The organism is Candidatus Margulisiibacteriota bacterium, assembly GCA_041661965.1.
Lineage (GTDB): Bacteria > Margulisbacteria > WOR-1 > O2-12-FULL-45-9 > XYB2-FULL-48-7 > XYB2-FULL-45-9.
Genome location: JBAZTH010000001.1, coordinates 225,473 through 340,815, shown reverse-complemented (window position 1 = coordinate 340,815; position 115,343 = coordinate 225,473). Strand labels below are relative to the sequence as shown.

106 protein-coding genes, 2 tRNA genes and 1 pseudogene (2 of these 109 running past the window's edge) are annotated in these 115,343 nt (G+C 50.1%); 35 read left to right on the top strand and 74 right to left on the bottom strand.

Annotated elements, in window-relative coordinates; genetic code table 11:
* The 24 genes and pseudogenes from rpoB to WC772_01380 all read right to left on the bottom strand — a co-directional run.
* A protein-coding gene (gene rpoB / locus WC772_01495) for a DNA-directed RNA polymerase subunit beta (GenBank protein MFA6169430.1) crosses the window boundary here: on the bottom strand, positions 1-2,250 show its 5' portion. It extends 1,023 nt beyond the left edge of the window; the window shows 2,250 of its 3,273 coding nt (coding positions 1-2,250); its start codon is at positions 2,248-2,250; its stop codon lies off the left edge, out of view.
* Positions 2,250-2,627: a 50S ribosomal protein L7/L12 gene (rplL, locus tag WC772_01490; protein ID MFA6169429.1), complete on the bottom strand. Its 378-nt coding sequence runs from the start codon at positions 2,625-2,627 to the stop codon at positions 2,250-2,252. Before rplL ends, rpoB begins: the two co-directional genes overlap by 1 nt.
* A gap of 3 nt (positions 2,628-2,630) precedes the next feature.
* Entirely contained in the window at positions 2,631-3,161 is a 531-nt protein-coding gene (gene rplJ / locus WC772_01485) for a 50S ribosomal protein L10 (GenBank protein MFA6169428.1), read from the bottom strand.
* Positions 3,161-3,856 (bottom strand): 50S ribosomal protein L1, encoded by a 696-nt coding sequence (rplA, locus tag WC772_01480; protein MFA6169427.1) that lies wholly within the window; start codon positions 3,854-3,856, stop codon positions 3,161-3,163. The genes rplJ and rplA overlap by 1 nt, the downstream gene beginning before the upstream one ends.
* Positions 3,853-4,281 carry a 50S ribosomal protein L11 gene (rplK, locus tag WC772_01475; protein ID MFA6169426.1) on the bottom strand — a complete coding sequence of 143 codons (429 nt, stop codon included), beginning with the start codon at positions 4,279-4,281 and terminating at the stop codon, positions 3,853-3,855. The genes rplA and rplK overlap by 4 nt, the downstream gene beginning before the upstream one ends.
* A gap of 10 nt (positions 4,282-4,291) precedes the next feature.
* A complete protein-coding gene (gene nusG, locus WC772_01470) occupies positions 4,292-4,951 on the bottom strand; it encodes a transcription termination/antitermination protein NusG (protein MFA6169425.1) in 660 nt (219 codons plus the stop codon).
* 7 nt (positions 4,952-4,958) lie between these two features.
* Positions 4,959-5,144, bottom strand: a complete 186-nt coding sequence (gene secE / locus WC772_01465) for a preprotein translocase subunit SecE (GenBank protein ID MFA6169424.1) — start codon at positions 5,142-5,144, stop codon at positions 4,959-4,961.
* A gap of 19 nt (positions 5,145-5,163) precedes the next feature.
* Positions 5,164-5,234 (bottom strand) — tRNA-Trp (locus WC772_01460).
* A 25-nt stretch (positions 5,235-5,259) separates the two neighbouring features.
* On the bottom strand, positions 5,260-5,409 hold the full coding sequence (rpmG, locus tag WC772_01455; GenBank protein ID MFA6169423.1) for a 50S ribosomal protein L33: 150 nt from the start codon (positions 5,407-5,409) through the stop codon (positions 5,260-5,262).
* 314 nt (positions 5,410-5,723) lie between these two features.
* Positions 5,724-6,968: a homoserine dehydrogenase gene (locus tag WC772_01450; protein MFA6169422.1), complete on the bottom strand. Its 1,245-nt coding sequence runs from the start codon at positions 6,966-6,968 to the stop codon at positions 5,724-5,726.
* A 3-nt stretch (positions 6,969-6,971) separates the two neighbouring features.
* On the bottom strand, positions 6,972-7,913 hold the full coding sequence (locus WC772_01445) for a ribose-phosphate pyrophosphokinase (protein ID MFA6169421.1): 942 nt from the start codon (positions 7,911-7,913) through the stop codon (positions 6,972-6,974).
* A 110-nt stretch (positions 7,914-8,023) separates the two neighbouring features.
* Entirely contained in the window at positions 8,024-9,544 is a 1,521-nt protein-coding gene (locus WC772_01440) for an S-layer homology domain-containing protein (protein MFA6169420.1), read from the bottom strand.
* A 66-nt stretch (positions 9,545-9,610) separates the two neighbouring features.
* Entirely contained in the window at positions 9,611-11,134 is a 1,524-nt protein-coding gene (locus WC772_01435) for an Ig-like domain-containing protein (protein MFA6169419.1), read from the bottom strand.
* Between the two features lie 66 nt (positions 11,135-11,200).
* The gene (locus WC772_01430) at positions 11,201-11,356 is read right to left on the bottom strand and encodes a hypothetical protein (GenBank protein ID MFA6169418.1); all 156 of its coding nucleotides are present in this window, start codon (positions 11,354-11,356) and stop codon (positions 11,201-11,203) included.
* Between the two features lie 7 nt (positions 11,357-11,363).
* Positions 11,364-12,455 carry a MiaB/RimO family radical SAM methylthiotransferase gene (locus WC772_01425; protein MFA6169417.1) on the bottom strand — a complete coding sequence of 364 codons (1,092 nt, stop codon included), beginning with the start codon at positions 12,453-12,455 and terminating at the stop codon, positions 11,364-11,366.
* Positions 12,456-13,020: 565 nt separating this feature from the next.
* Positions 13,021-14,091, bottom strand: a pseudogene (locus WC772_01420) (recombinase family protein).
* A complete protein-coding gene (locus tag WC772_01415) occupies positions 14,088-14,273 on the bottom strand; it encodes a MerR family transcriptional regulator (protein ID MFA6169416.1) in 186 nt (61 codons plus the stop codon). The pseudogene WC772_01420 and the gene WC772_01415 overlap by 4 nt, the downstream one beginning before the upstream one ends.
* Positions 14,274-15,218: 945 nt before the next feature.
* Positions 15,219-16,115 (bottom strand): PorV/PorQ family protein, encoded by an 897-nt coding sequence (locus WC772_01410; GenBank protein MFA6169415.1) that lies wholly within the window; start codon positions 16,113-16,115, stop codon positions 15,219-15,221.
* A 116-nt stretch (positions 16,116-16,231) separates the two neighbouring features.
* Positions 16,232-29,209 carry a FlgD immunoglobulin-like domain containing protein gene (locus WC772_01405; GenBank protein ID MFA6169414.1) on the bottom strand — a complete coding sequence of 4,326 codons (12,978 nt, stop codon included), beginning with the start codon at positions 29,207-29,209 and terminating at the stop codon, positions 16,232-16,234.
* Between the two features lie 722 nt (positions 29,210-29,931).
* A complete protein-coding gene (locus WC772_01400) occupies positions 29,932-30,876 on the bottom strand; it encodes a hypothetical protein (GenBank protein ID MFA6169413.1) in 945 nt (314 codons plus the stop codon).
* A 28-nt stretch (positions 30,877-30,904) separates the two neighbouring features.
* Positions 30,905-31,543, bottom strand: coding sequence for a hypothetical protein (locus tag WC772_01395; protein ID MFA6169412.1), 639 nt, complete (start codon positions 31,541-31,543; stop codon positions 30,905-30,907).
* A gap of 112 nt (positions 31,544-31,655) precedes the next feature.
* Entirely contained in the window at positions 31,656-33,050 is a 1,395-nt protein-coding gene (locus WC772_01390; GenBank protein ID MFA6169411.1) for a tyrosine-type recombinase/integrase, read from the bottom strand.
* Positions 33,047-33,868, bottom strand: coding sequence for a tyrosine-type recombinase/integrase (locus WC772_01385; protein MFA6169410.1), 822 nt, complete (start codon positions 33,866-33,868; stop codon positions 33,047-33,049). Before WC772_01385 ends, WC772_01390 begins: the two co-directional genes overlap by 4 nt.
* A gap of 68 nt (positions 33,869-33,936) precedes the next feature.
* Positions 33,937-34,692 carry a site-specific integrase gene (locus WC772_01380; protein MFA6169409.1) on the bottom strand — a complete coding sequence of 252 codons (756 nt, stop codon included), beginning with the start codon at positions 34,690-34,692 and terminating at the stop codon, positions 33,937-33,939.
* Between the two features lie 256 nt (positions 34,693-34,948).
* Here WC772_01380 and WC772_01375 point away from each other — a divergent pair, with 256 nt between their 5' ends.
* Positions 34,949-35,425 (top strand): response regulator, encoded by a 477-nt coding sequence (locus WC772_01375; GenBank protein MFA6169408.1) that lies wholly within the window; start codon positions 34,949-34,951, stop codon positions 35,423-35,425.
* Here WC772_01375 and WC772_01370 read toward each other — a convergent pair.
* From WC772_01370 to WC772_01350, 5 genes are all read right to left on the bottom strand, one after another.
* The gene (locus WC772_01370) at positions 35,409-37,346 is read right to left on the bottom strand and encodes an ATP-binding protein (GenBank protein ID MFA6169407.1); all 1,938 of its coding nucleotides are present in this window, start codon (positions 37,344-37,346) and stop codon (positions 35,409-35,411) included. The two genes, WC772_01375 and WC772_01370, sit on opposite strands and share 17 nt — an antisense overlap.
* 12 nt (positions 37,347-37,358) lie before the next feature.
* Positions 37,359-38,180: a helix-turn-helix domain-containing protein gene (locus tag WC772_01365; protein ID MFA6169406.1), complete on the bottom strand. Its 822-nt coding sequence runs from the start codon at positions 38,178-38,180 to the stop codon at positions 37,359-37,361.
* 208 nt (positions 38,181-38,388) lie between these two features.
* A complete protein-coding gene (locus WC772_01360) occupies positions 38,389-38,787 on the bottom strand; it encodes a hypothetical protein (GenBank protein ID MFA6169405.1) in 399 nt (132 codons plus the stop codon).
* A gap of 141 nt (positions 38,788-38,928) precedes the next feature.
* Complete coding sequence (locus tag WC772_01355; GenBank protein ID MFA6169404.1) at positions 38,929-39,102, bottom strand: hypothetical protein; 174 nt, start codon at positions 39,100-39,102, stop codon at positions 38,929-38,931.
* A 242-nt stretch (positions 39,103-39,344) separates the two neighbouring features.
* Positions 39,345-39,872: a DNA-processing protein DprA gene (locus tag WC772_01350; GenBank protein MFA6169403.1), complete on the bottom strand. Its 528-nt coding sequence runs from the start codon at positions 39,870-39,872 to the stop codon at positions 39,345-39,347.
* Between the two features lie 349 nt (positions 39,873-40,221).
* Between WC772_01350 and WC772_01345 the strand changes: the two genes are divergently transcribed.
* On the top strand, positions 40,222-41,166 hold the full coding sequence (locus tag WC772_01345; GenBank protein ID MFA6169402.1) for a hypothetical protein: 945 nt from the start codon (positions 40,222-40,224) through the stop codon (positions 41,164-41,166).
* A gap of 187 nt (positions 41,167-41,353) precedes the next feature.
* Here WC772_01345 and WC772_01340 read toward each other — a convergent pair whose 3' ends face one another.
* The 10 genes from WC772_01340 to WC772_01295 form a co-directional block, all read right to left on the bottom strand.
* Entirely contained in the window at positions 41,354-42,547 is a 1,194-nt protein-coding gene (locus WC772_01340; GenBank protein ID MFA6169401.1) for a GIY-YIG nuclease family protein, read from the bottom strand.
* Complete coding sequence (locus WC772_01335; GenBank protein MFA6169400.1) at positions 42,537-44,468, bottom strand: DEAD/DEAH box helicase family protein; 1,932 nt, start codon at positions 44,466-44,468, stop codon at positions 42,537-42,539. Before WC772_01335 ends, WC772_01340 begins: the two co-directional genes overlap by 11 nt.
* Positions 44,469-44,470: 2 nt before the next feature.
* The gene (locus WC772_01330; protein ID MFA6169399.1) at positions 44,471-47,155 is read right to left on the bottom strand and encodes a DNA methyltransferase; all 2,685 of its coding nucleotides are present in this window, start codon (positions 47,153-47,155) and stop codon (positions 44,471-44,473) included.
* A 38-nt stretch (positions 47,156-47,193) separates the two neighbouring features.
* Positions 47,194-47,721, bottom strand: coding sequence for a polysaccharide biosynthesis/export family protein (locus WC772_01325; GenBank protein ID MFA6169398.1), 528 nt, complete (start codon positions 47,719-47,721; stop codon positions 47,194-47,196).
* Between the two features lie 102 nt (positions 47,722-47,823).
* Positions 47,824-48,165, bottom strand: a complete 342-nt coding sequence (locus WC772_01320; protein ID MFA6169397.1) for a four helix bundle protein — start codon at positions 48,163-48,165, stop codon at positions 47,824-47,826.
* A 125-nt stretch (positions 48,166-48,290) separates the two neighbouring features.
* Positions 48,291-48,518 (bottom strand): sigma factor-like helix-turn-helix DNA-binding protein, encoded by a 228-nt coding sequence (locus tag WC772_01315; GenBank protein ID MFA6169396.1) that lies wholly within the window; start codon positions 48,516-48,518, stop codon positions 48,291-48,293.
* Between the two features lie 2 nt (positions 48,519-48,520).
* Positions 48,521-49,831, bottom strand: a complete 1,311-nt coding sequence (locus WC772_01310; GenBank protein ID MFA6169395.1) for a metal-dependent hydrolase — start codon at positions 49,829-49,831, stop codon at positions 48,521-48,523.
* A 22-nt stretch (positions 49,832-49,853) separates the two neighbouring features.
* Positions 49,854-50,264: a four helix bundle protein gene (locus WC772_01305; GenBank protein ID MFA6169394.1), complete on the bottom strand. Its 411-nt coding sequence runs from the start codon at positions 50,262-50,264 to the stop codon at positions 49,854-49,856.
* Positions 50,265-50,307: 43 nt separating this feature from the next.
* Positions 50,308-51,765 (bottom strand): tyrosine-type recombinase/integrase, encoded by a 1,458-nt coding sequence (locus tag WC772_01300; protein ID MFA6169393.1) that lies wholly within the window; start codon positions 51,763-51,765, stop codon positions 50,308-50,310.
* Between the two features lie 832 nt (positions 51,766-52,597).
* Positions 52,598-54,376, bottom strand: a complete 1,779-nt coding sequence (locus WC772_01295; GenBank protein MFA6169392.1) for a PAS domain-containing sensor histidine kinase — start codon at positions 54,374-54,376, stop codon at positions 52,598-52,600.
* Between the two features lie 93 nt (positions 54,377-54,469).
* Between WC772_01295 and WC772_01290 the strand changes: the two genes are divergently transcribed.
* The 7 genes from WC772_01290 (at position 54,470) to WC772_01260 (ending at position 61,628) form a co-directional block, all read left to right on the top strand.
* Complete coding sequence (locus WC772_01290; GenBank protein ID MFA6169391.1) at positions 54,470-55,198, top strand: MBL fold metallo-hydrolase; 729 nt, start codon at positions 54,470-54,472, stop codon at positions 55,196-55,198.
* A gap of 1 nt (position 55,199) precedes the next feature.
* Positions 55,200-56,027, top strand: coding sequence for a HAMP domain-containing sensor histidine kinase (locus tag WC772_01285; GenBank protein MFA6169390.1), 828 nt, complete (start codon positions 55,200-55,202; stop codon positions 56,025-56,027).
* Positions 56,024-57,376: a PAS domain S-box protein gene (locus WC772_01280; GenBank protein ID MFA6169389.1), complete on the top strand. Its 1,353-nt coding sequence runs from the start codon at positions 56,024-56,026 to the stop codon at positions 57,374-57,376. The genes WC772_01285 and WC772_01280 overlap by 4 nt, the downstream gene beginning before the upstream one ends.
* Complete coding sequence (locus tag WC772_01275; GenBank protein ID MFA6169388.1) at positions 57,373-60,081, top strand: PAS domain S-box protein; 2,709 nt, start codon at positions 57,373-57,375, stop codon at positions 60,079-60,081. The genes WC772_01280 and WC772_01275 overlap by 4 nt, the downstream gene beginning before the upstream one ends.
* A 102-nt stretch (positions 60,082-60,183) precedes the next feature.
* A complete protein-coding gene (locus WC772_01270) occupies positions 60,184-60,561 on the top strand; it encodes a response regulator (protein ID MFA6169387.1) in 378 nt (125 codons plus the stop codon).
* Positions 60,554-61,222 (top strand): ATP-binding protein, encoded by a 669-nt coding sequence (locus WC772_01265; GenBank protein ID MFA6169386.1) that lies wholly within the window; start codon positions 60,554-60,556, stop codon positions 61,220-61,222. The genes WC772_01270 and WC772_01265 overlap by 8 nt, the downstream gene beginning before the upstream one ends.
* Positions 61,223-61,259: 37 nt before the next feature.
* The gene (locus tag WC772_01260; GenBank protein ID MFA6169385.1) at positions 61,260-61,628 is read left to right on the top strand and encodes a response regulator; all 369 of its coding nucleotides are present in this window, start codon (positions 61,260-61,262) and stop codon (positions 61,626-61,628) included.
* Between the two features lie 41 nt (positions 61,629-61,669).
* On the opposite strand, the gene WC772_01255 is transcribed toward WC772_01260, so the two are convergent.
* From WC772_01255 to WC772_01230, 6 genes are all read right to left on the bottom strand, one after another.
* Positions 61,670-64,129 carry a copper-translocating P-type ATPase gene (locus WC772_01255; GenBank protein MFA6169384.1) on the bottom strand — a complete coding sequence of 820 codons (2,460 nt, stop codon included), beginning with the start codon at positions 64,127-64,129 and terminating at the stop codon, positions 61,670-61,672.
* A gap of 34 nt (positions 64,130-64,163) precedes the next feature.
* Entirely contained in the window at positions 64,164-64,598 is a 435-nt protein-coding gene (locus WC772_01250) for a hypothetical protein (GenBank protein MFA6169383.1), read from the bottom strand.
* A gap of 67 nt (positions 64,599-64,665) precedes the next feature.
* A complete protein-coding gene (locus WC772_01245; GenBank protein ID MFA6169382.1) occupies positions 64,666-66,201 on the bottom strand; it encodes a response regulator in 1,536 nt (511 codons plus the stop codon).
* On the bottom strand, positions 66,202-67,179 hold the full coding sequence (locus WC772_01240) for a hypothetical protein (GenBank protein MFA6169381.1): 978 nt from the start codon (positions 67,177-67,179) through the stop codon (positions 66,202-66,204).
* Positions 67,176-68,312, bottom strand: a complete 1,137-nt coding sequence (locus WC772_01235; GenBank protein MFA6169380.1) for a hypothetical protein — start codon at positions 68,310-68,312, stop codon at positions 67,176-67,178. The genes WC772_01240 and WC772_01235 overlap by 4 nt, the downstream gene beginning before the upstream one ends.
* A 6-nt stretch (positions 68,313-68,318) precedes the next feature.
* Positions 68,319-69,905 carry a hypothetical protein gene (locus tag WC772_01230; protein ID MFA6169379.1) on the bottom strand — a complete coding sequence of 529 codons (1,587 nt, stop codon included), beginning with the start codon at positions 69,903-69,905 and terminating at the stop codon, positions 68,319-68,321.
* A 201-nt stretch (positions 69,906-70,106) separates the two neighbouring features.
* Here WC772_01230 and WC772_01225 point away from each other — a divergent pair, with 201 nt between their 5' ends.
* Complete coding sequence (locus WC772_01225) at positions 70,107-71,672, top strand: glycoside hydrolase family 130 protein (GenBank protein MFA6169378.1); 1,566 nt, start codon at positions 70,107-70,109, stop codon at positions 71,670-71,672.
* On the opposite strand, the gene WC772_01220 is transcribed toward WC772_01225, so the two are convergent.
* Genes WC772_01220 through WC772_01205 form a run of 4 tightly spaced genes read right to left on the bottom strand, consistent with a single transcriptional unit; the run spans position 71,669 to position 76,393 of the window.
* Positions 71,669-73,897, bottom strand: a complete 2,229-nt coding sequence (locus WC772_01220) for a glycosyltransferase (protein ID MFA6169377.1) — start codon at positions 73,895-73,897, stop codon at positions 71,669-71,671. The two genes, WC772_01225 and WC772_01220, sit on opposite strands and share 4 nt — an antisense overlap.
* 1 nt (position 73,898) lies before the next feature.
* On the bottom strand, positions 73,899-74,363 hold the full coding sequence (gene greA, locus WC772_01215) for a transcription elongation factor GreA (GenBank protein MFA6169376.1): 465 nt from the start codon (positions 74,361-74,363) through the stop codon (positions 73,899-73,901).
* 60 nt (positions 74,364-74,423) lie between these two features.
* Complete coding sequence (locus tag WC772_01210; protein MFA6169375.1) at positions 74,424-76,166, bottom strand: ferrous iron transporter B; 1,743 nt, start codon at positions 76,164-76,166, stop codon at positions 74,424-74,426.
* Complete coding sequence (locus tag WC772_01205) at positions 76,163-76,393, bottom strand: FeoA family protein (GenBank protein ID MFA6169374.1); 231 nt, start codon at positions 76,391-76,393, stop codon at positions 76,163-76,165. Before WC772_01205 ends, WC772_01210 begins: the two co-directional genes overlap by 4 nt.
* A 137-nt stretch (positions 76,394-76,530) precedes the next feature.
* Between WC772_01205 and typA the strand changes: the two genes are divergently transcribed.
* From typA to WC772_01190, 3 genes are all read left to right on the top strand, one after another.
* Positions 76,531-78,333 carry a translational GTPase TypA gene (gene typA, locus WC772_01200; protein ID MFA6169373.1) on the top strand — a complete coding sequence of 601 codons (1,803 nt, stop codon included), beginning with the start codon at positions 76,531-76,533 and terminating at the stop codon, positions 78,331-78,333.
* Between the two features lie 2 nt (positions 78,334-78,335).
* Entirely contained in the window at positions 78,336-79,358 is a 1,023-nt protein-coding gene (locus tag WC772_01195; GenBank protein ID MFA6169372.1) for a serine/threonine-protein kinase, read from the top strand.
* A gap of 209 nt (positions 79,359-79,567) precedes the next feature.
* Positions 79,568-79,640, top strand: a tRNA-Ala gene (locus WC772_01190).
* 2 nt (positions 79,641-79,642) lie between these two features.
* Here WC772_01190 and WC772_01185 read toward each other — a convergent pair.
* Positions 79,643-80,992, bottom strand: coding sequence for a TrpB-like pyridoxal phosphate-dependent enzyme (locus WC772_01185; protein MFA6169371.1), 1,350 nt, complete (start codon positions 80,990-80,992; stop codon positions 79,643-79,645).
* A 219-nt stretch (positions 80,993-81,211) separates the two neighbouring features.
* On the opposite strand from WC772_01185, the gene WC772_01180 reads away from it, so the two are divergent.
* The 3 genes from WC772_01180 (at position 81,212) to WC772_01170 (ending at position 83,845) form a co-directional block, all read left to right on the top strand.
* On the top strand, positions 81,212-82,006 hold the full coding sequence (locus WC772_01180) for a dihydroorotate dehydrogenase electron transfer subunit (protein MFA6169370.1): 795 nt from the start codon (positions 81,212-81,214) through the stop codon (positions 82,004-82,006).
* 169 nt (positions 82,007-82,175) lie between these two features.
* Entirely contained in the window at positions 82,176-83,078 is a 903-nt protein-coding gene (locus WC772_01175; GenBank protein ID MFA6169369.1) for a dihydroorotate dehydrogenase, read from the top strand.
* Complete coding sequence (locus WC772_01170) at positions 83,078-83,845, top strand: TatD family hydrolase (GenBank protein MFA6169368.1); 768 nt, start codon at positions 83,078-83,080, stop codon at positions 83,843-83,845. The genes WC772_01175 and WC772_01170 overlap by 1 nt, the downstream gene beginning before the upstream one ends.
* 8 nt (positions 83,846-83,853) lie before the next feature.
* On the opposite strand, the gene WC772_01165 is transcribed toward WC772_01170, so the two are convergent.
* The gene (locus tag WC772_01165) at positions 83,854-84,270 is read right to left on the bottom strand and encodes a hypothetical protein (protein ID MFA6169367.1); all 417 of its coding nucleotides are present in this window, start codon (positions 84,268-84,270) and stop codon (positions 83,854-83,856) included.
* A gap of 59 nt (positions 84,271-84,329) precedes the next feature.
* Positions 84,330-85,124, bottom strand: coding sequence for a hypothetical protein (locus WC772_01160; protein ID MFA6169366.1), 795 nt, complete (start codon positions 85,122-85,124; stop codon positions 84,330-84,332).
* A gap of 142 nt (positions 85,125-85,266) precedes the next feature.
* Between WC772_01160 and WC772_01155 the strand changes: the two genes are divergently transcribed.
* From WC772_01155 to WC772_01125, 7 genes are read left to right on the top strand one after another with little or no spacing between them, the layout of a single operon-like run.
* A complete protein-coding gene (locus tag WC772_01155; GenBank protein ID MFA6169365.1) occupies positions 85,267-85,572 on the top strand; it encodes a metalloregulator ArsR/SmtB family transcription factor in 306 nt (101 codons plus the stop codon).
* A complete protein-coding gene (gene arsB, locus WC772_01150) occupies positions 85,569-86,591 on the top strand; it encodes an ACR3 family arsenite efflux transporter (GenBank protein ID MFA6169364.1) in 1,023 nt (340 codons plus the stop codon). The genes WC772_01155 and arsB overlap by 4 nt, the downstream gene beginning before the upstream one ends.
* Positions 86,588-86,956 carry a DUF2703 domain-containing protein gene (locus WC772_01145; GenBank protein MFA6169363.1) on the top strand — a complete coding sequence of 123 codons (369 nt, stop codon included), beginning with the start codon at positions 86,588-86,590 and terminating at the stop codon, positions 86,954-86,956. Before arsB ends, WC772_01145 begins: the two co-directional genes overlap by 4 nt.
* A 2-nt stretch (positions 86,957-86,958) precedes the next feature.
* A complete protein-coding gene (locus tag WC772_01140; protein MFA6169362.1) occupies positions 86,959-87,393 on the top strand; it encodes an arsenate reductase ArsC in 435 nt (144 codons plus the stop codon).
* Positions 87,386-88,336 (top strand): permease, encoded by a 951-nt coding sequence (locus WC772_01135; GenBank protein MFA6169361.1) that lies wholly within the window; start codon positions 87,386-87,388, stop codon positions 88,334-88,336. Before WC772_01140 ends, WC772_01135 begins: the two co-directional genes overlap by 8 nt.
* An 8-nt stretch (positions 88,337-88,344) precedes the next feature.
* Entirely contained in the window at positions 88,345-88,815 is a 471-nt protein-coding gene (locus tag WC772_01130; GenBank protein ID MFA6169360.1) for a permease, read from the top strand.
* Positions 88,812-89,342, top strand: a complete 531-nt coding sequence (locus WC772_01125; GenBank protein ID MFA6169359.1) for a permease — start codon at positions 88,812-88,814, stop codon at positions 89,340-89,342. The genes WC772_01130 and WC772_01125 overlap by 4 nt, the downstream gene beginning before the upstream one ends.
* Positions 89,343-89,345: 3 nt before the next feature.
* Here WC772_01125 and WC772_01120 read toward each other — a convergent pair whose 3' ends face one another.
* The 12 genes from WC772_01120 to WC772_01065 all read right to left on the bottom strand — a co-directional run bounded on the left by WC772_01120 (position 89,346) and on the right by WC772_01065 (position 96,805).
* On the bottom strand, positions 89,346-89,981 hold the full coding sequence (locus WC772_01120; protein MFA6169358.1) for a class I SAM-dependent methyltransferase: 636 nt from the start codon (positions 89,979-89,981) through the stop codon (positions 89,346-89,348).
* 136 nt (positions 89,982-90,117) lie between these two features.
* The gene (locus WC772_01115) at positions 90,118-90,282 is read right to left on the bottom strand and encodes a hypothetical protein (protein ID MFA6169357.1); all 165 of its coding nucleotides are present in this window, start codon (positions 90,280-90,282) and stop codon (positions 90,118-90,120) included.
* A gap of 12 nt (positions 90,283-90,294) precedes the next feature.
* A complete protein-coding gene (locus WC772_01110; GenBank protein MFA6169356.1) occupies positions 90,295-91,080 on the bottom strand; it encodes an RnfABCDGE type electron transport complex subunit B in 786 nt (261 codons plus the stop codon).
* The gene (locus WC772_01105) at positions 91,077-91,658 is read right to left on the bottom strand and encodes an RnfABCDGE type electron transport complex subunit A (GenBank protein ID MFA6169355.1); all 582 of its coding nucleotides are present in this window, start codon (positions 91,656-91,658) and stop codon (positions 91,077-91,079) included. The genes WC772_01110 and WC772_01105 overlap by 4 nt, the downstream gene beginning before the upstream one ends.
* A gap of 103 nt (positions 91,659-91,761) precedes the next feature.
* A complete protein-coding gene (locus WC772_01100) occupies positions 91,762-92,352 on the bottom strand; it encodes an electron transport complex subunit E (protein MFA6169354.1) in 591 nt (196 codons plus the stop codon).
* Positions 92,349-92,855, bottom strand: a complete 507-nt coding sequence (locus tag WC772_01095; protein MFA6169353.1) for an RnfABCDGE type electron transport complex subunit G — start codon at positions 92,853-92,855, stop codon at positions 92,349-92,351. The genes WC772_01100 and WC772_01095 overlap by 4 nt, the downstream gene beginning before the upstream one ends.
* On the bottom strand, positions 92,839-93,792 hold the full coding sequence (locus tag WC772_01090) for an RnfABCDGE type electron transport complex subunit D (protein MFA6169352.1): 954 nt from the start codon (positions 93,790-93,792) through the stop codon (positions 92,839-92,841). Before WC772_01090 ends, WC772_01095 begins: the two co-directional genes overlap by 17 nt.
* Positions 93,783-95,126, bottom strand: coding sequence for an electron transport complex subunit RsxC (gene rsxC / locus WC772_01085; GenBank protein MFA6169351.1), 1,344 nt, complete (start codon positions 95,124-95,126; stop codon positions 93,783-93,785). Before rsxC ends, WC772_01090 begins: the two co-directional genes overlap by 10 nt.
* Before the next feature lie 16 nt (positions 95,127-95,142).
* Positions 95,143-95,796, bottom strand: coding sequence for a hydrogenase nickel incorporation protein HypB (gene hypB / locus WC772_01080; protein MFA6169350.1), 654 nt, complete (start codon positions 95,794-95,796; stop codon positions 95,143-95,145).
* A complete protein-coding gene (locus WC772_01075) occupies positions 95,786-96,139 on the bottom strand; it encodes a hydrogenase maturation nickel metallochaperone HypA (protein MFA6169349.1) in 354 nt (117 codons plus the stop codon). Before WC772_01075 ends, hypB begins: the two co-directional genes overlap by 11 nt.
* The gene (locus tag WC772_01070) at positions 96,121-96,498 is read right to left on the bottom strand and encodes a SoxR reducing system RseC family protein (protein ID MFA6169348.1); all 378 of its coding nucleotides are present in this window, start codon (positions 96,496-96,498) and stop codon (positions 96,121-96,123) included. The genes WC772_01075 and WC772_01070 overlap by 19 nt, the downstream gene beginning before the upstream one ends.
* A complete protein-coding gene (locus WC772_01065) occupies positions 96,473-96,805 on the bottom strand; it encodes a hypothetical protein (protein MFA6169347.1) in 333 nt (110 codons plus the stop codon). The genes WC772_01070 and WC772_01065 overlap by 26 nt, the downstream gene beginning before the upstream one ends.
* 136 nt (positions 96,806-96,941) lie before the next feature.
* Between WC772_01065 and panD the strand changes: the two genes are divergently transcribed.
* Genes panD through WC772_01050 form a run of 3 tightly spaced genes read left to right on the top strand, consistent with a single transcriptional unit; the run spans position 96,942 to position 98,448 of the window.
* Entirely contained in the window at positions 96,942-97,283 is a 342-nt protein-coding gene (gene panD, locus WC772_01060) for an aspartate 1-decarboxylase (protein ID MFA6169346.1), read from the top strand.
* The gene (locus WC772_01055) at positions 97,280-97,951 is read left to right on the top strand and encodes a DJ-1/PfpI family protein (protein ID MFA6169345.1); all 672 of its coding nucleotides are present in this window, start codon (positions 97,280-97,282) and stop codon (positions 97,949-97,951) included. The genes panD and WC772_01055 overlap by 4 nt, the downstream gene beginning before the upstream one ends.
* Before the next feature lie 2 nt (positions 97,952-97,953).
* The gene (locus WC772_01050) at positions 97,954-98,448 is read left to right on the top strand and encodes a YajQ family cyclic di-GMP-binding protein (protein MFA6169344.1); all 495 of its coding nucleotides are present in this window, start codon (positions 97,954-97,956) and stop codon (positions 98,446-98,448) included.
* Here WC772_01050 and malQ read toward each other — a convergent pair whose 3' ends face one another.
* Genes malQ through WC772_01020 form a run of 6 tightly spaced genes read right to left on the bottom strand, consistent with a single transcriptional unit; the run spans position 98,449 to position 104,384 of the window.
* Positions 98,449-99,945 carry a 4-alpha-glucanotransferase gene (malQ, locus tag WC772_01045; GenBank protein ID MFA6169343.1) on the bottom strand — a complete coding sequence of 499 codons (1,497 nt, stop codon included), beginning with the start codon at positions 99,943-99,945 and terminating at the stop codon, positions 98,449-98,451.
* A 27-nt stretch (positions 99,946-99,972) separates the two neighbouring features.
* Positions 99,973-100,575, bottom strand: a complete 603-nt coding sequence (metW, locus tag WC772_01040) for a methionine biosynthesis protein MetW (protein ID MFA6169342.1) — start codon at positions 100,573-100,575, stop codon at positions 99,973-99,975.
* Positions 100,575-101,639, bottom strand: a complete 1,065-nt coding sequence (locus tag WC772_01035; GenBank protein MFA6169341.1) for a homoserine O-acetyltransferase — start codon at positions 101,637-101,639, stop codon at positions 100,575-100,577. Before WC772_01035 ends, metW begins: the two co-directional genes overlap by 1 nt.
* A gap of 50 nt (positions 101,640-101,689) precedes the next feature.
* Entirely contained in the window at positions 101,690-102,967 is a 1,278-nt protein-coding gene (locus tag WC772_01030) for a homocysteine synthase (GenBank protein MFA6169340.1), read from the bottom strand.
* A 17-nt stretch (positions 102,968-102,984) separates the two neighbouring features.
* A complete protein-coding gene (gene cysK / locus WC772_01025) occupies positions 102,985-103,914 on the bottom strand; it encodes a cysteine synthase A (protein MFA6169339.1) in 930 nt (309 codons plus the stop codon).
* Positions 103,915-103,931: 17 nt separating this feature from the next.
* Positions 103,932-104,384, bottom strand: a complete 453-nt coding sequence (locus tag WC772_01020) for an Rrf2 family transcriptional regulator (GenBank protein ID MFA6169338.1) — start codon at positions 104,382-104,384, stop codon at positions 103,932-103,934.
* A 116-nt stretch (positions 104,385-104,500) separates the two neighbouring features.
* On the opposite strand from WC772_01020, the gene WC772_01015 reads away from it, so the two are divergent.
* The 5 genes from WC772_01015 to WC772_00995 all read left to right on the top strand — a co-directional run bounded on the left by WC772_01015 (position 104,501) and on the right by WC772_00995 (position 108,951).
* Entirely contained in the window at positions 104,501-104,836 is a 336-nt protein-coding gene (locus WC772_01015) for a hypothetical protein (GenBank protein ID MFA6169337.1), read from the top strand.
* 18 nt (positions 104,837-104,854) lie between these two features.
* Positions 104,855-106,144 (top strand): radical SAM protein, encoded by a 1,290-nt coding sequence (locus WC772_01010; GenBank protein MFA6169336.1) that lies wholly within the window; start codon positions 104,855-104,857, stop codon positions 106,142-106,144.
* A 64-nt stretch (positions 106,145-106,208) separates the two neighbouring features.
* A complete protein-coding gene (locus WC772_01005; protein MFA6169335.1) occupies positions 106,209-107,027 on the top strand; it encodes a hypothetical protein in 819 nt (272 codons plus the stop codon).
* Positions 107,028-107,057: 30 nt separating this feature from the next.
* The gene (locus tag WC772_01000) at positions 107,058-107,255 is read left to right on the top strand and encodes a hypothetical protein (GenBank protein MFA6169334.1); all 198 of its coding nucleotides are present in this window, start codon (positions 107,058-107,060) and stop codon (positions 107,253-107,255) included.
* Entirely contained in the window at positions 107,248-108,951 is a 1,704-nt protein-coding gene (locus WC772_00995; GenBank protein MFA6169333.1) for a hypothetical protein, read from the top strand. The genes WC772_01000 and WC772_00995 overlap by 8 nt, the downstream gene beginning before the upstream one ends.
* Before the next feature lies 1 nt (position 108,952).
* Here WC772_00995 and WC772_00990 read toward each other — a convergent pair whose 3' ends face one another.
* Positions 108,953-110,878, bottom strand: a complete 1,926-nt coding sequence (locus tag WC772_00990; GenBank protein MFA6169332.1) for a M13 family metallopeptidase — start codon at positions 110,876-110,878, stop codon at positions 108,953-108,955.
* A 145-nt stretch (positions 110,879-111,023) separates the two neighbouring features.
* Between WC772_00990 and WC772_00985 the strand changes: the two genes are divergently transcribed.
* Both WC772_00985 and WC772_00980 read left to right on the top strand, forming a co-directional pair.
* Positions 111,024-111,659 carry a GGDEF domain-containing protein gene (locus WC772_00985; protein MFA6169331.1) on the top strand — a complete coding sequence of 212 codons (636 nt, stop codon included), beginning with the start codon at positions 111,024-111,026 and terminating at the stop codon, positions 111,657-111,659.
* 55 nt (positions 111,660-111,714) lie between these two features.
* Complete coding sequence (locus WC772_00980; GenBank protein MFA6169330.1) at positions 111,715-111,933, top strand: hypothetical protein; 219 nt, start codon at positions 111,715-111,717, stop codon at positions 111,931-111,933.
* Here the strand turns inward: WC772_00980 and WC772_00975 are convergent.
* Positions 111,930-112,826 carry a cation diffusion facilitator family transporter gene (locus tag WC772_00975; protein MFA6169329.1) on the bottom strand — a complete coding sequence of 299 codons (897 nt, stop codon included), beginning with the start codon at positions 112,824-112,826 and terminating at the stop codon, positions 111,930-111,932. The two genes, WC772_00980 and WC772_00975, sit on opposite strands and share 4 nt — an antisense overlap.
* On the bottom strand, positions 112,823-113,992 hold the full coding sequence (locus tag WC772_00970; GenBank protein MFA6169328.1) for an MFS transporter: 1,170 nt from the start codon (positions 113,990-113,992) through the stop codon (positions 112,823-112,825). Before WC772_00970 ends, WC772_00975 begins: the two co-directional genes overlap by 4 nt.
* A gap of 116 nt (positions 113,993-114,108) precedes the next feature.
* Here WC772_00970 and WC772_00965 point away from each other — a divergent pair, with 116 nt between their 5' ends.
* Both WC772_00965 and WC772_00960 read left to right on the top strand, forming a co-directional pair.
* Positions 114,109-114,591, top strand: a complete 483-nt coding sequence (locus WC772_00965; protein MFA6169327.1) for a TlpA disulfide reductase family protein — start codon at positions 114,109-114,111, stop codon at positions 114,589-114,591.
* Positions 114,576-114,929 (top strand): response regulator, encoded by a 354-nt coding sequence (locus WC772_00960; protein MFA6169326.1) that lies wholly within the window; start codon positions 114,576-114,578, stop codon positions 114,927-114,929. Before WC772_00965 ends, WC772_00960 begins: the two co-directional genes overlap by 16 nt.
* On the opposite strand, the gene WC772_00955 is transcribed toward WC772_00960, so the two are convergent.
* Positions 114,930-115,343: the final stretch of an ABC transporter permease gene (locus WC772_00955; protein MFA6169325.1), read on the bottom strand. It continues 780 nt past the right edge of the window; only the last 414 of its 1,194 coding nucleotides appear in the window; its start codon lies off the right edge, out of view — the gene reads right to left on this strand; its stop codon occupies positions 114,930-114,932.

The following is a 115,343-nucleotide window of genomic DNA, read 5'->3' as shown; positions in this document are numbered from 1 at the left end:
GGTTTCGCCCTTCGGCGTCACTTTACCGACCAAAACGTCACCCGGCTCGACTTCGGAACCGGCAACAATTACTCCCCGATCATCGAGGTTGGCGATCGCTTCTTCCCCGACGTTCGGGATCTCTCTGGTGATCTCTTCCATACCCAGCTTGGTCGCCCGAACTTCGACCTCCAAACGCTGGATATGGACAGAGGTGAAAACATCTTTCTTAACTAATTTTTCCGACAGGATGATCGCGTCTTCGTAGTTGTAGCCTTCAAACGGCATCAGCGCGACGAGGACGTTTTTCCCGAGGGCCAGTTCACCATCCTTGGTCGCGGAGCTGTCGGCGATCGGTTCGCCGACTTTGACGCTCTGCCCCAGTTTAACGCGCGGCCGCTGGTGGACCAGGGTGTCCTGGTTGCTGCGGCCGAAACTGGTCAAATTGTAAACATCTTTGGTCTTGTTATCGCGCTGGATCACGACTTCGGTCGCGTCGACCCGGATAACTTTGCCGGGATTCTTGGCGGTAACCAGCGAGCGGGAATCTTTGGCCACCCTGGCTTCCCAGCCGGTGCCGACGATCGGCGATTCCGGGGAAAGGAGCGGCACCGATTGGCGCTGCATGTTGGCGCCCATGAGAGCGCGGTTGGCGTCATCGTGTTCGACAAAAGGGATCATCGCGGTCGTTACGCCGATGACCTGTTCCGGAGCAACCGCCATATAGTCGATCTCGTCCGGGGTCGCCAAAATAAATTTCCGCTTGTAACTGACAGTGCAGTTCTTGTCGATGATCTTCCCGTCATCATCGAGCTTGACGTCGAACGAAGCGATCCGGAAAAAGTCGCTGACGTCGGCGGTTTGGTATTCAACTTTATTGGTGATCCGTCCCTTTTCCACTTTCCGGTAAGGGGACTCGATGAACCCGTATTTGTTGACCCGGGCGTAGGTCGCCAGGGACCCGATCAAACCGGCATTCGGACCTTCCGGGGTTTCGATCGGACAAATACGGCCGTAGTGGGAAGGATGGATGTCACGGACCTCGAAGCCGGCCCGCTCGCGGCTCAACCCACCCGGTCCGAGCGCGGAGAGACGGCGTTTGTGGGTCAATTCGGCCAGCGGATTGGTCTGGTCCATGAACTGCGACAGCTGGCTGGAACCAAAGAATTCTTTGATCACCGCTTGCAGCGGCCGGACGTTGACCAATTGGCCCGGGGTCAAAGGTTCAGCCCCTTTGACCATCATTTGTTCCTTGACCAATTTCTCGACCCGGGCAAAACCGACCCGGATCTGGCGCTGCAAGAGCTCGCCGACAGCGCGGATGCGGCGGTTGCCGAGATGATCGATGTCATCCGGCATCCCTTCGCCATTATTGATCATGACCAGATTCTCGACCATCGCCAGAATATCCGGCTTGGTCAGCATCGTTTTCTCTTCTTCGACCTTGACCCCGAGCCGGCGGTTCAGCTTATAGCGGCCGACCTTGCCGAGATCATAGCGCCGAGCGTTAAAGAAAAGATTGTTCAAATAAACCTGGGCCCCTTCCTGGGTTACCGGATCTCCCGGTCGGAGCCGCTTATAGATCTCGATCAGCGCTTCATCGCGCGGCAGGATGACGCAATCCTTAAGGGATTTGCGCCGGTATTCCCCTTCCGGCAAGGCTTTCAGAATTTCAGCTTCAGTCGCGCCGATCGCGGACAGGAACATCGTCACCGGGATCTTACGGGCACGGTTGATCCTAACCGAGAGCGAATTGGAAGCATCGGTCTCGATCTCGAGCCAGGCACCGCGGTCGGGAACGACCATCGCGTAGTAAATTATCTTCCCGGTCCGTTCATTCCGTTTTGATTCGCGGAAATAAACGCCCGGCGAACGAACCAGCTGGGAAACGATAACCCGTTCCGCTCCGTTAATGATAAAGGTGCCGCGCTCGGTCATCATCGGCAGATCGCCGATAAAGACCTCTTGAGACTTGATCTCTTTCGTCTCTTTGTTGAGCAGGCGGGCCTCGACCTTAATCGGCACGGAATAAGTCGTCTCTCTGATCAAACAATCTTCGGTCGGATATTTCGGTTTGCCGTAAGTGCACTTACCGGTGAACGAAAGCTCCAAGCCCCCCTGATAGCCTTTGATCGGGGAGACCAGTCGCAGTTCTTCCGGCAGGCCCTCCTCTAAGAACCACTTGAAAGAATCTTTCTGCAGTTCCAGAAGATCCGGCGGATCGATTACCTTTCGGCTTCTTGTTTGAAAAAATTTCCTTCTGCCAGTCATTACTTAATTTCTACCTTTGCCCCTTCAGCTTCGAGTTTCTTTTTCATCTCTTCAGCTTCTGCTTTCTTCAGCTTCTCTTTAACGGTTTTGGGCGCTCCGTCAACGAGATCTTTCGCTTCCTTCAGACCAAGACCAGTCAGCTCGCGGAGAACCTTGAGCACCTGGATCTTCTTGTCACCGGCAGCGGTGAGCACGACGTCGAATTCATCCTTAGGCGCTTCCGCGGCGGCGGCGCCGGCGCCAGGCATCATTCCACCCATCATGACCGGAGCGGCGGCGGTAACCCCGAACTTTTCCTCCAGGGCCTTCACCAATTCAGACAACTCCAGAACGGTCATCGACTCAACGGACGTAATCAATTCCTGTACTTTAGACATAACTTATTCCCCCCCTTTCTTGTCCTTGATCGCCTGCAGCGCGTAGACCAGTTTCCTGATCGGACCCTGCAAGACGTTAACCAAGCCACTTATCGGCGACTGCAATCCGCCAACCACCTTAGCCAGTAAGACTTCGCGCGGCGGCAGTTTCGCAATTTCTTTAAGCTGTTTTTCGTCGAATACGGTTTTGCTGACGATCCCGGCCCGCATCGAACCCTTTTCGATCTCCTTGAAATAATCAACCATGACCTTGAGCGGAATGATTGGATCGTCATAGCCCAAGAGCAGCGCGGTTGAACCCTTAAGATTGCCCTCAAGCCCATCATAGCCGCATTCACTGGCGGCCCGGTGGATCAGGGTATTTTTTAGAACCTTAAGCTCGCCGCCGGACGGCCGCAGTTTCTTGCGCAGACCGGTCAGATCTTTCACGGTAAAACCAACGTAATCGGTAATAACCACGAGCGAGGCCCGCGTTATCCGATCCTTCAGGTCATCAACAACTATTTTCTTTTGCGCGATCGCTTTTTCGCTCATTATTCAACCTCTTCCAAAGTCTTGCGTAAATCAAGCTTTACTCCCGGCCCCATGGTCGAAGAGAGCGTGATCGACTTAATGTAAATTCCCTTGAGACCGGACGGCTTTTGGCGGTTGATCGCTTCAAGCGCGGTCCGGAAATTCTTGGCCAAAGCTTCGGGAGCGAAAGAAACTTTACCGATCACCATGTGGACCGCTCCACCCTTGTCCATCTTGAACTCAACCTTGCCGCCTTTGAACTCGGCGACCGCTTTGGCGACATCTTCGGTCACGGTCCCGGTCTTCGGATTAGGCATCAAACCCTTCGGCCCGAGTACCCGACCAAGCTTACCGACCGAACCCATCATATCGGGGGAAGCAATCAAGACATCAAAATCGAGGAACCCGCCTTTAATTTTTTCCACCAGGTCTTCGGACCCGACCACGGCGGCGCCGGCCTTTTCGGCCTCGTTAACTCCGCCAGGACTGGTAATAACCGCGATCTTCTTGCTCTTGCCGCTCCCGGAAGGGAGAGAAACCGCGCCGCGGATCGACGGGTTCTTGGTCGTGTTGACCCCGAGCTTGATCGCCAGGTCGACGGTCTCGTCAAACTTGGCCCAAGCCGCCTGCTTGACCAAACCGACCGCTTCCTGCAAAGTATACTTTTTGTTGCTGTCAACTATTTTTTTCTTTTCAGTGAATTTTTTTCCGCTCATTGTACGTTTATCCCCATGCTTCGCGCGGTCCCTTCAACGATTTTCATTCCGGCATTAACATCATTGGCGTTGAGGTCCGGCAGTTTAAGTTCGGCGATCTCTTTGACCTTGGCCTTGGTCACGGTCCCAACCTTGTTCTTGTTGGGGACACCGGAACCTTTTTCCACTCCGGCCGCTTTGCGGAGCAGGTCGGCAACCGGGGGAGTTTTCAGAATAAAGGTGAAGGAACGGTCTTTGTAGATCGAGATCTCGACCGGAATGACCATATCCCCTTTGTCCTTGGTCGCGGCATTGTACTGTTTGCAAAACTCCATGATATTCAAGCCGTGCTGACCGAGGGCCGGACCGATCGGCGGGGCCGGGTTGGCCGCCCCGGCTTTGATCTGCAATTTGACTTTGGTTAAAATTTCTTTTTTCGCTGCCATTGTTTTTCCTTTACACTAATTTCTGGGCGTGCTCAAAATTAACTTCGACCGGCGTATCCCGACCAAAAATGTTGATCAAGACCTTGAGCTTCCCTTTTTCCGCGTTAAGTTCGTCGACGTTGCCGGTGTAACCGCGGAACGGACCGGAAATGATCCTGACCGCTTCGCCTTTTTCGAAAGAGACCTCGAACTTCTCTTCTTTACCCAACTGTTTCAAGACCCGGGCCATCTCCCGATCGGAAACCGGGGTCGGTTGAATTTTGGTCCCGATGAATCTGGCGACCCCGGTGGTCTGCCGGATCACATACCAGGTCTTTTCGTCCAGGATCATCTCGAGGAAAACATAACCGGGGAACATTTTGCGGATCCGCTCGAATCGCTTGCCGCCTTTAATTTCTATCGTTTCCTCAATCGGGACCAAAACCTGAAAAATCCGCTCTTTTAACCCTTCCGATTCGATTGCCTGCTCAATGGCCAGCTTGGCCCGATCTTCCTGGCCGGTCAGGGTTTGGATAACGTACCAGCGCTTCTCGCCGACCGGCTGGACATTGACCTCGACCGGCGCCGCTTCCGCTGGAACAGGTTGAGCCGCTTCGTTTGTCGCTACGGAGGGTTCCGGAGCGGCAACTTCTGGAGACTCGTTTTTCAAATGTTCTTGGTTATCGTTCATTAAATAATCAACCTAACAGCATTTTAAATATCGCGCCGAGCACGTAATCGACGAACAAAACAAAGAAACCGGTCATGAGCACGATCACTAAAATTATCCCGGTCGCCGCAACCACATACTGTCTGTCCGGCCAGGCAACCTTTTTCATCTCGGCCAGAGTCTCATTAAAGTATGTAACGATCTTATTTTTCATAACTTGCCAAATTTAAAACCGGGAGTGGAGGGACTTGAACCCCCAGTCCTGGTTTTGGAGACCAGTGGTTTGCCATTAACCGACACTCCCAGAAGAACCCGCGAGCTTTAGCCCTTTACTTTTCCTCTTTATGCGCCGTATGTTTCCGGTCCCACTTGCAAAACTTCGTCAGTTCAATTCTTTCTTTGGTCGTTTTTCTGTTCTTGGTGGTTGTGTAATTCTTCCGTTTACATTCACCGCAAACCATGGTAATTATTTCTCTCATTTTATTTCTCCCAATAAAAAAACACAAACTCCCCCGCTCCCCGATTTCATCGGGAAAAAATAGGGAGATTTGTGACCCTTCCAGCATCTTTGGAAGGTTTGGCTCGCTATCCCAAACGGCACAACAACCTTATTATTCTACTGCAAACGGGAAAACTTGTCAATACGGAATTTGCCACCTCATCCACCATCGCCTTCGGCGACGGTCCCCCTTCTCCACTTCGTGGAGAAGGCCAAATTAAAAGCCTTTTCCGCCCCTCTCCATCTTCGATGGAGAGGGGGGACCGTTCCGATTCTCGGAACGGTGGGAGAGGGTTACAAAATCCGAATCAGATTGCCGAGGCGGTGGACCACTGACAGTTTTTTGATCGAATTTAAGGCCGATTGGATGTTCTTTTCGCTCGATTCATCAAGCATAATGACGAGCGTGGTGGTATTCTGGGCGGTCTCCTTTTGGATAACCGCGGCAATACTGACGCTTTTCTCCGCGAAAACCTTGGCAATAGAGGCCAGAACCCCGACCTTATCGGAGACCTGGAGCCGCAGGTAATATCGGGCCTTAATGTCGTCGATCTTTTTGACCGTCGCCGCCTTGATCTCACGGCGAAAAACCCGTCCGGTCTGCCCTAATTCTATGATATCGGCAATGACCGCCGAGGCGGTCGGATTCCCCCCCGCCCCCGGCCCATAAAACATCAGCTCGCCGATCGGGAAACCCTTCACGTAGATCGCGTTGAAATTCTGCCTGATCCCGGCCAGCGGATGAGCCAAAGGAACCAGCGCCGGATGGACCCGGACATCGACTGAACCGGCGCTCTCTTTAGCGATCGCCAGGAGCTTGATCGCGTAGCCGATCTCCCTGGCATAGCAAATATCTTCGATCGTGATCTTTTCGATCCCTTCACGGAAAACGGCATCCATTTTCACCCGGGCGCCAAAAGCCTCGGCCGCCAAAATGACCGTTTTATAAGCGGCATCGTAGCCCTCGATATCTTTTTTCGGATTGGCTTCGGCAAAGCCTTTGGCCTGCGCCTCTTTTAAGGCATCGGAAAATTCTTTCCCTTCTTCCGACATAGTTGAGAGAATATAATTGGTCGTTCCGTTAACGATACCGTAGACTTCCGACAGGACGTTGCCGGCCAGATTACGGCGTAAAGCGGCTAGGATTGGCACGCCTCCGCCAACCGACGCTTCATATAGCACGGAAACGTTACGCTCTCGGGCAGCGGCAATGATTTCGTCTTGGTGGAGGGCGATCAATTCTTTATTGGAGGTAACAATATGTTTTCCGGCGGCAATCGCGTCAAGGATAAATTTCTTGGCCGGATTGACGCCCCCCATTGTCTCGACGATAATGGAGATCTCCGGGTCATTGATCAGAGCATAAGCGTCGGTCGTCACCGGGCAAGGAACTTTGACTTTACGGAGATCGCACCCCTTCTTAACTTTTAGTTGGAGGCCGGACTGCGCGGCAATAGCCGACGCGTTCTTATGAAGAACTTCCGCGACCGCCGCTCCAACGACCCCTAAACCAATTATCCCGATATTGATTTGCTTCATAATTTAATCAAAAAGCGAACTGATCGACTGATTGGCGTAATTACGCTTGATCGCTTCACCGAGCAAGCCCGCGGTCGAAAGGATCTTCAGGTTTTTGATCGGTTTATTGATCGGCAGGGAATCGCTGATGATCACCTCGGCAAAACCGGCTTTGTTCATCCGGTCAACCGCCGGCCCGGAAAAGATCCCGTGCGTGGCGGCAATGTAGATCTCATCGTTGCACCCTTCTTTGCGCAGAACGTCGACCCCGCTCGTCACCGTCCCGGCGGTATCGATCATGTCGTCGGTAATAATAACGGTCTTCCCTTTGACCTCACCGACAACGTGGGTGACTTCGGACTGGTGGTGGCCGGAACGGACCTTGTGCAGGATCGCCAAGCTGGCGCCGATCCGATCGGCCATTTTCTTGGCGACCTTGGCCCGGCCGGTGTCCGGCGCGACAACAACCGGGTCCTTGAGCTTCTTTTCCTTAATATATGTAGTAAAGAGCGGCAACGCGGTCAAGGTATCGACCGGGATGTTGAAAAAACCCTGGATTTGGTCGGAATGAAGGTCCATGGCAATGATCCGGTCGGCGCCGGCGGTCTCCAAAAGATTGGCGACCAGCCTGGCCGAGATCGGCTCACGGGAGGCGGCTTTGCGGTCCTGGCGGGCATAACCGAAATGCGGGATCACCGCGGTAATCGACTTGGCCGACGCTCTCTTCATCGCGTCTATTATAATGAATAGCTCCATCAGGTTCTCGTTTACCTCTTCCGTGCAGGTCTGGATGATAACCGCGGAATGGCCGCGGACGTTATCGAGCAGGCGGGCGTAGATCTCGCCGCCGGCAAAGCGGGAAATCTTAATCTCCCCCTTTTTAAGACCGAGATATTCAACAATCTTATCGCCGAGAACGGGATGGGAAGTACCGGAAAAAACACAAAGATTTGAGTTTTGTATCATTAATTTCCCTCCGATTTGATTATAGCAATAAAGAAGATACGGAGCAATATAATAAAAAAGCTTAAAGCTGTAAGCTTACAGCTTTAAGCAATAAATTATTCCTCTTAACCCTACAAGAAATATCTGGCAAAGAGCATATTATAGTAGCGATTATCGCCGCCGGAGAAGAGCATCGTCTCGCCGGTCAGGCCGACTAGCATCGGCAAGTCAAAGACCGTGGCGTTAACCGAAGCTTCGTAATCGAAAAGCTGGATCGGCTGGCCCTGAACTGACGGGGTCAGCTGGGTCCTGATCAGCGGCAACGAATAGAAAGCTTTGACCAGCAGATCGCGATCCCAAATCTTGGCGCTACTGACCACCCCGGCGTTAAAGCCGGTAAAACTGGACGGAGCCGATTCGTTCCGCAAGTAAAAATGCTTAGCTCCAAGCAGAACCTTCCCTTTAATTCCGTAGAAATCAAGCACTGGATAGGTGGTATTCGCTTCCAGCTCCAGGCGGTGTTCGTTATTGATCGAAGCGGATAGGCCGCCCCCCCCGTTGCTATTAGGCACGGTGTAAACAACCTGATTATAACCATATTTGCCGGTCATCTCGTAGTTACCGGAAAGCCCTAAAACTGAAAACTTGTCGGCGTAAGTTCCAGCCAGGCTTAAGCCGCGCCAATTATCGGTTGCCGAGCCCTTCTCGTATACCCCGCCGTAGCCGCCGGCCAGCGATGTTTGCGGTTTACTTGGAATAACAACCGATTTCGCGATCAAGTCCTTTTCGTCCGGGAGCGCGGCAGCCGCCGGACCGGCGCTCTTCTTGCGGAGGGCGGCCAGCTTTTCGGCCGAAAGAGAAGCGATTGCCGAGTCGGATAGCTTGATTAGTTTAACGCCGGCGATCGCCACATCATAGCGATTGACATTGGCGTTCCCCTTGAAATATTTCAGTTTGTTCGCGGAGGTCGCCGTCATGATCTTGGTATAAAGCATCAGCTGAATATCTTTCATCGCCCAGTGGTTCTTTTTTACGTCTTTGAGCGCGACCACCTCTTTGCTCGACGGCTGGGGCATGGTCACTTCGCAACGATCATAGATCAACCTCAAGGTTTTGGAGAGGACCGTCGCCATCTCAAAACGGTTGATCGTCTTGCCGGGCTTAAAAGTTCCATCCGGATAACCGGAGAAGAGCTTGTATTTGGCAATAAGTTTTGAAGCGAAAGGATAGGCCCAGTGTTTGGCCTTAAAATCCTTAAAAGTCACATTTGAATCGGCCGGCTCATCGGCTAAAGATATCTCATATTTCTTTTCCACATAATCGAGGGCGTTGGTCACGATCTTGGCAAACTCCGCCCGGTTGATCGTCTTGGTCCCTTTGAAGGTCCCGTCCGGATAACCGGAGATCACCTGATAATCATTGACCATTTTCATGACAAAGTCGTAAGCCGGGCCCTTCTTCAGGTCTTTGAAAGTAATTAGCTTTTTGACCGGCGCTTCCGAAGTTGAAACAACCGCAACTGGAGGCAAGGCCGCAGCTTTCTTTACAGTAGTTTTGACCGGGGCCTTTTTCACCGCCGTTTTTTCCGCTCCATAAGCCAAGGAAGCAGTCAGGAAAACAACTGAAAATATTACGGCAAGTTTTTTTATCATCGCATTTCCTTTTATTAATGAAACGCCCTCCCACCCTAAGCTGATTCAGGGTGGGAGGGTTTGAACTTAGTTTGTAACGATCGTCGAAGTTGATCCGGACCGAACGCTGTTCCCGGCTAAATCTTTAACCGCCGTCCCAGCTTCGATCGTGTTGCCGTAAACGGTCACGTCAGCCGTTATTTTAACGATCGAACGAAGATTCGCTCCTGTCCAATACGCAGCCGGATCAAGATCGGCCGTATGATTGGTAAGAAGCGTCGCCGCCGTTACCGAGCCGCCGGCGATCGTAAAGTTCGCGGCGGTCACGGTCGAAGAAACAAGCGGCGTATCAAAGCCTATATAGGCCTCGTTAGTTGAGGCCAGTCGATTGGTTGAGTCGCCCAGCACATAATTGTTGGCGTTAGCGTGGGCAGTGGTAAAATTGGCGTTGTTCCAGCCGTGTCCTTCGATAACCGCCGGGCCTTTCTTATACTGCAGAGCGCCGCTCGCGACCGCTCCCGATTCCCCGTCACCGTTGTAAGCAATGATCTTAAGATATAAAGGGGTATTGATCAGAGGATAATTAGCGCCGGTCGAGATTGGATCGATATTGGTAGTGCCATAAAGAGCGGTTAAGACGCTGTTCATTGAGGGGGTAGCATAGTTGACAGTCGAGGTCGTCAACAGAGTATAGTTGCCGGTCGCGCTGTTGGCCACGTAGATCCGATAACCGGTCACAACACCTGACGCCGGGTTCCAATATATGTTCAAAGCCCCGGCACCGAAAACATTAGCGAAAGTCGCCGCTTCAAGCGTCGTCCCGCCAATTGAAAAGCTGATATCCCCCGCTCCCGCCGGCACGCCGCCCGTTGAAACGCGGTAGAGCTGGCTCAAGGCCAGCGCCTGATCGGCCGAAGTGCCAATCGTAAACCCGGAGAGGTCCTTAGCGCTCGGAGAAGCGGTTAAAGTATACGTATTATTAACGATCAAATTGCTGACCGGAGTAATGGTCGCGATAGAATTGGTCGCGTTCCAGGCAACGTTGATCGGCACCGCGCCGCTGGTCGCGACAAAGGTCCTGACACCGGAAGGAGCAAGCGTAAAGGTCACGGTCGAGGTGTCCATCGGTTCGTTGAAGGTGACGGTAAAAGCCTGGTCACTGGCAATGATCGTGTTCGGCAGGGGCAAATAAGCGGTCACGATCGGATTCGAATTTAATAAAATGTCGGAGACGGTAATAGTATTATCGGCCGGAACCCCGCTGGTCGGTTTGATGGTGACGCCATTATTTCGATCTCGAGAATAGCCCTCCGCGGTAGTGATCAAATTGTAAACTCCGTCGGGGATCCCCTCAATTAAATATTCCCCAACCGCGTTGGTCACAACCGTTTTATTGACGCTGTCGCCGGAAAGGGCGACCACGGCGTTGGCCACCGGATCGCCAACCGACCCGGATATAGTGTAGCCCCGAACCACTCCTTTGATCTTCAAACCATTAGGCTGGGAATTAGAGGTATTAATGGTCGGGGTCGATTGCCCGCACCCCGTTATTAAAACCCCAAGCGACCCAATAAGACATAAACCAATTATCACCGCGATGACTTTTCTCATCTTCTTTTCCTCCTTAATCAACTTTTTTAATAGTACGCGATCTTTGATCCAACAGCTATCTTCTATTCACCCCCAATTTATTTTTTTATCATTATCAACGAGCCGGACGTATTCCCGGAAACCGAAGAATTTCGTTTCGATAACGTTCAAACCGCCGCTGACCGTGAAATTCTCTTTAACGATGGTAATTTTATCTGATTTCGACCGGCTGTCAATAGTCAATACCCCCTTAGTTGACAAGGGATTGCCGGGGTTTTACTGTGGAGCGGACCAGGGTTATCAGGCGCTTGAGCCGCTTCTGCCGAACTTCTTCCGACAACTGGCCGGGGAACTTGGCCGCGTCGGTCTCCGGTCGGGGAGAATAAGCAAACATATTGACCGCCGAGAACCGGAACTCTTCGACCGCCCGCAGGGTCGCTTCAAACTGGGCGTCAGTTTCACCGGGAAAACCGACAATCAGATCAGAGACCAGCCGCACGTCCGGCATCAATTCCCGGAGCTTATTAACCCGGCCCCGGAAATAATCGAGAGTATAACCGCGTCTCATCTTTTCCAAGATCGCGTCATCCCCGGATTGGAGCGGCATAATAAACTCCCGGGCAATAAAAGGGAAGCGAGCGGCAGACTCAATGATCTCATCGGACATATCTTTGGGATGGGAAGTTAAAAAGCCAACTCGTAAGGACTCGGAACCGCGACGTTTAGTCGCGAAAGCAATATTTTCTAATAGATTAGCTAATCCGTATTGATAAGCGTTGACGTTCTGGCCTAGAAGAATAATATTTTTTGCTCCCCCATTCATCACCTGTTCAATTTCGGCCAGGACCTCGGCCATCGGCCGGCTAACTTCCGGCCCCCGAACATAAGGAACGACACAATACGAACAGTAGTTGTTACAACCGGTCATTACAGTAATGTATGTAACGTCTTCATGGCGCCCCTCACCCACCACTCCACCCCTATCCCCTGTCCCCTTCCCCCTTATTAAGGGGGAAGGGGGAAAGTGGGATAAAGAGGATAAAAACTCTTTTAATTTATTAGGACTATGAGGTGGAATAAAAAAATCAATGTGAGGAAAGTCTTTTTTAATATCTCGCCCCGGTTCATTAACAATACAACCGCATAACCCAATCATCACCCCGGGATGTTTCTCCTTCAATCCCTTGCTAGACATCACATACCAGGCGGCCCGGTCTTCCGCCCCCTGGCGGACAACGCAGGTATTGATCAGAAGAATGTCGGCTGTCTCTTCGCTCTCTCCCCTCTGGTAGCCATATTCTTCGAGGACCTCCGCCAATTTTGAAGAGTCGGCGACGTTCATCTGGCATCCATAGGTCTTGATATAATATCGGCGCGAATTTTCCTTTTCTGTTGCCATTTATTGCACTTCCTTCTTCTAAATTCAGCTTGTTGAACGGGGAATAAAAAAAAGGGACAATTCGGGACGCGGCGGCGGCGCTTTTTGCGGCATTTTTAATAACAATCTTCTTCAAAAAGAGACCAAGAATTTGTTTTTTATCGGCGGCGCTCAATGCCTTTTTTTGAGGGTCGTAGGAAGCAAGATACGACTTGACCCTATCCAAATAGTCGGAGGAATTTTCCTTTTCCAGCAACAATATTTCGAGGCCGGCCAGTTTTGAGCGGAGCACCTCTTCCTCTTGTCGCAAAGCTTCATTTTTCAATTTAAAAGTATCTTCGGAAAGGTGCCGGCCGAGATAAAGATCGGTTAATTTTAACTGCTTTTCCCGGTTCTCTTTTAGGGCATTTCTAATGCTGGCAAGGTCAGCATTAGAAATGCTTGTTTCTGATTGGTTTTGGAGGTCGGTCATACTCGTCCATCGGCTCCCTTTTAACCTATCGGAATCAAGCATATTATTAATAGCCGATAGAATCACCATTTCTAAAACTTCTTCTCTGATCGCTCCAGTCCCACATCTTACATGTCGCTGTTGATGGCCACCGCAACGATACCAGGTTTTGCGTTCACCCGTCCGATGATTAGCTATATTTGAAACCCCGAAGAAACGATAATTGCACTTTTCGCAATAAAGTAATCGACTAAAGGCAAATTTACTTTTTTGCACCCTGCGAACAGGCGCAAGGTTGTTTTCGTTTAATAGTTTCTGGACCTTCTCGAAATCTTCTACTGAAATAATCGGTTGATGTTTTCCCTTGGCAACTATCCATTTTGAAGAATCGTTCTTAACATATTTATGCCCTTTGCCAACTTTCTGCTTTTTATCGTAATGGTACTTATTCCAAACAATCTCACCGATATAAATACGATTTCTTAATATGTCTCTTATATATTTTTGGTAAAAATACCGACCCACCCTTGTTTCATGCTTACTTTTATTCAGATATTCAGCGATATCGGTCGTACTTTTCCCTTCCAGATATAATCTGTAAATCAAGCGAACAAGGTTGGCTTCCCGCTTATTGATCTCTAATAGCTTCTTTTCTTTGTTGTAAGCGTAACCGGTCGGACAATTTCGGGAACCATGCCAGTTCCCGCCTTGAATACTTTTAACCATACCAGGGAAAACTCTCTCGGCCAAACGATTCCGTTCAAATTCAGCAAAACTGCCAAGCTGTTGAAACATCAACTTTCCAGCAGAGGTGGTGGTATCAAAAGGTTCGGTAGCAGACTTAAACCCTACCTCATACGACTCCAACTGATCAACAAGCCCAATTAGGTCCTTGAGTCGGCGGCTGAAACGATCAATTTTATAAACGATAACCAGCTCGAATTTCTTCGCCTTGGCATCTTTGAGAAGTTTTTGCAAAGCGGGGCGATCGGTAGTGCCGGCACTAATCCCCTCGTCCGAATAGACCTCGAACACTTCGCAATCCTGCTGTTTAGCGTAGTTAAGAAGATATTCCCTCTGAACTTCAAGAGAATACCCCTCGCGAACTTGATCTTCGGTGCTAACTCGGGTGTAGATGGCTGTTTTCATTTTATTGCTGATTTCCATTTCATAATTTTCTTAACATCAGCTTCGGTAAATACCGGATAATCACGATAATCCCTTTTTGGTTTAACCCAACCCTTCTTTATCCACTTATAAATTGCTTGCCGCGTAACCTTAAGCTCTTTCGCCAACTCAGTCATATTGTAAATAATTTGCTCTTTTGCCATACGCAATAATAGTTTAATTGTGTTTACAGTTGTTGTCAATACAATTCTGAATGAGGCCTGCAGTGCGGCGAGCCAAAGGATGAGCAGGAGTAAAAAGCGAGCCGCGGGCAGGCCGTACAATAAATGCCGCAAAAAGCGCCGCCGCCGCGTCCCGAATTGTCCCTTTTTTTTATTCCCCGTTCAACAAGCTGAATTTAGAAGAAGGAAGTGCAATAAATGGCAACAGAAAAGGAAAATTCGCGCCGATATTATATCAAGACCTATGGATGGCCACTTGGCCTGAAGTTTACCATAAGCTAAAAGCCGCCCTGGAATTAATTTTTAAGCTCTCATTAATTGACCAAGCTACCGGCTAAGATCGCAACATCCCTATATATTTTTACCTTGCGCGCTGCTGCTGCCTGCTATAAAGCGCTAATAACTCATTATTGCTTTTATTTGCTGAACAGCATCCGTTCTCCTTCCTTAGCAAACAAAACCAGCGTACAGCTCATTTATTCAGCCTTTGAGAAGAAGTCTCAAGCTCTTTGCGCCATGATTAATGATCAGCGTTCCTGCCCCTTCAGTTTTATTTAACGCTCATATTAAGCAGGAGGTAAAAAATAGCGGTCGTTAATTGATTTTATCAAAACCGTCCTTCCCATAGTTGGCCTTTTACCGTCGGGAGAACTCCCGCCCGCCGCCTCTTCGAGGCATTGCCTGCCTTCCAGCGGCCAATAACCAGCCAGAGCTGTTTGGCGGGCTTAGCTGGTCATTTTCCCCGCTAACCGCAACCCGCTCCGTCACCTTTCAAGCCACGAACCATTTGCTACCCCCTCCCTTTCCCTCCGCTTTGAAAAAAAAGGGGTGGTAACTCGGGATAATGACCCAGCAAAAGAGAGGTAGAGGTAATATTCCGCCAAGGCCCGCCTATGGCGGCTTCTGGCGGGAAGAGGCTAGAGGGCGTTACCAAATCCCGCTTAAAGAGATCCGGTGAACATTGTTCGAGGAAAAATTTGCGTCTTGAACATAGCCATAATCGAGCCTGGCGTGGCCAACGGTAAAGCCAACGCCAGCGGTCAGGCCGCTGGAATTATATCCGGCTCGATAAGCAATTCCCCCTTGCGCCCACTCAAAGCCGGTCACAACCTCCGGAGAATAACCTGATTTAACAGTTTGGCTGATATCAACCGCCACCCGGCTTTCGGACCAAGGAAGCCAGCTCAAGCCCAGCCGCGCCTTGGGCGGAACGTTTTCGACCGTCCCGGTCCCCCACTGCTGGGTATTGATCAGTTCGTCGATCTTGAGACCAAGGGTCAAGTGACAAGGGTCAAGGCGGAGCATTATCCCGGGGGTTAATGAGTAGCCCCAGCCGCTCCCACCACTGATCCCAAACATCTCGGAACTTAGATACTTGGCAGTTAGACCAAAGGCAATATGGTCGTTCAGTTTTTTTCCGTAGGAAAGAAGGTAGGCGCTAGAAAAGTAGCTGAACAAGCTAATATTCTGAACTTCATTGTGAATATCAACCTCGCTAGAGGTCTGGGCGATATTTCCCAGCCCAACCTGAATCCAGGAAAGACCGATCGTTCCACCCAGAGCCGGAGTCACGTAACTTAGGTAATAATGATCGGCGTCGGTCGAAAGTCTGGTTTGACTGCTGGTTATCTCCTGGCTACTAATAAAACCCAAACCAGCAGGATTCCAATATGGGGCGTCGGCATTATCGGCAACCGCAGTGAAAGCGCCCCCCATGGCCAGCGGACGAGCGCCGACACCGGCATTGAGGACGGCGATGTCGGCACCAGATTGACCAATCGCATTAGCGGATGTAATAATCAATAACCAAGAAACAATAACCAAACAAATTCTAAATCTCAATAACCAAGAAAATAGTTTAGAGATTGAAATTTGATTATTGGTTATTGATTGGTCATTGTATCTTGTACCTTGGTTATTGCGGCATGTATCTTGGCAATTCATTTGAGCACCGCTATTTTCCCTCTCCCGCTCACGGTCTTATCACCTATCCGCGCCATGATTTCGAACGGATAGATCCCGTTGACGACCAGATCCCCTCGCCCATTCCGCCCATCCCAGGAAACATCGTTATACTTCTGCCAGACGCTCATCCCTTCGCCATTGGTCGTTCCGTCAAGTTCGGTCACCAAAGAACCGGTTATATCGTAAATCCTAATCCGCACTTCATCGGCGTCAGCCGAGAGCCGGTAGCGGATCTTGGTCTGCTCCCGGTTCGGATTGAATGGGTTTGGATAATTGGTCACCCCTACCAAGGTCAGCTCCGGTTGGATACGGAAGCCCCAGGTCTCCGAGGTCGCCGAATTGGTTGGAGAAAGTGCCGTAACCTTCCAGAAGTAGTCGGTATTCCGCTCTAAGCCAGGATCAAACTCATGGATGGCGTAGTTAAAGGCGTAGAGATTACTATCAGACTTATCTTGTGTCCCTGTCCCGGCCGCTTTGCTGAAAGTCTGGTGGTCGATCGTAAAGCTATCGTTCTTCGCAACCTCGACCCGATATTCGGTGGTATCCGCCTTATGGTGTTGCCATTCAAACGCAGGGCGGATGTTTTGGACATCCTGGCGATCTTTAGCGGGCGCAAGGAGGGATGGAGATTCGAGGGTCGCAATCGCCATTATTCCTTTTTTAATCGCGCTTGCTCCTAATTTCGTTCCAGTACTGGGGGCAAAATTAACCGGGATTTTCTGGAAATAGATTTCATAAAATTGTCCAACATTAATTAACCAAGCAATATATGAGTCATTCGTGTTTTCAGCACAGATAGCGGCAGAGATCGCGTTCCCACCACTATACACTTTTATTGGGCCATATGTATCGTTGCCAATGATTCTTTTATAATAAACATTCCCATTTGTTACAGAAACAACATGTTGGTAATTTCCAACCGCATAATTAGTATATTTCGATCTTGCTACCGTCCTTGGCTGAACTGGCGCATTAGGAAGATTAATTTGATACTCTTTGCCACAATTTTTCTCGTAATATGAAGGCCCTTGCTGCCATTGCAAAACTATATCAATCTGTACAATATCAAAACCTGTTAATTCGGTATTATTAAGGTTGTAAAGCAGTCGTTGATTGTCTTGCAAATTTATGCCGAGGCTAGCCGTTGCCGCGTTATTGCCAACCACATCTACAGCGCCGATCTCGATCGAATAACTCCCTTCATTTTCGTAATCACCACTAATATTGGTCCCATCCCACAAGACGTAATAACTGTTGCCGCCACTACTGTAAATAGGCAGATATTTCACAATCTGTCCGTTATATCTAACCACCGAAGAAATGTTCCCAATCGAAAAACCACCGCTTGGCGCCGGATCGGTCGCGGTAAAATCAATTCTGCCGCTGCCGTCGACATAAGGGTTAAAGGTGATCGGTGAAACCGGAATAATCGTAATAACCGGTTGAGTATTATCAAGCCTAATGGTTATCTTCTTCTCCGCGTAATTGCCAACTTCATCGGTCGCGGACAACCTTAAATCATAATCACCGTTTAAAGCAGTCGTGTTCCAGGCTGCCAAGACCCCGCTGACTGGACAATTCCCATTGGAAATCAAAGTCCAATTATTGGTATTGGCAATGGCGTATTCAAGCTTGTAAGGTCCGGGATTGCTGTCAGAGGCACTGCCGCTGATATTTATTGTCCCTTTATACCATTGGCTTGGCGTCGGGCTAGTTATATCGACCGCTGGAGGGGTTTTATCAACAAAGACCCGATAATAAGTATCGTTCCCACCTAGTGGCTTATAAGCGCCATAGCCGGTTTTTCTGGAATCAAAAGCATTGCCGGCCGCGTCGGTCGCGGTAAAATAATAGTAATAATAACCATCAAGTCCTGTCGGCACCCATTCCTGATTAATAACAAGATCACCGGTTTGCGCGGGAGTAACCGTCGCGCCAAAGGTTTTAACAACACTGCCGCCGGAATTCACGATCTTTATCTGCCAATTGTTTATGCCGGAAATTGTATCGGCTCCGCCATTGAAATCAGCCATGCCCCCAAGCAAACTGGTTGTAGGGCTATTGATAGTAACCGGTTGAGGCTGGACTACCGACTTAATAACCGGCGCGGCAGAATCTAAGACAATCTGATCGGCAAAAACAGCGGTCGAATAGTTCCCAGCGTTATCCATTAATCTTACCCGCACCGTTTTGGTCCCATCCACAGCGGGAAGGAGCCAGGCCTTACCCAGCGTTGAATAATCTTCCCAGGAGGACCAGCTTGCGCCGTCGTTGCTAAAGCTCATTTTATTGACCCCGGAAGTTGGCTCACTAGCAGAAGCAAACAGCTCAACAGTTGGCGAACTAGTAAATTGCGGATTCCCGCTGCCAATAACGACTACTCCATCGGGAGGCAAAGTATCAACTTTTACATTTGCCGACTGGAGAACCGAACTATTGCCGGCCTCATCATAGGCCATAATTTTCAAGGTATATTCTCCATCAATAAAGCCGCTTCCATTGGCACTGCCAACATAGCCGGTCACGCTGGACCCATCCCAATCAATCGAATAATTACCATTTACCTGCCAGGCATCAGCCGTTAAAGTTTTTACCAACGCACTCCCACTATAAGCTCCAATCACAACTTTAACTTTGCCGGAATTATCGGCAACCTCATAGCTACAAGTGGTCGTTTTAAGGCTCGAATTCGTCCCGCCCGGAGCAAAGAAATATGGAGCAGCCAAAACATTCTTAACCTCGGGCAAAGTGTTATCAACAGTTACCTGGCCGATCAGCAGTGGTTGCTTATTCCCCGCATAATCCTGAAGCTCAACCGCCAGCCAGTAATTGCCATTTGGAGAGTAGGCGCCGCCATCAGCTTTCCCGTCCCAATCTTCCCAGGAGAGTGTCCCCGATTGAGCAACAGCGTCAGGTGTAATAGTCCGAACCAGGTTAGCCATAGCACTGTCGCTATAAACCTTCACGGAATACTTGCCAACTGGTTTGGTATTAACGGTTACCCCCATCGCCTCGATCCGCTCCGCCGCTTCAACCGTCGCCGGTGCCAACGAAAGATCAATCATAAAGTAGAAACGAGCCCGTTTTTGGGCCAGCTCTTGACTGTTGCCGTTCGGCGAGATGGCGCGGGGATCGGGATTGTTGGTCACCGCAAGTGTCGCCAGTTCAAGCTGTTCTGGAGTACGGAGAGTCAAAACATTGTTCTGGATCCAGACCGTTCCGCCCCACTTCCGGAGGGTAGTATTTCCCAAGGTATCTGCTCCTTCGACAATGAAAGCGTATTTACCGGGATCGGCATAAACTCCGCTAGCCATCTTTCCGTCCCAATTAACCTGGTACTGCTGGCCACCACTCTGCCACTGGCCATTAACCAGCGTAGCAATTAGATTGTCAGCCGTGAAGTCAGTTCGCTGGTAATCTTTCTTGCCGTCAATCTTATAGACTTTGACCGAAACCAGTGTATCTTCGGTCAGCTTGTAATATAGAGTTGTGCTGCGCGGCCGGTCGCTCCCATCTGGATTAGCATTGGTCGAAAAGCTTGACGGATTGGCGATCATCCCCGCCTCGCTGGAGATAACAACTTCCGGGTTGGTGACGTCAACCGCAAAGTCTTTGGTCAACGAAGTAACCGTCCCCAGCGAGTCTTGAATAGTGATCCGGGCGTAATATTTACCGGTTGTTAAAGATGAACCGATAGGCAAGCCCGGCGCGTCAAAATTACTCTTCCCGTCAAAAACATACGTATAGGTACCGGGAGCGCGCTCTAAACCGGTTTGATAGAGAAGGTCACCATTCGCCGCCAGGATCGCTAGTAGGACCTGGGGCTCTCCCGGCACGTTATAAAACGGCGGGTAATTGATTGAATAAGTTATCCCCAGAGTTTCATTAACCCCATCGCCATTAGGAGAAAACGACTGGGCACTCAAATTGAAGTTGGAAGTGATCTTCCCTCCCGCGACTTCGAGCTTGCCAGCAACCTCCTGCTTAACACCATCAGCATCAACCGCAGAAACCTGGTATTGATAATCGCCGTCGGAAACATACGTTTCAACGGATGAAAGGACCGTTGATTTCCCATCCCAATAGAATGAATTGCTACCGGCGGATTGCTCGTCATTATCCGCCAAGCGCTTTACACTGGTCCCGGAGGAGTTAGCAATGTTCACGTTAACTATGTAAGGAGCCCTGCCACCGCTAAGCTTATAGGCAATCCGGGTGGTATCGGTATGACCGTCGCCGTTGGGGGTAAAGATCGCCGGATCGGCCAGGTGATCGGTGATCTGCAGTTTCGGCGGCAGGAAAGAGAATGGGACCGTCGCGGCCGCTTCGTTTTGCGCCCGGTCAACCGCTGAAACCATTACTTGCCCATCGCTGCCAACTATTGCCGCACTAAATGACAATTGGTGTTCTCCGGCCGCATTAGCTTCGCTGGACATTAAAACAACGATACTACCATCAGCCTTAACGACTGAAACATCGACTTTGGCCTCTTCCGGGATCGAAAAGATTATTGTTCCTTGTTTGCTGGTATAGTCGATTTGCAGTGGTTGGAGAATCACCGTTGGGCTGGTGTTATCGATCCGCACAGTATTAGTCGCTTCCGCCGACAAGCCGTCACCAACCGCTTTTATCTTAATGGTGTATGAGCCATCAACCGCTTTGCTGGCGCCATCAAGATCGCCACTCCAGAACAGCTGATGTTCGCCCTTCCCCTGAACAGACTCATTGAGCAGGTTTTTAATAACCTTGCCCCTTTCCCCAACAATCGCCGCAGTAACTTTCAAGTCGTCCTGGGCAAGATAGTATTTAATGATCGTCCCCTTTGCCGAGGAAAATGGATCGGGCTCGAAAAAAACGTACGGGATAAGGGTCGGCGCCCGATCAACAACGATCTGTTTGACCTCCGATGAAACAGTATTGCCAACCCAATCTTCCGCGTAAATAAAATATGAATAGTTTCCGCCAAGGAGTTCATTGCGATTCCCCCGGCCATCCCAGGACCACTGCCCAACCGACGGAACCTGCGACTGAACGTCGCGGTTCCTATCTGTTGTTGGATAAGTAAACTTCTCCGTTTCCCCTTCAGTATTCTTAAAGAGACCGCCATCTTCGCGGTATATCCCCAGGCTTACCGTCACCGGCTCGCTAAACTTATACCAGAAACTAGTTGCATCCTTTACCCCATCGTCATTGGGGGTGAATGGATTGGGATCGGCGGTTAAGCCCAAAACCTTTGGCGGGGTGAGATCAATTATAGTTTTAACCATGATGTTATCGGAAATATTCCCCGCCTCATCGATCGCGTAACCAACCACAGAATATCCTCCGTCTATTGGATTAGAAGGATTCGGGACCTGGGAATAAAGAGTCCAAAGGCCGGTCGCGTTATCCCGACGATATAGTTTAAAGCCTTCTTTCGACCAATTGACCTTGAGCTCTTTTCCAGCCAAAAGCGGCGCGTCAATATTGATTAGGTCGTTCGAATCGCTCTTAACTCCTAAGTATATCTTCCCTTTTTCATTCATCGTCAAAAGGTAATCGACACTGTCATATTTGCCGTCGCCGTTAGGCGAAAAGGCGTAAAGATTTGGAGCAATGCCAACCGTTGGCGGGATTGTGTCTTTCGTTACCATAACGTCGCCGCAAGTTAAGATCTCTGAATTCCCTTGAGGGTGCGCGGTCACATAAATGTAGCTGGCTCCTTCTTGAATCAGAGGAACATTTTCAATCCGGAAATTCCCTTTCTCGTCAGCCGTTATCTCATCAAGGCTATTAATTTTTGAAGTGTCCGAGATTGGCTCTTTCGAAACCTTAAGACCTAAAACCGAACCCGGTTCCGCCGTACCATAAATAGTGACGCTATTTTTATTGGTAATATAACGATCAGCCAGAACGATCGGCGCGGAAAGTTTAAATTTACCAGGCAGAAGCGCGTAAGTTGAAAAATGGTCAAGCGCGGCGTAGAAAACGTAATGCTTTTCACCGTTATTTTCTTCGATCGTCTGCTGGTTATCGGAAACGATCTGCAGGTCTCCCGCTTCGGTCACTTGATGGATGTTCCAGGGGAGGTTTTTAGGCTCTCCTTCGCCATTCCAAGCCCCCAGTTCTTTCAATTCGTCAAAAGTGTAAACGAAACGGAGAGTCGGCCGCAGATCAACCCCTTCGAGGGAGCTAACCGTAAATTTCCAGGAAGGCTTGATCTCAACGATCGGCCCGGAGGTTAGGATGATCGGCTTGTTACGGAGCTTGATCTCTTTCATGGTCACCGGAGTGACCGTCGCCAGCTGATCACGGTTGCCAAAAGCATGGGGCGGGAATTTCAGCTGGGCCCGTTTATATGTGCTCCAGGCGTCTCCCCCATCGTCTTTTTTGATCAGGGTCCCGATCGAAACGTTTTGAGTTGAAATGTAACTGCCGGCACGGAGCATAACCGTGTATTCGCCGTTCAAGCGAGAGACGTTCCACCAGGCGAGGCGCCCGCTGGTCGGAGTCTCATCAAACGATTGGGTGATCGACTGCCAGCTCTTACCATCATAATAGAGGAGTTCGTACGGGCCGGGAGCCGAACCTTTAATCTCGACATAACGGGCTTCTGAAGCGTCAATTTTCAGCTTAAGAGAAAGGGCATCGTCTAACCGCTTTGCGCCAGTCGTAACATTTTCGAGGGCGACATCTTTATTGACCGCGCCGCTTTTATCTTTAACTATGACTTCCCAGCGGTCGATCTCAAGATTGGGGTTATCGACCGGGCTATCCTGGTTGTCCGGTTCCCACGGGTGTTTTTTCAGGAAAGTGAATCTTGCCGCTCCAGTCGATTTATAATCATCAACAATCTGGTAAGCGGAAGAAAGTTTAATCAACCGCTTGGACCGAAAAGCATCGGGATTCAAGATCAGCGCAGGGCTCTTGACGTAGCCGCGGTTAGCGGCCAGATTGGTATCATCTGCGGTCGTCCAAGGAAAGCCGTTGATATCCTGATCTTCGGCCTTAACTACCGCGCTGAGAGCTGAAGAAGAGAGCATAAGCTTGATCCCTGGAGTATTGCTTTCGACTTTGAAGGATTTATCGTAAACATAGCTGGGCAAAGGCATAATCTGATCGACGCTCCGGCTAGTTACCGGGTTCTGGGTTGAGCTCCATTCCCCTCTTCTGGTCGCTTTGTTGTAATGAATCTGGCCGCCGGAAACCTTGCTATTATTTTGGTCGATTTTCCGTTGGTTGACTTGTGATGGATCAAGCGTCCAGAATGTCCCATCAATCGTTGGCGCAGTATAATTCTGAGGTTCACCGCCGTAATCCTTGTCCAATCTTTTTCGCTGCGTTTCCTGAGTGGCCAGAAAGGCTGTATATTCACTCTCCCGCCACGGCCAACTGAATTCAAAAGGCGATTGGGGGTTGCCGTCCCCGTGATAGGTAAGATCGGTGTGGACCTTAACTAAGCTCGAATCATTGGTATAATCAAAGCCGGATTTGCTTATATTCGCCTGATCCGGATAAGTAATCGGGACAAATTCATAGTATCCGTCAGAAAGATAGCTATCATAACCGACTGAAGAAGCAAGTGCGTCTTTGTAGCCAAGCAGATTGGCTTGTTCGCTCATTTCTTTTAATTTTTGGCTTCGTTTTTCCCAAGTTAACCCTGCCAATTCCGCTTCGATCTCGGTTTTCGGTTTATAAGCGACATCAGGCTTGGCACTAGGATCATCAAAAAACAATTTCCCTGGAAAACCTAAGCCACGATTGATGTCGGTTAAATACTCCGAAAAATCTTTTTGTTTCGCTTCATTGGCCCTGACAAACCCAAACCAAGGGACAAAACGGTTGGTCAGGCGGGAATAGGCAATAGGAGCCTCAAGTTTAATGGTTAAATTTACCTGATAAGTGCCGTATGTTTTATCATATCGATTTCCGCCAGACACTAAGGTTCCATAATGAGATTCTCCATTGCTTCCGCTATAGGCCGTTCTAAATATGCCTTTGCTAGTTGGCTTTTCTTGACTTACAAGAAGCCAATCAACATTTTTATCCAAGATAAATCCTGAATTTTTTGTGTAGACTTCAACCTGGACATCAACAGCGTCGATCCCGCAACCAAATTTATCTTTATTGTAATAATGATCATTTTCATTTTGGGGCCACCAATTATAACTGTCAAAATTGAATGTATAATTTTTTACCTGATCCCCTACTTTAAAAACGGTCCCTACTCCAGCCCCACTAGGAAGGCTATCAACAGCAATCCATTTTTCCTCAACCCATTCCTTGGTTTCCCTTCGCCACTTCATAGGATTCCAAAACCTACCTAATGCCCAATAATCTTCAGCCCCCAAATAATGATTCCAAGCATGAATCTTGAATATAACTTTTATTTTCGTATCAACTTCATTAAACCCTCGATGCATCAGGCCGGCGAACGACACATACGGATAAGCGGTCAGCTTTTGCTTCCCTTGAGCGGACAGAGTATATGTAAGATCTTTTACTGGATGGTAATTGCCATAACCCTTAGCTTCAAAATATAACGGTGATTCTCCGTCTGCTAAACGGATCTTTTTCAAGCCAAGTCCATCGTTATAATCAACCTCCTCGCCAATCGGTTCAAGTTTAACCAAGGCTTCATTTCTGGCAAAAGAGACAACTTTAATTCCACTAATCGTTTCGGTGCGGTTTCCGGACCCGTCTTTCGCAGCGGCAGTCAGAATAAGTTTATAAGTGCCGCCGGTCACTACCTGGGTCGAGTCGTTATCGGGATAATTCCCGGTCCAAACCAAGGAAAGGGGATTAGTTGGGAGAGTCCCTAGGCTCTCTTTCCCGGCGGCCAAGCTGGCAACAAAATCGCCATTCTCTTTCTGAACCTGCGCGGTTATAAGAGCATCTTTGGAAACATTGTAAAAAATGGAAACCCGGTCAGGAACTGAAAGAGAACTAAACTCTTTATTGGTCGCCTCTTTAATCTTCAATTCAAACGGCGTGGTCACATTAACCACCGCTTCGGCAGAGGCCAGTCCCTGTCCATCCACCCCTTCGGCAATCACTTTGACAATGTAGCTCCCGTTATCAACATAAGCTCCTGTATCCAAACGACCATCCCAGTCAATCCCGGAAGGAGGCTGACCAGCAATCGAAGAAGAAGTCTGCCCCATTCCAGCAAGGCTAACCAGTCGCTGGCCGGCGACATCAATCACCAACGGCAGGTATTGCTGGGTTTGTTTGGTTATCCCAAGGTAAACATTATCAGCGTAGATCGAAGGGGAACTTGGGTCCTCATCAAGCTTGGGGGTGATCATCAGCTGGCCGCCATCAGCGGTAAAATCGAAGCCTCCTTCACCACCGGAAAGTGTCTTATTCCAACTGATCATGCTCCCACTGGAAACAGAAGAGTTGCCACCAGTTATGTTAACTGTTCCTCCCATCGCGATCAAATTACCGCTGAACTTATGACTTGAACCATCGGCCGACCAGCGAATATGGTAGCCAGATTCGTCGCTCCAGATAAAATAACCAAGGTCGGTCCCCGCCTTATAATCAGGTTTTCCGATAAAGGGGGCGCCAAGAATATTGGGGAAATATTTAAAATAAACAAGCTTTTCGTCCTGCGATTTGAGAATCTCCACATAGACATTGGCCGACTTGACGCTATTAATGAAGCCGATCTGAAGTTTTACCGAATCGTCGGCTTTAAAGTCTACAGTAGAAGCCAGCGGCTTGAGCTTAACATAAGGAGCAGTCATGGCTGATGCGCGAAATGAACCATTATTAACCTTTATTAGTCGTGTGACCGCTAAAGAGTCGCCGTTTTCTTCATCAACTACAACTAGGATGGTATAGTCACCATTTTCCAGCCCATTGGTATTGAGATAAGCCAGAGTGGCATCATTCTGCAATGGCCGGAGAGAGATGTTTGAGGCGCCGCCGCCTCTATTGATCAAGGGAACTTCGATGGCGGAAAAAACAAGCTCGGAAGCCTGCGACAAGATCGTCGCGGCTTCCATTTTTGACTTATCGCCCCTGGCTAAATAAACCCGGTACTGCTTGAACGGTTTATCGTTTGACCAGTCGGGGTCCATGGCGGTGCCGCGGATAGCGACCAACCCGGAAATTTCAGCCCCATCTTCCGCCGGGAAAGAGAGGCTAGGGGCGATCCCGTCTTTGACACAGGAAGAATACGCGGTCGCGGTATTACCGACATCATCGGTCGCGGTGATTTGGAATTTATAGGCTCCTTTCGGTAGATCAGAAACAGAATGCCAAACGATCTTATTTTCTTCTGTTAACGATGCCGGAGCCTCTTCATAGGCATCGGCCAGCAGGCCAGTACTAGCATTAAATATCTTAACTTTAACCCCTACCCCCTCCCCCTTATCTCCCAATCCATTCTCCCTTAAATTGTACGTCAGTGTCGTTTTATAAGCATTAGCGCCAATATTGGTAAGAACATATGGATTAGCGATCTGCCCCAAAATGGTTGGCGGAGTACGATCGATCCGGACCGCTTCAAGGGTACGGGGCGCACTTTCGTTCCCGGCCTCGTCACGAGCAATCACTTCGACCCGATAGATCCCATCTTCAGGCCCAGGAGCAAAAGAATTGTTATAGGGCCAGGCATAAGAAGCAAGAAAGCTATAAGTTGTAAGTGTTGAGGAAGAGGTTCCCGCTTGAGCCAAATACGCTGTGGTCGTCTTATTCGATAAGTTATTAAGTTTGATTACGACTAACGCTTTCTCACTAACTTCGGCGTTCATTTTTAATTCGTTGGTATTTGAGGTCATGGGGTTTGGGGTCAAAGCGACTGGCCCAACCTTTGGCGGCGTAGCGTCAATAATTAACGGCGTTTCGGCAACGGCAACGTTACCGGCCAGATCAAAAGCTTTAATCTTAATTTTGTAACTGCCATCGAGAAGAGAGACATCAAGGGATCGAGGATCAAGAGTAAAATAGTTTTCGCCTTTAGAGAGAGAGTCAGCGGTCGCAATGGTAGTTACCAGGGTATCATTCTTATCGTAGAGATCACAGCGGACAAAGCGGAGGTTGGGAGAAACTTCATCGGAAACGGTATAGCGAATCGTCGTTGGTCCGCGCGGGCTATATGGGGCTAAGGGTTCGATCGAGATCGTCGGAGCGGTAGTATCGACATAAAATGTCCAGAGCCCCTGGGCAACCCCGACATTTGATTCCGCTCTGACGGCAACATTATGCTCCCCATCACTTAAGCCATTGGCTTTATAACTTGCTTTAGCCCAGGGGTGGTAGGCTTCCATGCTCGATTCAACCTGCGGGGCTACTTCTTCTCCGTCAAAGGTCATCCCTTTGATCGTAATTTTCTCCGAATCGTAATCCCCGGTATATTCCGATTTATTGAACTCAACCGAGATCTCGGGATTGGCAGTGGCAACGTAATATTCCGGCAGAGGCTTAAACTGGCTCGGCTGCATCGGAATGGTATTGAGGATGATCTTAAGGAGTTGGTGGGATTTAATCCCAACCCCGTTCTCGGAACGGATAGCAAGTATATTTTGCCCTTCGGCAAAGGGCAGATCATCTAATTCAAATTCTCCCGTTTCTTGGTCGACACCAGTTATCGGCTTCCAGGCGGCAAAATTAAATGAATATTCGAATTGTTTCATCAACCTGGGAATGAGGTAATTAAGCTTCCCAGCGATTCGCTTTGGCGGCTTAGTCACAGTCATCTGCGTTACATACATTCGTTGGCCATCGAGAGTCATTGGAATCGGCAGATTAGTCAGTCCGGTTGGATTTCGGTTTTCTACCGCGCTTTTAACTTGAACAGAGTGGTAACCGCTCGGCACCACTACGCTTGTGGTAAAAACTTTAACCGTTTTCGCCTCTAAAGTGTTAGCGTCATTAGTAGCAGTCGTTTGCAAATCATTAACAGTAAAAATAGCTTCTGTATCTAAAATTGCTTTTTCGATTACATCGTACTGTCTTAACATGGTATTAGTATGCGACCAAGTTGTGGCCTGCAGTTCAGGCGTAAAAGCATTTACCCTTTCCATAAAAGACAATAACAGCCCATATTGGCAACCAATTGCAATCGGTGTCTTCGCGGGCTCCGGAACAAATTGCGTGCTTAAGTAATAGGCCGCGACAACCACTTCAAATTGACCTGGGAATTGCGTTTTCAAATAATCATCAAATCCACTTTTAAGTAAAACGGGATAAAAGTTGGCGTTTCGCAAGGCCCGTGTTGATTTCCCCTGATATAGCCCCTTTGCGCTATCAACCGGCACCGCGCTATCCCCATCATCGGAAAAGACAAAAGCCGGATTGCTTTGGATTAAGGCCAAGAATTTCGCCTGTTCGGTTGGTAATTTAGCAAAATTCCCCGAGCCAAATACAGTCAACAGCTCACCCATAAACCCATTATAAAAGCTTAATTTCCCATTCTCTGCGGAGTCGGAAATCTCATCAAATACATTTTTTCCTGCGCCAAAGACCTTTCCCCACTCACCAGGAGTAGTTGTTATCGTCCCGGAAAGATTTTTGACACCGGCAATCAGGTTCGAGCGGTTAACATCACTCAAAGAATATTTTATCCCCTGCGTAACGATCCCCCCAATTGCCGAATCTCTTACATTAGGTAGCGGGGACCCCTGTCCGTAGACCACACTATAGAGGGGTTCGTTGCCATCGTCAGCCAGTTTCGCGTCAAGGAGTTTTGGGAAAAAGACCCCCATCATCATCTCCGGCATTAATTCGTATAATCCTGGATCCTGATAACAAGCTCCCGACCCTTTAACTAATGACGCACCACCTGGTCTCTCTTCCGTATGAATTAGCTCATTAATATTTAATTGAAAGCTAGCTCCTTTAATTCCAATTTGAGCAGTCACATTATCCAGCATGACTGGCCCATTCAACGTCCAATAAGCATATTCCTTGGCGATCTTGTAGGTCTTTCGGGGATCAAGGGCAAAATTAGTCGGGTTTTTCAACAACGCTTCCCACAGAACATTATATTCATTGGCTTTAGACCACAATTGAAGATCCCAAAATATGCCCTGCGGCACCATCCCTAAATATGCCAAATCACTGCCCGTAAATGGCGGAGCGATGTACACAACTTTCGCGACGTCATTCTTATACAAATCCTCGCCCAATAAATCTTTTGAGTAAATATATAATCTTGCCGCCATGTTTCCCATCGAGTGAGTGAGGATAATATATTTTTTGGGAACAATTGAATCGGGAACAGATTCCCACTTATTTTCATCTCTTGAATATTCGGGGTGGGTTCGTGCATACCATCTCTTATAATCCTCTCTTGCTTTGTCCAACCAACATTTTCCACCCATAGAAACAGGCTTGCCATTCTCATCAACATATGAAGCTGAGTTATTATAAGTCCTATCCGCAAACTCGCGCACTCTGGTAAAGTTGCTTCCGCTTTTCTCGCTGAATGAATAGGCAAAGATATGCCCGTCCAAATGAAGGTCGTCTCGCAACTGCTGCAAAAGCCGCAAACCCTTATCTCGATCATCCTGGCCATTAAAATGTTGGCTACTTCCATTAATGCCATGGACAAGGATAAAAAGATAATCCTTATATGTAGCGGTCCCTTCTGTTCTACTATTAAGATTTATCCAAGCCGCATCGTCAGAGATTGCAGCTTGCACTAAAGTTAATACACAGAAAAAAACCATTAACAGAAGCTTTTTCATCTCAATTGTTCAAACCCCGTGCCATCTATATTTATTAAATAAATACCGATTTTGTTAACATTATCTCCAACAATTTTCTGACCATCGGGAGATAGTTTAATATCATAAATATCGCTTCTGTTTATTATCACCACAGGGGGCATACTTGGCGCGGTTAAATCAAACTTTTCTATTTTTTCCCCAAAAAACACTACCTCGTTTGTGCTTGTTCTGTTAACGTTGAAATTGCCTCCAACAACATTAGGGTAAGATGATATTTCATTTAAAGTTCTCCTATCAATGGCAACAACTCTATTGACTTCCGTTGAAATCGGCTTTTGCATAACAATCCTGTCTCCATATCTCCAAGCAATCGATCCGCCGTTTGTTGAAATAATTGCCTTACCTGCTCCATCAATGCCGACAACAGCTTGTTCAAAATTCGGCGATTTCCCCGCATAATAAATAATACTTGATTCATCGGAACCCCAATCAAGACCAATTACTTCAAACCCATCATTAAGACCAATAGTATGCAAATCATCCCCATTTGCTTTTATAACTTTTATTTTCGATCCTTCAGAATAAGCGATATAATTCCCTAATGGCGACATAACAGCAACTCCATAAGAGTTAATTCGCCTCAAATCCGCCTCATTACTTCCATTGATATCCATAATTGTTATAAAATATTCCGCGCTGGAATCAACACTTGGATTCGACCCCGCACCCGTAGAAGTAGAAACCTTAGCTTTTACACAAAGGATCTTCCCATCAGGTGTCCAATCAGGAAAACAGTAAACACTTCTCGTACTTGAACTTAATGAGCTTCCACATCCTCCCATCGCCATTCCCCCAAAAAGCACACCCCCAATCAATATCGCCGTCAAAAGCAATCCTTTACTAAATATTTTTGTCATCAAATTATCGTTCCCTTTCATTGCTTTAAGCAATTGAGCCATCTCAAATTACAATCTGGCCTTCAAAATATTATCTTCTAAAGCTTGCGGCTACAATTAGACTCATAACTGATTTTGGCGACGGCATCGATGCCGTAGTCGAGAGGATATTATAATTAAGCTCCCCCTTAATTGCCCAGTTATCACTGTAGTCATAACGCACCCCACCAGCTAACCCAGTTCCATAAATATAATTCCAAACAGTTGTCCCACCAACGTTAGCCGAGGTGTAATAAGTAGTTGAAAGGATCGCAATATAAGGGAATAAGTTATCAATTTTTTTACTAAAAATCGCACCAAGATACGAACCATTAACACTACTATTTTGCGCTAAAATTCCATCTACATCATAAATTAAAGCACAAGAAAATGGCATATTATCTTCACCTAATATCTTTTTTCTTATTCCCAAGCCAGTAAAGTTGGAATCGCCTTGTTTTCCATATTTAATGGAGAATGAAAGATCGCTCCAACCAATTACCCCCTCAAGCCCATAAATAGAGCTGGCAGAGGTGCTTTCAAGATTTAACATTGGGACCAGAAAAAAAGAACCGATCGGTCCATTTTTAGGAAAATAGTCGGCGTCACCGCCAACACCTGAAAATGGCCCCGCGAAAGCAACTCCAACAAAACCTAAAAACATAACAAGTCCAACAATTATTCTCTTCATCTTTTTTCCTCCCTTTCATTTCTTAAAGCAACTTAACGACTACTCTGTATTATCGCCCATCTCTGTCAATAATTGCAATCGATTTTTCTTGTAAGGTGGCGATTTTTCGTCATTATGACTTCTTATTATCGAGGCTCGCGGCCAATAAAGGGTGCTTACTCATCTCCTTTCTCAAGTAACCAATTGAGACCTGAATATATCTTGCAGTTGTGTTGACAAATGTATGCCCCATAAGCTCTTGTATCGCCCTGATGGGCGCCCCCCGATCGAATAAGATCGTAGCAAAGGTGGTCCGTAAAAGATGAGGGGTAACAACAATCTTTAACCCCGCTTTTATTGAAAGCAAACGAAATAGATTATAAAACACAATCGAATTAATCTGTCGATTGTTCATTCGATTGGTTATCAAATAGCGACCATAGTTATGGCCTCTCAATTTCAGATATTTTGTTATTGTTCCAGATAACGCCTCGTTTATTGGAATAAGCCGGTCCTTTTTTCGCTTCCCCTGCTCCACTTTCAAAGTCATTTCAACCAGATCAATGTCTTGCCGTTTTAGCGAGGTCACTTCCTGCTGTCTTAAACCACAATATACGATCAACTCAATCATTAATCGTCCCCGTATTCTCAGCAATTCATTAAAAGGCAATTCTTCAATTGCACCGACAAAACGCGCCAATTCCTGTTCACTTAACGCTGCAGAGCCACTAAGTTTATATTGGGGGCGTTCGATCTCATCAAACGGATTGTTTTTGGCCACTCCGTTTTTGACGCAAAATTCCATAAATTGACGGAGAGAAAGAATGGTACCCCCCACAGTATTAGCCGACAATCGCTTGATCTCTTTTGAGCATAAATACTTTCTAACATCGGGTTCGGCCAACGACTTTATTTGACGTTTATTCACAAAGAATCCAATAAATTTCTGCGCGTCTCTCAGCTTTTTAATTATCGTGACCCGATGATAATTATGTAAAACAAGTTGTTTCTGCCAAGCCTTAAGAAACTCGCGGTATTTTCGGTCATTGATAACATAGACAAATCTTTTTTTCTTTTTGCGATATCCTCGCTCATATTTGCTGTAATTAACTCCTATTGATTCAACCGCCGCTTTCCAACTTCCAAAGTACAACTTACTGTGAGCCGCATGCAATAAATTATAATGAGACTTTTTGATGTATTTGCCATACAATGACTGTCCGGTAGCATGAATCTCGCGGATTTTCTCCTGAATTATTTCCTTACTCCACTTGTCCCTAGTATTTTTCCGCCGATTTAAAGCTTGCCTGCGTGCTTTATCCAGGATCCTTTCGTATTTATCCGCGTAGCCCGCAGCTTCAACCGCTTTCAGCCAGCCGCCAAAATAAATACGCTTCTGGGTGGCATTATATAAACGAGCATAATCTCTTCGTATTTCACGGGGAGTTATCGTCCCATGTTCAACAAATAAAAGCCTTATCCCTTCAATGATTTTCCTTTTCGACCACACCTGTTTGATCGCAATCATTTTTCACCTCCTAATATCTTTACCATTGGGTTTGATAATAACGCTTCCTTCACCATTTCAAAATCTGGTTTTGCGTACATCGCGGTCATTTCAAGGTTCTGATGCCCCATTATTTGCCGTAAGTCTTCCAGATCGACCCGGCCTTTTAACATTTGGCTGGCAAACGAATGCCGCAACAAATGGGCATATACTTTCTTTCGAATTTTAGCCGCGCGCGCCACATTTTTAACAATTATGTTTACGGTATTGCGATTGAATTGCGATTTTTTGAACAGACCGATAAAGAGACGGTTTGAATGAAAGTGTTTACGGCTTTTTAAGTAATTGGCTAGCCAGGAAATCAGCGGCTCTTGAATAGGCACGACCCGATCAAACCGCCCTTTCCCGGCAATTATATTTACATAGTCGTCATGAACATCGTCTTTCCGCAGACGATCAACCTCTCCGACTCTCAAGCCAGTATAAATCAGCAGGCCAATAATTGCTTTATTCCGATAATATTGAAAATCATGGCAATAACGATAGTTAATATTAACGTCCAACATCTTGCGCAATGCCAGCCCATTCAAAGGGATTTTTTGGGCTCGATATTTCCTGATTTTTTTAATAGTAAAAGAAGGGTTGAATTTCAGGTGTTTGTGGCGATAGCAATGATTAAGAAACGCCATTATTATCGCATAGCGAGATCGAATGGTCGCCGGCGAAACCCTTTCCTTTTTCATCAAATCAAATATCGTTTGAATCATTTTGACCGTAATGTCTTCGACAGTCAGAACATCGGGAAGATATTTAGCAAGAACTCGTTTTTGAAAAACCATGGTGTTTATCGATAGCCTTTTAATATGCTTGTTCCCCGACATATAGGACCTTACGCATTTATTTAACCTCATGTAATGCCCTGCAAATATTTCTCAACCGTTTCTCTTTTGCCGGCGAGACTCTTGCTTGCTCGTTTTTTTATTGTTCTTATCGTGTGGGAACCGACGATCGCCTGAATAACCCGGTGCTCGACCCGGTTATTGCTCATAATTACAAAAAAGGTGTTTCGAATAATTGAGGCACTCACCGGAAAATGAAGTTTCCTTGATATATGCAGTAAATCGCCCCTTGAACTAAAATAGCTGTAATGACTTTTTCTTTTTACACATTGAAATAAGTTGGGAGATCTTCTTTTGGGTCGGATTTCAATATAATCCTGCAACCAGCTTGTAATCGGGGAGAATAAGGGCAAAGCACGTCTATCATGAGTTCTTGTCCGGCGAATAAGAATAACCCCATTAAGGAAATCTAGGTCTTTAATTCTTATCCTGAACACTTCGTGGTTTGTCAGTCCGTAGAAAAACAATAAAGCCATATAAGCCCGCAATCTTATTTGAAATTGGGTCGGCCGCTTTTTGTTTCTAACCGCCACCTTAAAGAGCTTGATTATCTGCCGCGTTGATAAATAAGGAGGGATTTTCTTCGGTAACAATAAAGGGGGGATATTCCTAAAGGGATTAACCGGGTAGTAGCCATTTTTTTGCAGGAATTCGTAATAATTCCAAAGAAGCATCCGCTTATAAGCAATGGTAAAAACGCTTCTTTTCCGTCCAGTCAGCCAATATTTACTGTTTTTACAATCGAGCAAATAATCACTGACCATTTCCTCGTTTGCTTCATTTATTGACTTTATGCCGACTTTCTTTAAATAACTGAAATACAAACCAATCTCGATCCGGATTTTCTCGTGAGTCGATCGAGACAACCGGGAAAGTCGTCGATATCTCAAGTATTCCAACCAATGGGAATCTTTAAGATAGATGCGCATATTTGTTTTTAATTATATCCTCTTTCTTAATTACAAGTTGACTTCTTTCCCACAACCATGGGACAATCAAAATCATTTTGGAGGTGTCACCATGAAAAAGCCATTAGTTTTAGTCGTCGACGATGAGGTGGAAATCGCGGAAGGAACCGCCCGATTAATTAAAGAAACGGATGAATTTGACGCACTGACCGCCAATTCAGCCAAAGAAGCCTTGGAAATACTCCATAAGCACAATCGCAAGCTGCTCCCTTCCAGCAATCGCGTCAGGCTGATACTTTTAGACATTAAAATGCCGGAGATGGACGGCCTGCAATTTCTCCAAAAGATCAGAAAAGAATATGAAGACCAAATTGGGATCATAATGGTCACTGCTTATGAAGACGAGGAAAAATGGGAAAAGGCAACGGGAGGCTATGTCGCCGGGTATATCACCAAGCCTTTCGTAGAAGACGAACTGATTGGAACGATCAAACGGTTCTTTTCTAAATCGGACGCGGAAACATCGATGGTACTGGAAACCTTCGGCCGACATATCGATAAAAGAGAAGAACTTAAAAAGAAAGAATAAAAGTTGTCTTGAACTCCGGATCGGCGGAGGGACTTTTCACTTCAATCTTGCCCCCATGCTCCCTGACAATTCGGTAAACTATCGACAACCCCAAGCCAGCCCCATCATGCCGGGTCGAAAAGAATGGGTCAAATATCCTGGAAAGATTTTCTTTAGCGATCCCCGGTCCGGTATCGGAAACCTCAATAAAAACATGCCCTTCTGTTTGATACGTTTTTATCCCCAGAGCGCCCCCTTCCGGCATTACAGCCAGGGCATTATCAATAAGATTGACCAAGACCTGCCGAAGCTCATCAGGATTGCCTTTGATCACGGAAAGCGGCTTCAATTCCTTCCGCAAAACTATCCGGTCCAAAGAAAAGAAGCCGATCGTCGCCTCAATAAGCGCATTGAGGTCGACCGGTAATTCCACTCTTTTTTCGCTTTTTGTCAGGTTAAGCATGTTCCTGATAATAGCGGTCGCTCTTTTGATATGAGAAGTAACTTTTTCCTGGAAAGTCTTTAACTCTTCCACCCCCTTCGGGGCTTTCACCAATATATCAGTTTCCGTCTGGATAACGGTCAAAGGGTTGCGAATCTCGTGGGCCACGCCGGCGGCAATCGTTCCCAGCGCGGCCAGCCGCTGGGCGCGGTCGAGTTGAACTTGGGCTGTTTCCAGCTCTTTCTTGATCTCATCGTAGGTCCTGGTATGATCGATCGCCACCGCCACCTGGCTGGACAAAGAGTTAAGGAGGCGCAAATCCTCGTCAGTATAGGCATCCTCCGATAATTTTTTCCCCAGCGCGATCAGGGCAACAAGCCGGTTCTCGATCCGGCAGGGAATGACCAGATCATTTCCTTTGAAAACGATCTCCTCCGCGATAAGCGCTTTAACTTCCGGACGGGAAAAATCGGCCGGGAGAAACAGCCTGGGATTGGAAACCTCCATCACCTCAAAAAAGACCCGGCGCAAAGTCGCCTTAATATTCTCCAGGGAAAGGCTTTTATTGATCTCAAGGCCGACATTCGCCAATGATTGATAGTAGTCATATTTACCGCGCAGGATCAGCTTGTCGGAGGTAGTTTGGATAAACAGCCTGACCCGTAGATGATATTGGGCGACCATAAAACCATAAATTAAAGTCAAAATAATAAACGGCAAATTAAGAGCGTTGGCAAAAAAAGCTTTATATCCCCAGGCTAAAGCGAGATAGATCACGCTAAAAATGGAAGCGGCCGCCAACTCCGCGACCCACCGACTAATAACGACCGAAATATCGATCAGGCGGTGTTTAATAATCGCGTAAGCGGTAACAGCGGAAAAGATTAACGTGGAAAAAGGCCCTAAAACACTGAATTGCGAAAGGCCAAATTCAATTAAGATCAAATTGGTGCATAAACCTAAAAGCACCGCGATAAGCGCGCCAAAAAATACATACCTGATCTGGTTTTTGGTCGAGATTGGACCGTTTTGATAATTTTGGAATAAGAGAATAAAAGCCAAACCAAAATAAACCAAAAAATATGCCAACAGATAGCGGTAGAGAACCCCAGGAAATATCTCCGTCCCCCAACCATGGATCGCCACCGCTTCGACATTAAGCGCCGTCGGCGATAAAACAGTAAAGGCTAAGGCCGGCAACAATATCGTTATTAACCGGAAAACGGTCAGATTTACTTTTGGAAATACTAACGTAAAGCAAAGGAACAAGGCCGGAATAAAAGAGGGACCAATGATCGCCATTCTCCCCCAAAATAGAGCGGTCGATAGGTCCTGCGTCGTGTCAGTTATCAGCAGGCAAAAGACCCAAACAAAAAGAGAGAAGATCAGGGCGCTTAAGACCCGATGAGGGCCGTTTTTTGAATCACGGAATAGAATGTACAGGCTTAAAACTAAAGAAGCCGCTAAGATTGGTGTATAAATGAGATAGTTCTGGTGCATCTACGACTAATTTTACTCCGGCTGACGGTTTTTTTCACCATATATTTCAAAATAGACCTGTGCATCCAGTTTATTGCCGATCACCGGGATATTATTCCGCCTGGCCAGCAGTTGGATCAGATCAGGGAGAAAATGATTTTTATTTTCCGAATAATCAAAGGCGACGACCGCTTCGTTTTGGTCGATAAAATGGATCATGGTCGTCAAAAGCTCATTGATTCCCTTTAATTCATGAAAGCCGGAGATCACGCTTAGAGCGGTAACATAAAAGATTTTTCCGGCTTGAGCAAAATTGGGGTATCGGGTTTTGAAGTATTCCGGATTCATGTAAACAATACGGGCCTTATCTAAATTATTGGTCGCCAAACTTAAGCCCTTGATCGAATCGTCTTTGACCAGAACGAATTTAAGATAATCCGGATCGGTTAACGCGTCAATAAAAGTCGATCGATCGTAAGAACGCTGATCTTGGGCCGCCTTTTCCTTGTTTCTTTCAAAAGTATCGTGATAGGTTGCCCATAAATCGTTTTGGAGTTTTGGATCAACAACTTCTTTTTGCAAGACAACTTTGATCGACCCAGCAGGCCCGACAATCCCCAACGAAGCTGAATATTGTTGTTTTTCCGTGTTCTCCGGTTTTTGTTCTACGGATGGGGTTAAACTTATTAACCATTCATCGATATGTTGCCGGTTAAAGCGCCAGTGCCGTCCGACTTTCACCGCTGGAATTTGTCTGGCTTTTAGCAGTAAATATATCTTCTCTTTGCTGAAACAAAGATACTGGGAAAGCTCTTCCAATGTCAGCCACGATTTACCAACAACCAGGCTACTCATTGCTACCGCCTCCTACTACTTATTACTACTTGTTACCATATGATACAACTCATCGCTTGAGTTGTCAAATATACCGGCGACCACAAAAAAGGGGGCGCTTCCGCCCCCTTTATGGATCAGGATCTCCCTTTTAGCAACGGCGTAAGATACTCTCGCTGGTCCGGACTCATTTGCTCTAAGGCTTTATTAATCAACTCCTGGGGAAGACTCAATAAAGTGTCGCAACAATCGCAAGCAAAAATTGCCCAACTGCCGCCCACAGCTCGTTCTTCCCCTTAAATTCGCACTCAACCGTGTATTGATAGCCAGTCCCGCGCTTCCCTTTCTTCCAAACATCAACTTTGCGATGATCGCAAACTTCCAAATCGCCCAAAGGGACAAGGATCGCGAAATCTTTCCGGATCAACCCCGGAATCCCATCGTATAAAGTACCGGGATTGTCGTAAAACGACTCAAGCGTCCCGGCCTCTTCCTTGCCGGCATACCAACCGACCCAATCGGGATCGAACAGCCACTCCTTGATCTCCGCCCGACTAAAAAAGCAATTATCCATGACCCCGATCTTTATCTCTTCCCCGGTCGCAATGTTTTTAATATACTCACCCATTTTTACCAACTCCCTTTTTTAAATAACCAATTACCAAGAAACAATTACCAAACAAAATTCAATGACCACTAAATAACCAAGAGATAATCACCAAAAAAATGACCCGCTTCCCTTTGGTGGAAGGAAGCGGGCCTGATGGGATCAAACCTCGGCATATTGATAAGATATGCCATATTCGATCTGATTTTGGATCGAGTTCAAGCAACCCTGGCAAATGAAGACCACCCGGTTGAGCGTGTACGGCTCGAAGCCGATATGATCAAGCCCCTCGTTGCAAGGGGTCAGCAATGCCCGGCAAACAGAACATCTTCTCATCTGAAACACCTCCTTTTTTAAATAACCAATAACCAAGACGCAATAACCAAACAATGATCAATCTTAATTTTTGATAATTAATTCTTTCAATTCTTTGATCAGAATGTGGTGGGCGCGGTTTTTGCTAAGAGACTGAACATAGTTAAGAAACCGGGCGCATCTGGTCCGATTGTGAGGACGGCATCTAACTCCTGGCAGTAAGCTGCCGCACTGCAGACATGGGGACAAAACTGAAATAGCCACTAAAGCACCTCCTTTTTGTTGAAAATAAAACAGTGCCTGGCTAGATCAGGGGGCAAAGCAGCCCCGCCCCCGCAAAGGAAAACCACCACCGGAACGCCACGGCTAACCGCCTGACGCACCGTAAAAAGGGAGCCGCGGGAAGGACCGAAGAGGAAAGCCACCAGAACCGAACAGGAAGAGGCCAGCCGCCGGTTGCGGCCCAAAAGCGCGGAGACAGCCTGCTGGCGGGACGCGCCGGGCGAAGCAGAACCCCAAACGACCTGGCCGCCGGAAGCAAGGAACCGGCTGACCTGGGGACGAACCGAAGCAGGGAACCCAGAAGCGGACTGCCAAGCGGAGAATAGCACCCCGGAAGAAGCGGCCCCCTGCCGGAGCAAGGCAGAGAGGGCGAATGAATCAGCCCCCAAAGCGCCACCGGAAGCAACCCGGAAGCCACGGGACAAAAAGAGGGAAACGGACGAGGAAACAAGAGGAGAAAATGAAGCGGGCAAGGAGCGGGAACCAATGAAGCCAACGACACGTACCATAAGCGACACCTCCCAAAAAAGATGCCATGCCAATAGCATTTTTTCGCCCCTGTCACCCGGAGCCGATCCGCGAGGGATAACGAGCGGATCGGTGGAGGGCGCGAAAAGAGGACGAGCAAGCCCGAACTATAATGCTTCATTGATTTAATGTGAGGGCGAGTCGAGGACGACTGGAGCAGAGGGGCGCGAGCTACATTAGATTTTTATTGATGTATATCTGCGAGCGACCCCTTGACAGGGTATAGGCGGAAAAATGCTACAATGGAGAAGCTGGGAGAAGGGAAAATGATGCCTGCTAGCTAGTTCTAGCTACACAAAGAAAGACTTGAAAAAGTGGGGCTTTATCTTTATGGACACATTATTCAATATAAAACCGTACAATATTTTCCCCGAGTGGGACGAATATGAGGTTTATCACGATGAAAGCAAAGATAACCACGTAATACATGCTTTTTTATTTATTCCAACCAGAATAAAACCTATAATCCTCTCACAGATAGGCAAGATCAGAGCTAAGTATAACAATGACAGCAAACTGCATTACAATGATTTAACTGGAACAACAGAAAATATTAAGCATAAAACGGCAAAAGATATTTTAATACTAATGGAAGATGCTTTACGCAGTAAAAGACACAATAAGCATCTCTGGGGTATTATTCCCCCATGTTGTAAATTTGTTCTATTTTTTAAAAGGAACACATCAACAATGAGTTCGCTTTATTACGGCTCAGCTGATAAGACAGAAATATATACAAGGAAAGTTGAAACGCTTTTACGAATTGGACTAAAAAGCGGCCTTCATTTTTTGTTCGGCGATGATCACAAAGTTAAGCTGACTGGTTTTTACACGGATGGAATAGGCTGGAGCCGGCCTCTCGATAAGAAACGAATTATTGGTCGCTTACATCCCGATAAAGAAGCTTTTATTGATTTCGATCATAGCATGGATATTATTCCAATTTTGAGCAATCACAAAAGCCCGGATTGCTCCGACCAAAATCGCGCACATCTATTACAAATAACCGATTTATTACTAGGAGCTTTTAAGGCCTGTGTTTTCCAATGCGATAAAGGCTCATTTAAATACAATATTGCAACCCCTATTAGACAGATATTACTTAAGCAAAATAAGCGAAAAGGGTTCTTTAGAAATAGCGGGCATCATAAATCATTCAGCTTAACAAAAAGTAGTATATGTAAAAATGGGAAATGGGAATATGAACAATTTTCATTGCACGACGAAGGCACTCCTTTAAGCAAACATATGGTTGCATTGCCCTTTTCCAGCTGATTTAATAATTAGTCATTTTGCGATCAAAAACAGCTCACATTCTTAGTAAAGAACGTGATGAGGATAGTGACGGAGTAGTCTTCACCATAAAAACAGGGAACTCTCCATCAAAGCCAGCACAATAAAAGTATTTTCAACCCTGCACCTTCTTCTACATCCAACATTAAACCTAATTTGGTCGTTTTTATTACCGATTAATGATAATCTCGTTGTCCCCATCATATCTATAATTAACTATTTCACCACTTATTATAAGTTTTATTGCTTGTTCAATTGCTGACAAAGGGGCAATAAACCATTCTCTTGGAGTATGCCGAATACCAACCGCATCAAACACATCAATATTCAAACAGGATTTACCAAAAAAGTTATGTAGCAACATTTCAAGCTTCTGGGGGTTAAGGTTGAAACACTTAAAGACCATAAGAACTTGCACATCAGCCATTAAATATGTTGGGTCCTGATTAGCATTGATAATCCTATCCTCAACTGTTGTCTTTGAATATCCTATCTTATAGAGATGTTTTATTTCCCTGATCTCCTTTTTTTCGCTTTTCGACTTGAGTATATAGATATAACCGGCCGCTTCGTCCTCATTAGTAATATTACTAAATCTCTCAACAAAGCTCTCATTTACACGATCTACGTTTTCTGATACTGCCCTTCCATTTGCAAGCAAAGCTTTATATAGGGAGCGATAGAGCATATTGGACTCTGTTCCATTTTCAAATATTACTCTTGTCCTGCCATCCTTCCGTAATCTATCCCCACTTTTGAACGGGGCCACCCCTTGCTTAAATTCAACTTTTTCCAATTGGAGCAAAACGCCATTGTGGACATAAAAGCCGCCCTCCCGAAGGACATCTTCCTTAAACATGATTATTTTTCTCTTACCCTGCGCCAAATCCTCCTGGACCGCCCTAAATATTGGCTCGTATTTATCGAAGTCTTTACATGGTTTCCGCTGGGCAACAAAATCAGCGCTCGCTCTTTCATCCTGGACCCCAATGTGCTTAATATTAAATAAGCCTTCGGAATCATCTTCAAGCAGCCCTAACACATCATCTTTTACAACATCCTCCAATGTATTAATTTGTTTATGCTCGACATTCAGCAGAAGATGGTTATCGTAAGGAACAAGCATTTTACTTTTTGACCGGTCGTCCCTAATGGCCTTTAATCTTGCATATAATTGATATTCTTGGATACTCCCATCTTGTTGGGGCTCACGGTTGTTCTTTTCATAGAATTCATTAATTTTATAAAATGTCGCAATGAGTCTTTCATCCTTACTCTGCTGTGGCGAAGACGTTGGCTTAATATTTAATAAACCCAACGGGTCATTGTTGAATATTTCTTCCAGTATCCTATTATTGTCCATTTTGCTTTCTTCGCTTTTGATCCTTTAAATAGATAATTCCTTCCGCCATTCTTCTTTCTAACGGGTCCGAGGATTGGATACCTGGCTGCCTATTGAATGTTTTAACAAATTCATTGATTTTCGGCCAGAGTATTACTGCTTCTTCCATAGTCATTTGAATTCTTGTGGCCTCAATAGCATCTTGAATAACCTTTAAAACCCTTGTCGTTACTGATTTTGATAGTATTTCAAACGCTTTTTGAAAAGGATTGATCTTATCGATTAGATCTATATGAAGGTCATCAATGTTTACAAATTGACCAGCCATTCTGACAAATCTTTTCCCCCCCGAATCCTTTATTTCGCTGGTTTTGATCGCGGAATCAACAACCACATACTGACGAACCTCTTCTGCCTCCTCTTCTGACAAGTCAGGATACCTAAGCTTAATAATCTTGGGGATTAACACCTTATTGATTACTTCAGGATCAACATTACCAGGCATTGCCTTCAACATTGTGTCGTCCTGCAAGATGGTTGCTTTTAAATCATTCAAATCAGATTCAATTATGTCGTTTACTCTCTTTGAGCTTGGCAGCTTGAGTCCTCTAATTTTGATTTCACTAGGAGCGGACTTGTCCTCATCTGATAGTTTGGTTTTAAACTTAAAGTTTGGCGCCAATACCTGCTCCATTAATAGAGAGGCCGTTATAGCTTTCAGCATATTATTCACAGATAGCTTTACTAAAGCGTCTGCGGCATCAGGCTGAGCGATTAAATTCGTGAACTGGGCATGGCTTTTATTGCTGCTATCTCTTGTACAACGCCCAATTATCTGAATAATTTCTGTCAAAGAACCTCTATAGCCAACAGTTAATGCATGCTCGCAAAATGGCCAGTCAAAACCCTCTTTTGCCATGCCTAATGCAATTATTAGATCCATATCTTCAAGTGTTTTCATGTTGCGGAGGTAGGTAATAATCTTGTCTCGATCGCTTGGATTATCATTTACCAGATCAGCAACCTTAAGTATTCTACCGTCTCCATGCCGTTTCACATATATAACTTGTGTGTCGGGGTCTACTCTTTGAACTTCCCCAATAGCATCTAATATAGTATCGACTTCATTATGCTTATCCTTAGTCGATTCCCCAGAGTTTACGTTTGGTATGTGTAAAATAGTTTTCTTGTTTGTGTCTAATATATCCATTATGGCTGAAGTATATTGGCCTTGATAAAAATGGTAACCAATACCAAGCGATTTTAAATATATGTAGCCATTTAGCTGTTCATAATAGTTATAAGTTACCTTAGTAAATTTGGCCTCATCTTCTGGCAAGAGGACAGGCACAGTGTCTCCGCGAAAATATGAGCCGGTCATAGCAAAAACATGAGCACTTGTATGTTGCATAATTGAGCGCAACACCTCACCCAAGCGGCTATCGTAATCTGCCGACACATGATGGAACTCATCTATAACCAATAGAATATTGTTGAACCTTGATTCATCCACTTCTTCATAGGCAAAACGCAGCGTTGCGTGAGTACAGATCATAATCTTCTCATCATTATCCAGAAAGTTCTTAAAAGCTTGCACTTTTGTTTTGCTCCCATCGAGCCCGGGGGTGCAAAGATTGTAGTTAGGATTTGGGTCCCAATCGGCAAAGTATCCATAATCCTTTAAATTCGTCTTACTGAATGATCCCGCGATCGACCTTTCTGGAACCGCGACAATCACTTTTTTAAGCCCCTGATGCATAATCTTATCAAGGGCAATAAACATTAATGCCCTCGACTTACCCGAGGCAGGAGGCGCTTTTAGTAACAAGTACTGAGCATCCCTTGACTGGAATGCTTTCTCTTGCATTTCACGCATGCCTAAAGCGTTAGTTTTAGAACTTTGCCCTGTTTGTGAATAAGTCACATGAACTATATCTGGCATAATTACTTCCTTTTTCTTTTGGTTTTTGATTCTGCTTCAAACAAAGTCCCCTTGGTCTTTTCATCTGCAATCATTTGCTCATAGAGTTTGAAAAGACATTCTAATCGTTCTTCATCACTTTCAAAGGGCTGGCTACGATAGCAGCTTTCTACTGCAAGATCGTTCTGGTGATGGGCTTCGCGCAACCCTTCTGGCATCTTATCAGGATCATATAATTGTGAGAGTGTTTTTTCACTATGCATTTCTCTTTCTTTTAGAATTCGGTAAACATTTTTCTCTAATTCCTTCTTTTGGTTAACGGAAATCAAGGGGATCGGAAAAGTATTGTAAACGACATTCTTTGAGTATTGATATCTTGTTTCCAATTTACCCCCAATGTAGGCCAGCCAAACCATATGCATGTAAGAAGTAACAATAGAGAATACTTCTAACCGGTCAGTAACAATAGTAAAGAATGAATCTGTAACCTTGTTTTCACCATCAAGATAATCAATGGGAATATACTTTCGGCTTTCCGAAGATACCCTCGGAACAATAATGCAACTCTTATTTTGGGGCTGAGTTATTTGAGCAAACAAATGAGGGGTTTTGGCCAGTTGTGGCCGGGATGATTTCTTTCTAATTTCCTTTACACAATTAACAACAGACGAGACTTTGGGCATCATACGCAATTCCTTGTTAGCTATTCCTTCCAACCAAAGACACCACCGCTCCCTACCATTAAGATATTCCTGAGCGTTAATTAGCTTCTTAAACCACTTTTTAGAAATAGGTTCCTTTAAAACAAAGTCATTCATTTCCTCCGTAGTGAACAACAGCTTTCCGCCGTCAGCAGGCATGTTTCCAAAATTCATTGTTGGCATATCTGATAAGGGGGTGGTTCTGGAATAAACAAATGTGTTGCTCTCTCCGGAAATTAAATATGCATTAATGTTATGCACTTTATGTTTGATAGAATCGCTAAATATGAACTTATCTTGGGCTATTGCCGTTGATAAGCCAACAATAATCACAGTCACCCCGGCATTGTCTCTTGCATTGTTTTTCCATTTAAAAGATGTATAAGCAAAACATATCTGGAGACCAAGTCCGAATATCGTGGGCCATATCAAAGACACCTGTTCACCCTGGCAAATAGAATTTGTTGAAACAAACGCAAGTTTAGCGTCAGATTCTCGTATATACTTTGCTCCCTTATAAAACCATATGGCAATATAATCAAGATCTTTATATTTTGAGAAACCAGAAAACACCAATGCTAGGTCGTCTTTTTGTGATTTATTTTGCTTCCTTGAGCCTTGATATGGCGGATTTCCTAAAACGTATATTTCCTTCCCCGTACTTTTTGGGCAAACTTCTTCCCAATCAATTTTGGCAGCATTGCCATGAACAATATTCCCCATTTCCTTTAGTGGCAAAGCAGGCTTTCCCCTTCCAAAAGATTTAAAGAATTCCTGATTCATCTGATGCTCTGCCAGCCATAGCGATAATATTGCCACTTCGTGGGCAAAATCATCCAGTTCAATCCCATAAAAGTTGCTCAATCGAATATCTGAAAAAGCCAGGCTACTTAAAGCCCTAAAGATTTTCATTTCCAGTCTTCGCAATTCCTTATAGGCGATAATCAAGAAATTCCCGCTGCCGCAGGCCGGGTCAAACACCTTAATGTTTTGGACGCGAATCAATAATGCTTCAAGTTTTTTGCGATTTCCCATGCTGACGTCAAGCACTTCGTTCAACTCATCCAAGAACAAAGGCCGAAGCACCTTCATTATGTTAGGAACGCTGGTGTAGTGCATTCCTACCCCACCACGGTGCTCTGGGGTTACAACCGCCTGCATCATTGAACCAAATATATCTGGATTAATAACCGACCAGTCCAGCAGCCCACAATTAATGATCTCTTGTCGACTTCGCCTTGTAAAAACAGGCAAACCATATTTATTACGAAACAAACCACCATTAACAAAAGGAAACCCTTCAAGGTAGGCAGGGAGCTTTTTCCGCTTTCCTGGTTCTGTATTAAGAACCTCAAACAATTTATCAAGATATGCTTGTAGGTCGCTACCATCAACCTGCGTGTGGCTACTTATCGCGTTAATAAACTGATTTTTCTTGAAAAGATCAGTATCATCTGCAAAGAAGCAAAATAAGAGTCGAGAAAGAAAGACATTTAGGCTATGCGCCTCCCCCAGAGTTTTAGTTGGGTTCTCTCGTTTTATTTCATCATATAGCTTTGCCATTCTTTCGGCTGCTTTTACGTCTGCGGGGTTTTCGTTTTGATGGCGAGCCTTTTCCATCCCAGCCCAGGGCAAAAAGAAGTCAAAATGTCTTGCTATTTCAAGGATAGGGATATCAAGTGTATCGTTGGTTTTCGTATCAATTGCAAGTAAGGTTATAAAGTCGGTTACTATTATGAAGCGGGGATTGTGTTTTGTTGCTTTTTCTTTCTCTCTAATACTTTCAATAGTCTCGTGGAGATGGTCACCTATCAATTGTTTAAAGAATACTTTCTTCTTCCATAATATTTCGCCTTCAACCTTCGAAAGGTTTAATCCTCCTTTTTTAAGTCTCGCGATAGATGCCTTTGGTATCCCATATGCCTCGAGAAATTCATAGATAAAGTTATCCTTATGTATGGAATTTACAAGCTTTTGCATATTTTTTTCTATTTGGGCAATATTCATACTAGGTCACTTAAATTAAGGCCCTCATCGTTTTGGTCCTATTTATTCAACGTCGCATATATCCCAACTGCAACCGCCGCGCCAGTAAGAACCTTGTACCAATTCTCTTCCCAGAAGTCCGGCTTACTCCCCATCGTAATCTTATAAACATTGCCGTGCTCAATCGTCAAGGTCGGATCGAGATTGGCATAGGCTTTCGCTTCATCAATCGAACCGGCCTTCTTTACTTCCCAAGTATCCTTCTTCAAGTCATATTGTACAACATAAATCGGCTTTGGAGTCAGGCCAATCACAACTTGCGGCTTATCAAGATAAGCGGAATAATTGTTGGTCAGAAACCGTTGGAAGCCTTTTAGCGACTGACCCTCGACCGAAACAACTCCTAACAACGGCAAAGAGACCTGCCCATCGGGAGCAACAGTCTGCTTGGTCTTTAGTTCTGGGTGATTGATTACCTCAAGCTCAAGAGTATCGTAGGGGCCAAGACGGTATTCGGAGGCAAATGACAAATTTCCAAGGACAATCAAATTAATAACTATTAACGACACTGATACGATCTTTTTCATGACTGACAACCTCCTATTGTTCAATAACCAATTACCAAGAGACAATAACCAAACAAAACTCAATAACCAAAACAAAATAACCAAAAAAACCAAACACCGGAACTATTCTGAACGATTGATAATTGCCGAAAGAATTTTGATCAACTCTTTCGATTCCTTTAACAACGGTGCTATTTCCTGCCGTTTATACTCATTCGCTTCTTCAATTAAACATAGCCAATGATGAATTTCTTTGGCTTCACGCCGTGAGATTTTCATTCGCTGAAGAAAATCTTTTTTGCCGAGAGCATCGTTAGCTTCCCGATAATTTGCCCCAACCGATCCAGCCGAGCCTACGGCCTGCCCGGTTAAGCGATCGTTCATGGGATTTCTGGGTAGACTTTTGCATAGTCTTATTACGGCTCTGGCAAAGGTTGTTGTTCTTTCTTCAAGATCGAAAACCATGTTCCACCTCCTGTTAATTAATAACCAAACACCAAGATACAATTACCAAATAAATCTCAATAACCAATTACCAAGAAACAAGGACCAAACAAAACTCAACAACCAAAACAACAAAAAAACAAGAATCAAACAGAGCGATTAATCTTTTTCAATCGACTTGGATGCTTTAACTTTCTAAGTGCTTTTCTTTCAATTTGCCTGATCCTTTCCCGGCAGACGCCGAAAACATCGCCGATCGCCTGCAATGTCATTTCGCGTCCATCTAATAATCCATAGCGCATTTCAATAATTTGCCTTTCCCTTGGGGATAAATAAACAAGAAGCTCCTTTTTTATTAATAAACTGTCAATCATGCCTATTGCCTAATATAAACTTCGCCGGAAAAGAGCGGTCGGCCGGCGGCAAGTTTAAGCTTCAATTCATCGATCCGAACATTTAGCTCCTCAAGCTGGCTGGTTAATTCAGCTAGCCGCGTTCCCTGCTTTTCCTCTTCTTCCCTATCGACTAAAACCTCCTTTCCAAGAGCGGTCAGCCCGTTATCATCGAGTGCCGCTATCTCTCCCCGAACCTTTCTGGCCTGGGCGTTTAACCGGGAAAGCTCCGCCAGATTCCGCCTGTTCTTCATTTCATACTCCTGTGTCAGTGCCAGCTTCTCGATCTGCCGCCGGGAAGCATAGGTCAGGACCAGATCGTTCCCTTTTTGCTCCATGGCTTTATAGGTCCCTTCGCTAACCGGGATCTTCAAAGACATCTCTTCCGGCAAATGAACAACACCGGAAACCAGCCCGCCGGAAGGAATTCCGGCCAGAAGCGCTTCCCGGCTTTTATCTCTAAACTCCCGCCGTTCAATCTTGATCGGCCGGTCACTCTTTTTGACCCGGACATGAGAAGCGAAGATATCGGCGGCAAGTTCATCGCTTAAGGTATAAATATTTCCTTCAAAGAGAACAACCAGCCGCTGGTTGTTAACATCTAGAACTTCCCCACGCCCGGCGATCGGCTCTTTGGTTTCATTCAAGACTCCTTTGAAATCGAGGTAAGCATGCGTCTTGAGGGTTTTAAACTCCTGGATCGCTGACCCGGGGGTCGCCAGGAGCCAACGCAGAGAGCTGGCCAAACCGAATTTAGACAAAGGAAATGCCAGGACCATTAGAATAACCAGGATAAAAAAGACCAGAACTTCCGCTTTAGCCCCCGACTCCAGCCGGAATTTCGGGTTTTTGGGAATAACATCCCGCCCGGGATCGGGCCAAAACATCTGGGAACCACGGAGATTGAACATATCAAGGATCAGATGAGACAAGTAACTAATGCTAAACGAAGCGATCCATCTTGGGACTAAATCCCAAGCTCCAAAGCCCAAATCACAAACAAAGCCCAATAACCAAATTACAAATACGGACAAGAAACTAAATACTGCTGAAAAAATAACCCAGCCGATCAGGGAATGAGTGACGGTCCGATGGCCGTATCGCCGCTCAAGGGGAACGGAAATAAAATAGAATATCCGGCCGATGGTGGAATTGGGGTGGTCGATATCCGGCATGATCGAGCCAATGACGGCAAATAAGATGATCGTCCAGTGCAGGCTCCACTGAACGCCAAAGATCGCCAGGACGATCAGCGTCAGAAAAATACCAAAGATTCCATGGGTCGGCGCGAGCATAAAATGTCCGACGTCCGAAGTCCTAAGTCCGAAGCCCCAGGCTAGACGTCTTTCCTCCTTTATTCGTTTTTTGCAAATATCTAATAAAACCGTAAATAAGATTCTTTGTTTTAACGATGTCATCGGAAAGCTTTCGAAAATATTCTTCCGACAAATACGCCTGATCTAAGGCGACATAGAGATGAGATTGGACTTCAGAAGCCGATCGTCTAGAGTAAATTAAAAACTTGATAAATTCCAAGTCCGACTGCGCGTCAAATCCTTCGGCAATGTTCGCCATTATGGAAGCGGCCGCGCTTCTAATCTGATCTTTTAAGCGGAAATCTTTGTCAAAATTTCCCTTTGAGGTCAGAGCATAAATGCTTTTTGTTAATTCTCTAGCTTCATGCCAGGCTTTAATATCTTCAAATTTTTCTATTTTCACAATTCCCATCCTTTGACCTCGGACATCGGACTTCCTTGACGTCGGACAGTTGCTATTTCATCTTGAACATAAAAACCCGCACCGTCGCGAGCAGAGCGGTACCAAAGCCGGCCAAGATGTACCCTTCAAAGCTGTGCATGCCAAGAGCCACAAACCGGAAGGCTATCACCATCCCCCAAAGAATGATGATGACGGGGGTCCAGTCGCGAAAATAAACTCCCGCCTCATGATAAACATCGCGAATAACCTCTTTATTGACCACCGGCCGGTGGCTGACCTGGTGGATCATATCGACAATAGCGACCGGCAGATGGTTGGACAAAGAAAGAATCCTGGTCTCGAGCATCTCGTAATCGGTGATGGAAAGATTCTGGGTCAAGTAGCGGATCAACTCTTTGGCCGCCTCTTCGCTCAATGGTTTCAGGTCGATCCGCTTGAACTTCCACCAAACCGACTTGAGCTTCGGTTTCGGCTCTTCAACCGCCCCCAGGATAGTAAACTTCTCGAGAAGCGTAAGAAAAGTCTCGATATCCGACGCTTTCAAACTATCCAGGTTATCGATGATCAGAATGGTTTTTGGGGCTTCGAGAGCAGAGGTAATCTGACCAACGATCTCCTTTGAAGAAGAGCGGCCGTTTAGCTTATCGCCCGGACAATTTAGCTTTTCATGCAATTGTTTGAGCAGATCACGCATCGGCGAAGGAGAGGAAAAGTAAAAAGTGGTGGCGCCAAATGATCCGGCAATATTTTTAAGGAGATGCGTTTTCCCAATCCCCACCTGGCCGGTCAAAAGAACCGACTGCCCTTTCTTGAGATGTCCCTTGATATCCTCAATTACCCCCTCCCGCCCAAAAGCAACTTCGGTTGGGCTAGGGAGAATCGCTCCTTTGATAGTGGTAAGCGGCTTGGCAATCTTCGGCTTGGTTGGAAAGAGTTTGGTTAGGAATTTAACTAATATTGGGCGAGTATCGACCTCTTCTGGAACGAGGTTGACTTTCGGCGGCTCTTTTGCCACTTTAATATAGCGGCTGATCGATTCAGCGTCGGTAATCCCAAGAATGGCGGCCGCCCGGTCGATCGAGACCTCTTCCCGGCAGAGCCTGGCCGCGAAAGTATGCCGGAGCATCTTGGCATTAACCTTTTTGCCGATCCCGGCCTGGGCGGCATATTTGCGGATAAGGTGATCGACCGTTCGGGCAGAGAGAGCGTTGACCTCTCCTTTGGTGGTCGTAAACAACGCGGTGATTTGAGTATTCACTCTAACTTTGGACCATTTGGCCAAAGCCTCAAAGAGTTGATCGTTTAATTGAATCTCTCGCCCCCTATTACCGGCAACCGCGAGTATCTTCTTTTCCCAATTAATTGAATCGGTTTTTAAACTAACCAGCTCGTTGAGAAATATCCCGGTATTCAAAAAGAGAAGGACAATCGCCAGATCGCGAGTATCATCGATCGCGGACAATAGCGCGTTAATTTCGTTAGACGTTAAGTATTCAACATTCCCTGGCATTGTTTATCCCCTCTTGTTTGGCTCCGCTAAAGTAGAAAGCAAAATCCTTGCCAGAAACTATTGGAACCAACTATTTCTTATAATATCAAGCTATTTTTAGGGGATTATGCGAACTTTTCGGTCGATATGGCGAAATACCCCCAGGGATATTGCCGACTTTCCGTCACTCTCCCACTCCTCTTGTCTTGTTCCCGGGGGGCGGGGTTTTTCAAAGCGGAGGGAAAGGGAGGGGGTAAAGATGGAGGGAGCGGCTAGCAAATGGTTCGTGGCTTGAAAGGTGACGGAGCGGTTTGCGGTTAGTGGGGAAAATGGCCAGCTAAGCCCGCCATCCCGCCTTTGGCGGAGATTGTCCGCCTCCGGCGGACAATGCCTCGAAGAGGCGGCGGGCGGGAGTTCTCCCGACGGTAAAAGGCCAACTATGGGAAGCGTGATTTTTAATAAAATCAATTAACGACCGCTATTTTTTACCTCCTGCTTAATATGAGCGTTAAATCAAACTGAAGGGGCAGGAACGCTGATCATTAATCATGGCGCAAAGAGCTTGAGACTTCTTCTCAAAGGCTGAATAAATGAGCTGTACGCTGGTTTTGTTTGCTAAGGAAGGAGAACGGATGCTGTTCAGCAAATAAAAGCAATAATGAGTTATTAGCGCTTTATAGCAGGCAGCAGCAGCGCGCAAGGTAAAAATATATAGGGATGTTGCGATCTTAGCCGGTAGCTTGGTCAATTAATGAGAGCTTAAAAATTAATTCCAGGGCGGCTTTTAGCTTATGGTAAACTTCAGGCCAAGTGGCCAGCCGTAAGTCTTGATGAAATAGGCGCGCTTTATGGCTTATTCCTCCGGTAGCGTGAAGATCAAGGCGGCACCCTTGCCCAGACCGTCCGATTCGGCCCAAATCTTGCCGCCGTGCGCTTCGACGATCTCCCTGGCGATCGTCAGCCCCATGCCGATCCCGCCGGCCGCCCGGGTGTTGGAGCTGTCGACCTGATAGAACTTTTCAAATATTTTCTCGAGGTTTTCCCGATCGATCCCGATGCCGTTGTCGGCGAACGAGACCCGGGCGGCCCCAGCTTCGACCCGGGCGCCGACCGCGACCGAGCCGCCGCGGGGGACAAATTTGAGCGCGTTGCCCAGTATATTCGTGATCACCCGCTCCAGTTTGGCCTCATCGGCCAGGATCGGCAGGTGCGCGGATAGCTCTGCCTTAAGCTCGATCCCTTTTTCCTCGAACTGGTCGCCCATGGCCTCGATCACCCGCTTCAACAAATCGTCCAGGAACACCGGCGTTTTCGAAAGCACCAGCGTCCGGCCGGTTTCGATCCGTGAAACATCGATAATGCTGTCGATCAGGATTAACAAATGTTTTGACTGTCTCTGCATCAGCAGCATCGTCTGTTTTTGTTCGGGCGTTAACGGACCAATTTTGCCGGACAATAGCAGTTGTAGGTAGCCGTTGATCGGCGTGATCGGTGTCCGCATCTCGTGAGAGACCATCGAGAGGAACTCCGTCTTCATCCGGTCGCGTTCGTGCAGCTCCACGTCTTTTATCTTTTCCTCTTCCGCCTGCTTGCGTTCGGTAATATCGCTGAAAGTCACGACCGCGCCGACAATCTTGCCCGACTCCAGGATCGGCACGCTCATATATTCGACCGGGAAGCTGGCGCCGTCTTTTTTCCAGAAGACTTCATCGGAGCCATGGTGTACCTTCCCCTCCATGAAAGCAGCGTAGATCGGGCATTCTTCTTTGGGATACGGGCGGCCGTCGAGCCGCTTGTAATGCCAGGTTGAATGGCTGGGCCGGCCGATCAGCTCCGTCACTTCGTAGCCGAGCAGTTTTGCCCCCGCCGGATTGACAAAAGTGTGATTGCCATTGAGATCCAGGCCAAAGATCCCTTCGGCCGCGGAATTCAAGACCAGTTCGTACCGCCGCCGCAGCTGTTCCAGTTCGGCAGTCCGCGCGATAACTTCTTTTTCGCAGTCTTCCTTGGACCGGCGCAGGGCTTCATCCAGCTGCTTATGTTCGGTAATATCATGCTGAATGCCCATAAATCCGATGATCTCGCCCCGATCGTTCAGGATTGAGAGCGCCGTGCCGTCAATATTGAGCAGCTTTCCCGCTTTTGTTTTGTTGACAATTTCACCGCTTATGACCTTTTTACTTAACAGCGTTTTCCAAAAATCATTGTAAACGTCGGGCGAAAGCGTCCCGGACTTGATCAGCCTGGGCGTTTGGCCGATCGCTTCAGCGCGGGAAAAGCCGTACAATTTTTCAAATCCGGGATTGACATAATTTATTTTCCCGTCGGTATCCGTAATAAAGATCGCCTCGTATGAGCGCTCGACCCCCAGCTTGAGCTTGGTCATTTCGTCGATCAGCCGCCGGTGCTCTTGTGCCGCCGCTTCACGGCGCCTTGAGATCGACGCCATCACCAGCCCGAAAACGACGAACGAGAAGAGCAGCATGGACCAGTGGAAAATATTTTCCGGCTCGGTAAGGGCGGCTAGCGACGGGGCTTCATGCAAAAAGACGGCATGGAAGAGCAAGTCGATGGGGATCGATAAAATGCCGAGCGCCAAAGATATTATAACGATATAAACGCCTGGTCCCATGATATTCTATGCAAAATTATAGGCTCGCGCTGATTACTTGTCCAGAAATATTTTGTTGAATCCGCGAATTTTATACGTTATAATTTCCGCATAGTGAATTACGATGAAGCGATCGAAATCGCGGAAGGCATCTACTGGGTCGGCTTTTACGACCAGGTCGCCAATTTTCATTGCAATCCATATTTGATCGTTGACGGCGATGAGGCGGTCCTGATCGACCCCGGCTCCGCTCCCCATTTCCCGATCGTCGCGCGCAAAGTCATTTCACTGATCGATCCGAAAAAGATCTCGACCATCATCGTCAGCCACCAGGACCCCGATCTTGCCGGTTCCCTGCCCGTGTTTGAAGACCTGATCAATAATCCGGAGCTGAAGATCGCCACCTTTGAGCGGGTGTCGTTTCTCATTTTGCATTACGGGGTGCGCTCACCTTTTTATTTCTTTGAAAAAAACAACAATCGGCTCAAATTGAAAAGCGGCCGGGAACTGGTCTTTCAGCCCACCCCCTACCTGCATACGCCCGGAGCTTTCGCCACCTACGACACTAAGTCAAAAATATTTTTTTCCGGCGACCTCTTCGGCGCATTTTCCGACGATTGGGACCTGTTCGCGAAAGCCAACTATCATGACCAGATGAGCCTGTTCCATAAGCCCTACATGCCTTCCCGCGAGATCATGAAGCTGGTGCTGGAAAAAATAGAACAATACGATATCGAGATGATCGCCTCCCAGCACGGCTCGATCATCAAAAAAGAGCAGGTTAAGCCCGCGATCGATTTCCTGAAAGGACTCGAATGCGGGACATACCTAAAGCTATTGTAAAATGGATAAAGAGCTGATCGAACGTAATTTAGAGAACTTTCAGCTTAAACACCTCGCCCGCACCAAAGAATCGCTCCTCTCCCAAACCATGGCCCAGATCGAAAAAAACCGCGAGCGGATAGTCAACCTGGAAAAGCTGCGCGACGATCTGACCAACCTGATCGTCCACGACCTGAAGAATCCGCTGACCGGCATTGTTTCTTCGACCGAGCTGATGCTGGCCGGGCTGCTCGGCCCGCTGACCGGCGACCAAAAGAAATCCCTGGAGCTATCACGGACCGGATCTAAACAGCTGCTTAACCTGATCATGGATCTGCTGGAAACCCGGAAGATGGAAGAGGACAAAATGACCTTGAATCGGTCTTCATTCAAGCTTGATGAGCTTGCCCAAGAGCTCGCCTGGCTGGAACTGCTGGCCGATCAGGGAAAAAAGTCGTTCACTTTGCAGATTGATAAAGGATTGGCTATCTCCGCCGACCGGAGGCTACTGGTCCGGGTGATCGAAAACCTTGTTTCAAATGCCGTAAAACACACCCCCGCCGGCGGCCGGATCGCGTTACGCATAACACATGACACATTACACAACGAAATTTTGTTTGAAGCCTCCGATACCGGCGAAGGCATCCCCCAAGAATATCTGAACAAGCTCTTTAACCGCTTTTTCAAAGTTGAAACCCAAAATTTAAAGACCAAAATCGATACCGGACTCGGGCTCTATTTCTGCAAAATGGCGGTCGAGGCCCACGGGGGAAAAATTGGAGTCGAGAGTGCGGTCGGCAAGGGATCGAAATTTTACTTCACGCTGCCGACCAAAGGAGAAAACACTTGAACAGATTGGTGGCGCCGCTTTCTCTGGCGGCAATGGCCCTGGCCGTTCTGGCGCTCTTCGGCTGGCTCTCCGGCTTTCAGATACTCGCGCGCTTTGATTCCGCCTACATCCCGATGGCACCGTCCACAGCGGTCATACTTATCATTTTTTCCGCGGCTTTGCTATTCGAGCGGACCAAGATCGGGGCGGCCGTCAAAATATCAGCCTCGACCGCGGTCCTGCTTTTTTTGGCGCTGAACCGGCTATTCGACCTGGAACGGTTTCTGGTGTCCAGTCCGGAAATGCTGGGCGCCGCTCCCGTCGGCCGGCTGGCGCCGCTGACCGAACTAAATTTCATCCTGCTCGGCCTCGGGCTTTTCTTGTTCGGCCTGAAAAGAAAAAATCGCCGGGCCGAAGGGGTGCTGTTTGTTTCGGGCTTCCTGATCAACGCCGCCGTCCTGACCGGTTACCTGTACGGCCTCCCCTTCTTTTACGGAGGGGCCTCTATTCCGATGGCCCTTAACACCGCGCTGGCTTTGATCTGTCTCGCATCAGCCGCGATCCTGGCGATCGGTCCGGCCGATTTCCCCCTAAGCTATCTGGCCGGCACCGGCGCGCGGCCTCTCGTCCTGCGCTGGTTCGCGCCGATCCTTTTTTTCACCGTCATTCTGCAAGGTTACCTTTATACGCGTCTCCCTTTCGGGACGATCAATTTCGCGCTCAATTCATTTATTCTGGCCTTATTGATCATAGCCGTGCTGGCCGCCGGCGTAACTTATATTTCCCGGCTGATCGGTTCCGAGCTTGACCGGACCCAGGCTTTGGCCATTGAATCGGAAACCAGGTTCCACCAGGACCGACAAAAGTCCGAGGCCAGGTTCCGGACCCTCTCCGAACAGTCGCCGAACATGATCTTTATCAACTATCGGGGCAAGATCGTTTACGCCAATCAATGCTGTTCGGAGGTCACCGGCTATTCTCCGGGAGAGCTCCTTTCGCCGGATTTCGATTTCCGTTCGCTAACCGCCCCGACTTCGCTGTCCGTGTTCGAAGCGGCGCTCAAAAAGCATCTCCAGGGCGAAGACGTCGAACCTTATGAATGCGAGCTGGTCAAGAAAAACGGCGAAAAGTTCGCCGCTATCATCTCGACAAAACTGATCGATTACGAGAATGACCGCGCCATCCTCGGCGTCATTACCGATATTTCCGCCCAGCGGCAAACGGAAGCCGATCTGAAGAAAAAGCTCGGAGAACTGGAACTCTTCAAAGAGGCGGCGATCGGCCGGGAACTTAAAATGATCGATCAGGAAAAAGAGATCGATTCGCTCCTAATCGAACTGGAGCGCCGGGGAGGGAAAATAAACCAATGACGCGGTCAAAGTCCGGGATCGCCGGCGGCCTTTGGTTTTTCATTTTTGTCGTGCTTACCCTGCTGGCAGTTTGCCTGATCGGACTTACTTATTTTAATAACCAGCGCGACCAATTAAAGATATTGGCCCGCAATAACCTGACCGCCATAACCAACCTGAAAGTCGATCAGATCGAGAATTGGCATCAGAAACAAATGGAAGACGCCGCGTTCATTAATGAAATTCCCTTAGTCACGAAACCGTTTTTGTTGTGGCTCGAGGGCGGCCGCTCAGCTGAATTAAAGCAGGAAGTCTTGACCTGGATGAGGATATTGAAGAAACACCATAAATACGAGAACCTGTGCCTGGTCAACCGGGCCGGCCTTGTCCTGCTGTCGGAGAACAAAAATAGTCCGATCAATATCGTTGATGAACAAAAATTGATTTTGGATACATTGCGGTCAAAACAATCGACGCTCTGCGACTTTCATCGGGGCGCTAACGGCAGGATCAAGCTGGATATTGGCGTGCCGATCATGAACGACGGGGACGCAGCCGGGGTGTTGATCCTGCGCATCGATCCCGAGCTTTTCCTCTTTCCCCTGATCCAGATCTGGCCGGTGCCGAGCGATTCCGCCGAAACCCTGCTCGTCAGGCAACAAAGCGGCGAGGTCGTGTTTTTGAACGAACTTCGCCACAAAAAGGACGCCGCTCTCAATCTTCATTTCCCGGTCGGCACGAAATATCTGCCCGCTGCCATGGCCGTCAGAGGCGTCAGCCGCCTGCTGACCGGTATCGATTACCGGGGCGTGCCGGTCCTGGCGGTCGGCCGTCCTATTCCCGGCACAAGCTGGTTCATTATTTCAAAAGTCGACGCCCGGGAAATTTATTCGCCCATGCTTTGGATCGGGCTGCGCGCCGCCGCGATCGGGCTGTTAAGCTTGGGACTGCTCGGCTTCGGGTTTTATTTGATCATCAGGCGCCAGGGCGAGATAGAATTGATAGAAAGTAAGGAAAATTTCGAACGGCTGGTCAGCGCTTCCCCCGACGCTGTTGTCGCGGCCGATCTCGAAGGCAAGATCACCTACGCATCCGCTGAAGCGCTTAAAATGAACGGAATAAAAAATCTTGAAGAGATGATCGGCCGAAACATTTTCGAGTTGGTCACGCCGGAGCAACGGAACGCCGCGCGCAAGAGTTTTCAGCAAACGGTGGAGACCGGCCTGATCAAGGAACTCGAATACTCGCTGCTGCGCCGGGACGGCAGTCAATTTGTCGGTTCGATCAACGCGGCCCTTACCAAAAACGCCACTGAAAAACCCCAGGGCGTCATTATAACGGTCAACGATATCACTTATAAAAAAGCCTTGGAGCGCATCGTTAAAGACAGCGCCGTAAAATTCCAGTCGCTTTTTGACAATATGAGCAGCGGCGTCGTCATTTATCTCTACCGACAAAACGGCAGCGAAGATTTTATCATTTCGGACATTAACCGGGCGGCAGAGCAGATCGAAAAAGTTAACAGGCAAGCGGTGGTCGGCCGGGGCGTGCTGGAAGTCTTCCCGGGAGTCAAGTCATTCGGTTTGTTCGATATCCTGCTGCGGGTCTGGCGGACGGGACAGCCGGAACATTTCCCGATCGGTCTTTATCAAGATCAGCGGATCAGCGGCTGGCGGGAAAATTATATCTATAAATTGCCGACCGGCGAGGTCGTCGCCGTTTACGACGATATAACCCAGCGCAAACAGGCTGAAGAAAAACTGGCAATCGAGAGCTACCGCCTTCAAAAATCGCAGGAACTGGCCCTGGTCGGGAGCTGGGACTTCGATATCACAAACGACATTCTGACCTGGACCGATGAAACTTATAAGATTTTTAACGTTCCGGCCGGCGCGCCGGTAAGTTACGATAAATTCGTCGGTTTTGTTCATCCTGACGACAGGGCCGCCGTAATCAGTGCCTGGCAAGCCGCGCTGGTCAGCAAGCAATATGACATAGAACACCGGATCATTGTCGATGGCCGGGTCAAATGGGTCCGGGAGAAAGCCGAACTGCAGTCTGATAAACAGGGCAAGGCCGTCCGCTGCATCGGCGCCGTTGTCGACATCACCGATTTCAAGCGGCTGGTCAACATCAGAGACGATTTCGTCAATACCGTTTCACACGAACTACGCACCCCGATGGCGATCATCCACGAAGGAGTGGCGCAAGTGCTGGAGGGAATTCATGGGCCGATCAATGAAGGGCAAACCAGATTTCTATCGACGACCCTTCGGAGCATTGACCGCCTGGCCCGTATCGTCAACGATCTGCTCGATATTTCCCGCCTGGAATCGGGCCGGATGGAAGCCAAAAAGGAGCCGCTTGATATTGCACAACTGATGAGGGAGACCTTAGCGGCTTTCCGTCCGCAGGCGGAGAAGAAAGGGCTGGAACTGATCGAACGGCTGCCCGCCGCTCCGGTCATCTTGAACGCCGACCGCGACGAGATCACCGAAGTCTTGACCAACCTGATCGGCAACGCGTTGAAATTCACGGACAAAGGCCGGATCGAAATATCCTGCGAGGAAAACGACAAGGAGGTCGGATGTAGCGTCGCCGATACCGGCCGGGGCATTGCCGCTGCCAATCTGCCCAAATTATTTGAAAAATTCACGCAATTCGGCCGGGTCGCGGGCGGCGGGGAGAAAGGGACGGCCTGGGACTGGCGATCGTCAAGTCGCTGATCGAGCTCCATGGCGGGCGGATCCAGGTCGAATCGCAGGAGAACGTCGGGTCAAAATTCACTTTCACGCTCCCGAAAAATCCCGCTTAAAAGGAGAGGCAAAATGGCTAAAATACTGCTCGTTGACGACGAAACAGAATTTGTCGAAATGCTCGCCTTCCGGCTGGCCAAAGCCGGCGGCTACGAGGTGGAGTCGGCCTACGACGGCGAAGAGGGCCTGCAGAAAGCCCGCGCCGGACATCCCGACCTGATCATCCTTGACATCTGGATGCCAAAAAAAGACGGCTACCAGGTCATCAAGGAATTGAAAAGTTCGGAGGGAACCGCCCTCATTCCGGTGATCATTCTCACCGCCAGCACCCTGCCCCAGACCCTGGCCAAGATCAAAGCGGCCGGCGCCGCCGATTATATCCTGAAGCCGTTCGAGCCTACCGTCATGATGGCCAAGATCAAGGCCGCCCTAGAGAAAAAAAATGCTTGACGATCTGATCCTGCACGACCTTAAAAATCCTCTCTCCGGCATCACCGGCTCGATCGGACTGTTCCTGGACGGCACGCTCGGGCCAATCAGCGAGGAACAGCAAAAATATCTGATCAATATCGATTTCAGCGCAAGAAAGCTCGCCCTGCTCCTGATGGAACTAAGCTCTATTAACAACGCGGAGCAGGGCGAGCTTATCATTAACAAAACTTCATTCCCGGCCCGGGAATTCGAGAAAGAACTGGTCTGGATCCGGCAACTGGCGGGAAAAGAGGACAAGACAATTGCCGTCGCTATCGATAACAATCTGACCGTGAGGGCCGACAAAGAGCTCACCTTGATGGCAATAGAGGACCTGCTGCTAAACGCCGTCAAGCAAGTCGATCGCGGAGGACAGGTATCGTTTAACATTAAAAAAGAAAAGGACGGCGCGCTGTTCGAAATAACGACCGCCGGCGACGGCATCCCGCAGGCCTACGCGTCAAAAGTATTTGACAAGGACTTTCGGGCCGAACATCCGGAATTAAAATTAAAAACCAGCGCCGGCCTGGGCCTCTATTTTTGCAAACTTGCCCTGGGGGCACAGGGCGGCCGGATCGGCGTCGAAGGCGCCCGATTCTATTTCTCCCTGCCTGCCGGCAGGCAGGGCTTGCCTCAATAGCAATAAACATATAAAATATTGGATAAAGAGGTGGCTTATGAAAATATTAATTGCCGACGACGAGGAGATCGTGAGGACATCGCTTGAGGAAATCCTGAAAAAAGCCGGTGGTTTCGAGGCCGATTTCGCTTATGACGGGGAAGAAGCCGTCAATAAAATTAAAACCGCCTTTTACGACGCCGTCCTGCTCGATCTCGAGATGCCCAAGATCAGCGGCTACGACGTGCTGGCCCAAGCCAGAGTGATCCATCCCGACCTGCCGGTAATCTTTATTACCGGCAAAGCCGACGTTAAGAAGGTCGTCGCGTCGATCGCCAAAAACGGGTTGAGCGGTTTTATCGAAAAGCCTTTTACTCCGAACGAGGTGCTGGATGTGGTCATTAAAGCAACCAGAAAAAAGGGGTAATTGCTAAGTCTGACCGATCAACTTGGTTTGCGCAGCTTCTTTTAATTGATCCTCGGTTTAAACCGCCGCATCAAAAGCGAGTTTGTCACCACTGAAACCGAGCTGAAGGCCATGGCCGCGCCGGCGATTATCGGATTCAAAAGAAAACCGGTAAAAGGATACAAGATCCCGGCCGCGATGGGTAAGCCCAGCACGTTATAAATGAACGCCCAGAAAAGGTTCTGCCTGATCTTTTTCATTGAATAGGCGCTTAAGTCAATCGCCATGACCACATCGCGCAGGTCTTCTTTCACCAGCACGATCTCCCCCGTTTCGATGGCGACATCAGTCCCCGATCCAAGAGCGATCCCAATATCGGCCTGCGCGAGCGCGGGAGCGTCATTAATGCCGTCGCCGACCATTGCCACCTTCTTGCCTTCGGCCTGCAATTTTTTTATATTCTCCGCTTTATCTTGAGGCAGGACCTCGGCCAAAACCCTATCGATACCCACCTGCCTGGCGATCGCTTCACCCGTTCTTTTATTGTCGCCGGTCATCATCACGACCTCAATGCCGCTCCGACGCAATTCTTTGACCGCCGCCTTTGAATGCTCCTTCAGGGTATCCGCGACAGCGATCAGGCCGACGACCGAATTGTTTTTAGCGACGATCATTACTGTTTTCCCTTGGGATTCCAGTTCCTGTATTTTAGGCTCAAGGTCGGCGACCGCGATATTCTTATCGGTCAAAAGCTTGCGATTGCCGAGTAAAATGATCTCGTTATTAAGCGTTATCTCAACCCCTTTGCCGGAGATTGAACTGAATTTTTGCGGATCGGGGAGTTCGACCCCCTTTTCTTTTGCTTTTTTCAGGATCGCTTCCGCCAACGGATGTTCCGACTTCTTTTCAGCAACACCGGCGTAAAAAAGTATCTCCTTTTCGGTCCCCCCGCCGGCAAGCACCGTGTCCGTCACTTCCGGCTCACCCTTAGTTAAGGTTCCCGTTTTGTCAAAAACGACGCATTTTAACCCACCCGCTTTCTGCAGAGCGGCCGCATTTTTTATCAGGATGCCGTGCTCCGCACCCAGACCGGTAGCGACCATGACAGCCGTCGGGGTGGCCAGGCCAAGAGCGCAGGGACAGGCGATTATCAGAACGGTAATAAAGGTAGTCAAGGCAAAGGCAAACCCCAACCCCGCCAAAAGCCAAACAATAAAAGAAGCCGCGCCGATCAAAACAACCGTCGGGACAAAATAAGCGGAAATTCGGTCGGCCAGCTCTTCGATCGGAGCCTTGCTCCCCTGTGCTTCTTCGACAAATTTTATTACCTGGGCCAGGAAAGTGTCTTTCCCGATCTTCTCGGCCTTGAACTTGAAGGAGCCGGTTTTGTTGATCGTCGCCCCGACAACTTTATCGCCGGCCTTTTTTTCGACCGGGAGGCTTTCTCCCGTCACCATCGACTCATCGACACTCGAATGGCCGTCGGTCACCGTTCCGTCAACAGGGATCTTCCCACCTGGCTTGACCACAATTATGTCGCCGACCTGGACCTCTTCGATCCTGATCTCGACCTCTTTTCCGGCCCTGATTACCAGGGCGGTCTTGGCCTGCAAACCGATCAACTTTTTGATCGCTTCGGAAGTTCTCCCTTTGGCCACTGCTTCAAGGTATTTGCCCAACAGAATAAAGGTGATCAGTATGCCGGCCACTTCGTAATAAAGGTCGGCGACGCCGAAAGCGCTATTCCCCAGCCAGATCGCGACTGTGACATATAAGCTGTAGAGATAGGCCGCTCCGACGCCGATTGCCACCAGCGTATCCATATTGGCGGTCCTGGTTTTTACCAGGGAGAGAATGCCCCGCGTGAAAAATAGGCTGCCAAAAAACATGATCGGGGTGGTCAGTAAAAGTTCGATCGCGGGACCGTTCTTCATAAAGAATTCCGGCATTGGGAAGCCCGCAACCATCAGCATGTAGTAAAACAAGGGGAGGCTTAAGATCAGGGAGCCGAGAAAGCGGGTCCAAACATTTCTGATCTCTTTTTCCCGCGCTTGCTTCTCGACATCTTCCGTAACGTCCGCCTCTTCGATCGGGATATAGCCGGCCTCCGTAATGACCGCTTTTATCTGTTGGACAGAAACCTTGGCCGGGTCATACTGAATAACGGCTTTTTCATTTACCCGCAAATCTTTTGATAAGATACCCGGCAAACTGCCCACCGCCCCGCCAATCGTTCCCACACAGTGCGGATTGTCCATCCCAACCACTTTCAGGAGGATTTTCCCTGCGGACGCCGGCGCCGCCGCCGCGCTTGGTTTTATAACCGAGTAACCGGTCGCCGCAATAACTTTTTCAATCGCCGCGATGTCCGTTACCGCCGGATCATATTCCACCCAGGCTTTTTCGGAAGCGTAGTTAACATTCGCGGAAACAACCCCTTTAAAGCTTCTTAATCCGTTCTCGATCGCGCTGACGCAGGACGCACACGTCATCCCGGAGATAGAGAAACTGATCTTTTCCATTGCTTTCACCCCTGTTGTTAAAATAGTCTGGTGGTTAATGAAGGCTCTCGGTACGCGGCGTCAGGATCCGGTAGCCGATTTGAGCCACCAACCTGGCCTCCCCCCCAACATCGCTCCCGACTTCAATAAATAAAGGATCAACCGAGAAAACCCTATCCAGCACAAGCGCAACGGCCGCTCCCAGGCTGGAATTTTGCCCGGCATAGGCCACCAAGCCCAAACTTAGAGAAAGCGGCATACGGTCGATCTCGGTCAGGCCGATTTTACCGCCGCCAAAAAAGATCAGCGGATTATTGCCGGTAGTCGCCTCAAGCCCCAGGCGGTATTTTAAGTTCCTCGTTAAATTTTCTTCCAGCTGCAGGCCAAAGGCCGCGCCGCCGCGCACCCCGCCCAGGACCGCGGTATGTATCGCCCAGGAAGCCTGGCCGGTAATCGCCAAAACCAATAAAATAATAATTTTTTTTCTCATTTCGTCCTCCCCTTGATTCGTCCGCGGCGACAAATCAACGAAACCGGCAAAGGCTGAAAAAACACTTTTAGGTTTTTAAATTCCTGGCAATAATATCGAGTATTTTTTCCGGGGTAAAAGGCTTTTCAATATAGCCGGTCAGGTTTTGTTTTGTAAGGCTTTCCAGCGTTCGGGCCGGGGTCCCTTTGCCCGTAACAAAAATGACCGGCAAGGTCGGCAATATTGGCCTGATCTGCTCCAAGACTTCATAGCCGTTCATTTTCGGCATGTCGATATCCAGCAAAACCAGTCCGTAAAGGCTGCTTTTTATCTTTTTTACGGCTTCTTCGCCGTCAACGGCAAAGTCGGTCTCATAACCGCCGCCCGATCTCAAAATCGCGTCAAGGCTGATCCGCACTATCTCATCGTCATCGGCGATCAAGATCCTTTTCAAGCCGATCTTTTCATATTCTTTGACCGATTCGGCCGTGACCTGCCCGCTATTCCGCCGGATCGCCAGGTCAACCGTCCATTCGCAAATCTTCAACGCTTCTTTCGGCCTTCCTTTGGAGAGCTCAAATATCTTATCCAACGCCGAATCGGTAAAAGGAGTAAGCCCTTTTCCTCCGGCTTCTTCAATTCGAGCCTTGATAAACCCAATCAACCCCGGCCTGGCCAGGGCATTGTTTTCATTAAACATTTGACTGGAAGCGCCGGGCGTAAACGGATTTTTTGTCCAGCCGAGCTTGCCGAACGAAAGAGGGATCGTTTCTTGATCCGAAACCGCGGCCGGCGCGGCCGGCTTGGCGGCCCAACGGGGAAAACGGCACCACAACATGCGCCCGAAATAGTAAACAATAGCAGCGATCAGCGCGCCGCCGATCGAAACGATAACAGCCAGCAAAATATAAAATCTGGCGGCGCCGGTTTGCTGCGTTTTCATGAATTCTTTTGTTTGCAATAAATATAAGTTCGCTTCGCCGTTTTTGGGATCAAGATAAAGAACGATCTTAAAATACGCCGAGGCTTCAAGATATTTTCCCTGATCGAACAATTCTCGGCCTGTTCCCAGGTTCTTTGCGATCAATTGTTTTTTTTGTTCTTTTTCCAGCGAGGGGGCCGGCTCGGCGGAGACAATCGGGATAACCTTCAATATTCGACTGACGATCTCTTCCACGCCGGGCTGTTTGGCGGCCGGCTGGGTTTTGACCTCGATCTTTTCACGCAGCGGCGGTCTTTCAACGATCTCCGGGGTCACTCTTCTGGTGATGGCAATTACCGCTAATTCTCCGATGGCGAAGGGATTGGTTTCGCCGTCAAAAATATTCCCCCTGACATCGACGGCGCTTAATTTTGCCCGGTAAGTCCCCTTCCCGAAATCGACCGGGACCTGCCAAATGCCGCGCCAAAGATTGGCCCGCCGTCCCTGGATCAGATTGACGATGGTCCCATCGGGCATAACGGCTGAAATCTGGGTCGTATCGACCGGCGCGTCGACAATCACATGGACAAAATCGCCCGGGAGATAAACTTTTTGGTCGACCGACGTTGAAACTTGGGCGCTGACCCCAAAAATAAGCAGGCAAAAAATAAGCGCAATAAAAATCGACCGGTTACACCTCAATTATTCGGCCCTCCCCTTAAGGGCGAACCATGGTTCGCCGGTATATGACATCGATACGTAGGTTGTCGCCAAGCCGGGGTCATTATAGTATTGGTGATAGGCATAGTCAACACGGAAATTTCCGACGGTCAACGAAGTGCCGAAGGATGGGTTCCAGCTCGTCTGGGTCGCGGTCCCCGGATCGACGCTTTGATCGATCCCGGCCCGAAGCATCAGATAATTATTCTCTTTCCATTCCAGGCCAAGATGCGAGGTTAAAGGCCTGGCGCTTTGGGCCGGCAGATCGACATCCACCGCCACTGTCAGCTTCGGCTGGGGGATTGGTTTGATCGCGACGCCCGCTTTGGTTATTCCGGCCAGGGCCTCTTCGGCGCCGCCGTCCAAACGGAGCACCCCGCCCATCGAAACCGGCAAAATATTCTGCCGGCACAGCCCCAAGGAAAGATTGGGATTGACGATCACAAGCAGTCCGGCATCGGCGCTGGTCCCGGTCGCGAACTGGCCGATCCCGCCGGTATATCCCCGGTTGAATATTTTATAATTCAGTCCGATAAAAACATTTTTGCCGTAATCAAAGAACCTGGCGATGGGAACCGAGTAAGAAACCAGAAAAAGCGAATCGTAATAATCAGTCGGGATCGGCGTCGTCGGAATATTGTTCACGCCGGTCGTAATATAACCGAGCCCCACAGTGCCGTTCGGCGTCGGGACCGCGCCGCTGAACTCTTGATAATAAACCTCCCCCAATAAGTTAGTGTACATCGACATCGCCTGCGGCCCTTTGATACCGGCCAAACCGGCCGGATTGATGAAAGGAGCATCGGCATCGTCAACGATCGCGGTAAAAGCGCGGCCCATCCCGATCGGTCTGGCTCCGCCGCCGATGGTCAAGGCATCGTCCGTGGTGCCGATCACCGCGGCCTGGGAAAATTGACCGCCGACAAATAAGATGGCCAATAAAACAATTGTTTTTTTCATTTAACTATGGCAATTTTCGTCCGGCTCAACCCCTTGATCTTGCCATCCTCCTTCGTAGTCACGTCCAGAATGTAAACACCGAAACTGACCAGGCTCTTAAAGTCGGTCAGTCCGTCCCAGTTGATCTCGTTGACGCCGACCTGGCCGCCAGCCGTGCCGGCTGAAAAAAACCGCTGCCAAACCCGCTCGCCCCTGATATTGTAAATATACAAAGTAATATCCGCGTCTTTAGTTAAAGTATACTTCAAAGTGGTCGGGCCGGCGGCGGGATTGAAAGGATTGGAGGTACTGACGACCGTGCCGACCACGCCGATCGACGCGGCTTCCACTTTAAACCCGAGAGGCAATGAGGCAAATTGACCGTCGTCGTTGGTAACGGAGAGGTCCCAAATACCGATCTCCTTTCCCGCAAGATTGAACCGGCAGTTTATCTTCGCGGAAGAAATAACGACGACATTTTCACCCGCGATCGCGCTTTGACCCGCTTTCGACAAGCTGACCGTCGCCCCTGAACGGAAGTTCCCGCCGGCCAGATCGATGATCTCAACGACCCCGTCATTGGTCCCGCGGGCAGGGGTTATGGAAGCAACGGTCGGCGCGGGGAAACCGATCGTGAACGCCGAAGGGAGCGAGCCTGATCCGCCGTCAGGATTTATCACGGATACGTTCCATAAGCCGGCGGCGGCGCCGGCAATATCAAACGAGCAGGTGATCTGCCCGGAATTCACGACTACGACATTAACGGCATTTATGTCGGACTCCCCGCTCTTTGATAATTTAACCGCCGCTCCCGATCGGAAATTGGCGCCGACCAGGCCGGTTATATTGACCGGACCGCTGTTTAGTCCACTGGACGGGGCAATTGAGATTACGATCGGCGCCAGCGCGGGGGGGGTCGGCGCGGAAAAATAAACGCTCCTTAAAAAACCTCCGTTAAATGCAAAAGAAGTCCCAATATTGACGGGCAGCGCCCTTTCACGAATTTTCCCCCGCAAAGCGTATGATGACGATCCTGCCACGGATCCGCCGGAATCAAATACTTCGGCGGTCAACCTATAATTCGCGCTGGAGCTTGCCCCCTGCGCGGTCCCTCCAATCAGTATAAGAATAATTAATATCGCTAACTTTGCCATATTTCTTTAATAACTTACAATAACCAGTCCGGCCCCGCCATTTCCGCCAGTTCCACCATTTTCGCTTCCACCGCCGCCACCACCGCCGGGCTGGGTGCCTTCTCCTCCATTCACGCTGGGATTAGCCGCATTTGCCCCTACCCCACCCGCACCGCCGCTTCCTCCTCTCGGACTGCCGCCACCACCGCCGCCGCCAGCTCCATCGGAATTTTTACCGCTCACCCCGGTGGCGCCCGTAAGATTAATGGTTCCGCCGGTAGCGGTCCCTCCGGCGCCGCCAAGGGTAGAGCCGTCCGAGCCGCCATTAGCGGTCAGCGTGATATCGCCCGCGAAACTGCTGGCGCCGCCGGCAGAAGCCGGATTGCCGTTTGCGCCGCCGGAGCCGACCGTTACCGTCACGTTGCCCGAAACGGAAACCAATCCCGCGCAATATCCACCACCACCACCGCCGCCGCCGGATTGGTTATTTGAAGCGTTCCTGGCGCCGCCGCCCCCCCCCCAAATCTCCACATAAACAACCGACACTCCCGCCGGTTTTACCCAGGTTCCGCCTGACGTAAAGACCTGAATATTCTGCGGGATACCGGAGCCGACGGTCCAGCTCCTGGTTTGCGCGGTCGTAACCCCCGACGCGTCAAGCGCTACTTTTTTAGTGTTGTCGGCATTGTTTTGGAATGTTGTTAGTGTATCGGTGAAGGTCTTGTTGGTCAGCGTCTGAACCCCGGTCAAAGTCACAACGGAAGAGTCAACGGAAATTGTCCCTATCCCGGTTATCGGCCCGCCGGTCAGACCGGTTCCGGTATTGACCTCCGTCACCGTGCCGGTCCCGCCGGCCGCTCCCCACGAAGGGATCCCGCCGCTCACCTTCAGGATTTGTCCGGCGGAGCCGATCGGCAATTTGGAAAGCGTGTTGGAGGCCGAAGAATAAAGAATATCGCCGGTCGTGTAGGTCGATTGGCTGGTGCCGCCGTTAATTTCAACAACCGGGATTGCCAGAGAGATTGTCCCCGTCTCTGTTATCGGCCCGCCGGTTAAACCGGTTCCGCTGTTAACCGAAGTGACGGTTCCCCCGCCGGTCCCGGTTGCCGTTAAAGTCACGACCCCGGTCCCGCTCCCCTCATCGCCGGAAACGCCGATCCCGGAGCCGGCAACGATTTGCTTAACGAACTGGCCGGTAGCGACACTGCTTCTGGAAATCGAGCCGGCCTCGACCCCTTGCGCGGATGCGGCTTTATAAGCATAACCAACCGAAACGATCCTGACCCTGGGACTTAAAATCTCACTGCCGACAACGATTTGCGCGTATCTTGAGGAACTGTCAAAAACAGTTGCGGCTAAGGCCGTAGTTTCTCCAAGTAAAACACTGAATACTCCCTGGTTGTCCGGGGTTACAGTATGGCTCTCTGGTCCCCAGATCAGACTTCCGCCCGACAAAGAATCATAAATCGATATTTGCACGGTGGTTGAAGCGGTTACCGGGGTGCCGGCAGTATCGGTCAACCGGCCTTCAAATGAAAGCAAATTAGGAATACTAAAAACCTCAAAAGCCAATGCTAGAACGACAATCGATCCGACCAAGAACCTGTTTTTCATTAAAAACCCTCCTCTTTATTTCGGAATCGTAAAAGTAATTGTTGTTCCCCGCCCTTGCGGCCGCTTTTCTGGCGGAGCGGACAGGTGGAGATTACTATATCGGACGGGAAAAATCAACCGGCAATCGCACTTCGATGACCCTGGAAGCGGCGAGATCAATCTCATTGCTTTTTTGTCGCATAAAGATTAGGATTAGGCATCGTGGCTAAACAAAAAACACCTTTCGGGAGAAACACCGAGGTTTTGATCGCCAACAAGCACCTGGGCAAACCCGCCCTCCATGACCCGGTCGTTATTTCACGCTTGTTCAAGCGGATCACTAATAAAACCTTGAAGAATATCCGCCCGGACCAGCGCCGGATCATTACCCGCCCTTTCCGCCCCGCCAGCGAGTCCCATATCGCCAATATCGTCAACCGGATTTTGGCGCTGGATGAGACAAGAGTCAAAATCGTCTTAAAGCAAACGCTTCAGGATTTCGCGCATCGCCACAAGGATATTCTCCCCGTCTTGAAAAACAATTACCAGCGGATCGTCAAATACGCCCCGGATCCGGCAGCGCTGTCGGAAGAGAGACGCCTTTTGCTCGGCGCCTGTTTTACCATGGAATATTCCATCGAATCGGCCGCCCTCTTCAACCCCTCGGTCGTTATCTATCCCAAGCAAAACCAGATGAAGAAGGGACAGACCCGCGTTATTTTCAGCTTTCGCGCGACCGGCGAGGGACACATTTCGTCGATCGTTTTTCGCAGCGCCATAATCGACCAGGACAACTCGATCTTTTTGGAGCCGATCAGCCCTTTTTTGGGCACCCCCGAGATCGTTTTGAACGCGACCTACGACCGGGAACTGTTCAAGGCCAAACTCGAGGAGCTGGGCTACTTTAGCGAAGCGGCCAAGGCGATCGACCAGCGCCTGCCGGCCAGTTTTACGCCCGCCGACCTGGACCAGGCGATCGGCGTTGTGCGCGACGGCAATCTTTTTACGCCGGCCGACCTGGACGACACAATTGTCCACATCCGGTGGCTGGCCGAATCAAACTATGAGATCTTTTTCCCGCAAGGCCAGCTGATCTCGGAACGGGTCATTTTCCCCATCTCGCAGAACGAAAGCAACGGGGTGGAAGACGCCCGCTTTGTCCGTTTTGTCGACGACGACGGCAGTGTCACCTACTACGCAACCTATACCGCTTATAACGGCCGGGAAATACTGCCGCAACTGATCGAGACAAAAGATTTCCACCATTTCAAGATCTCCACCCTGAACGGACCGATGGCGCGCAATAAGGGGATGGCCCTTTTCCCCCGCAAGATCAACGGCCGCTACGCCATGATCACCCGGATCGACGGGGAAAGCCTCTACCTAAGCTATTCCGATAATATTCATTTTTGGTTCGACGGGGTTAAAATAGAAGAGCCGGCCAATAGCTGGGAACTGGTCCAGATCGGCAACTGCGGCTCGCCGCTCGAAACCAAAAAAGGGTGGCTCCTGCTGACCCACGGCGTGGGGCCGATGCGCAAATACTGCATCGGAGTTTCGCTGCTCAACCTGAAAGACCCGGCAAAAGTGATCGGGCGGCTGGCCGAGCCGCTGCTGGCGCCGCGGGAAGAAGAACGCGCCGGTTACGTGCCGAACGTCGTCTACAGTTGCGGCGCGATAATCCTCAACGGCGAACTGATCATCCCTTACGCTATTTCCGACTCGGAATCGCACGTGGCCAGCATTCCGGTCAACGAACTGCTCGAAAAACTGTTGAAAAAGGGCTAAGCCCCTTCGATCTCATACTCTTCGATCATCGCCAAAAGCGCCATCAGGAAAGAAACGGTGCTCTCCCCGCCCTGGTTCAAACTGACCCCTTCCGGCAACAGGCCGTCGGCACAGCCTTTGGTCTCGTGATCGTACAAAGACATCCCCATGTCGTTCTCGCCGAGAAACCAACCGAACGCCCAGCGCATCTTCTTAAGATATTCTTTCTCCCGGGTCACCCGGTAGGCGGACTGATATGCCAGAACCATCGCCGTGGCATCGATCGGCTGCTGGTCATACTGGGCTTTCTCCCCGCCTCTTTTATACCAGCCACGGCTTCCGACAATAGAAAGCCGCCCGTTTTGGCTGGTGGTTTTCTCTAAAAATCCCAGCGTTTCCCTGGCAACCTTCAAATATTTCTCATCGCGAAGAATGGAATAAGACTGAAAGAGAGCCATCGGCAGGATCCCGTTGTCATAACAAAGGATATTTTCAAACCAGCGCCAATCATCGGTCGCCACCTCTTGATATAAAGCTAAAAGATGGTCGGCGCATTCGCGCAACAAGGCGGCGGCGCTTTCATCCCCCTGATAGCAGCGCAAATAAGAAGCCAAACCGAGCATCGCCAAGGCCTTCCCGCGCAGGTTTAACTTGCGCACCTGGGGCAAAGCTTTGCGGAAACATTCGCAGGCCAGGGAGCGATAGGCGTTACGCGGCGGCCGCCAGATAAGATAGCCAAGCGCCCAGAGCGCCCGGCCGCAAGCATCGTCCGAGCCGGTCTCATCCAGAAAGTGACGCTGGTAATCGATAAAATTCCGGAAGCTCCCGTCAGGGTTCTGCATAAAATGGGTAAAGCTGAAATAAGTGGAGATCAGCGCCTTGGCCTCGTCGCTCTGCACCAGAAAAAACGCCCAGGCGCATAACATCAGCGCCCGGGAGTTGTCGTCCAGGCAATAACCGGTATGCCGATCGGGAACAATATATTTGGCGTGCTGGATCAGACCGGTGTCGTCGGTCAACCGCTTTAAGTGCGCCAGGTCAAACATCGGCTCGCGCAGGAGCGCGGGAGTTTTCAGCGCCAAAGTCCTGGTCGCGATCGTTTTTGTCTGCCGGAACATTTCCAGGTACTTTTCCGCGACTTTGCTCCAGCGCATCTGTCGGCCAAATTCATAAGTCTTGGCGCGCAGCTGCTTTAATTTGGCTTTGTCCGACAAAAGCTCGCGCAATGTACCGGCCAAAGCGTCGGAGTCGGCAAAATCAATCAGCCGTCCCCGGCCTTCAGCCAGCATTTCTTTCGCATACCAGTAAGGAGTGGAAATAATAGCATTCCCCGCCCCGATCGCGTAAGACAGGGTCCCGCTGACGATCTGCGCCTCATTCAAATAGGGAGTAATATAGATATCCGCCGCCATCAACCAGGCGTAGAGCTCTTCCAGACTGACAAAGCGGTCCTCAAAAATCACCTGCTCTGCCAATCCCAGCTCATCGACCAGCGCGACCAGGCCGGCCCGATATTTTTCGCCGTATTCCTTGATGACATTAGGATGGGTTTTTCCCAAAACCACATAGATCAGCTTGGGAAATTCTTTGACAATGGCGGGCAACGATTTAATGACCGTTTCAATCCCCTTATTTGGGCTAAGCAAGCCAAAGGTCAAGAGCGTCTGCTTCCCTTCCACCTGAAACCGTTTTTTGTAGTGGCCATTATCCAGCGAGGTAAAATCGGGAGTCCCGTGATAGAGCAGCCTGATCTTATCGGCCGGGACAGCATAAACTTCCTGCAACAAGGTCACGGCCAGCTCGCTCATCACCACCAGCTGATTGGCCCGCTGGGCCATCTCCTGGACGATCTTTTTCTGGTTGGGTGTGGGATTTTTAAGCACCGTGTGCAGGACCACAACCACCGGCACGCTCAAGCTGGAGATCAGTGAAAGGATATAGATCCCATCCCAGCCCCCATAAATCCCGTATTCATGCTGAACGCAGGCCACATCGGCATTACTGGCATTGATAAAATTTGCCGCTTCGTAATAATCGCTCTGCTGGTTTCTTTGCAGGGTAAATTCCACCCGGCGCGGATAAGAATACCCCCGCTCGGTGTCGTTGACGGCAAGCGCAAAGACATTTGAGCGGGGAGAAAGAAGTTTAGCGGTCGCCTCGCAAAGATCGGTCGTAAAAGTAGCAATCCCGCAAATACGCGGGGAATAATTACCAACAAAAGCGACATTAAGCTCGGATCTTAACAAATTATTGAACCTCGATGATCTTGTAGGTGACTTGGCCGCGCGGCAGTTCAACCTCGACCTCGTCGCCGATCTTGTGGTTAAAAACCGCCCCGCCGAGCGGGGAATCGGTCGATATTTTGCTCTCCAGCGGATCGGCTTCCATATCGGAAACTAGGGTAAATTCGAATTCGCTTCCGTTATCGAGCGCTTTGACCTTGACGGTCGAACCCAAGGTGACGCCATCCCCTTTCGGCAGGTCGTTCTTATCAACGACGGTCACGTTGGCGACCCGGGCTTCGAGTTCTCGGATCCGCATTTCGTTGAGCCCCTGCTCGTCCTTGGCAGCATGATAAGCGGAATTTTCGCGGAGATCGCCGTGTTCGCGGGCTTCGCCGATCGTTTTCGAGATCTTGACCCGGCGTTTTTTCAGCTCGTCCAGTTTCTGCTGTAACTTCTCAAAATTCTCTTTAGTTATTAGTTCTCCCATAACATACTCCCTTCTATTTCTGCTTACCATTATAGTATAGCAAATCTCAGAAAAAATCGATCAAAAGCGGCTTAAAATAAAATTCAGCAAGCCGCCGACGGTCAAAGAAGTCGCCAGCATGATCGCGGTCGCCTTAAGCATATCGACTATCCCTAATTCCCTAATGAATATGACAAAGGTCGCGATACAGGGGAAAAAAGTCGCCAGGACCACCGAAGCGACGATCAGCTGTTTAACGCTTAACGCCAGCGGCACAAGCATGCCGACCGCGACATCTTTACGCAGAAAACCGATCACGATCGCCACGATCGCTTCTTTGGGAAGACCAAACAGACCGCTGACGACCGGCGCCGTCACATTGGCGATCGCGTCAAAAATATTCAAGCGATAAAGCAAATTAACGACCAGCACCCCGATAATTATCAACGGCAGCGCTTCGGTAATGAATTCCCTGATCCGCCACCAGGTTTTTCGCAGGAGAATCGGCGCCGGCGGAAAGCGATACGGCGGGATCTCCAGCAATAGCTCGGGGCTAAAACCGGGGGTCAGCCGGTTCAGGATCATGCCGAGGGCCAGCCAGGTCAAAGCCAACGTCCCGTAAACGATCAACAAAGGAAAAATTCCATGCTTTCCCAAAAGACCGATGATCATCGCCTGCAGAGCGGCACAAGGGATCCCGATCGAGATCAGGGTCGAAGCAATAAACCGCTCCCGCTTGCTCTCTAAGACCCTGGTCGCCAGGATGCCGGGAACGTTGCAGCCAAAAGAAAGCAAAGTCGGCACGATGGCGAATCCATGCAAACCGATGTTGTGCATCAAATTATCCATCAGGACCGCCAAACGCGGCAGATAGCCGGAATCCTCCAAAAGCCCGATGACCAGGTAAAAAGCGATGATATATGGGAGGACCATGGCGAACTCAACGTATAAAGCGGTGCTTAAGACCCCGAAAGATTGGACATAGTCGATCCGGCCGGCGATCAGATTGCCAATAAGGATGTCGTGAAGCAAGCCGCCGTTCCCCATCAAATTACTAAGCGAATGCAGGACCGGCGCCCATAAATAATCGAAAAAGGGATCGGCCAAATAACCGATCAGGCTTTCACCAATAAAACGGATCACGAAAAAGGCAACCAGGGCGATCAACCCCGCGAAGGGGAGCCCGGTCTCCGGTTTAATAGTCAGGTCTTGCAGCCATTCCAGGAAAGTATGATGGCGGTGTTCCAACCGTTGGGCCAGGCCGATAATCCGGCCGATATCTTCCCAGCGCTCGTCACGAGTATGTTTTCGAACTTTCGGCGGCTTGGCCTTATAGATCTGCCCGATCAAACGGGCAAAACCTTCCCCGGTCACCGCCACCGTCGGCACCACCGGCACGCCAAGCCACTCGGCAAGTTGGTTGAGATCGAGATGGATCCCCCGGTGTTTGGTATCGTCCCACATGTTCAGCGCGACAATGACCGGGATCTTCAGTTCCATTAATTCCAGAGTCAGGTAGAGGTTCCGCTCCAGGTTGGTCGCGTCCACCACGTTGATGACCACATCTCCGGTCTTGAGCGCTTCTTTGGTCGCCGCTTTGAGGATATCGCAGGTCACTTCTTCCGCTTTGCAGGTCGGCTCCAAGGTGTAGGTCCCGGGAACGTCGATCACTTCGACCTTCTCGGTCCCCAGCAGCATGTACCCTTTGCGAAACTCAACCGTGGTCCCGGGGTAATTGGAGGTCACGACTTGCAGGCCGGTCAAACGGGAGAAAACCGCGCTTTTCCCGACATTGGGATTGCCGATCAACAGGATCTTTCTCACCGCTGAACCTCCAGGATTATCTTGCCCGCCATCCCGTGGCCGATAGCGATCTGGGTCTGGCCGACCCGGACGGTGATCGGACCGAGGAACAGGCCGCTGACTTTAGCGACTTTCAGACTGATCCGTAAACCAAGCGCGGCCAGACGGTTTTTCAACTCATCCCCGCCGGTTATCTCCTGAACATACCCCTCTTCCCCATTCTTCATTTTAGTTAAAGGCAACAACATGCTTTAATTATACTCCAAATTGTAAATAATTGAGTGAAATTAACTTCGCGCCGGCCCGATAGATAAGAGATGTTCATCCGCTTTCGTCGGATTCCACATCACGACCCCGGCAATCAATCTGCTATAATAGAGTAATAATGAGAAAAATAATTAATATCGCGATCATTGCTCACGTCGATCACGGCAAAACGACGTTGACCGACCACTTGCTCCGCCAGGGAGGAGCGTACGGCGAACGGGACGTGGTGACCGAGCTCGTCATGGATTCCAACGATCTCGAAAAAGAGCGCGGAATCACCATTTTTTCCAAAAATTGCTCGATCCACTACAAAGATTTTAAAATCAACATCGTCGACACTCCCGGCCACGCCGACTTCGGTTCCGAAGTCGAACGGGTCCTGAAGATGGTCGACAGCGTCTTGCTCCTGGTCGACGCCCGCGAAGGCCCCATGCCCCAGACCAAGTTCGTCCTTTCCAAATCGCTGAAGCTCGGTCTGCGGCCGATCGTCATCATTAACAAAATCGATAAAAAGGGGCACCAGGCGCATAAGGTCGTTGACGATATTTTTGATCTCTTCGTCAAGCTCGACGCGACCGACGAACAGCTCGACTTCCCGATCGTCTATACTATCTCCCGCGAAGGGTTGGCTAAATACAACCTGGAAGATAAGAGCGCCGACCTGACTCCGCTTTTTGAAACCATCCTTAAACACGTTAAGCCCTACCCTGACAAGAGCGCCGAACCGCTTCAGATGCAGGTTACCAATCTGGCTTATGACGATTACGTCGGCCGGATCGCCATCGGCCGGGTTTTAAGCGGCAAGCTCAATAAAGGGGCTAATATCGTCGTCTGTAAACGGGATGGCACGGTCAAGCCGGGTAAGATCGCTAAACTAAATATTTTCGAAGGGCTTAAGCAAATCGAAGTCGACGAAGCCGACTGCGGCGATATCGTCTCCGTCGCCGGAATGCCCGATATCACGATTGGCGAAACGATCTCGACCGCCGATAATCCCCAGCCCCTGCCGCTGCTGGTCATCGACGAACCGACCATGACGATGGAATTCATCGTCAATAACTCTCCTTTTGCCGGCCGGGAAGGAAAATACGTCACCACCCGCCAGATCAAGGAACGGCTGGAACGGGAACTGGAAACTAATGTCGGCCTGCGGCTCGAACCGCTCGAGAACGGCGAAGGGTTCAAGGTTTCCGGCCGCGGCGAGCTCCATCTTTCGATCCTGCTGGAAGAGATGCGGCGGGAAAGCTACGAGATCCAGGTCTCCCAGCCGAAAGTAATCTTCAAAACCATCAACAACGAAAAGATGGAACCGATTGAACAAGCGATCGTTGCGGTCCCGGAACAGCATGCCGGCGCGGTAATTGAAAAACTCGGCAAACGCCGGGGGGAAATGCTCGACATGTCGAACAAGAACGGGACAACCACCCTGACCTACATGGTCCCGACCCGCGGGCTCCTCGGCTTCCGGGCCGAGTTCATCATGGACACCAAAGGCGAAGGGATCCTGAACCACGCTTTCGCCAAATACGAACGTTTCAAAGGTGAAATTTCCAAGCGGCAGAATGGGGTGCTGATCTCCGGCAACACCGGCAAGACCGCTTCTTACGCCCTCGACAACTTACAAGCGCGCGCCAAACTTTTCCTAAGTCCCGGGATCGAAGTGTACGAAGGAATGATCATCGGGGAAAATTCCCGCGCGATGGACATGACGGTCAATCCGTGCAAAGAGAAAAAACAGACCAACATCCGGGCGGCCAGCGCCGACGAAGCAATCCGGCTGACCCCGCCGATCATCCTGACGCTGGAACAAGCGCTCGAGTTCATTGATGACGACGAACTGGTGGAAATTACGCCGAAACACATCCGCTTGCGAAAAAAATATCTCACCGAAAACGAGCGGGACCGGCATAAGAAAGATTAAATGTGGAGCCGATCAAACCCCCGCACCGAAAATTAAGCAATCTTAATTTCCTGGCGATAAAAAAACCGCGTTTAGCCGGGGACGACGAACTCCCCAGCACGGAACCGCAGCATATCAGCAACCAAAAAATACCGACCTGCTTCGCTCCTGGACTAACCATCAGCGACCGCTTCTATTTGACCGCGGTCCGGGCCGCAACAACTTACACGACCATCTTTGAAGCGACCGACCGGCATGATCCCACCCCCTTGGCCCTTAAGACAACGATCACCGAATCGATCTTCCCGTTCTTTGACCGCGAGGCCGACATTTTAAGAAGACAGATCGACCCGATCTTCCCGCATTTTGTTGAATACAGCACTTTCCACGGGACCAGGTACATCGCCATGGAAATGATCGCCGGATACACCCTGGCCGCCCTAGTTGATGGCGGGAAGCTCTTTTCATTACACGAGATAATCGAGATCGGCATGCAGGTCCTTTACGGGCTGGAAAAGCTCCATCAGCAGGCCGAGGTCGTCCATCGGGACGTTAAACCAACCAACCTGATCAACAATCTTACCGGCCTACGGATGTTTGATTTCGGCCTGGTCTGCCCGATCGGCTTCAGTGAAAACGCGGGAATGATCGCCGGAACGCCGGGGTATATGTCTCCGGAACAGATTAAAAACGGCAGGATCTTTCCAAGCAGTGATATTTATTCCTGGGGGATCGTCCTCCACGAGCTTTTAGCCAGAAAAAACCCTTTTACGCCTGATAATTGCTGTGAACCAGGAGAAATCCGCCGCCGCCAACTGGCTTGGGAAATTCCACCTTTAAAAAAGGAAGCGATCGCCAGGCATTTGGCCCCAAAAAACCGAGAGAGGTATAGCGACGAGCTCAACTTATTACATGAAGGGTTGGGAAAAGCGATCGCGGTGGCAACTAATAAGAAACCGGAAGCCCGGCCGCCGATCTCCGAGCTCTATTCCCGACTGGCAACGCTCTATTCTACCGCCCAGGAAATCCCGATCGTGGAAAGATAATAAATGGTTGGATTCGCCACCATTCTTGCCTCTGACTCTAAAAATAAGCTATAATCAATTCTCAAATGGGGCCGTAGTTCAGTCCCGATGATCATTATTTTTAATAATTATGGAATCATCGGGATCCCGACATCCACCTGCGGTGGATCGTCGGGACTGGGAGAATGTTTAGATCAATTCGAAAAGTTCGATCTTTTTAATTTTAATATGGGGCCGTAGTTCAGCTGGGAGAACGCTAGATTTGCATTCTAGAGGTCAGGGGTTCGATCCCCCTCGGCTCCATTTTAAATCTTAGGTACTTTTTTCAGCGCTTCTTTGACCAGCTCGACCGGATATTCGTAATCTTCCAGTTTGCCGGACAAATAAGAATCGTAAGACGTTAAGTCAAAATGACCATGACCGCTCAAATTGAAAATGATCACATCCCCTTCTTTCGCCTTCTTCGCTTCGTCGACCGCGCAATGAATAGCGTGGGAGCTTTCCGGCGCCGGCAAGATCCCTTCGGTCCGGGCAAAAAGAACGGCTGAAGCAAAACATTCGGTTTGATGGTAAGCCCGGGCTTCAATAACTTTATCTTTCGCTAGATTGCTGACCAACGGCGACATCCCGTGGTAACGCAAACCGCCCGCGTGGATACCGGGAGGCATAAAATCATGGCCTAAAGTGTACATCTGAACGATCGGCGCCATCCCGGCGGTATCGCCATAGTCGTAGCGGAACTCCCCTTTGGTCAAGGTCGGGCAACACATCGGCTCAACCGCGATCGCTTTCGGGTTGGTCTTCCCCTTCAGCTTGTCCTTAAGGAATGGGAAAGCGATCCCGCCAAAGTTGCTCCCGCCGCCAACGCAGCCAATGACCACATCCGGCATTTTCTCACCGATCGACTTCAACTGCTCGATCGCTTCCAGGCCGATGATCGTCTGGTGAAGTAGCACATGATTTAAGACCGATCCGAGCGAGTATTTGGTATCATCATGCTTCACCGTATCCTCGACCGCTTCGGAGATCGCCAGCCCTAAGCTCCCCTTATTATCCGGGTCTTTGGCCAGGACCGACCGGCCGTATTCCGTTAAATTGCTGGGCGAAGCGACAACCTTCCCACCCCAGGTCTGCATTAACAGTCGGCGGTAAGGTTTCTGGTCGTAACTGACCCGGACCATATAAACCTGACATTCAATATTAAAAAGAGCGCAAGCAAAGGAAAGGGCCGAGCCCCACTGACCGGCGCCAGTCTCGGTGGCGATCCGTTTGACCCCCTCTTTTTTGTTGTAATAAGCCTGCGCGACCGAAGTATTGGTCTTATGCGAACCGGCCGGGGAGACGCTTTCGTTTTTGTAATAGATTCTGGCTTTGGTCCCCAACGCTTTTTCCAGGCTCAAAGCCCGAACCAGCGGCGTCGGCCGCCAAATCTTGAGGATATCGAGAACTTCTTGCGGAATATCGATCCAGGGATCCATGGAAACTTCCTGCTTGATGATCTCCATCGGAAAAAGCGGCGCCAAATCCTGCGGTCCCAGCGGCTGATGAGTTCCGGGATGGAGAGGCGGCGCTAATGGGGTTTTTAGATCAGGAGCAATGTTGTACCAGCGTGTCGGGATATCTTTTTCACTTAGTAGGATCTTTCTATCTGTCATCGGATTTCCTCCATATCCCGCGAATAAATTCAGCGGTTAAAAGTTATTTTAGCAAAATAATGCCAGGAAAGCCATTCATTGCTAACGGTAACCTGCGACTAAACGTCGCGGTTACCGTTTATTCTCTCCTTTTGCCAGGAAACCGCGAAGTTTATTCGCCGGTTTCCTGGCACACAAAACAGCTACCTCTGTCGCTACTTTTTTGCTATAATAATAGTAATGGCGACACAAGAACAGTGCCAAGTCCTCGACCATAAGCAAGTTGGCCCTCGATATTACAAGCTGACGATCAAATCCCTATACATAACCACTAACGCCGAACCGGGCCAATTCGTCAATGTCCGGGTTGATAGCGGGACTGAACCGCTGCTGCGACGGCCGATCAGCCTCCACAAGATCAACCGGGAACACCAGACCTTTGAACTTCTTTACGAAGTCCTCGGCCAGGGGACAGAACTCCTCTCCAAAGTCACCGTCGGCGCCAAGCTCGATATCCTGGGGCCGCTCGGCAGCGGCTTTAAGCTCGACCCGGAGAAAAAGATCGCCGTCCTGGTCGGCGGCGGGATGGGGGTCGCCCCACTCCTCTCCCTCGCCCAACAATTAAAAACACTCGGCGGACGGGCGGTCTACGCCCTGGCCGGCGCCCGCGATAAAAGCTCTCTCCTCTGCGAAACCGACTTCGCCGACCTGGCCAATGAAAAAGTCATCGCCACCGACGACGGAAGTTATGGCCGCAAAGGTTACGTCTCCGACCTCCTCCTCAACCTGCTAAACAACACGCTGGAGACGCGCCACTATCCGGAAACGGCGATCTACGCCTGCGGCCCGAAGGGGATGCTTAAAGCGGTCGCCGAGATCGCCCAGGAGCGGCAGATCGACTGCCAGGTCTCCATGGAAGAAAAGATGGCCTGCGGGATCGGCGCCTGTCTCGGCTGTGCCGTCGCGACCCGCAGCGGCTACAAGATGGTTTGCAAAGACGGACCGGTCTTCGACGCTAAGGAGATATCATGGTAAGCATTAATAACCCTCACCCAAGCTCGAGCCACTTGCTTAGTTATACTTTTCAGCCCTCTCCCAAAGGGAGAGGGACTTATTGCTTACCGGAAAAGAACCACTCCCTCTCCCCCTGGGAGAGGGTAGTAAGCACCAACTGTTATCAAAATCAAACTGGGGTGAGGGTTATATGAACACTGATCTCGCAGGCATAAAGCTGAAAAACCCGATCCTGGTCGCCTCCGGGACCTTTGGCTACGGGAAAGAATTCGCCGATTATCTCGACCTAAATAAGCTAGGCGGGATCATCACCAAAAGCGTCACTCTGAAAGCCAAAGAAGGAAATCCCCCGCCCCGGATAGTCGAAACCCCTTCCGGGATGATAAACTCGATCGGCCTGCAGAACGAAGGGCTGGAAGCTTTCTTAAAAAACGCCATCCCCTTCCTGGCCAAGCTCGAGATCCCGGTCATCGTCAACATCGCCGGCGAGACCATCGACGAATACGCCGAACTGGCCAAACAGCTTAGCAAAGAAAAAACGGTCAAGGGACTAGAAGTAAACATCTCCTGTCCCAACGTCAAAAAAGGCGGCATGGCTTTCGGGATCGACCCAGCCGCGACGAAAGAAGTGATTGCCGCTGTCCGGAAAGCAACAACACTGCCAGTCATTGCCAAACTCTCACCTAATGTTACCGATATCACTCTGACCGCGAAAGCGGCGGAAAGCGCCGGCGCGAACGCAATCTCCCTGATCAACACCGTCGTCGCCATGGCGATCGATATCGAGACCCGGCGCTCCCGGATCGGCCGCAAAACCGGCGGACTCTCTGGCCCGGCGATCAGACCGATCGCGGTCCGGATGGTCTATGAAGCAAGCCACGCCGTTAAGATCCCGGTCATCGGGATCGGCGGGATCATGACCGGCTCTGACGCAGTCGAGTTTTTCCTGGCGGGCGCCTCGGCCATTGAAGTCGGGACCGCCAACTTCGTCGACACCGCCGCTCCCCTGCGGATTTGGGGAGAGATCAACGACTACCTGAAAAAGCATGAGCTCGGCGACTACCGCGAACTGATCGGCGCCTTCAAAGAATAATGTTTATCGACACCCACGCCCACCTGACCTTCCCGGAATTCGACATCGATATCAGCGAAGTCATCGCCCGGGCGAAAGAAGCCGGGCTGGAAGCGATCGTCAACATCGCCCTCGACGCGGATGCCAGGCGGAAAGCCAAGCTGATCGCCGCCGACTATCCCGGCTATGTTTTCACCGCCGTCGGGATCCATCCCCACGAAGCCTCCGAATGGACCGACCAGACGGAAGCCGACCTGTTAGCCTACGCCAAGGAACACAAGCTGGTCGGGTTCGGTGAAATGGGGCTGGACTACCATTACAAGCTCTCCCCGCCCGAGAAACAGCAAGCGGTTTTCCGCCGCCAGCTCCAGCTCGCGCAGGAGCTTGATCTCCCGGCGATCATTCACTCCCGTGACGCGGTCCAGGAGACGATCACGATCATCCGCGAGGAAAACCAAGGGAAGCTTAAAGGGGTCCTTCACTGTTTCGCCGGTGATCCGCAGTTGGAACAAACCGCTCTTGAAGCCGGGCTCTTCATAGGCTATACCGCTAATATCACTTACCCGAAAGCGACGATCATTAGAGAATCGGCCGCCCGGGTCCCATTGGAGAGGCTTCTGATCGAGACCGATTGTCCCTTCCTGGCGCCGCAGGTCAGCCGCGGCAAAAGGAACGAACCGGCGTATGTCGTTAAGGTCGCCGAAAAGATCGCCGAGATCAAAGGACTCCCCCTCGCCGACGTCGCCATCGCCACAACCAAAAACGCCAGAAGATTGTTCGGCTTTTAACCCAGCGGCTAAAGCCTATAACCGGCCTGGAGCTGGAGCTTGCCGGAGTCGGCGACATCGATCCCCGCTTCAAAGAATAACCGGCTGATGTCGAAAGGCCGGTCAAAAATGAGCGAGACCGACGGGCCGAAAGCGGCGTTGCCGTCACCGCCGGAATAGACAACCAGACCTAGACCAAAGGAGAGTGGATAGCGGCCGGAAATATTTGTCAGATAGAATTTACCGCCAAAAAAGAGAATGAGAGGTTTTTTCCCCGTGTTGGCCTCGGCGCCGAACCTTAAGCCGACCTTCTGCCCGACCTCCTCATCGGCCATCATCCCCAACGCCACTCCGCCCCGCACCCCGCCTATAACAGCCGGCGAAAGGGCAAAGACCGAGGAAGAAAAAAGCAGACAAAAAACGATCAACATGGCATTAATTTTCATTGTTAATTCACTCCCAAGAAAAGCGGGGCCGATCGCGCGTCTGATACGGCCCCCGCTTTTTACAACATGATCGGTTGAGAAACGGAGAACATAAAGCCTTTAGATGTAACGGTATCGGACCTGACCACACCCCAACCCAGTTCGAGGCCGGTTTTGCCGAGGCCAAAGCCGAAATCGACTTTGAACCCAATGCCGGCATCGCCGCCGATCTTGCCGCTCGTCTTGCCGTTTCCGTAAACGACATAGTTCAGTCCGCCGACCAGGTAGGGCTCAACCCCTCCCATCATCGGCAGGGTGATTGTCCCCCCACCGTAAACAGGAATACCCTTCATCCCCCCGCCACCGTAAACTACCCCAACCCCGATCTTATATTTGATCGCCTTGGGGGAGAGCCCAAGCAGATTGTCCAGACCGGTAAAATCATCCAAGATGACCTCACCTTTGACGCCGCCTGTGCCGCTATAATTTCCTTTACCGGTGTTGATGTACAATCCGGTCAACGCCGTGGGAACCCCGATGCCAAACAGCCCGGGTGGCGGTGGCGGAATATTCACGACCGGAGCAGGCTGATTAACAACAACAGGTGGGGGCGGAGTCGGTGTAACGACCGCCGGTTTTTCCATCAAATTTTTCAATTTGTACCAGCGCGCCAAAGTCGCCTGTTTTTCGGTCTGCAGGAGGCTAACCTTACTTTTGTTGCCGGCCTTCCGGTAATTGATGATCTTCGCGTCAACAACTTTCAGGTAGGCCCTGACCGCGTCCCTTTCTTCTTCCAGAGAACGCTGGGCCAAGACTAGGCCTGCGGCAGAGACGATAAACACCGCTGTAATAATAAATACGATTACTTTCTTCATTCATTTCACCTCCTTTGGCGGCCAGTTTAACATAGTATCTGGAAAATGCAATCCTTTAATTTTTCCCTGCTGTCAACAGGAAAACACCCTCCCCATGTCAATCGTCGTTGACATGTAAAGCCGGTCGGGTTATAATCGCGCTATGAAGAAGGCCTGCCCCTGCGTCAAAAAGAAGTTAAAAACGGTCGCGGTGACGCTTAAGACTATCGCCGAAGACACCCGTCTCCGCATCATCTGCTTACTGTTAAAGAACGAACTGTGCGTTTGCGAACTGACCGAAGCGCTCGGCCTGCCGCACAATCTCCTCCTCCATCACTTAAAAGCTCTGACTGAAAGAAGGCTGATAATAAAAAGATCTGCCGGAAAATATTCATATTATAGTTTAAATAAGCCGGTTTTCACCAAATTCAAAAAACAATTAGCGCTATTGTTTGAAGGAGAAAAATGAAGCTCCCTTTTCTCGACCGTTACCTGACCCTTTGGATCTTTCTGGCCATGGCGATCGGCGTCATCATCGGCTACTTGCAGCCCGGCTTCACGAAACTGGTCGCCGGCTGGCAGGTTGGATCGACCTCCATCCCGATTGCCATCGGTCTGATCCTGATGATGTACCCGCCCCTGGCCAAAGTTAAATATGAAGAATTGCGGGTCTTCAAGGATACCAAAGTTCTGCTTCTTTCCCTGATCCAAAACTGGCTGATCGGTCCGCTTCTGATGTTTGGCCTCGCTCTGATCTTTCTCCAAAACTTTCCGGAATACATGATCGGGCTGATCCTAATCGGCCTGGCCCGCTGTATCGCCATGGTGATCGTCTGGAACGACCTGGCCGATGGGGACACCGAATACGCCGCCGGACTCGTAGCTTTCAACAGTCTCTTCCAGCTCTTCTTCTACGGCTTTTATGCCTGGGTCTTCATTACTTACCTCCCGCCTCTTTTTGGTTTAAAAGGGCTTGCCGTTAATATTTCGATCGCCTCGGTCGCGCAAAGCGTCTTTATTTATCTCGGAATCCCCTTCCTGGCCGGGATCATGACCCGGTTCTCTCTGGTCAGGTTGAAAGGCGAAGCTTGGTATAATCAGATATTTATCCCGCGGATCAGCCCGCTCACTCTGATCGCCCTGCTGTTCACCATCCTGGCCATGTTTAGCTTAAAGGGGGAACTGATCCTCCAGATTCCAACCGACGTATTTAGGATCGCTATCCCGCTGGTCATTTACTTTGTGCTAATGTTCTTCATCAGCTTCTATTTAAGCCGGGTGGTCGGCGCCTCTTTCAAAAAATCGACCACCCTCTCCTTCACCGCCGCCAGTAACAACTTTGAACTGGCGATCGCCGTCGCCATCTCGGTCTTCGGCCTTGGCTCCGGCCAGGCTTTTGCGGCGGTCATTGGTCCCTTGATCGAAGTCCCGGTCATGATCGGCCTGGTCAACGTCATGCGACGCTTAAAAGGAGGAAGAGAAAAATGAAAGAGCTAATAATAGAATGGCAAAGACTAGTCGTTGATAATGAAACTTGTCCCCGGTGCGGCAGCACGGAGCAAGAGATCGAGCAAGCGATAAAAAAACTGGCCGAAGACGGGTTATCGGTCGCGCTGATCAAGAAAGAACTTAGTAAAGCGGAGTTCGATCAGCTCCCCCAGGAATCGAACCGCTTGCTGATTAACGGTCGGACGATCGAATCTTGGCTAACGGCTAAAACCGGAAAAAGTTGTTGCTGTGACGCCTGCGGCGACGCGGAATGCCGGACGATCGAATATGCCGACCGGGTTTACGAAACGATCCCGGCCGAGCTGATAATCAAAGCGGCGCTGGTCGCCGCCCAGGAAGGATAGAAATGGAAAAAATAAAAGTTCTCTTTATCTGCGTCCACAATTCCGCCAGGAGCCAAATAGCCGAAGCGTTCCTAAAAAAGATCGGCGGCGACCGGTTCGAGGTGGAAAGCGCCGGACTGGAACCGGGAACGCTAAACCCTTTAGCCGTTGATGTAATGAAAGAGATCGGAATCGATATTTCACGCAATCAAACTAAGAGCGCCTTTGATTTTTATAAACAGGGGAAAAAATACCATTACGTCATTACCGTCTGCGACGCGGCCGGCAGTGAAAAGTGCCCGATCTTTCCCGGGGCCAGAGCCCAGCTTGGCTGGAGCTTTGCCGACCCTTCGTCATTTAAAGGAGACCAGGCCGAGCGCCTGGCGCAAACCAGAGTGGTCAGGGATGAAATAAAGCGGAAGATCGAATCCTGGGTTAAAGAGATTGAAAATGTTTAAATGGTTTGCCGACCTTATTACTTACGACTTGTTGAAACTGACCAGGGGAACCCATTTCTCCGACAGCTTGAATTTTTTCCTTTATGATGTTCCAAAAATATATTTCTTATTGATCATTATTATTTTTGCCGTGGCCTTCATCAGGACCTATCTGCCGCCTGAAAAGATCAGGGCGATAGTCTCGGGCAAGTCCGAATTTATGGGCAACATTTTGGCCTCGATATTCGGGATCTTCATGCCGTTTTGCACCTGCTCCGCCATCCCGATGTTCATGGGAATGGTCCAATCGGGTATCCCGCTGGGTGTAACGATGTCGTTTTTGGTCTCCTCCCCAATGATCAACGAAATAGCGGTCGTCATGCTCTGGGGACTTTTTGGCTGGCAGGTATCATTAATTTATATAACCAGCGGCCTAATTATCGCCACCTTTTCCGGTTACTTGATCGGCCGGTTGAAGATGGAAAAATATGTCTCGGAATATATCGCCGCCTCGAAATTCAACAGTCAGGCGATCGCCAAGAGCACGAACTTAAAAGAAAGGCTCGGTTATTCCTGGAAATATTCGTTTGAGGTCTTCAAATATGTCTGGCCATACGTCATGGTCGGGGTCGGGCTCGGCGCCCTGATCCACGGCTATATCCCCGGTGACTTATTGATCCAATACGCGGGGAAAACGAATCCAATCGCGGTGATCGTCGCGGTCTTGATCGGGGTCCCTCTTTACGCGAACGCGGCGGGCGCGATCCCGGTCGCGCAAGCCTTGATGGATAAAGGCCTCCCCCTGGGGACATCCCTCGCCTTCCTGATGGCAGTCTCGGGCTTATCGCTCCCGGAATTTTTGATCCTGCGCACAGTTTTAAAGCCGAGATTGCTGTATACTTATTTTGGCATCGTGACTATTGGGATAGTTGTTATCGGTTACTTGTTTAATTTTGTGTTTTAAGGAAAAAAATGATTATTCTTGTTGTTGCCACGCTCTTATGTTTGCTTTTATCTCTGGCGGTCGACCGCCAAAAGACCTATGACGGCTGCCAGCGAGGACTAAAAATGTTCTTAACTCTCTTGCCGACCCTTTTGCTGATCATCGCCCTGATCAGCATTTTTCTTTATCTGACCCCGGGAGAGGCTTTATCGGCAATCCTTGGAGCGCGCAGCGGGTTCCTGGGGGTAATCATTGCCGCGCTTCTCGGCTCGATCGCCCTTATCCCGGGATTTATCGCCTTCCCGCTGGCCAGAATATTTTTAAGCCTCGGCGTCCCGGTAATCACGGTCGCGGTCTTCATCACGACACTAATGATGGTCGGGATCCTGACCTTGCCGCTGGAAATCAAGTTCTTCGGCCGGAAAGCGGCTTTCATGAGAAACGGGCTAAGCTTCATCGGCGCTTTCGCGATCGGCCTGCTGATGGGATTATTCCTATGAAAAAAAACCTCAAAGCTTACTTTTGGACAATTCTCTTCGCCATTTTCATCGGCGGCTCGCTGTTTATCGGTTATAAGCCCGGAGAACAGATCTACGGTAATTTCCAACAATTTTTTTGGGAAATGGCCTCTTTCCTGCCGCTGATGTTCCTGCTGATCGGCCTGTTTGACGTCTGGGTCCCCAAAGAAAAGATCGAACGGCATATCGGGACGGAAAGCGGCTTGATCGGCACTTTTTGGATAATTCTCCTGGCGACCCTTCAGGCCGGCCCGCTCTACGGCGCTTTTCCGGTCGCGTATATCTTGAGCAAAAAAGGGGCCAGCCCGCGCAATGTTTTTATCTATCTTGGAGCCTTCAGCGGACTGAAGATCCCCCTGCTCACTTTTGAGATCGGTTTTCTCGGTTTAAAATTTTCCCTCCTCCGCACCATCATTTCGATACCGGTTTTTATCGTCATCGGTTTCATCATGGAAAAATATTTGGGCAAAGATTATAAGGTCATGGATGGACTGGGGGCTGGGGAATGAGAATTAAAGAACGGCAAGACTGATCAGCCGCCCTTCGATCTCCAATGAAGAAAAATCAAATTTTGTTTTGATCCACTCCAACGCCTGGCGGCTATAAAAAAACCGATGGGTCGGGTCATTCTTGTAAAACCAGGTCGAAAAATCCAGCCCCTCTTCGTACAATCTCGTCAGACAAAAAAGGGCGCTGCCCGGTTTAAGCCGCGAACGAAGCAGGGCAAACTCTTTGGCCGGGGAGCGAAAATGCTCAACCACCTCGGAACAAACGATATAATCGTAGGCTTGCTTTAAACTCTCTCGATTGTCGTGAAAAAACGGATCATACGACTCCACCTGATACCCTTGTTCACGCAATAAAGTAGTAATGATCGCACCGGGACCGGCCCCAAAATCAAGTCCCTGATCGCCCGGCTTAAAGCGTTGGGTCACCGCCTTCACAATCGGCGAGACATACGCCTGATAACCAGGGTCGGCTGGGTCGTTGTGGTGGGCTTCATAACGTTTTTTCTCTTCGGCTGGTGAGAGGTCATTTCCCGGATCACGGAAGACGGACCGACAGCCGCTACATTTATAGAATATGGTCCCGCGGTGTTCTTGGAATGTTTCGGCAGTTGAAGAGCATAAGGGGCAAGTTGTTTTCATATAATATTCTACTACTTTGAGGGAAAGATCGTTTTGGCTTCCAATTTAACCGCCCCGATCCGATCGGGGCGGTTAAAATAAAACTAGGAAACCGCGGCGATATTGCCGCAGGTTTCCTAGTCTAAGCAAATCGCCACTACATCTTCAACGATTCAAGGAGACGATAGATCAGCATCGCCGGCCAGACGATCGCCTTTAATATTCCGATGACCCCACCCCAAAAACTGGTCGAATGCTGAATATAATAGACCAAAGCCCCGATGACACCCAATCCATAAACCGCGCCATTGTCACACTTCATAATTAACCCCTCCTATTTAATACACTTCGTCGGACATTTTTCGATCGCCGGAGCCGGATCAACCCCCTTGACCGTATAATCGATGACCGCCAAATTGTCGACGACCTTATAAACCTCGGGAACCGCCTTTTCGCAGATCTTACAAGCGATACAACCGACCGGACAGATCTTACGGACGACCGCTCCAGGATCCTTTGAGGAACAGGCGATCACCGCGCCAAAATCATGAGGAATAATGGAGATGATCCGGCGCGGGCAAACAGCCACGCACTTACCGCAAGAGGTGCATTTGTCAGGATCGATCTGCGGCAACCCGTCAATCATCTTGATCGCGTCAAAGGGACAAATGCAGTCGCAATCGCCGAAGCCGAGGCAGCCGTAAGAGCAAGCTAAGCCTCCCCCGTTCACCAAATTAGCGGCGGCGCACTTGGCGACCCCTTCATAGCGGTTGACCCGCCGGCGGATTTTTTCCGTGGCGCCGCAATGGACGGCGGCGATCGTTTTCCGATAGTCGGTCGGGAGCGCAATTCCCATGATCGCGCCGACCTTTTCGGCGACATCTTTTCCCCCTACCACGCAACCGCTGACGGCGATCTCGCCGTTCACGACTTTTTCCGCGAAATTATGACAGCCGGCCGCGCCGCAGGCGCCGCAATTGGCCCCCGGCAGGATCGCCAAGATCGCTTCGATCTTCGGATCGGTCTTGACCTGGAAATAATCGGCCGCCAGGGCCAGCAGTGCGGCAAAGATAAATCCCAAAACGCCTAAAATTATGATTGAAGTTAAAAATATCGTCATAGCCCGAACATCCTCGTAAAGCCCAGGAAGGCGAGCGACATCAGCGCCGCCGTCAGAAAAGCGATCGGATACCCCTGGAACCATTTCGGGACCGGCGCCAGGGCGGTCCGCTCCCGGAGATAAGCGAATAAAATTATCGCCAGTGAATAACCACCGGAAACCCCGAGCGAATAAACCAGCGACTGGATAAAAGTGTAACGGTAATCGATCGCCAGAAAAGCGACCGCCAAAATGGCGCAATTAGTAGTAATGAGCGGGAGATAGATCCCCATCGCCCGATAAAGCGACGGGATCATCTTTTTCAGGTAAAGCTCTTCCAGCTGGACGAGCGAAGCGATCGTCAGGATAAAGACCGCCGTCCGGAGAAATTCCAGGTGGAACGGAACCAGGACCGAATGGTACGCAACCCAGGAAACGGCAGAGGAGATCGTCATGACAAAGATCACCGCCGAGCTCATTCCCAGTGAAGTTTCCAGCTTGGTCGAAACCCCAAAGAACGAACATAAGGCAATGAACCTGATCAGCAGAATGTTGTTGATCAGGAAAGCGGCAAAAAATATGCCTAAGAGTTGACTCATTGGCTGACGGATAACCTGCGACTAAACGTCGCGGTTATCCTCTCCTTCTCTTTAAAACTTGGAAACCGCGGCGATATTGCCGCAGGTTTCCAGTAAAATTTTCTCATTGGACTTTGTTCTCCAGTTTATTAAGTAAGGCCATCAGGAAACCGATGGTTATGAAGGCGCCGGGCGGCAAAATCATGATCGTCGCCGCGACCGCCGGATTATACAGCGAGACGCCAAAAACAGCTCCCGCTCCCAATAATTCCCGGATCAAACCGATTGCCAAAAGGGCCAGGGTAAAACCAAGGCTCATGCCGATCCCGTCAAGGGTCGAAGCGAGGACCGGGTTTTTGTAGGCAAAGGCCTCCGCTCGGCCGAGGATAATGCAATTGACGACAATCAGCGGAATGAAGACCCCGAGAGCATGGTGCAGGTCGGGGGTATAAGCTTGCATGACGTAATCGATGATCGTTACAAAGGTCGAGATGACGATAATAAAGATTGGGATCCGGATCTGGTCGGGAACGATCTTGCGGATCAGGGCGACGACTAAATTAGAAAAGATCAGGACAAAGGAGGTCGCCGCCGCCATCCCAAGGGCGTTAACGGCGCTGGTCGAAACGGCAAGAGTCGGGCAAAGCCCGATCATCAGCCGGAGGACCGGGTTTTCCGAAACTATCCCGCGATTAAAATCCTGCCAAAAGCTCATTTAATTATTTCCCAGCATTGGTCGATCGCTTCCCGAACGCCGTAGCAGACCGCCCGGGTGGAGATCGTCGCTCCGGTCAAAGCATCAATATCTTGTTTGGGCTCGATCTTATCTTGTGCCGTTTTACCGACGAATTGTTGGAGAAACTTCTGATTTTCAATGTTGGAGCCGAGTCCGGCAGTCTCTTTATGGCTTAAGACCTTAACGGCCAGGACCCGCCCTTCTTTATCCAAACCGACCAGCATTTCGACCGGGCCGCCGTAACCTTGCGGTTTAACGGCAAAAGCGTAGCCGACGACCTCTTTCCCTTTGGTCGCGACAAAAGCATTTTTTTCTTGCTTGAACGACTCGGCCGGGATCAACCTCTTTAATGAAAGATCAAACGATCGCTTGGCATTTTGGACGATCAATGGCTGGGTCACGTTATAAACGTAGGCCAGCAACCCGGCGGAAATAACGCAGAAGAGGGCCAGGACCGCCGCCATTTTAATGTTTTTTTTCATTTTTTTTCGCCTGCCTCCCGGCAGGCAAGCTGCCATATATTTTAGGCAGGCTATATTTGTCGATCACCGGGGTTAGAATATTCATCAGCAGGATCGCGTAGTTAACCCCTTCAGGAAACCCGCCGTAAAACCGGATCAAAACCGTAAAAACACCGCAACCCAGACCAAAAATAAAACGACCTTTCGGCGTGACCGGACCGGTCACGTAATCGGTCGCCATAAAGACCGCGCCGAAGAAAAGCCCGCCGGTCAGGATCTGAAAGAGCGGGTCCTGACCGAGGAAATAGGATAAAACAAAAACGGTTCCAACAAAAGCGACAGGAGCCGGCCAGTCGATGATCTTTTTCCAGAAAAGAAACGCGGCGGCGATCAGGATCATTAAAATCGAGGTCTCCCCGATCGAACCGGCCCGATTTCCCAGGAAAAGAGCCCAATAGTCGGGGACCGCCTCGCCGATCTTCGCCAGGTACAACGGCGACGCGGTCGTCACAGCATCAAATGGCCGGAGCCAGCTGGTCATGGCGACCGGCCAGGAGGCCATCAGAAAGGCCCGGCCGGCCAAAGCGGGATTAAAAATATTAAAGCCCAAACCGCCGAACAAGCATTTGACAACGACAATCGAAAAGATGGCGCCGATCCCGGCCATCCAGAAAGGAAAACCAGGCGGCAGGACCAGGCCTAAAAGAACGCCGGTAATAAAAGCGCTCCCGTCCCGGACCGTGATCGGTTGCTTGGCCAGCCGCTGGAAAACGGCTTCCGCCGCGACCGCCATGAAACCGGTAAAGAGGACTAAGGCCAAGGCGTTGAGGCCAAAGAAATAGGTCCCGGCAATAGTTGGGAAAAGCAAAGAAAAGGCAAAGGCCCGCATCAAGTAATCGGTCCCCTCTTTACTCCTGATATGAGGACCAACCTGGACGATCAATTTGTTTATCGGCATACCGCTTTTTTCTCCGCTAATTTTAACAATCGGACGGCGTTCTTGGCTAACTTAAAATATTGGACCAGCGGGATCCGGCTGGGACAAATGTAAGAACAGCAACCGCATTCGATACAGTCGCTGATATTGTAGTTGTTGGCTTCCGACCAATTTCCGGTCTTGGCAAACTCCGCCAGGAAGTTCGGGGTCAGCCCAACCGGACAGGCCTTGATGCAGCGGCCGCAGCGAATACAGTTCCCTTCCGGATAACGGCAAATGTCTTGATCGGTTAAAGCCAGGATGCAGGTCGTCGCTTTAACGACGGGAACCTCCAAGGTCGGGACGGTCAGCCCCATCATCGGCCCTCCCATGAGGACTTTTTCAACGTTATCGTTCAAGCCGCGGCATTGCTCGATCACTTCGGCAAAGGTCGTCCCCAAACGGACCAGCAGATTTTGCGGATCTTTAATGCCGGAACCGGTCACGGTCACCACCCGGCGGGTCAGCGGGACCCCTTGGGTCACCGCTTCGGCCACGGCGATCGCGGTGGCGACATTGCTGACGACCGCGCCGACATCGGACGGCAAGCCGCCAGTCGGAACTTCTCGATTAAGAAGGGCTTTGATCAGCATTTTCTCGCCCCCCTGGGGATATTTCGTCTGGAGAGCGGCAACGGTGATCGCGAAGATCTGCCGCGTTTTCAACCGCTCGAAGTCGATCGCTTTGAGAGCCTCCGGTTTATTGTTCTCAATCCCGAAAACGATCCGGCGGGCGCCGACCGCTTTGGCGATCGCCTTAGCCCCCAGGATCAAGGTCGAAGCTTTTTCGACCATCAGCCGGTAATCGGCGGTAATATAGGGCTCGCATTCGCAGCCGTTTATAATTACCACGTCGATCGCCTTGCCGACCGGGGGGGTCAGCTTCACGTGGGTCGGAAAAGCGGCGCCGCCAAGCCCGACGATCCCGGCTTCGCGGACGATCTTCTTGATCTGTTCGGGGGAAAGTTCGTCAAAGGTCCAGCGGCTCCCGGGACGGGTTACCTTGTCGATCGAGTCGGTCGCTTCGATCACAATCGACGGCACGTCGTAATCGCAGGCGTTAGGATAGTATTGAATGGCCGCGATCCGGCCGGAGATCGGCGCGTGGATCGGCGCGGAGATCAGGAGCTTGGAATCGGCGATCTTTTGACCTTCGGTAACGAGGTCGCCGACCGCGACCAGCGGATCGCAGGGACAGCCTAAATTCTGTTGCAAAGGGAGAATGACCCGGCGCGGAGCGACCGCTTCTTTGATCGGCCGTTCTTTGGTCAGCTCTTTATAATATGAAAGATGGAGGCCGCCATTAAAGCTTCTCACGAGGCCATATTAACATTTAGAGCCCTCTTGTCAATTGCTTTATCAGCCAGTCGGCCAGCGGTTCGAGCCCGGTATTGGCCCGGCAGGAGACGGAAAAAACCGGTGCCCGGTCGTTTAAGACCTTCACCCGGGAGTTAAAAAGCTCCGGATCGAACTCGACCTGCCCCAAGAGGTCGATCTTGTTAACGACGATCGCGTCGGCGGTCTGGAAAATCCCCGGGTACTTCACCGGCTTATCGTCCCCTTCCGGGACGCTCGCTTCGACCAGCCGGAGGCTCTCCCCCAGGTCGAACTCGGCCGGACAGATCAGGTTACCGATATTCTCGATAAAGACGATCCCCGGTCCTTTGAGCCCCAATTGGTCGAGGGCGGGACCGATCATGGCGGCGCTCAAGTGACAGCCGCCGTCGGTATTAAGCTGAACGACCGGGTAACCGGCCGCCTTGATCTTTTCAGCGTCGATCGACGAAGCAACATCCCCTTCGATCACCCCTACCGCCATCTTCGGCGCGAGAAGAGCAAGCAGACGAAGGAGGAGGCTGGTCTTCCCCGCTCCCGGCGAAGCAAGGAGGTTAACCGCCGCCAATTCTAACCCGGCCAGCTTCTTTCTGACCGCTTCGGCTTCTTGATCGTTGGTCGCGAAGATAGATCTTTTAATTTCAATTTTCATTTTCTACCTCAATATTATCGATATAGAACAGCTTTTCTTTTTCCACCCGGTTCGGTCCGCCGCATTTAAGGCAGGTCTCCCGGAGTTTTTCCCGGCCATCGTAGAAGGAGAGCTCCCCGCAGCTCCGGCAGGTCAGTTTGGCCGGCTTGACCGTCATAACCAACGTCGCCCCTTCGGCTTTCGTTCCCTGGCTTAAAGCGTTAAAGTAAAGGTCGAGCGATTCTTTCTCCACCCCGCCGAAAGCGCCAACGACCAGATTGACCCGCTTGACCCGAACAACCTCTTCCGGGATCGAGCGGAGGACCAGACTCAAAATCGCTTCAGCTACGGTCGCTTCGTGCATAAGGCAATTATCCTCGGTGCGTTATTTTTCGAAAAAAAGCGGTCCAGGATCAGGATCAGGCCAAAACTGGCCAGGAGAAAAAGCAGCGCGCCAAGAACCCCCCCCAGATAATATCCGAGGAACAACAAAACCACCGGCAGGCCAAAAACGATTAGGGCCGCCCGGGCAAAGGAGCGGCTGGAAAACTCCACTTCGACCCGCTCGCCAAGTTTGGCGCCGATCGCGTTGTCGGCCATTGTTTTTAGCGTGCCGTCCGCCTGGGCCCGGCAGGCGGTGCAGTTCCCGCAAGCCGGATTCCGCTGAAAAAGGACTTCAGCTTGCCCGCCATCAAGCTTAATAACTTCGCCAATTTCGATCATGCGTTGCCTTATTCGCCCGGATAGAAGCGTTGCCGACCGAGATCACCGTCCCTAAAATACCGATCGCGTCCCAATGAACCGGTTGAGAAGAAAAAATGAGCCGATCGAACACATAGGTCCAGAGAGCGGCAAAAGGAGCAGTTTGCCAAAAAACAATATCAAATTCGGTCAAAAAATTGGCCGGCTTGGCTTCAGTGCTGGCCACGACAGGAGCCGGCACGGCAGCGGCCACTTCAGCCGTAGTCGCCAAGACTGGAGAAATCGCAAGCAAACATATCAGGCCAATCGTTATTAATCTCATGTCCATCTAAATTATATCACGATATTTTTTGGAAGCCGCGACGATACTGTCGCTGGCTTCCAAGAGGACGGTTTCCGCTTATTGCTTTAAGCTTTCAGCTTATTCCTTGAAATATCAAGGCTTTTTCGCTATACTCAAAGAGATGCTGATTTCCGTTTTAAAATCAAAGATTCATATGGCGACCGTGACCGACACTCACCCCTATTACGAGGGGAGCATCGCCATCGACAAAAAGCTGATCAAAGCGGCCGGCCTGGTCCCGGGGGAAAAGGTCCACGTCCTTAATTTCGACAACAGCCACCGCTTCGAGACTTACGTGATCGAAGGCCGGCCGGGCGAGATCTCGCTCCGCGGTCCGGCCGCCAAGCTCGGACATAAGGGGGAAAAAGTCGTCATTATCGCCTACGCCCTGGCAACGCTAAAGGAAGCAAAGGCCTTGAAGGCCAAGATAGTAAAAGTAAACGGGAGGAATGAAGTAAAATGAAAAGAATTGCTGCGCTGTCTCTTTGTTTCTGTGCTTTGTTGATTGCCGGTCCGGTCTCCGCGATGGGCGGTCCCGCTCCCAAGGATGACTATAAGCTCGAGATCTTAAAAGTTGAGCTCGTCTCCGGAGAAGCGACCGCGGAAGCGGGTTCGTCCGTTGAAGGGAAAAAGGTCCTGCTCGTTGTCGCTCCCAGTAAATTTGACGATAAAGAATTTGCCGCGGTTAAAAAGACCTTTGAAGAGGCCGGCCTGCTGGTCTCCGTTGCCTCAACCACGAAAACCGCTTACGGCGTGTTTGGCGCTAAAGTCAATTGCGGGCTCCTGAAGAACGCCAAAGCGGCCGATTATGACGCCCTTATTTTCATCGGCGGACCAGGGGTAACCGTTTATAACCATAGCGAAACAGCGACCGGCCTGATCGCTAAAGCGGTCAAAGAAGATAAGGTCATCGGCGGCCTCTCCCTCGCCCCCATCGCCTTGGTGAACGGCGGCGCGCTCGGTAAAGGGAAGAAAGCGGCGGTTTCGCTTTACGGCAAGCGGGCGCTTAAAGGTGTCGGCGTTAACGTTACCGGCCGGGCGGTCGAAACTGATGGCAAGGTTGTAACCGGCAGCGGAGCTGAAGCGGCCGAAGAGTTCGCCCAAGCGGTCATCACGGCCCTTCAGGAGTAATCATGGCACAAGACCATACCTTTGACATCGTCTCCAAACCGAACCTGCAGGAGCTCGATAACGCCGTGCAAATGGCGGTCAAGGAATTGGCCAACCGTTTCGATTTCAAAGGGAGCGTCAGCTCCATCGAGAAACAAGGGGACGACAAGATCGTTTTAATCTCGGAAGACGAGTTCAAATTGAAGAACGTCGTCAATATTTTGCAGGAAAAACTGGCCCGCCGTCAGCTCTCCCTCAAGTTTTTTGAGTTTGGTAAAATTGAGACGGCTCTCGGCGGGACAGTCAAACAAACGATCAAGATCAAAAACGGGATCGAGCAGGAGCAGGCCAAAGAGATCACTAAATTAATCAAAGCTTCAGGGTTAAAAGTTCAAGCGCAAATTCAGGGGGACAGCGTTAGGGTGATTGCCAAGAAAATCGATGATTTGCAAGCTGTCATGCAGAAGGTCAACGCCGCTAATTTACCGATCGCCCTTCAATTCAACAACTACCGCTAATTAGCCCCGGCCGTATTCGTCGGTCATTTTCCAGAGCTTCAAGGTTAATTGCGGGGTGATTTGGTGCGGGATCATCCGCCAATCCCAATTCCCCTTCGGGGTCCCCGGCTTGTTCATCCGCGCTTTCTCCCCTAATCCCAGAAGATCCTGCATCGGCAAGATTGCCAGCGCGGCGACCGATTCCAGCGCCAGCCGGATCATATCCCAGTTAACCTCGTGACCGTGTACCGCCCGGCCCAAATAACGGGCCAGACGCTCCTTTTCGTCATGCCGCGCCTCGTGGTCGAACCAGCCGCGCGTAGTGTTGTTATCATGAGTCCCAGTATAAACAACGCACTCCGGCGTAAAGTTATGAGGGAGATACGGATGATGGGAGTTCTCTTCGCCAAAAGCAAAGAGGAGGACCTTCATCCCCCAGAAACCGAAGCGGCGCATCGTCTCCCGAACATCATCGGTAATGATCCCCAGGTCTTCGGCCACGACCGGCAGGTGTTTGAAATGTTTGGTCAGGCGGAAGAAAAAGTCCTCGGCCGGAACGCTCACCCAGGAACCGTTGACGGCGGTCTCTTCGGCCGCCGGGATCTGCCAGAAACCGACCAGCCCGCGAAAGTGATCGATCCGGATCAGGTCAAACAAGGCTAGATTATGCGTTAAGCGCTTGATCCACCACTCATAACCGGTCTGCCGAAGCTTATCCCAATCATAGACCGGGTTTCCCCAGCGTTGGCCGGTCTGGCTGAAATAATCCGGCGGCACGCCCGCTACAAAGGTCGGATTTTTATCGTCATCAAGCTTGAAGAGTTGGGGGTTGGTCCAGACATCGGCGCTGTCAAAGCTGACGTAGATCGGGATATCGCCGAAGATCTTGACCCCTTTTTCCGCGCAGTACTTTTTCAACTCTTCCCATTGGGTAAAGAAGAGATATTGTTGGAATTTTTCCCGCTCGATCTCTTCCTGGAAGTTGCGCCGCGCTTCGGCTAAAGCCTGATGGTCCCGGTCGCGCAGTTCTTTCGGCCAGGTGTTCCACATTTTACCCTGGAAATGATCTTTCAAGACGACGAACAGAGCAAAATCATCAAGCCAATGCTTGTTGTTGGAACAGAAAAGGTCATAGGTCCATTTATCGCGGCCAACCTTAAAACGTTCAAAAGCCAGCTTGAAGATCCGGTTCTTATAGAGCCGGACCGCTTCAAAATCGACCTTATCCTCGGCGTGCCGGGGAAACGGGACAATATCTTCGCGGGTGATCAAACCGTCGCGCAAGAGGAGCCCGGGGCTAATTAGATACGGATTCGCCGCGTACGAGGAAAAACTGCTGTACGGCGAATTGCCGCAAGCGGAATTGGTCGGGTTAAGCGGCAGGACCTGCCAGTAACGCTGTTTGCTCTCGGCCAGAAAATCGACGAATTCGCGGGCGCTGGGGCCTAAGTCCCCTATTCCGTAGGCGGACGGGAGCGACGTGATATGGAGCAGAACTCCGCTCTCTCTTTTTGGCATGATGGAGTTATTATAACTAAAATCCGGCTATTGGGAAAGGAGGAAAATCCCTTCGGAGGCGCGCCAACTGGTCAGGCGGCCGCCGATCTTTTCACCATCTTCGCCCAGATAGGTTTCGCCGATGATCTTGATCCCGTTATCCCGGCAAAGGACCCGGAAATCCTTGATCGTCATCAGGCGAATGTTGGGCGTGTTGTACCACTCGTAAGGGAGCGTTTTGTTTTTCGGCATCCGCTCGCTAAGCAAAAGATTCAGGACCAGCTTCCAATGCCCGAAATTCGGAAAGCCGACGATCGCTTTGCGGCCGACCCGGACCATCTCCTGGATCAACTGCAACGGATTATAAGTTGCCTGCAAGGTCATGTTCAAGACGACATAATCGAACGATCCGGCCTTAAAGATAGAGAGCCCCTTGTTCAAGTCGAGCTGGAGGACCGGCAGTCCCTTTTTAAGACAGGCATTCAAACCATCGGCGTAAATATCGACCCCCATCCCCTGCACTTTTTTGCGTTCGGTCAGCAGGGAAAGAAGGGTCCCGTCGCCGCACCCCAAATCGAGGACCTTGGCCCCGGCCGGGATCAGGCTTTCGATGATATTGTAATCGGGTTTGATCTTGGTCCGGTAACCCATTATTTCGCTCCTTCAAGAAAACTGACGATCGTCTTGGTCAAGGCTTCTTCTTCCAGCAGGAAGGCGTCGTGCCCGTAGCTGGAATCGATCACCCGGTAAGAAACGTTAGCCGTCTCTTTCAGCGCGTCGACAACTTCCAGCGCCTGGTATTCCGGAAAGAGCCAGTCGGAAGTAAAATGAATAAGCAGGAACCGGCTGGTCGCCTTCTTGAAAGCTTCAACCAGCGAGCCCCCGCCTTCGTCTTCCAGGTTAAAAAGGTCGATCGCTTTGGTGATGTAAAGATAGCTGTTGGCGTCGAACCGTTCGGTAAAGGTCGTCCCCTTGTACTTGAGATAGCTTTCAACCTCGAACTGGGGATCGCCAAACTTGGCGGCGAAACCCTTCCCCGGCTGGACTTTACGGCCGAACTTCTCGCGCATCGTCTTATCGCTTAGATAGGTAATGTGCCCGATCATCCGGGCGATGGTCAAGCCATCGTTTGGCGGCGTTTTATCATAATATGAACCGCCGTACCAGTGAGGATCGCTAATAATTGCCCGCCGGCCAACTTCATTGAAAGCGATGTTCTGCGCCGAGACGTGAGCCGAGGTCGCCACGCCGATAATGTTCTTGACCCGGTCCGGAGCACTGACCGCCAATTGCAGCGCGAGCATCCCCCCCATTGAGCCGCCGGTCGCCGCCAGGAGCGTTCTGATCCCCAGGTAATCGAGCAGTTTAAGCTGGCAATTGACCATGTCTTTGACGGTGATTAAAGGAAAAGCAAGACCGTAGGGCTTGCTAGTCTTTGAATTAACCGACGAAGGGCCGGTCGAACCGGTGCATCCCCCCAGGACATTGGCGCAAAGCACGAAATATTTATCCGTGTCAAAAGCTTTACCGGAACCGACCATGTTATCCCACCAGCCCGGCTTTTTATCTTCGGGCGAATGGCGGCCGGCAACGTGGGCGTCACCGGAGAGGGCGTGAAAGATCAGGATCGCGTTACTTTTATCGTCGTTTAGAGAACCATAGGCCTCGTAAGCGACCGTAACCGGCCCGAGCTTCTCGCCGCTCTCCAGTGACAGCTCCGGGAACTCAAAATATTTGGTCTCTACCAGTAAAATAAGGACCCCTCCTACGCTTGGTTCAGGGCCTGGTCGATATCCGCTATTATATCATCAACATTCTCAATGCCGATCGATAAGCGGATAAAGTCGGGCGTCACGCCGGTCGCGAGCTGTTCTTTCTCGCTCAACTGGGAATGGGTCGTCGAAGCGGGATGGATGACCAGCGACTTGGCATCGCCAATGTTAGCTAAGTGCGAAAGAAGCTTCACATTATTAATGAACTTTTTCCCGGCTTCCAGCCCCCCCTTGATGCCGAAACCAATGATTGCCCCCGCCCCCCGGCGCAAATATTTGTCGGCCAGCGGCTTGTCCTTGCTGGAATCAAGACCGGGATAATTGACCCAATCCACTTTCGGGTGTTTTTCCAGAAATTTCGCGACCGCTAAGGCGTTCTGGGAATGGCGTTCGATCCGTAAATGCAAAGTCTCCAACCCTTGGATCAAGAGGAAAGAATTGAACGGCGAGAGGGCCGGTCCAAGATCGCGGAGCAAGGTCACCCGCGCCTTAATAATGTAAGCGATATTCCCCAGCGGCCGGAGAGCATCGACAAACTTCAAACCGTGGTAGCTCGGGTCGGGCTCGGTGATCAGCGGGAACTTTCCGTTCTCCCAATTGAACTTGCCGGAGTCGACGATCAAACCGCCGAGCGAGGTCCCGTGTCCGCCGATAAACTTGGTCGCCGAATAAACGACGATGTCGGCCCCATAAGCGATTGGTTTTACCAGGTACGGAGTCGCGGTGTTGTCAACGATCAGCGGGATCCCGTTGTCGTGGGCAACTTTGGCCAGTTTCTCCAGATCGGTCACGTTCAGCTTCGGGTTGCCGATCGTTTCGGCGTAGATCGCCTTAGTCTTCGGAGTGATCGCTTTCCGGAAATTCTCCGGGTCGGACGAATCGACAAAGGTCACCTTGATCCCGAATTTGGCAAAGGTGTGGGCGAACAAAGTGTAGGTCCCGCCGTAAAGATTGTCGGCCGAAACGATTTCGTCCCCCGCTTTGGCGATGTTCAGGATCGAGAGAGTGATCGCCGACTGGCCGGAAGCGACGGCTAGCGCGGCCACGCCGCCGTCAAGCGCCGCGATCCGTTTTTCCAGAACGTCGGTCGTCGGGTTCATCAGCCGGGTATAAATGTTGCCGAACTCCTTCAGCCCAAAAAGATTGGCCGCATGTTCGCTGTCCTTGAAAACATACGAAGTCGTCTGATAAATTGGGACCGCCCGCGACCCGGTGTCGGAATCAACGACCTGTCCGGCGTGCAATAAGATGGTCTCGTCTTTATGCGTCATTTTATTTTCCTCCTGTTTTATTCTTTCGGGAACAGTAACGTGCTAATGTATCTTTCGGCCGCGTCAGGGAGCAGAGCAATAATAGTCTTTCCTTTATTCTCTGGCCTGGCGGCCATGGTTTTAGCGGCGTGCAAAGCGGCGCCGCTGGAGATCCCGACGAGGATTCCATCGGTCCTGGCGATCGTCCGGGAAGCCTCAAAGGCTTCGTCATTGGTCACTTTAACGATCTCGTCAATAATCGACCGGTTAAGGACACTCGGGACAAAACCGGCGCCAATCCCCTGGATCTTGTGGGGACCGGGCTGGCCGCCGCTTAAGACCGGCGAATCGGACGGCTCGACCGCGATCACTTTAATATTTTTATTCTTCTTTTTTAAAAATTCACCGACTCCGGTGATCGTCCCGCCGGTCCCGACCCCGGCCACAAAAATATCGACTTGGCCGCCGCTGTCGCGCCAGATCTCTTCCGCCGTTGTCTTCCGGTGGATTTCCGGATTGGCCGGATTTTCGAACTGCTGGGGAATATAGGCGTTCTTATGTTCTTTGGCCAGCTCCTGGGCTTTCTCGATCGCCCCTTTCATCCCTTTGGCTCCTTCGGTCAGGACGATCTCGGCGCCGAGGAATTTAAGGAGACTGCGGCGCTCCACGCTCATCGTTTCGGGCATCGTTAAGATCAGTTTGTATCCTTTCGCGGCGCAGACCCAGGCTAAAGCGATCCCGGTGTTGCCGGAAGTCGGCTCGATGATCACCGTCCCCTTTTTGATCTTACCGGCCTTCTCCCCCGCTTCGATCATCGCCGCGCCGATCCGGTCCTTCACCGAACTTGCCGGATTAAAGAACTCCAGCTTGGCCAGGATCGTCGCCGGGACATCGGCCGCGAACCTGTTCAACTTCAATAATGGGGTCCCGCCAACCAACTCAACGATACTATTTGCAATCTTAGTCATTTTCTTTTCCTCCTTAATTATATTGAATAATCCAGGTACTTCTTCCCCTGGATCTCTTTCTTCTTTTGCCGGTCGCGCAGTTCGGCGAAGGTCAGCGAATCGACCTTCTTGGCCAGATAGACGCCGATCTCGTCAAAGACATCGTACAGGGCGCAGCGGTCGGCAAAGTCACAGCGGGTCCTACCCTTTTTCAAAACACAGCTGATCGGCTCGATCGGTCCCTCCACGTAACGAATAACCTGCCCGAGGGTGATCTTCTCCGGCGAACGGGCTAGTTCATACCCGCCGCTCCGCCCCCGGAGGCTACGGACAAAGCCCCCCTTCTTTAATGAAAGGAGGATCTGCTCCAGAAATTTCACCGGGATATCCTGCCGCTTGGCGATCTCCTCGATCCGCTGGGCCGTACCAAAATGGGCGCTCAAGTCCAGGACCGCCTTTAGCGCGTAATCACCTTTAAACGTTATCTTCATCGCCCACCTCCCTATACTCTACTATATCGATAGGGATTATATGGTATTTCACTATATTTTGTCAAGGGGTAATTTTCGGTTGAAATTACCACCGCCAGGACCAGATAAGCAATTATATGGAACTAGCTATCAGAAAATTCCTGCCGGTCTTTCCGTCAGCTGTCCGGGCCGTCCGTCGGAGCGGAAAGCCAATTGTTGTCTTCGATATGCGTTTTATCGACAAAAGCTCCATCCCGGACAAAGAATACTCCTCGATCACCAATGCCGCCCTCGCCTTGGCCCTGGCCGTAAGGGAAGCCGGCGCGGGAAGAGTCGAGTTTCAGCGGCTCCCCTTTATTAAAATGGGTGAAGGCGAAAAGAAAGCGTTGTCCGGCCGGCTGGCCGGCGAAGGGCGCCCACTCGTCTTCGCCTTATCATTATATGACGACCTGTTTGGAGAGACTCTCAAGTAAGCCCATTGGATCAGGAAATTGCTCCCCGAGGCCAAGATCATTGTCGGGGGCCCGGCGGTCAACACCTGCGCCAACTTAAAAGACCTGGCGACATTTTTTCCGGCAGGGACTGCCCTGGTCAAAGGGGACGGCGAAAAAGCGCTCCCCATTTTGGTCTCCGCCCTGATCGGCCAAACTGTCGACCAAGCGGCGATCATGGAACTGCGCGGCACCTACGTCAAAGCCGGGAATTTCGAGCATTGGGACGAACGGCCAAACATATTGAGCGTCGAGGAGCTCAATGCCCAGCCAGCGCTAGTCGGCTATCCGGAACTGGTCGCTGAAATAAAAATGGTCGGCGCCCTGCGGCTCAACACCAGGCGCGGCTGCCGCTACCGCTGCGTATTCTGCTCGCACAAGTATCACCTCCAGCCGATCGCCTGGACGGCGGAGCGGATCGTCCAGGAACTCAAACGGATCGACCTGATGGTTAAAAAAGGGATCCTCCCGCCCGCCGCCAGAGAGGTGACCTTCGACGACGACGATTTCTTCCAGGACCGCGCCCGGGCGGTCTCTTTCCTGCGGGCGGTCGCCGCCGACCCGGCCCTGTCGCACTCTTTCCGCTTCGATTTCCAGGGAGGCGTCGGCTCTTTTTTCCGGCGCGGCAAACTGGATAAACAACTGCTCGATCTGCTGGCCGCCGTTAAGCCATTGAGCGTCAAGATCGGGACCGACGGCTTCCATCCCGCCGTCTTAAAATATTTAGGCAAGGGAGGCTACACCTTTGAGATGGCGGAAAAACTGATGCAGGCTCTCGACCGCCGCGGCATAAAACAGGTCCATTACTCCATCCTGACCTTTCCGGATATCACGCTCGATATTCTGATCGACCAGTTGGAAAACATTAAGCGAACTATGCGGCAATTCAAAACGATGTCGCTTTCCGTAAACGTCAATCTCTCCGCCTTTGAGAACAGCCGCCTTGCCGCCTTGATCGATCCGCGCAACTGTCATAAGGTCGTCAGTCCCGCCGGCGCGGTGAAACAATTGCCGGTAAATCTGCCAATCGTCGACGCTCGGTTAAATAAATTGTTAAATGAAATCCTGGGCAGCAGCTACTTCTCTGTCCGCGATCTCAAAAGATTCATGCGGGTTTGCGGGAAAGGCCATAACCTCGGCATAGCAAAACTGCTCAAAGCGCGGCGCCGCCTGCCGGAAAAACTTTCGATTTACGAGGCAATTAGCCGGTTTTATCCGTCGATTATTTACATGACCGCGCTCGGCCTTTTTTTGGATGGGCTGAAGGCGGCCAGGGACCAAAATCGTTGAAATTCCGGCTTCTATCAAAGGATAACTATTTGTCACAAGAATTCGGCATAAAAGGAGATAATTTATGAGCGGCATATCCAGAACAGGACCGGGAGCCCCGCATTTTTTGGCCCGGGTTTCGTATATCGACCAGAATCGCAGAATAGTCAGCGTCTCCCTGGTGGAAAGACAAAGCGGCGTAGCCCGGACCGGACCGCTCTCGGGACAACGTCCTGCCTTAGAGCTCAATCAGCTTGTGGACGTGACTCCCGGCAGGACCAGAGGAACTTTCACCTTCTGCGGCTTGCGAGAAAGTTCGCCCGAACCAATCACTCCCTCGTCGATGGCCTTTGCTCCTATGACGCTGCTGGTCGAGGGCAAGAATTTATGGAGAAAAGGGCTTGCCCTTGATAATTGGTTCGCCGTACAAAAGGAGGCCGAAACCTGGATCGCGTTCGCAAAAGCCGAAATAGAAAGATATAACGCTCAAAGCGGGCCGGATGGGAGCAGCTGGAAAGATTTACTTGTGAGGCGGGATGCGTTTTGTAAAGTGGCCGAAACTATCATCAATTTCCAGCGGGTGCTTGGCCTGCCGGTCGAAGAGATCGAGATCCCGCCCAAGCCAGTGCGCCCGCTTAGCTGCGATCGGCTGGAATATTTAAGGGGAACCTGCGCAAAAATATTTGAGATCGGACATAACCCTGAAAGGAAAATACGGATAGAAGCTTGGTTGGCCGGTGAGGATATCAGACCATGGCTGGAGTACCTTAATTCTGGGGGCGGCGCCAGACTGGCCTTCGAATATCGGGAATATCAAGACGGACTAAATGGTTCGCGCAACCCTGATTACTATCCTAATTTGATCCGGGACGCGTTGTCTATTTTGAATCGGTTGTTCCCATAGAAGAGAATCTTTTAACTAAAGGGGAAGAAAATGCTTGTCAGGTTTAAACCTCTGGATAAATGGAAAGCCCCTTTATGGGTCTATCCTGAAAAAGACGGCAGGAAGCCGACCGATCAGGAAAATCCGGTCGCATCCATTGAAGAAGTATATATCGGCATACCCATGCACATGGACCCCGAGAGAGCTGAGGCTATGGAAAAATACGCTCATAGGCTGCCCAATGTTTAACAAAAGTTCAGCCGGCATCATCGCGGCTGAACATCCTGTCTTCAGGGGACACACCGCTAACCAGGTCGAAGAGCGCGCTAGAGAGAGGCGAAACACCCCGCTAGCCGGCGTCGGCGGCTTTTGCTCGACCAAAGATGGGCCGAGACTGGCTTACGCCCCGCAAAAACTACTGCTGGCGGAGACCGCCTTTTATTTTGTCCGCGGTGCGAAATGGGAGCCTGACCCCTTAACCGCCCTCCCCAACTTCTCTCTCCGCCTCGATCATAAGGAAGGGAATATCGTCCCTTTGACCGGCGGCCTCTACATAAAAAATCGCCGTTTATCCGACCAGGAATTAGAGACGTTGGGCCTCACCCCGGTCAGAAATAATAAAGGAGAAAAGATAACTTTCCCTTATTTCTGCGTTTGGGGAACTAGGGTCCTGTCCGATCCCCATCACAATTTCTTCCCGGTCTACGGCGCCATCAAGGATTTAGGCAAACAATTTTCTCTTGCCAGGATTGAAGACGAACCTTTTATCCCGAAATCGATGAAAGATCTGGAGCTGTATATAAGCTCATTTTTAAATGAGACCGGACAGAACACAACAACAACGCTCGCCAGCCTGGAACAACAATTAGAAAACATTTGGCAGAATATTCCAACTGACGAAGAAAAAATTGCTTGGCCGATTTTTTCAGAGCGGTTCCGCTGGCCTGCCTTCGCCAGGATGATGCTCCGTCATTTTGCTCCGCTCGGCCACGCCGCGCTTTACACCGGCTGCTGCCTGCAGTTTAAAGGTGCCGGCGCCAATTACGTCGGTCATGCCGTCAAGCCGGGGCAAGACGGCCGACTCCCGCTCTTGCCCGGCGAAGCAGTGATGCCATTCTATCAGGCGGATGAATGGCGGGGCAAGGAAATGGTGATGGTCGGTTATCCCAATTTATTCGAAAAGTTCGGCCTTTTCCTTGACCAGTTCCACCAGCCTCCGCCCGCCACGGCCGACCCGGTCGGCGGGATGATCGAAGCCGATACCGAAGCGATCGACCGCGACCGGCAGCTGCTCGCCAGCGGAGCCGAGGTGGGAGGAATCTCTCTTTCCAGGATCAGACTGCTCGACCAAACGGCCATCCGGAAGTTCTTGCCTGATTACGACAGCGGCGACCTATTTGTTCTTGCCCGGGCGGTGGGGAACGACACCAGAAGATTGGCCTTCCTGGAAAACGCCGCTAGTTATCAGCTCTTCATTAGAGACTCGTTCCCCGAAGAGAGTTTCGACGCCGGACGGGAGAAACATCTGGCAAATCTGGCCGCCAACCTCGGCAAGAATATCAGGGCGGTCCTTGATTGCCGTCTGACCTGCAAATTCCCGTTAGTCGACGGCCATTTCAAGCGGCCGAACACCAGCAACAATTTGTCGCCCGAAGGAGCGATTTTCGACTCGACCGAATTGATCCCGGCCGATAAACTTGGTGACGCTGGCGCAATCATTGCTTGCTGGCTGGAAGATTTTTTTAAAGTAACGGAAGCCGCCGGTCTCAACCAAAACAACTTTGGCGGCAATTTTGAGCTGCTCGGCACTATTATGGAAAACATTTTCAAGGCCAAAGGAGAATTCCCGGAAGAAACCCAAAAAACCTTGGCAGCGCTTACCAGACGAGAGCAAATTTACTCTTTGAGCTCAACGATTATCAACAGCTATATGACCTGGCGCTGATCTACCAAACCTTGGCCCGTTTCGCTTCCGGACGGAACATCGCTTCATTCGAGGCGATATTGAAGGCGGCGTAGAATTCTGGGAGATTGCTTAAGGGGCCGTTGACCCGGTATTTCGCCGGGGCATGGGGATCGACCTTCACTAAAAGCTTGGCCCGCTCGTCGCGCATATTGGTCTTCCAGACCTCGGCATATGACAAGAAAAAGCGCCGTTCCGGGGTCAGACCGTCGAGGAGCGGTTGTTTTTTCTTCCCTAAAGCAAACTGGAGGGCATCATGGGAAATGCTCACCCCGCCAAGGTCAGCTATATTCTCACCTAAAGTCAGCTCCCCGTTGAGCGGCATTCCGGGGAATTGTTCAAAAGCTTCGGCCTGCTCGACAACCGCCTTCGCCTTGGCCTTAAAATTAACCTCGTCCTGCTTGGTCCACCAATCCTTCAGGTTCCCCCGCTTATCAAACTTCCTCCCCTGGTCGTCAAAGCCGTGGGTCATTTCGTGGGCGATCACCATCCCGATCGCACCGTAATTGACCGGATCGTCGGCCGCGGCGTTAAAGAACGGGGGTTGGAGGATCCCGGCCGGGAAAAGCATCTCGTTACGAGTTGGCATGTAACCGGCATTAACGATCTGGACCGGCATCCCCCACTCGTTGCGGTCAACCTTCTTCCCCACCTTATTCAGCTCGTAATGAAAATCGAAATAATTTCCCCGGAAAACATTGGCCAGGTATTCTCCCCGCTCAACTTTAAACTTGTATTCCCGCCATTTCCCCGGATAGCCGATCTTAAAGGTCATCGCCGCCAACTTCTTAAAGGCCTCTTTTTTAGTTTTATCGGTCATCCAATCGAGAGCCGCCAGCCGTTTCTTAAAAGCGGCCCGGATGTTGCGCACCATCTCTCCCGCCCGGCTCTTAGCCTGGGGAGAAAACCGCTCTTTCACAAACAAGCGGCCAACCGCCTGATCGAGATAGGCGTTGACCGTCCCCACCACCCGTTTCCAGCGGGGCATCAGGACCTTGTTGCCGTTCAGGGTCCGGCCGTAAAAGTTAAACTCTTCATTAACAAATGCCGAGCTCAAGAACTCGGCGTTATCGTTGACCAGGGTGAAGGTTAAATAGGTCCGCCAGTCGGCAATCGTGACCGTCGCCATAAGCTGATTGAGCCCGGCAAAAAATTCCGGCTGGCCGACATTGATCTTCCCCGGTTTTTTCAGGCCGATCGTCTGAAAATAGAGGGGCCAATCGAACTTATTAGCGAGCTTCGCCAGGGTCTTTAACGAGAGCGGGTTGTAGTTTTTCCGGGGATCGCGGAGGGCGACTTTATCACGGGAGATCTTCGCCAAACCGGTTTCGATCTTCAAGACCACCTTGGCTTTCGCCTCTGCCTCCGCCTTTACCGCTCCCATTAACATAAACATCTTAGTCACGTACTGCTGGTATTTGGCCCGAATTTCTTTCGAGTATTTATCATCTTTGAGGTAGTAGTCCCGGTCAGGGAGATTGAGTCCTCCTTGGTATAATTCGGCAATATTGAGATCGCTATTGGCATAATCGGGACCAACAAAGATATGGAAGAGCGGATCGGCGCTGTACTGGTGGAGATGCGCCACCGCCAGAGTTAATCCCTTCAGATCATTGATCGCTTCGATCCGGGCGAGTTCATCGGCCAGCGGCTTGATCCCCGCCTTTTCGATCTTTTTCTCGTCCATCCCGCTGGCGTAGAAATCGCCGACTTGTCCTTTGCCCGTCTCCATAATCTCCCGCAGGGTTATAAGGTTCTCTTCTCCCAGGATGACAAAGCTCCCCCAACTGCTGTACTCGGCCGGGATCGGGTTGTTTTTCTGCCAGTTGCCGATGGCATAGCGATAAAAATCGGCCCCCGGTTTAACGGAGGTGTCGAGGTTATTAAGATCGAGAGCTTTATTATTCATAGCGCATCCGCATAGGAGGGCCAGGCAAAACCCGGCGACCATCACCTTTCTCATTTCCCTGATTATAGCACGCTGAAATTGTAAATAATAAGGTGAAATTCAGCGAATTAATCGCGGAAAACAAGGCAGAGCATGGAGAGCAAAAGTGAAAACTAGTCTGACCCCAAGATCATTTCTCGGTCTGGCCGTTGAAAACGTCTATTTACGAAAAACGGTCCGGTTTTTAACAGAGAAGGTCAAGACTTTGTCCAAACTTGTCAAGACCGACCAGTTAACGGGGATTTTGAACCGATTTGGTTTGGAAGATGAATTTGACCGCATGCTTTCCGGGGCGTTGCGCTACGGACGACATTTAACCATCGCCGAATTCGACATCGACCATTTCAAGACGGTCAATGACACCTACGGACATTTAGCCGGCGACGTGGTGCTAAAACGGGTCGCGCAAATAATAAAAAGCAATTTAAGGAACACCGATATCGTCGCCCGCTCCGGCGGAGAAGAATTCTTCGTCTTTCTGGATGAAACTCCTTATCAAGACGCCCCTATTCCGCTCGAAAGGATAAGGCAAAAAATCGCGGCGGAAAAATTTTCGATCGGCGGCAGAGTTTTCAGCGTTACGATCAGCGGCGGCTATGCCGCTTACACTCCTGACGTCAAACCTAATTTTTTGTCGCCGGAAGCAAAATCAGGCCTGCAAAAGCTGCTTTACGAAAAAGCGGATAGCGCTCTCTATGAAGCGAAAAATTCCGGTCGCGACCGAATTCGCGGCCGGCAATAAAAAAAGTGAAATTTCGGCTGAAAGTTAACGATATATATATGGAAGAGGAATAGTTATGAACATTAACAATGCTGCCAATAAATTAAATGGATTGCAAAACCGGGTCGCTCAAGCCCTCGGTAAATCGACCCGGGAGCAGAACGCCTCGGCATTACTCGATACCGAACGGACGCTGAACACCAGCTTCAATCTTTCCGCCCAGATCCTGGCCATCATCAAGAAGGCCGAAAAAGAAATGACCAATATCGGCCGGACAGTCGACGCCGTCGTCTAATGATGGTGGCGCCCCGCCCCTTCGCCTGCTCTCTCCATTATGCAAAACAACTCATCACCGCACGATTGGCATTCGGTCTGAAAGGTCGAGTGGCTGATCTCATATTTATCTTTAAGCATATGCTCCACTTCATGGATGATCTGGGGAGCCTTTTTGACCGCTTTCGGTTCGATCTCCAGATGGGCCGAGATCGCATTCAACCCCGAAGAAATGGTCCAAATATGAAGATCGTGCAACCCTTTGATCCCCTTGACCCGGCTAATCGCTTTCGCCACCAGGTGGGGGTCGACCCCTTTGGGGGCCGACTCCAGTAAAATATTGACCGAATCGATCACCAGCCGGATCGCCCCATAAAGGACGACGCAAGCGATCAAGATCCCAAGGAGCGGATCGACAAACAGCCACCCGGTAAAAGCGATCAGCAGGCCGCCCCCAACCACCGCGACCGAAGAAAGAGCGTCCGAAATAACGTGCAGCAAAGCGCCTCTGACATTCAGATTGTGTCCCGACCCCGACAGGATCAAAGCCGAGGCCAGGTTTGCAACCAGCCCGATCGCCGCCACGACCATCATTAAAGTGCTGTTGACCGGCTCCGGCGCCGTAAACCGGCCGATCGCCTGGTAGAAAATAAAACCGGCGAGGACGATCAATAAGGTCCCGTTAAGTAAAGCCGAGAGGATCTCGACCCGGTAATAGCCGAAGGTCCGCTCTTTATCGGCCGCGCGCCCGGCGATCAGCGCCGCCAGCAGGGAAAAGACCAGGACCATCGAATCGGTCAGCATATGGCCGGCATCGGAGATCAAGGCGAGACTATTGGCCAGGTAGCCGCCAATAAATTCGGCCAACATTATCATAACCGTAATTGCCAGCGCGATCATCAACCGATTGGTCATTTGACTCCTTTTAAGATCGGCAACGAAACAACAAACAAGGCGCAAGCAAGGAGCGCCATTACCGCGCCGTAATAAAAAGGACCGGCCGGACCGTACGTTCCCCATAACCAACCAGCCGCCAAACTGGCAAAGAGGACCGCCACGCCGGTCACGGTATAATAAAGACCAATTGCCGTCCCGACTTGGTCCTTGGGCGCCAAATCGGCAATATAGGCTTTGCTGACCCCTTCAGTAAAAGCAATATAAAAACCATAAACCGCGAAAAGGACCCAAACGGAAACCGCCGAAGTGGTCAGGGCAAAACCGGCATAAACCAGCGCGAAGATAAAAAATCCGGCAAAAATGACTTTCCGGTAACCGATCTTATCGGCCATTAAACCGGCCGGGTATGACAGCCCGGCGTAAGTTACATTGTATATGACATAAGCAAAAACCACCAAAAAAGTCGATAACCCCAGGTCTTTGGACCGCAGGATCAGAAAAACATCGGAGCTGTTCCCCAAGGAAAAAATCAGGCTGATCAGTAAGAACCAATTATATCTCGCCCCAAAATCCCGCCAGCCGACCTTGAGCCGTTCTTTTGGCGGGGTCGGCTTTCTGACCTCTTTAACGAAAAGTTGGAGAATTATGACCCCGATCAAAGCGGGAATAAAAGAGATCACAAAGATCAGCCGGAAGCGGTCATGAAAGAGCGCCATTAACCCCATCGCCAATAACGGTCCGCCAACCGCGCCCAAGGTATCCATCGCCCGGTGAAAGCCAAAGACCGCCCCCCGACTTCCCGGCTCGGTCGAATCGGCGATCAGGGCGTCGCGGGCCGCGACCCGAATCCCCTTGCCGAAGCGGTCGATAAAGCGGGCCAGAAGGACCATCGGCCAGGCATAAGCCAGAGCCAGAAAAAGCTTGGAGATAGTAGAAAAAGAATAGCCGAAAACAGTCAACGGTTTGCGCTTGCCGATCAGATCGGAAAACCAACCGGAAAAGACCTTGAGCAGGCTGGCGGTCGATTCCGCCACTCCTTCGATCAAACCAATGACCGCCATCGGCGCCCCCAAGACGGCGGTCAGGAAGATCGGAACGATCGGATAGATCATTTCCGAAGCGATATCATTAAAAAGACTGACAAATCCGAGCCAGACCACGTTCGCCGGAATTTTGGCTTTCATATTAGATTATTTTAAATCAAAGATGCTTCTTAGTACAGCAATTATTTGCGCGACTTAATCCGCCTAGGCGGACGGTTAAGTTGACTTTCCCCCCTAGGGGTATATAATTTATTGGCATGAGAAAAACGCTTATTTTGATAGTCGCATTGTTGCTTGCGGCCGGTGCCGCTAAAGCTGACCTGGCGGTCAGCGTCGGAACCGATCTCCCGGCCCTGGAGCTCCCGAATATCGAAGGGAAGGTCACCAGCCTGCAGGAAGTCCAGAAACACAAAAAGACGGTCGTTGTTTTCTTTACCAGCTGGAGCAAATCAAGCCAGAACAACCTCGGTTTTCTCCAAGACCTTAAAAACAAAGGACAAACAGCCGAGATCGTCGGCATTTCCTTCGACAAGAAAGCCAAAGACGTCAAGACCTTTCTTAGCGACAATAAGATTACCTTTCCAGTCTTTGTCGACAAAAAACTTTCCGCGATCAATAAATTCCAGCTCCTGGTCATCCCGACGACCTTCTGCGTTAATTCCAGCGGGGTGATCGAAAAGATCTTCGTCGATTACGATGATAACGTCAGGAAAGCGCTTGCCGAATGGCTAAAATCCTAATCGCCGACGACCAAGAGAGCATGCGCCACATTATCGCCGACCTGCTGAAACCGGCCGGCCACTCGCTAACCGCCGCTGAAGACGGCGTCCAAGCCCTGGAAGCGCTGAAGATCGAACCTTACGACCTCGTGATTGCCGACATCAACATGCCGGGGATGGATGGGCTGGAATTTCTGCGCCACGTCCGGATGAATTACCCCACCAAAGTCGTTTTCATTACCGGGATGGAAGAAGAGACCGTAAAGCTGGGGATCGAGGGTTTCCACCTGGACGGCTTGATCCTGAAACCGTTCCGACCGGAACAGGCCCTGGCGATCATCAACCAGGCGCTTAGTTAATTATTCATAACGAAGAGCGATGACCGGATCAAGCGCCGCCGCCCGCATCGCCGGATAGACCCCGAAAAAGATCCCGACCGCCGCGGAAACGACCGTCGCCAAGATAACCGCCCACCAGGCAATGACCAGCACCCCTTTAATGGCGAACATTATCAAGAAAGCTCCGCCCAAGCCAAGTAAGATCCCTAAGACCCCGCCGATCAAAGCGATCATCATCGATTCCACCAGAAATTGCAGGACAATATCGCGGCTCTTGGCGCCGATTGCTTTGCGAACCCCGATCTCTCTGACCCGTTCGTTGACCGCCACCAGCATGATGTTCATAATCCCGATCCCGCCGACCAAAAGCGAGATCGCCGCGATCCCGGCCACGAACCCGGTCAAGACGCCAAGAATGTTATTGACGATATCAAG

What these genes read in the sequence shown, in the direction of transcription:
- WC772_01370 (MFA6169407.1), bottom strand. Translation starts at nt 37,346, where the DNA reads ATGCACCAGAACTATCTCATTTATACACCAATCTTAGCGGCTTCTTTA.
- WC772_01050 (MFA6169344.1), top strand. Translation starts at nt 97,954, where the DNA reads ATGGCACAAGACCATACCTTTGACATCGTCTCCAAACCGAACCTGCAG.
- WC772_01345 (MFA6169402.1), top strand. Translation starts at nt 40,222, where the DNA reads ATGGACACATTATTCAATATAAAACCGTACAATATTTTCCCCGAGTGG.
- WC772_01265 (MFA6169386.1), top strand. Translation starts at nt 60,554, where the DNA reads ATGCTTGACGATCTGATCCTGCACGACCTTAAAAATCCTCTCTCCGGC.
- WC772_01005 (MFA6169335.1), top strand. Translation starts at nt 106,209, where the DNA reads ATGAGCGGCATATCCAGAACAGGACCGGGAGCCCCGCATTTTTTGGCC.
- WC772_01325 (MFA6169398.1), bottom strand. Translation starts at nt 47,721, where the DNA reads ATGAAAAAGATCGTATCAGTGTCGTTAATAGTTATTAATTTGATTGTC.
- WC772_01330 (MFA6169399.1), bottom strand. Translation starts at nt 47,155, where the DNA reads ATGAATATTGCCCAAATAGAAAAAAATATGCAAAAGCTTGTAAATTCC.
- WC772_01065 (MFA6169347.1), bottom strand. Translation starts at nt 96,805, where the DNA reads ATGGACATGAGATTAATAACGATTGGCCTGATATGTTTGCTTGCGATT.
- WC772_01285 (MFA6169390.1), top strand. Translation starts at nt 55,200, where the DNA reads ATGGATAAAGAGCTGATCGAACGTAATTTAGAGAACTTTCAGCTTAAA.
- WC772_01055 (MFA6169345.1), top strand. Translation starts at nt 97,280, where the DNA reads ATGAAAAGAATTGCTGCGCTGTCTCTTTGTTTCTGTGCTTTGTTGATT.
- WC772_01125 (MFA6169359.1), top strand. Translation starts at nt 88,812, where the DNA reads ATGAAAAAAAACCTCAAAGCTTACTTTTGGACAATTCTCTTCGCCATT.
- WC772_01390 (MFA6169411.1), bottom strand. Translation starts at nt 33,050, where the DNA reads ATGATTGCGATCAAACAGGTGTGGTCGAAAAGGAAAATCATTGAAGGG.
- WC772_01365 (MFA6169406.1), bottom strand. Translation starts at nt 38,180, where the DNA reads ATGAGTAGCCTGGTTGTTGGTAAATCGTGGCTGACATTGGAAGAGCTT.
- WC772_01270 (MFA6169387.1), top strand. Translation starts at nt 60,184, where the DNA reads ATGGCTAAAATACTGCTCGTTGACGACGAAACAGAATTTGTCGAAATG.
- WC772_01360 (MFA6169405.1), bottom strand. Translation starts at nt 38,787, where the DNA reads ATGGGTGAGTATATTAAAAACATTGCGACCGGGGAAGAGATAAAGATC.
- malQ (MFA6169343.1), bottom strand. Translation starts at nt 99,945, where the DNA reads ATGCCAAAAAGAGAGAGCGGAGTTCTGCTCCATATCACGTCGCTCCCG.
- WC772_01445 (MFA6169421.1), bottom strand. Translation starts at nt 7,913, where the DNA reads ATGATACAAAACTCAAATCTTTGTGTTTTTTCCGGTACTTCCCATCCC.
- WC772_01100 (MFA6169354.1), bottom strand. Translation starts at nt 92,352, where the DNA reads ATGAGCTTTTGGCAGGATTTTAATCGCGGGATAGTTTCGGAAAACCCG.
- hypB (MFA6169350.1), bottom strand. Translation starts at nt 95,796, where the DNA reads ATGAAAATTGAAATTAAAAGATCTATCTTCGCGACCAACGATCAAGAA.
- WC772_01000 (MFA6169334.1), top strand. Translation starts at nt 107,058, where the DNA reads ATGCTTGTCAGGTTTAAACCTCTGGATAAATGGAAAGCCCCTTTATGG.
- WC772_01165 (MFA6169367.1), bottom strand. Translation starts at nt 84,270, where the DNA reads ATGAAAATTAATGCCATGTTGATCGTTTTTTGTCTGCTTTTTTCTTCC.
- typA (MFA6169373.1), top strand. Translation starts at nt 76,531, where the DNA reads ATGAGAAAAATAATTAATATCGCGATCATTGCTCACGTCGATCACGGC.
- WC772_01135 (MFA6169361.1), top strand. Translation starts at nt 87,386, where the DNA reads ATGTTTAAATGGTTTGCCGACCTTATTACTTACGACTTGTTGAAACTG.
- WC772_01185 (MFA6169371.1), bottom strand. Translation starts at nt 80,992, where the DNA reads ATGACAGATAGAAAGATCCTACTAAGTGAAAAAGATATCCCGACACGC.
- WC772_01385 (MFA6169410.1), bottom strand. Translation starts at nt 33,868, where the DNA reads ATGGTTTTTCAAAAACGAGTTCTTGCTAAATATCTTCCCGATGTTCTG.
- WC772_01115 (MFA6169357.1), bottom strand. Translation starts at nt 90,282, where the DNA reads ATGAAGTGTGACAATGGCGCGGTTTATGGATTGGGTGTCATCGGGGCT.
- panD (MFA6169346.1), top strand. Translation starts at nt 96,942, where the DNA reads ATGCTGATTTCCGTTTTAAAATCAAAGATTCATATGGCGACCGTGACC.
- WC772_01355 (MFA6169404.1), bottom strand. Translation starts at nt 39,102, where the DNA reads ATGAGAAGATGTTCTGTTTGCCGGGCATTGCTGACCCCTTGCAACGAG.
- WC772_01350 (MFA6169403.1), bottom strand. Translation starts at nt 39,872, where the DNA reads ATGGTACGTGTCGTTGGCTTCATTGGTTCCCGCTCCTTGCCCGCTTCA.
- arsB (MFA6169364.1), top strand. Translation starts at nt 85,569, where the DNA reads ATGAAGCTCCCTTTTCTCGACCGTTACCTGACCCTTTGGATCTTTCTG.
- WC772_00995 (MFA6169333.1), top strand. Translation starts at nt 107,248, where the DNA reads ATGTTTAACAAAAGTTCAGCCGGCATCATCGCGGCTGAACATCCTGTC.
- WC772_01320 (MFA6169397.1), bottom strand. Translation starts at nt 48,165, where the DNA reads ATGGTTTTCGATCTTGAAGAAAGAACAACAACCTTTGCCAGAGCCGTA.
- rplK (MFA6169426.1), bottom strand. Translation starts at nt 4,281, where the DNA reads ATGGCAGCGAAAAAAGAAATTTTAACCAAAGTCAAATTGCAGATCAAA.
- WC772_01315 (MFA6169396.1), bottom strand. Translation starts at nt 48,518, where the DNA reads ATGATTGACAGTTTATTAATAAAAAAGGAGCTTCTTGTTTATTTATCC.
- WC772_01070 (MFA6169348.1), bottom strand. Translation starts at nt 96,498, where the DNA reads ATGATCGAAATTGGCGAAGTTATTAAGCTTGATGGCGGGCAAGCTGAA.
- WC772_01435 (MFA6169419.1), bottom strand. Translation starts at nt 11,134, where the DNA reads ATGAGAAAAGTCATCGCGGTGATAATTGGTTTATGTCTTATTGGGTCG.
- WC772_01260 (MFA6169385.1), top strand. Translation starts at nt 61,260, where the DNA reads ATGAAAATATTAATTGCCGACGACGAGGAGATCGTGAGGACATCGCTT.
- WC772_01340 (MFA6169401.1), bottom strand. Translation starts at nt 42,547, where the DNA reads ATGGACAATAATAGGATACTGGAAGAAATATTCAACAATGACCCGTTG.
- WC772_01235 (MFA6169380.1), bottom strand. Translation starts at nt 68,312, where the DNA reads ATGGCAAAGTTAGCGATATTAATTATTCTTATACTGATTGGAGGGACC.
- WC772_00965 (MFA6169327.1), top strand. Translation starts at nt 114,109, where the DNA reads ATGAGAAAAACGCTTATTTTGATAGTCGCATTGTTGCTTGCGGCCGGT.
- WC772_01295 (MFA6169392.1), bottom strand. Translation starts at nt 54,376, where the DNA reads ATGGGACCAGGCGTTTATATCGTTATAATATCTTTGGCGCTCGGCATT.
- WC772_01375 (MFA6169408.1), top strand. Translation starts at nt 34,949, where the DNA reads ATGAAAAAGCCATTAGTTTTAGTCGTCGACGATGAGGTGGAAATCGCG.
- WC772_00960 (MFA6169326.1), top strand. Translation starts at nt 114,576, where the DNA reads ATGGCTAAAATCCTAATCGCCGACGACCAAGAGAGCATGCGCCACATT.
- WC772_01230 (MFA6169379.1), bottom strand. Translation starts at nt 69,905, where the DNA reads ATGAAAAACAGGTTCTTGGTCGGATCGATTGTCGTTCTAGCATTGGCT.
- WC772_00980 (MFA6169330.1), top strand. Translation starts at nt 111,715, where the DNA reads ATGAACATTAACAATGCTGCCAATAAATTAAATGGATTGCAAAACCGG.
- metW (MFA6169342.1), bottom strand. Translation starts at nt 100,575, where the DNA reads ATGGGTTACCGGACCAAGATCAAACCCGATTACAATATCATCGAAAGC.
- secE (MFA6169424.1), bottom strand. Translation starts at nt 5,144, where the DNA reads ATGAAAAATAAGATCGTTACATACTTTAATGAGACTCTGGCCGAGATG.
- WC772_01170 (MFA6169368.1), top strand. Translation starts at nt 83,078, where the DNA reads ATGTTTATCGACACCCACGCCCACCTGACCTTCCCGGAATTCGACATC.
- WC772_01335 (MFA6169400.1), bottom strand. Translation starts at nt 44,468, where the DNA reads ATGCCAGATATAGTTCATGTGACTTATTCACAAACAGGGCAAAGTTCT.
- WC772_01140 (MFA6169362.1), top strand. Translation starts at nt 86,959, where the DNA reads ATGGAAAAAATAAAAGTTCTCTTTATCTGCGTCCACAATTCCGCCAGG.
- WC772_01425 (MFA6169417.1), bottom strand. Translation starts at nt 12,455, where the DNA reads ATGAACGTCGCCGACTCTTCAAAATTGGCGGAGGTCCTCGAAGAATAT.
- WC772_01305 (MFA6169394.1), bottom strand. Translation starts at nt 50,264, where the DNA reads ATGGGAATTGTGAAAATAGAAAAATTTGAAGATATTAAAGCCTGGCAT.
- WC772_01255 (MFA6169384.1), bottom strand. Translation starts at nt 64,129, where the DNA reads ATGGAAAAGATCAGTTTCTCTATCTCCGGGATGACGTGTGCGTCCTGC.
- WC772_01095 (MFA6169353.1), bottom strand. Translation starts at nt 92,855, where the DNA reads ATGAAAAAAAACATTAAAATGGCGGCGGTCCTGGCCCTCTTCTGCGTT.
- WC772_01240 (MFA6169381.1), bottom strand. Translation starts at nt 67,179, where the DNA reads ATGAAAAAAACAATTGTTTTATTGGCCATCTTATTTGTCGGCGGTCAA.
- WC772_01145 (MFA6169363.1), top strand. Translation starts at nt 86,588, where the DNA reads ATGAAAGAGCTAATAATAGAATGGCAAAGACTAGTCGTTGATAATGAA.
- WC772_01020 (MFA6169338.1), bottom strand. Translation starts at nt 104,384, where the DNA reads ATGAAGATAACGTTTAAAGGTGATTACGCGCTAAAGGCGGTCCTGGAC.
- WC772_01030 (MFA6169340.1), bottom strand. Translation starts at nt 102,967, where the DNA reads ATGACGCATAAAGACGAGACCATCTTATTGCACGCCGGACAGGTCGTT.
- WC772_01415 (MFA6169416.1), bottom strand. Translation starts at nt 14,273, where the DNA reads ATGGCAAAAGAGCAAATTATTTACAATATGACTGAGTTGGCGAAAGAG.
- WC772_01175 (MFA6169369.1), top strand. Translation starts at nt 82,176, where the DNA reads ATGAACACTGATCTCGCAGGCATAAAGCTGAAAAACCCGATCCTGGTC.
- WC772_00990 (MFA6169332.1), bottom strand. Translation starts at nt 110,878, where the DNA reads ATGAATAATAAAGCTCTCGATCTTAATAACCTCGACACCTCCGTTAAA.
- greA (MFA6169376.1), bottom strand. Translation starts at nt 74,363, where the DNA reads ATGGGAGAACTAATAACTAAAGAGAATTTTGAGAAGTTACAGCAGAAA.
- cysK (MFA6169339.1), bottom strand. Translation starts at nt 103,914, where the DNA reads ATGACTAAGATTGCAAATAGTATCGTTGAGTTGGTTGGCGGGACCCCA.
- WC772_01155 (MFA6169365.1), top strand. Translation starts at nt 85,267, where the DNA reads ATGAAGAAGGCCTGCCCCTGCGTCAAAAAGAAGTTAAAAACGGTCGCG.
- WC772_01400 (MFA6169413.1), bottom strand. Translation starts at nt 30,876, where the DNA reads ATGGCTCAATTGCTTAAAGCAATGAAAGGGAACGATAATTTGATGACA.
- WC772_01300 (MFA6169393.1), bottom strand. Translation starts at nt 51,765, where the DNA reads ATGCCAGGGAATGTTGAATACTTAACGTCTAACGAAATTAACGCGCTA.
- WC772_01310 (MFA6169395.1), bottom strand. Translation starts at nt 49,831, where the DNA reads ATGCTCGCGCCGACCCATGGAATCTTTGGTATTTTTCTGACGCTGATC.
- WC772_01440 (MFA6169420.1), bottom strand. Translation starts at nt 9,544, where the DNA reads ATGATAAAAAAACTTGCCGTAATATTTTCAGTTGTTTTCCTGACTGCT.
- WC772_01105 (MFA6169355.1), bottom strand. Translation starts at nt 91,658, where the DNA reads ATGAGTCAACTCTTAGGCATATTTTTTGCCGCTTTCCTGATCAACAAC.
- WC772_01015 (MFA6169337.1), top strand. Translation starts at nt 104,501, where the DNA reads ATGGAACTAGCTATCAGAAAATTCCTGCCGGTCTTTCCGTCAGCTGTC.
- rplJ (MFA6169428.1), bottom strand. Translation starts at nt 3,161, where the DNA reads ATGAGCGAAAAAGCGATCGCGCAAAAGAAAATAGTTGTTGATGACCTG.
- rpmG (MFA6169423.1), bottom strand. Translation starts at nt 5,409, where the DNA reads ATGAGAGAAATAATTACCATGGTTTGCGGTGAATGTAAACGGAAGAAT.
- WC772_01395 (MFA6169412.1), bottom strand. Translation starts at nt 31,543, where the DNA reads ATGAAGAGAATAATTGTTGGACTTGTTATGTTTTTAGGTTTTGTTGGA.
- WC772_01090 (MFA6169352.1), bottom strand. Translation starts at nt 93,792, where the DNA reads ATGCCGATAAACAAATTGATCGTCCAGGTTGGTCCTCATATCAGGAGT.
- WC772_01120 (MFA6169358.1), bottom strand. Translation starts at nt 89,981, where the DNA reads ATGAAAACAACTTGCCCCTTATGCTCTTCAACTGCCGAAACATTCCAA.
- WC772_00970 (MFA6169328.1), bottom strand. Translation starts at nt 113,992, where the DNA reads ATGAAAGCCAAAATTCCGGCGAACGTGGTCTGGCTCGGATTTGTCAGT.
- WC772_01205 (MFA6169374.1), bottom strand. Translation starts at nt 76,393, where the DNA reads ATGTTGTTGCCTTTAACTAAAATGAAGAATGGGGAAGAGGGGTATGTT.
- rplA (MFA6169427.1), bottom strand. Translation starts at nt 3,856, where the DNA reads ATGAGCGGAAAAAAATTCACTGAAAAGAAAAAAATAGTTGACAGCAAC.
- WC772_01450 (MFA6169422.1), bottom strand. Translation starts at nt 6,968, where the DNA reads ATGAAGCAAATCAATATCGGGATAATTGGTTTAGGGGTCGTTGGAGCG.
- nusG (MFA6169425.1), bottom strand. Translation starts at nt 4,951, where the DNA reads ATGAACGATAACCAAGAACATTTGAAAAACGAGTCTCCAGAAGTTGCC.
- WC772_01180 (MFA6169370.1), top strand. Translation starts at nt 81,212, where the DNA reads ATGGCGACACAAGAACAGTGCCAAGTCCTCGACCATAAGCAAGTTGGC.
- WC772_01275 (MFA6169388.1), top strand. Translation starts at nt 57,373, where the DNA reads ATGACGCGGTCAAAGTCCGGGATCGCCGGCGGCCTTTGGTTTTTCATT.
- WC772_00975 (MFA6169329.1), bottom strand. Translation starts at nt 112,826, where the DNA reads ATGACCAATCGGTTGATGATCGCGCTGGCAATTACGGTTATGATAATG.
- WC772_01380 (MFA6169409.1), bottom strand. Translation starts at nt 34,692, where the DNA reads ATGGTCAGTGATTATTTGCTCGATTGTAAAAACAGTAAATATTGGCTG.
- WC772_01250 (MFA6169383.1), bottom strand. Translation starts at nt 64,598, where the DNA reads ATGAGAAAAAAAATTATTATTTTATTGGTTTTGGCGATTACCGGCCAG.
- WC772_01110 (MFA6169356.1), bottom strand. Translation starts at nt 91,080, where the DNA reads ATGACGATATTTTTAACTTCAATCATAATTTTAGGCGTTTTGGGATTT.
- WC772_01130 (MFA6169360.1), top strand. Translation starts at nt 88,345, where the DNA reads ATGATTATTCTTGTTGTTGCCACGCTCTTATGTTTGCTTTTATCTCTG.
- WC772_01160 (MFA6169366.1), bottom strand. Translation starts at nt 85,124, where the DNA reads ATGAAGAAAGTAATCGTATTTATTATTACAGCGGTGTTTATCGTCTCT.
- WC772_01075 (MFA6169349.1), bottom strand. Translation starts at nt 96,139, where the DNA reads ATGCACGAAGCGACCGTAGCTGAAGCGATTTTGAGTCTGGTCCTCCGC.
- rplL (MFA6169429.1), bottom strand. Translation starts at nt 2,627, where the DNA reads ATGTCTAAAGTACAGGAATTGATTACGTCCGTTGAGTCGATGACCGTT.